The sequence below is a fragment of the Streptomyces malaysiensis subsp. samsunensis genome, assembly GCF_024519315.1.
Classification (GTDB): Bacteria; Actinomycetota; Actinomycetes; order Streptomycetales; family Streptomycetaceae; genus Streptomyces; species Streptomyces malaysiensis.
Map to the genome: position 1 here is coordinate 1 of NZ_JANIIC010000041.1, position 102,576 is coordinate 102,576.

The 102,576-nt window shown below is 70.7% G+C and carries 96 protein-coding genes; 54 read left to right on the plus strand and 42 right to left on the minus strand.

All coding sequences use genetic code 11. The features are described 5' to 3' along the window. The first annotated feature begins 280 nt into the window (after positions 1-280). The gene (gene trpS, locus NQU54_RS30035) at positions 281-1,300 is read left to right on the plus strand and encodes a tryptophan--tRNA ligase (protein ID WP_257633790.1); all 1,020 of its coding nucleotides are present in this window, start codon (positions 281-283) and stop codon (positions 1,298-1,300) included. Between the two features lie 53 nt (positions 1,301-1,353). Here the strand turns inward: trpS and proC are convergent, their stop codons facing one another. Then, on the minus strand, positions 1,354-2,163 hold the full coding sequence (gene proC, locus NQU54_RS30040; RefSeq protein WP_069873493.1) for a pyrroline-5-carboxylate reductase: 810 nt from the start codon (positions 2,161-2,163) through the stop codon (positions 1,354-1,356). Between the two features lie 322 nt (positions 2,164-2,485). Between proC and NQU54_RS30045 the strand changes: the two genes are divergently transcribed. Together NQU54_RS30045 and NQU54_RS30050 are read left to right on the plus strand one after the other, a co-directional pair. Further along, entirely contained in the window at positions 2,486-2,872 is a 387-nt protein-coding gene (locus NQU54_RS30045) for a hypothetical protein (protein ID WP_257633791.1), read from the plus strand. A gap of 178 nt (positions 2,873-3,050) precedes the next feature. Continuing rightward, entirely contained in the window at positions 3,051-4,589 is a 1,539-nt protein-coding gene (locus NQU54_RS30050; RefSeq protein WP_257633792.1) for a SulP family inorganic anion transporter, read from the plus strand. Positions 4,590-4,699: 110 nt separating this feature from the next. Here the strand turns inward: NQU54_RS30050 and NQU54_RS30055 are convergent, their stop codons facing one another. Continuing rightward, positions 4,700-5,062 (minus strand): SH3 domain-containing protein, encoded by a 363-nt coding sequence (locus tag NQU54_RS30055; protein WP_186000247.1) that lies wholly within the window; start codon positions 5,060-5,062, stop codon positions 4,700-4,702. 147 nt (positions 5,063-5,209) lie between these two features. On the opposite strand from NQU54_RS30055, the gene NQU54_RS30060 reads away from it, so the two are divergent. Both NQU54_RS30060 and NQU54_RS30065 read left to right on the plus strand, forming a co-directional pair. Further along, entirely contained in the window at positions 5,210-7,522 is a 2,313-nt protein-coding gene (locus tag NQU54_RS30060; RefSeq protein WP_257633793.1) for a serine/threonine-protein kinase, read from the plus strand. A gap of 72 nt (positions 7,523-7,594) precedes the next feature. Then, positions 7,595-9,847 (plus strand): serine/threonine-protein kinase, encoded by a 2,253-nt coding sequence (locus NQU54_RS30065; RefSeq protein WP_306279202.1) that lies wholly within the window; start codon positions 7,595-7,597, stop codon positions 9,845-9,847. Here NQU54_RS30065 and ilvD read toward each other — a convergent pair. The 4 genes from ilvD to NQU54_RS30085 form a co-directional block, all read right to left on the minus strand. Continuing rightward, complete coding sequence (ilvD, locus tag NQU54_RS30070; protein ID WP_257633795.1) at positions 9,831-11,681, minus strand: dihydroxy-acid dehydratase; 1,851 nt, start codon at positions 11,679-11,681, stop codon at positions 9,831-9,833. The two genes, NQU54_RS30065 and ilvD, sit on opposite strands and share 17 nt — an antisense overlap. 231 nt (positions 11,682-11,912) lie before the next feature. Further along, positions 11,913-12,542, minus strand: a complete 630-nt coding sequence (locus NQU54_RS30075; protein ID WP_174885640.1) for a TetR/AcrR family transcriptional regulator — start codon at positions 12,540-12,542, stop codon at positions 11,913-11,915. Further along, entirely contained in the window at positions 12,539-13,384 is an 846-nt protein-coding gene (locus NQU54_RS30080) for a sugar phosphate isomerase/epimerase family protein (protein WP_257633796.1), read from the minus strand. The genes NQU54_RS30075 and NQU54_RS30080 overlap by 4 nt, the downstream gene beginning before the upstream one ends. A gap of 96 nt (positions 13,385-13,480) precedes the next feature. Next, complete coding sequence (locus NQU54_RS30085; RefSeq protein WP_257633797.1) at positions 13,481-14,410, minus strand: Ppx/GppA family phosphatase; 930 nt, start codon at positions 14,408-14,410, stop codon at positions 13,481-13,483. Positions 14,411-14,628: 218 nt separating this feature from the next. Between NQU54_RS30085 and NQU54_RS30090 the strand changes: the two genes are divergently transcribed. Beyond that, the gene (locus NQU54_RS30090; RefSeq protein ID WP_372506084.1) at positions 14,629-15,474 is read left to right on the plus strand and encodes a DUF3109 family protein; all 846 of its coding nucleotides are present in this window, start codon (positions 14,629-14,631) and stop codon (positions 15,472-15,474) included. A gap of 877 nt (positions 15,475-16,351) precedes the next feature. Here the strand turns inward: NQU54_RS30090 and NQU54_RS30095 are convergent. Beyond that, positions 16,352-18,064, minus strand: a complete 1,713-nt coding sequence (locus tag NQU54_RS30095) for a BACON domain-containing protein (protein WP_257633799.1) — start codon at positions 18,062-18,064, stop codon at positions 16,352-16,354. Between the two features lie 200 nt (positions 18,065-18,264). Here NQU54_RS30095 and radA point away from each other — a divergent pair, with 200 nt between their 5' ends. Both radA and disA read left to right on the plus strand, forming a co-directional pair. Further along, the gene (radA, locus tag NQU54_RS30100; RefSeq protein WP_257633800.1) at positions 18,265-19,689 is read left to right on the plus strand and encodes a DNA repair protein RadA; all 1,425 of its coding nucleotides are present in this window, start codon (positions 18,265-18,267) and stop codon (positions 19,687-19,689) included. Between the two features lie 528 nt (positions 19,690-20,217). Continuing rightward, positions 20,218-21,276 (plus strand): DNA integrity scanning diadenylate cyclase DisA, encoded by a 1,059-nt coding sequence (disA, locus tag NQU54_RS30105; protein WP_069873662.1) that lies wholly within the window; start codon positions 20,218-20,220, stop codon positions 21,274-21,276. 893 nt (positions 21,277-22,169) lie between these two features. Here disA and NQU54_RS30110 read toward each other — a convergent pair. Beyond that, positions 22,170-23,027 (minus strand): hypothetical protein, encoded by an 858-nt coding sequence (locus NQU54_RS30110; protein ID WP_257633801.1) that lies wholly within the window; start codon positions 23,025-23,027, stop codon positions 22,170-22,172. Positions 23,028-23,319: 292 nt separating this feature from the next. Between NQU54_RS30110 and NQU54_RS30115 the strand changes: the two genes are divergently transcribed. The 5 genes from NQU54_RS30115 (at position 23,320) to cseC (ending at position 28,006) form a co-directional block, all read left to right on the plus strand. Beyond that, positions 23,320-24,246 carry an iron-sulfur binding domain-containing protein gene (locus NQU54_RS30115; RefSeq protein WP_069873517.1) on the plus strand — a complete coding sequence of 309 codons (927 nt, stop codon included), beginning with the start codon at positions 23,320-23,322 and terminating at the stop codon, positions 24,244-24,246. Between the two features lie 389 nt (positions 24,247-24,635). Then, complete coding sequence (locus NQU54_RS30120; RefSeq protein WP_069873518.1) at positions 24,636-25,247, plus strand: SigE family RNA polymerase sigma factor; 612 nt, start codon at positions 24,636-24,638, stop codon at positions 25,245-25,247. A gap of 26 nt (positions 25,248-25,273) precedes the next feature. Then, the gene (locus tag NQU54_RS30125; protein ID WP_257633802.1) at positions 25,274-25,963 is read left to right on the plus strand and encodes a hypothetical protein; all 690 of its coding nucleotides are present in this window, start codon (positions 25,274-25,276) and stop codon (positions 25,961-25,963) included. Between the two features lie 9 nt (positions 25,964-25,972). Continuing rightward, entirely contained in the window at positions 25,973-26,680 is a 708-nt protein-coding gene (gene cseB, locus NQU54_RS30130) for a two-component system response regulator CseB (protein ID WP_069873528.1), read from the plus strand. Positions 26,681-26,686: 6 nt separating this feature from the next. After that, positions 26,687-28,006: a two-component system sensor histidine kinase CseC gene (cseC, locus tag NQU54_RS30135; protein ID WP_257633803.1), complete on the plus strand. Its 1,320-nt coding sequence runs from the start codon at positions 26,687-26,689 to the stop codon at positions 28,004-28,006. Between the two features lie 80 nt (positions 28,007-28,086). Here the strand turns inward: cseC and NQU54_RS30140 are convergent, their stop codons facing one another. From NQU54_RS30140 to NQU54_RS30150, 3 genes are all read right to left on the minus strand, one after another. After that, positions 28,087-28,548 (minus strand): VOC family protein, encoded by a 462-nt coding sequence (locus NQU54_RS30140; RefSeq protein ID WP_069873532.1) that lies wholly within the window; start codon positions 28,546-28,548, stop codon positions 28,087-28,089. 83 nt (positions 28,549-28,631) lie between these two features. Further along, a complete protein-coding gene (locus tag NQU54_RS30145) occupies positions 28,632-29,114 on the minus strand; it encodes a helix-turn-helix domain-containing protein (protein ID WP_257633804.1) in 483 nt (160 codons plus the stop codon). A 100-nt stretch (positions 29,115-29,214) separates the two neighbouring features. After that, positions 29,215-30,849, minus strand: a complete 1,635-nt coding sequence (locus NQU54_RS30150) for an MDR family MFS transporter (RefSeq protein WP_306279199.1) — start codon at positions 30,847-30,849, stop codon at positions 29,215-29,217. A 159-nt stretch (positions 30,850-31,008) separates the two neighbouring features. Here NQU54_RS30150 and NQU54_RS30155 point away from each other — a divergent pair, with 159 nt between their 5' ends. Beyond that, entirely contained in the window at positions 31,009-31,587 is a 579-nt protein-coding gene (locus NQU54_RS30155) for a TetR/AcrR family transcriptional regulator (RefSeq protein ID WP_257633806.1), read from the plus strand. A 26-nt stretch (positions 31,588-31,613) separates the two neighbouring features. On the opposite strand, the gene NQU54_RS30160 is transcribed toward NQU54_RS30155, so the two are convergent. Then, entirely contained in the window at positions 31,614-32,237 is a 624-nt protein-coding gene (locus NQU54_RS30160) for a M23 family metallopeptidase (protein ID WP_257633807.1), read from the minus strand. A 378-nt stretch (positions 32,238-32,615) separates the two neighbouring features. Between NQU54_RS30160 and NQU54_RS30165 the strand changes: the two genes are divergently transcribed. The 4 genes from NQU54_RS30165 (at position 32,616) to NQU54_RS30180 (ending at position 36,076) form a co-directional block, all read left to right on the plus strand. Beyond that, positions 32,616-33,368, plus strand: coding sequence for a DUF4232 domain-containing protein (locus NQU54_RS30165; protein WP_257633808.1), 753 nt, complete (start codon positions 32,616-32,618; stop codon positions 33,366-33,368). Positions 33,369-33,774: 406 nt separating this feature from the next. Then, positions 33,775-33,903 (plus strand): hypothetical protein, encoded by a 129-nt coding sequence (locus NQU54_RS30170; protein WP_257633809.1) that lies wholly within the window; start codon positions 33,775-33,777, stop codon positions 33,901-33,903. A 302-nt stretch (positions 33,904-34,205) separates the two neighbouring features. Next, positions 34,206-34,952 carry a hypothetical protein gene (locus tag NQU54_RS30175; RefSeq protein WP_257633810.1) on the plus strand — a complete coding sequence of 249 codons (747 nt, stop codon included), beginning with the start codon at positions 34,206-34,208 and terminating at the stop codon, positions 34,950-34,952. Positions 34,953-35,353: 401 nt separating this feature from the next. After that, positions 35,354-36,076 (plus strand): dienelactone hydrolase family protein, encoded by a 723-nt coding sequence (locus NQU54_RS30180; RefSeq protein WP_257633811.1) that lies wholly within the window; start codon positions 35,354-35,356, stop codon positions 36,074-36,076. Between the two features lie 137 nt (positions 36,077-36,213). On the opposite strand, the gene NQU54_RS30185 is transcribed toward NQU54_RS30180, so the two are convergent. Both NQU54_RS30185 and NQU54_RS50225 read right to left on the minus strand, forming a co-directional pair. After that, a complete protein-coding gene (locus tag NQU54_RS30185; protein WP_257633812.1) occupies positions 36,214-36,474 on the minus strand; it encodes a hypothetical protein in 261 nt (86 codons plus the stop codon). Further along, complete coding sequence (locus tag NQU54_RS50225) at positions 36,471-36,980, minus strand: ATP-binding protein (RefSeq protein ID WP_372506081.1); 510 nt, start codon at positions 36,978-36,980, stop codon at positions 36,471-36,473. The genes NQU54_RS30185 and NQU54_RS50225 overlap by 4 nt, the downstream gene beginning before the upstream one ends. Positions 36,981-37,086: 106 nt before the next feature. Between NQU54_RS50225 and NQU54_RS30195 the strand changes: the two genes are divergently transcribed. Genes NQU54_RS30195 through NQU54_RS30205 form a run of 3 tightly spaced genes read left to right on the plus strand, consistent with a single transcriptional unit; the run spans position 37,087 to position 38,390 of the window. Continuing rightward, positions 37,087-37,977 carry a helix-turn-helix domain-containing protein gene (locus NQU54_RS30195; protein ID WP_257633814.1) on the plus strand — a complete coding sequence of 297 codons (891 nt, stop codon included), beginning with the start codon at positions 37,087-37,089 and terminating at the stop codon, positions 37,975-37,977. 14 nt (positions 37,978-37,991) lie between these two features. Next, the gene (locus NQU54_RS30200; RefSeq protein ID WP_257633815.1) at positions 37,992-38,186 is read left to right on the plus strand and encodes a DUF397 domain-containing protein; all 195 of its coding nucleotides are present in this window, start codon (positions 37,992-37,994) and stop codon (positions 38,184-38,186) included. A gap of 12 nt (positions 38,187-38,198) precedes the next feature. Beyond that, positions 38,199-38,390 carry a DUF397 domain-containing protein gene (locus NQU54_RS30205; RefSeq protein WP_257633816.1) on the plus strand — a complete coding sequence of 64 codons (192 nt, stop codon included), beginning with the start codon at positions 38,199-38,201 and terminating at the stop codon, positions 38,388-38,390. 318 nt (positions 38,391-38,708) lie between these two features. On the opposite strand, the gene NQU54_RS30210 is transcribed toward NQU54_RS30205, so the two are convergent. The 4 genes from NQU54_RS30210 to cseB (NQU54_RS30225) all read right to left on the minus strand — a co-directional run bounded on the left by NQU54_RS30210 (position 38,709) and on the right by cseB (NQU54_RS30225) (position 43,832). Beyond that, positions 38,709-40,292: a S1 family serine peptidase gene (locus tag NQU54_RS30210; RefSeq protein WP_257633817.1), complete on the minus strand. Its 1,584-nt coding sequence runs from the start codon at positions 40,290-40,292 to the stop codon at positions 38,709-38,711. Between the two features lie 208 nt (positions 40,293-40,500). After that, positions 40,501-41,523, minus strand: a complete 1,023-nt coding sequence (locus tag NQU54_RS30215; protein ID WP_257633818.1) for a D-alanyl-D-alanine carboxypeptidase family protein — start codon at positions 41,521-41,523, stop codon at positions 40,501-40,503. A 181-nt stretch (positions 41,524-41,704) separates the two neighbouring features. Further along, positions 41,705-43,045: a sensor histidine kinase gene (locus NQU54_RS30220; protein WP_257633819.1), complete on the minus strand. Its 1,341-nt coding sequence runs from the start codon at positions 43,043-43,045 to the stop codon at positions 41,705-41,707. A gap of 1 nt (position 43,046) precedes the next feature. Beyond that, positions 43,047-43,832 (minus strand): two-component system response regulator CseB, encoded by a 786-nt coding sequence (cseB, locus tag NQU54_RS30225; protein WP_257633820.1) that lies wholly within the window; start codon positions 43,830-43,832, stop codon positions 43,047-43,049. Positions 43,833-44,633: 801 nt separating this feature from the next. Here cseB (NQU54_RS30225) and NQU54_RS30230 point away from each other — a divergent pair. Further along, positions 44,634-44,918 (plus strand): RNA recognition motif domain-containing protein, encoded by a 285-nt coding sequence (locus NQU54_RS30230; RefSeq protein WP_257633821.1) that lies wholly within the window; start codon positions 44,634-44,636, stop codon positions 44,916-44,918. A gap of 680 nt (positions 44,919-45,598) precedes the next feature. On the opposite strand, the gene NQU54_RS30235 is transcribed toward NQU54_RS30230, so the two are convergent. The 5 genes from NQU54_RS30235 to NQU54_RS30255 all read right to left on the minus strand — a co-directional run bounded on the left by NQU54_RS30235 (position 45,599) and on the right by NQU54_RS30255 (position 51,707). Next, the gene (locus NQU54_RS30235; RefSeq protein ID WP_257633822.1) at positions 45,599-47,020 is read right to left on the minus strand and encodes a sensor histidine kinase; all 1,422 of its coding nucleotides are present in this window, start codon (positions 47,018-47,020) and stop codon (positions 45,599-45,601) included. Further along, a complete protein-coding gene (locus tag NQU54_RS30240; RefSeq protein ID WP_257633823.1) occupies positions 47,017-47,754 on the minus strand; it encodes a response regulator transcription factor in 738 nt (245 codons plus the stop codon). The genes NQU54_RS30235 and NQU54_RS30240 overlap by 4 nt, the downstream gene beginning before the upstream one ends. 114 nt (positions 47,755-47,868) lie before the next feature. Next, positions 47,869-48,978: a S1C family serine protease gene (locus NQU54_RS30245; RefSeq protein ID WP_257633824.1), complete on the minus strand. Its 1,110-nt coding sequence runs from the start codon at positions 48,976-48,978 to the stop codon at positions 47,869-47,871. An 870-nt stretch (positions 48,979-49,848) separates the two neighbouring features. Further along, the gene (locus NQU54_RS30250; RefSeq protein WP_100806597.1) at positions 49,849-50,871 is read right to left on the minus strand and encodes a LacI family DNA-binding transcriptional regulator; all 1,023 of its coding nucleotides are present in this window, start codon (positions 50,869-50,871) and stop codon (positions 49,849-49,851) included. Positions 50,872-50,894: 23 nt separating this feature from the next. Next, positions 50,895-51,707, minus strand: a complete 813-nt coding sequence (locus NQU54_RS30255) for a response regulator transcription factor (protein ID WP_257633825.1) — start codon at positions 51,705-51,707, stop codon at positions 50,895-50,897. 326 nt (positions 51,708-52,033) lie between these two features. Between NQU54_RS30255 and NQU54_RS30260 the strand changes: the two genes are divergently transcribed. Continuing rightward, positions 52,034-52,903: an alpha/beta hydrolase gene (locus tag NQU54_RS30260; protein ID WP_257633826.1), complete on the plus strand. Its 870-nt coding sequence runs from the start codon at positions 52,034-52,036 to the stop codon at positions 52,901-52,903. A 48-nt stretch (positions 52,904-52,951) separates the two neighbouring features. Here NQU54_RS30260 and NQU54_RS30265 read toward each other — a convergent pair whose 3' ends face one another. Together NQU54_RS30265 and NQU54_RS30270 are read right to left on the minus strand one after the other, a co-directional pair. Further along, a complete protein-coding gene (locus NQU54_RS30265) occupies positions 52,952-54,943 on the minus strand; it encodes an ABC transporter ATP-binding protein (RefSeq protein ID WP_306279200.1) in 1,992 nt (663 codons plus the stop codon). A gap of 115 nt (positions 54,944-55,058) precedes the next feature. Further along, positions 55,059-56,801 carry an ABC transporter ATP-binding protein gene (locus NQU54_RS30270; RefSeq protein WP_257633827.1) on the minus strand — a complete coding sequence of 581 codons (1,743 nt, stop codon included), beginning with the start codon at positions 56,799-56,801 and terminating at the stop codon, positions 55,059-55,061. Positions 56,802-56,922: 121 nt separating this feature from the next. Here NQU54_RS30270 and NQU54_RS30275 point away from each other — a divergent pair, with 121 nt between their 5' ends. The 6 genes from NQU54_RS30275 to NQU54_RS30300 all read left to right on the plus strand — a co-directional run bounded on the left by NQU54_RS30275 (position 56,923) and on the right by NQU54_RS30300 (position 61,538). Then, entirely contained in the window at positions 56,923-57,198 is a 276-nt protein-coding gene (locus NQU54_RS30275) for a MoaD/ThiS family protein (protein WP_069873578.1), read from the plus strand. An 11-nt stretch (positions 57,199-57,209) separates the two neighbouring features. Beyond that, complete coding sequence (locus NQU54_RS30280) at positions 57,210-58,706, plus strand: hypothetical protein (protein WP_257633828.1); 1,497 nt, start codon at positions 57,210-57,212, stop codon at positions 58,704-58,706. Between the two features lie 84 nt (positions 58,707-58,790). Further along, positions 58,791-59,477: an LmeA family phospholipid-binding protein gene (locus tag NQU54_RS30285; protein ID WP_257633829.1), complete on the plus strand. Its 687-nt coding sequence runs from the start codon at positions 58,791-58,793 to the stop codon at positions 59,475-59,477. A 452-nt stretch (positions 59,478-59,929) separates the two neighbouring features. Continuing rightward, a complete protein-coding gene (locus NQU54_RS30290; RefSeq protein ID WP_257633830.1) occupies positions 59,930-60,769 on the plus strand; it encodes a sulfurtransferase in 840 nt (279 codons plus the stop codon). Between the two features lie 31 nt (positions 60,770-60,800). Next, a complete protein-coding gene (locus tag NQU54_RS30295) occupies positions 60,801-61,088 on the plus strand; it encodes a DUF1416 domain-containing protein (RefSeq protein WP_069873584.1) in 288 nt (95 codons plus the stop codon). 192 nt (positions 61,089-61,280) lie between these two features. Beyond that, the gene (locus NQU54_RS30300; RefSeq protein WP_014053929.1) at positions 61,281-61,538 is read left to right on the plus strand and encodes a DUF3099 domain-containing protein; all 258 of its coding nucleotides are present in this window, start codon (positions 61,281-61,283) and stop codon (positions 61,536-61,538) included. A 66-nt stretch (positions 61,539-61,604) separates the two neighbouring features. On the opposite strand, the gene NQU54_RS30305 is transcribed toward NQU54_RS30300, so the two are convergent. Next, complete coding sequence (locus tag NQU54_RS30305; protein ID WP_257633831.1) at positions 61,605-61,970, minus strand: DsrE family protein; 366 nt, start codon at positions 61,968-61,970, stop codon at positions 61,605-61,607. Between the two features lie 273 nt (positions 61,971-62,243). On the opposite strand from NQU54_RS30305, the gene NQU54_RS30310 reads away from it, so the two are divergent. The 3 genes from NQU54_RS30310 (at position 62,244) to ygfZ (ending at position 64,418) form a co-directional block, all read left to right on the plus strand. Further along, positions 62,244-62,807 (plus strand): heme-binding beta-barrel domain-containing protein, encoded by a 564-nt coding sequence (locus NQU54_RS30310; RefSeq protein WP_069873588.1) that lies wholly within the window; start codon positions 62,244-62,246, stop codon positions 62,805-62,807. 159 nt (positions 62,808-62,966) lie between these two features. Further along, positions 62,967-63,443 (plus strand): Fur family transcriptional regulator, encoded by a 477-nt coding sequence (locus NQU54_RS30315; RefSeq protein WP_069873590.1) that lies wholly within the window; start codon positions 62,967-62,969, stop codon positions 63,441-63,443. Between the two features lie 9 nt (positions 63,444-63,452). Continuing rightward, positions 63,453-64,418: a CAF17-like 4Fe-4S cluster assembly/insertion protein YgfZ gene (gene ygfZ / locus NQU54_RS30320; RefSeq protein WP_257633832.1), complete on the plus strand. Its 966-nt coding sequence runs from the start codon at positions 63,453-63,455 to the stop codon at positions 64,416-64,418. 97 nt (positions 64,419-64,515) lie between these two features. Here the strand turns inward: ygfZ and dtd are convergent, their stop codons facing one another. Beyond that, positions 64,516-64,941: a D-aminoacyl-tRNA deacylase gene (gene dtd / locus NQU54_RS30325; protein ID WP_069873666.1), complete on the minus strand. Its 426-nt coding sequence runs from the start codon at positions 64,939-64,941 to the stop codon at positions 64,516-64,518. A 146-nt stretch (positions 64,942-65,087) separates the two neighbouring features. Here dtd and NQU54_RS30330 point away from each other — a divergent pair, with 146 nt between their 5' ends. Continuing rightward, positions 65,088-65,726 (plus strand): RsiG family protein, encoded by a 639-nt coding sequence (locus tag NQU54_RS30330; RefSeq protein ID WP_257633833.1) that lies wholly within the window; start codon positions 65,088-65,090, stop codon positions 65,724-65,726. Between the two features lie 205 nt (positions 65,727-65,931). After that, positions 65,932-67,179, plus strand: a complete 1,248-nt coding sequence (locus tag NQU54_RS30335) for a GNAT family N-acetyltransferase (RefSeq protein WP_257633834.1) — start codon at positions 65,932-65,934, stop codon at positions 67,177-67,179. Positions 67,180-67,310: 131 nt separating this feature from the next. On the opposite strand, the gene soxR is transcribed toward NQU54_RS30335, so the two are convergent. Then, positions 67,311-67,772 carry a redox-sensitive transcriptional activator SoxR gene (gene soxR, locus NQU54_RS30340; RefSeq protein ID WP_069873598.1) on the minus strand — a complete coding sequence of 154 codons (462 nt, stop codon included), beginning with the start codon at positions 67,770-67,772 and terminating at the stop codon, positions 67,311-67,313. Positions 67,773-67,823: 51 nt separating this feature from the next. Here soxR and NQU54_RS30345 point away from each other — a divergent pair, with 51 nt between their 5' ends. Continuing rightward, positions 67,824-68,483 (plus strand): NADPH-dependent FMN reductase, encoded by a 660-nt coding sequence (locus NQU54_RS30345; protein WP_257633835.1) that lies wholly within the window; start codon positions 67,824-67,826, stop codon positions 68,481-68,483. A 137-nt stretch (positions 68,484-68,620) separates the two neighbouring features. Here NQU54_RS30345 and NQU54_RS30350 read toward each other — a convergent pair whose 3' ends face one another. Then, complete coding sequence (locus tag NQU54_RS30350) at positions 68,621-69,364, minus strand: ABC transporter permease (protein ID WP_257633836.1); 744 nt, start codon at positions 69,362-69,364, stop codon at positions 68,621-68,623. Further along, a complete protein-coding gene (locus NQU54_RS30355; protein WP_257633837.1) occupies positions 69,357-70,379 on the minus strand; it encodes an ATP-binding cassette domain-containing protein in 1,023 nt (340 codons plus the stop codon). Before NQU54_RS30355 ends, NQU54_RS30350 begins: the two co-directional genes overlap by 8 nt. A 112-nt stretch (positions 70,380-70,491) precedes the next feature. On the opposite strand from NQU54_RS30355, the gene NQU54_RS30360 reads away from it, so the two are divergent. Both NQU54_RS30360 and NQU54_RS30365 read left to right on the plus strand, forming a co-directional pair. Further along, positions 70,492-71,247, plus strand: a complete 756-nt coding sequence (locus NQU54_RS30360; protein WP_257633838.1) for a TetR/AcrR family transcriptional regulator — start codon at positions 70,492-70,494, stop codon at positions 71,245-71,247. A 196-nt stretch (positions 71,248-71,443) separates the two neighbouring features. Continuing rightward, positions 71,444-72,352 (plus strand): NAD(P)H-dependent oxidoreductase, encoded by a 909-nt coding sequence (locus tag NQU54_RS30365; protein ID WP_306279201.1) that lies wholly within the window; start codon positions 71,444-71,446, stop codon positions 72,350-72,352. Here the strand turns inward: NQU54_RS30365 and NQU54_RS30370 are convergent. From NQU54_RS30370 to NQU54_RS30385, 4 genes are all read right to left on the minus strand, one after another. Then, on the minus strand, positions 72,349-72,882 hold the full coding sequence (locus NQU54_RS30370) for a GNAT family N-acetyltransferase (RefSeq protein WP_257633839.1): 534 nt from the start codon (positions 72,880-72,882) through the stop codon (positions 72,349-72,351). The two genes, NQU54_RS30365 and NQU54_RS30370, sit on opposite strands and share 4 nt — an antisense overlap. Before the next feature lie 102 nt (positions 72,883-72,984). After that, the gene (locus NQU54_RS30375) at positions 72,985-73,908 is read right to left on the minus strand and encodes an aldo/keto reductase (RefSeq protein WP_372506082.1); all 924 of its coding nucleotides are present in this window, start codon (positions 73,906-73,908) and stop codon (positions 72,985-72,987) included. Between the two features lie 37 nt (positions 73,909-73,945). After that, positions 73,946-75,136, minus strand: coding sequence for an RNA polymerase sigma factor (locus tag NQU54_RS30380; protein WP_257633857.1), 1,191 nt, complete (start codon positions 75,134-75,136; stop codon positions 73,946-73,948). A gap of 164 nt (positions 75,137-75,300) precedes the next feature. Continuing rightward, the gene (locus NQU54_RS30385) at positions 75,301-75,657 is read right to left on the minus strand and encodes a YciI family protein (protein ID WP_257633840.1); all 357 of its coding nucleotides are present in this window, start codon (positions 75,655-75,657) and stop codon (positions 75,301-75,303) included. 215 nt (positions 75,658-75,872) lie between these two features. On the opposite strand from NQU54_RS30385, the gene NQU54_RS30390 reads away from it, so the two are divergent. From NQU54_RS30390 to NQU54_RS30400, 3 genes are all read left to right on the plus strand, one after another. Then, positions 75,873-76,286, plus strand: coding sequence for a helix-turn-helix domain-containing protein (locus NQU54_RS30390; protein WP_069873614.1), 414 nt, complete (start codon positions 75,873-75,875; stop codon positions 76,284-76,286). Between the two features lie 18 nt (positions 76,287-76,304). Next, positions 76,305-76,991: a hypothetical protein gene (locus NQU54_RS30395; RefSeq protein WP_257633841.1), complete on the plus strand. Its 687-nt coding sequence runs from the start codon at positions 76,305-76,307 to the stop codon at positions 76,989-76,991. Positions 76,992-77,138: 147 nt separating this feature from the next. Beyond that, the gene (locus NQU54_RS30400; protein WP_069873670.1) at positions 77,139-77,456 is read left to right on the plus strand and encodes a DUF2516 family protein; all 318 of its coding nucleotides are present in this window, start codon (positions 77,139-77,141) and stop codon (positions 77,454-77,456) included. Positions 77,457-77,515: 59 nt separating this feature from the next. Here NQU54_RS30400 and NQU54_RS30405 read toward each other — a convergent pair whose 3' ends face one another. Further along, positions 77,516-78,742, minus strand: a complete 1,227-nt coding sequence (locus tag NQU54_RS30405; protein WP_257633842.1) for a PP2C family protein-serine/threonine phosphatase — start codon at positions 78,740-78,742, stop codon at positions 77,516-77,518. A 236-nt stretch (positions 78,743-78,978) separates the two neighbouring features. On the opposite strand from NQU54_RS30405, the gene NQU54_RS30410 reads away from it, so the two are divergent. Then, complete coding sequence (locus NQU54_RS30410) at positions 78,979-79,503, plus strand: O-acetyl-ADP-ribose deacetylase (RefSeq protein WP_069873620.1); 525 nt, start codon at positions 78,979-78,981, stop codon at positions 79,501-79,503. Positions 79,504-79,776: 273 nt separating this feature from the next. Here NQU54_RS30410 and NQU54_RS30415 read toward each other — a convergent pair whose 3' ends face one another. Next, positions 79,777-80,877, minus strand: coding sequence for a C40 family peptidase (locus tag NQU54_RS30415; RefSeq protein WP_372506083.1), 1,101 nt, complete (start codon positions 80,875-80,877; stop codon positions 79,777-79,779). 443 nt (positions 80,878-81,320) lie between these two features. Between NQU54_RS30415 and pstS the strand changes: the two genes are divergently transcribed. From pstS to pstB, 4 genes are all read left to right on the plus strand, one after another. After that, positions 81,321-82,448 carry a phosphate ABC transporter substrate-binding protein PstS gene (gene pstS, locus NQU54_RS30420; RefSeq protein ID WP_257633844.1) on the plus strand — a complete coding sequence of 376 codons (1,128 nt, stop codon included), beginning with the start codon at positions 81,321-81,323 and terminating at the stop codon, positions 82,446-82,448. A gap of 115 nt (positions 82,449-82,563) precedes the next feature. Then, complete coding sequence (gene pstC, locus NQU54_RS30425) at positions 82,564-83,553, plus strand: phosphate ABC transporter permease subunit PstC (RefSeq protein ID WP_257633845.1); 990 nt, start codon at positions 82,564-82,566, stop codon at positions 83,551-83,553. A gap of 210 nt (positions 83,554-83,763) precedes the next feature. Then, positions 83,764-84,834 (plus strand): phosphate ABC transporter permease PstA, encoded by a 1,071-nt coding sequence (pstA, locus tag NQU54_RS30430; protein ID WP_257633846.1) that lies wholly within the window; start codon positions 83,764-83,766, stop codon positions 84,832-84,834. 26 nt (positions 84,835-84,860) lie between these two features. Further along, positions 84,861-85,637: a phosphate ABC transporter ATP-binding protein PstB gene (gene pstB, locus NQU54_RS30435; RefSeq protein ID WP_069873630.1), complete on the plus strand. Its 777-nt coding sequence runs from the start codon at positions 84,861-84,863 to the stop codon at positions 85,635-85,637. A gap of 203 nt (positions 85,638-85,840) precedes the next feature. Here the strand turns inward: pstB and NQU54_RS30440 are convergent, their stop codons facing one another. Beyond that, positions 85,841-86,839: an inorganic phosphate transporter gene (locus NQU54_RS30440; protein ID WP_257633847.1), complete on the minus strand. Its 999-nt coding sequence runs from the start codon at positions 86,837-86,839 to the stop codon at positions 85,841-85,843. Between the two features lie 8 nt (positions 86,840-86,847). Further along, positions 86,848-87,468 carry a DUF47 domain-containing protein gene (locus NQU54_RS30445; RefSeq protein WP_030837909.1) on the minus strand — a complete coding sequence of 207 codons (621 nt, stop codon included), beginning with the start codon at positions 87,466-87,468 and terminating at the stop codon, positions 86,848-86,850. 191 nt (positions 87,469-87,659) lie between these two features. Between NQU54_RS30445 and NQU54_RS30450 the strand changes: the two genes are divergently transcribed. Next, positions 87,660-88,064, plus strand: a complete 405-nt coding sequence (locus NQU54_RS30450) for a metal-sensitive transcriptional regulator (RefSeq protein ID WP_257633848.1) — start codon at positions 87,660-87,662, stop codon at positions 88,062-88,064. Between the two features lie 93 nt (positions 88,065-88,157). On the opposite strand, the gene NQU54_RS30455 is transcribed toward NQU54_RS30450, so the two are convergent. Next, on the minus strand, positions 88,158-88,610 hold the full coding sequence (locus tag NQU54_RS30455; RefSeq protein WP_257633858.1) for a hypothetical protein: 453 nt from the start codon (positions 88,608-88,610) through the stop codon (positions 88,158-88,160). A gap of 127 nt (positions 88,611-88,737) precedes the next feature. Then, entirely contained in the window at positions 88,738-89,652 is a 915-nt protein-coding gene (locus tag NQU54_RS30460) for a hypothetical protein (RefSeq protein ID WP_257633849.1), read from the minus strand. A gap of 444 nt (positions 89,653-90,096) precedes the next feature. Between NQU54_RS30460 and NQU54_RS30470 the strand changes: the two genes are divergently transcribed. Continuing rightward, positions 90,097-91,713 (plus strand): FAD-binding oxidoreductase, encoded by a 1,617-nt coding sequence (locus NQU54_RS30470; RefSeq protein WP_257633851.1) that lies wholly within the window; start codon positions 90,097-90,099, stop codon positions 91,711-91,713. Between the two features lie 154 nt (positions 91,714-91,867). Here NQU54_RS30470 and NQU54_RS30475 read toward each other — a convergent pair whose 3' ends face one another. After that, entirely contained in the window at positions 91,868-92,581 is a 714-nt protein-coding gene (locus NQU54_RS30475) for a phosphatase PAP2 family protein (RefSeq protein ID WP_147967188.1), read from the minus strand. 234 nt (positions 92,582-92,815) lie between these two features. Then, entirely contained in the window at positions 92,816-93,823 is a 1,008-nt protein-coding gene (locus NQU54_RS30480; RefSeq protein WP_308408510.1) for a C40 family peptidase, read from the minus strand. Positions 93,824-94,046: 223 nt separating this feature from the next. Between NQU54_RS30480 and NQU54_RS30485 the strand changes: the two genes are divergently transcribed. The 7 genes from NQU54_RS30485 (at position 94,047) to NQU54_RS30515 (ending at position 102,387) form a co-directional block, all read left to right on the plus strand. Further along, entirely contained in the window at positions 94,047-94,295 is a 249-nt protein-coding gene (locus NQU54_RS30485; RefSeq protein WP_069873650.1) for a DUF397 domain-containing protein, read from the plus strand. Between the two features lie 352 nt (positions 94,296-94,647). After that, positions 94,648-94,956 (plus strand): DUF8827 family protein, encoded by a 309-nt coding sequence (locus tag NQU54_RS30490; RefSeq protein WP_009716148.1) that lies wholly within the window; start codon positions 94,648-94,650, stop codon positions 94,954-94,956. Positions 94,957-95,278: 322 nt separating this feature from the next. After that, entirely contained in the window at positions 95,279-96,172 is an 894-nt protein-coding gene (locus NQU54_RS30495) for a hypothetical protein (RefSeq protein ID WP_257633853.1), read from the plus strand. Further along, a complete protein-coding gene (locus tag NQU54_RS30500) occupies positions 96,162-97,469 on the plus strand; it encodes a hypothetical protein (protein WP_257633854.1) in 1,308 nt (435 codons plus the stop codon). The genes NQU54_RS30495 and NQU54_RS30500 overlap by 11 nt, the downstream gene beginning before the upstream one ends. A gap of 2 nt (positions 97,470-97,471) precedes the next feature. Continuing rightward, on the plus strand, positions 97,472-99,028 hold the full coding sequence (locus tag NQU54_RS30505) for an SCO6880 family protein (RefSeq protein ID WP_069873681.1): 1,557 nt from the start codon (positions 97,472-97,474) through the stop codon (positions 99,026-99,028). A 58-nt stretch (positions 99,029-99,086) separates the two neighbouring features. Continuing rightward, entirely contained in the window at positions 99,087-100,490 is a 1,404-nt protein-coding gene (locus tag NQU54_RS30510) for an ATP-binding protein (protein WP_202544062.1), read from the plus strand. Position 100,491: 1 nt separating this feature from the next. After that, the gene (locus NQU54_RS30515) at positions 100,492-102,387 is read left to right on the plus strand and encodes a P-loop NTPase family protein (RefSeq protein ID WP_257633855.1); all 1,896 of its coding nucleotides are present in this window, start codon (positions 100,492-100,494) and stop codon (positions 102,385-102,387) included. Positions 102,388-102,576 lie beyond the last annotated feature (189 nt).

Below are 102,576 nucleotides of genomic sequence, written 5' to 3' on the forward strand. Positions count from 1 at the left end.
GTTGTCGCGTTTCCCCGTAGGGCTCCGTGGCAACCCGGTGAACACTACACGACGCCCCGAGGACCATCAAACTCATGGCCGAGCCCCCTGCCAGGGCGTACTCTCCATGGCATGACGAGCGCATGTGTTCACCCACGGTGGTGGGCCGCCTGACGGCGGCCGCCTCATCAACACATGCGCAACCACGGCCGCCGCTCCGGCGGCCGTTCGCGTATCTCCCTCTCCGAGAAGCCCGGCCGACCGGGTCGGCGGCCCCGACACAGCGGGAGATGGCGGAGAGATGACAGAGACGAAGACGGCACGGCGCCGGATCTTCAGTGGGGTCAAACCGAGCGGACATCTGACCCTCGGGAATTACCTCGGTGCCGTACGCCGGTGGGCCCAGGAGGACCAGCACCGCGCCGACGCGCTGTTCTGCGTCGTCGATCTGCACGCGCTCACGGTGGAGCACGATCCGGCGCGGGTGCGGCGGCTCACCCGGCAGGCCGCCACGCTGCTGCTGGCCTCGGGGCTCGACCCCGAGCACTGCACGCTGTTCGTACAGAGCCATGTGGACGAGCACGCACGGCTGTCCTATCTCATGGAGTGCACCGCCACCGACGGCGAGATGCGGCGGATGATCCAGTACAAGGAGAAGGCCGCGCGGGAGCAGGCGAGGGGGCGGAGCGTACGGCTGTCGCTGCTCACCTATCCGGCGCTGATGGCGGCCGACATCCTCGTATACGGAACGCATGAGGTGCCGGTCGGCGAGGACCAGACCCAGCATGTGGAACTGGCCCGGGATCTGGCGCAGCGGTTCAACCAGCGGTACGGACCGGTTTTCACCGTGCCCCGGGCCACCAACCCGAAGGTTTCGGCGCGGGTGATGGATCTCCAGGACCCGACGTCGAAGATGGGGAAGTCGCATGCGGAGACGGCGGGCATCGTCTATCTGCTCGACGAGCCGGATGTGGTGCGGAAGAAGATCATGCGGGCCGTCACGGACAGCGGAACCGAGGTGCGGTACGACCGGACGGGACAGCCGGGGGTGGCCAATCTGCTGGATGTGCTCGCCTCGTGCACCGACGGCAAGCCGGAGGTGCTGGCCGGGGAGTTCGCCTCGTACGGGGAGTTGAAACGGGCCACGGCGGAGGCGGTGCTGGAGCTGCTGCGGCCGCTCCAGGCCCGGCATGCGGAGCTGTGCGCCGACCCGTCGTATGTGGACGGGGTGCTGCGGGCCGGGGCCGAGCGGGCGCGTGACCTGGCCCGGCCCCGGGTGAACGAGGCGTATGCGGCGGTCGGGCTGCTGCCGCCCGCGTGAGTCAGGCGGCTCCCGTTTGACCGGAGCGGTTCGCCCTTGCCGTCGGTCAGACGTCAGCCGTTGCCGGAGGCGAGTTCGCGGCTGCGGTCGCGGGCCGCCTCCAGCGCGGCGATCAGCGCGGCGCGCACCCCGTGGCTCTCCAGCTCGCGGATGGCGTTGATGGTGGTGCCCGCCGGGGAGGTGACGGCCTCCCGCAGCTTGACCGGGTGCTGATCGCTGTCGCGCAGCATCACCGCCGCGCCGATGGCCGCCTGGACGATCAGGTCATGGGCCTTGTCACGGGGCAGGCCCAGCAGGATGCCCGCGTCGGTCATCGCCTCGACCAGGAAGTAGAAGTACGCCGGGCCGGAGCCGGAGAGGGCGGTCGCGGCGTCCTGCTGGGACTCGGGGACGCGCAGCGTCTTGCCGACACCGCCGAAGATCGCCTCGGTGTGGGCGAGGTGCTCCTCGGTGGCGTGGCTGCCCGCCGAGATGACGGACATGGCCTCGTCGACCAGTGCGGGGGTGTTGGTCATGACGCGGACGACCGGGGTGCCCGCGGCCAGGCGCGCCTCGAAGAAGGAGGTGGGGATGCCGGCGGCGCCGGAGACGATCAGCCGGTCGGTGGGGACATGGGGGGCGAGCTCGTCGAGCAGGGCGCCCATGTCCTGCGGTTTGACGGTGAGGATGAGGGTGTCGGCGGACTTGGCGGCCTCGGGGTTGGATACGGCCTCGACGCCGTAGCGCGACCGGAGCTCCGCGGCGCGCTCGGGGCGGCGCGCCGTGACCAGCAGATCGGACGGCGACCAGCCGCCGCGGATCATTCCGCTGAGAAGGGCTTCGCCGATCTTTCCCGTGCCGAGCACGGCGACCTTCTCCGTCATGGTGCGGCTCTCCTCATGCCTGTTCGGTATGTCTGTTCGGTTTCGCGCTGTGGTGCGTGTGTGTTCTCCGCCATCTTCGCACGAGTGGCGCATTCTCCTTCTCTCTTACGAATTACTTATTCGTCGTTCGATGAATTAAATTTTACGCGCCCTCCGGCGTGACATGATGAGCGCTTTGCGCCAGCGCCAACCAGGGCGCCCGGAACGATGCAGTCCTGTTCGATGACCCCGTGTTCACAAGTCGGTTACATATCGACTTGCAAATGGCCACAGTCCCATGGACACAATGGGGGTCGCTGTCTATACGTACGGGAAGGGGGCGATGGTGAGGACCGTCCGGCTTACCGCTCACGCACTGGTGACAGCGGTAGCCGTATTGCTTGCCCTCTTCATCGCGGCCGATTCCGCGTCCGCGCAGGTCATCCATCCCGAAGCAATCAGCGTGAGCGCAGCAGCCGATCCACGGCCGGCCTCGGAGACATTGGTCTTCGCACATGGCGACAACGGAACAGTGGACTGCAAGGGGCTTCGCGGACGAGCCCCGCTCACCGCTCCCACACCGAGCGGCAAATACGGATGTGTGTGCGGTTGCGATGCCGGTATTCCGGCGCCGCGTACCGCTATCTCCACATCGGTCACCGGACGGCAGGCCGTTCCGGTGTCGAGATCGGGCGAGCTGCCCGTCATCCTCCAGATCTTCCGCTGCTGAGTGCTACACCGCCGTAGCCCGGCGGTCCGTCCCACGCACTTTCCCACGCTTTTCTCGCGTCTCGCAGCTAGCGATCTCAACCGCCAGCGACCGATTCCATCGATCCCACTGACGTAGCGCTATGCCGTGCCCCCGCCTGCCCATGAGCCGGTGACGGGGCGCACTGGAGGCAACCCTCATGCGAAACTCTCTTCTTGACCGTTTCCGTGGTGCCCGAGGCACCTCAGGCTCATCCGGCGCCGGTACGTTCCGCGCCGACTTCACCGCTTCACTCGTCGTCTTCCTCGTTGCCGTCCCCCTGTGCGTGGGGGTGGCGGTGGCCTCAGGTGTACCGGCCGAACTCGGCCTGATCACCGGCATCGTGGGCGGGCTGATCACCGGTTTCCTGCCGGGCAGCAGCCTTCAGGTCTCCGGCCCGGCCGCCGGTCTGACCGTGCTGGTCTACGAGGCCGTGGAGGAATACGGCGTCGCCGCGCTCGGCGTCCTCGTCCTGATCTCCGGACTGCTCCAGCTGGCCATGGGCGCGCTCGGCCTCGGCCGCTGGTTCCGGGCGATCTCCGTCGCCGTGGTGCAGGGCATGCTCGCGGGCATCGGCCTGGTGCTGATCGCCGGGCAGCTGTACGCGCTCGCCGACGCCAAGGCGCCGAGCAGCGGGCTCGACAAGATCTTCGGCATCCCGGAGCTCATCGGGGACGTGGCCGGACCCGGGGACGCCCTGAAGGCGGTCGCCGTGGGCGTCGGCACGATCGCGGTGCTGGTGCTGTGGCCGCGTTTCCGCCAGGGGGCCAAGGTGCTGCCCGCGCCACTGGCGGCCGTCGCACTCGCCACGGCCGCGACCGCGATCTTCGACCTGCCGATCGCGCGGGTCGAGGTCAAGGGCCTGCTGGACGCGGTCCAGCCGCCCGGTGGCAGTGAGTTCGCGGCCCTCGCCGAGGTGGGCGTCATCGGCACCGTGCTCGCCTTCACACTGATCGCCTCGGCCGAGAGCCTGTTCAGCGCCGCGGCCGTGGACCGGCTGCACGACGGTGCGCGCACCGACTACAACAAGGAGCTCATGGCGCAGGGCGCGGGCAACGCGGTGTGCGGTGTCCTCGGTGCGCTGCCGATGACCGCGGTGATCGTGCGGAGCGCGGCCAATGTCCAGGCCGGTGCGAAGACCAAGGCGTCGCGGGTGCTGCACGGTGTGTGGCTGCTGATCTTCGCGGTGCTCTTCCCCGCTGCCCTGGGCATCATCCCGGTGGCGACGCTCGCCGGTGTGCTGGTCCACTCCGGCTGGAAGCTGATCCCGACCAAGGACCTGGTGCCGCTGTGGCGGACCCACCGCGGTGAGGCGATCATCCTGATCGTCACCGCCGGGGCGATCGTGATCACCAATATGTTCGAGGGCGTGATCATCGGTCTGCTGATGGCCGTGGCCAAGACGGCCTGGGAGACCTCGCATGTGCATGTCGAGGTCAGCGGGCGCGAGGACGGGGACGGGAACGGGGACGGCGACAAGCCCCTGTACGTCCGGGTGCGCGGCAACGCGACCTTCCTGCGGCTGCCCAAGCTGCTGGACGAGCTGGAGGGCCTGCCCCGTGAGCGGCAAGTGGAGCTCGACCTGACCGGGCTGCGCCATGTGGATCACGCCTGCGAGATGGCGCTGGCCACCTGGACCGAGCGGCACAACGCCGTGGTCAAGCGGGACGCCGCCGTGGAAACGCAGGTCCCGGCCTAACGGCGCCCGCGTCGGACACTCCCCCTTCTTCGGGGGACCCACCCTTCCGCCATCCGGCCCCCGGCGCCGCCCTCGCGGCACCGGGGGCCGGCTGCGCTCCGGGCCGTGGCTCAGCCGCAGGGCACGGTGACGAAGCCGTCGCTGCCGGTCTTCACATACGCGTCGGAGACGTACTGACCCGGGGCGATGTTGTCCCAGATGTCCGAGGTGCCGTAGGGCCCCGACACCTTCTGGCCGTGCCGCTGGCAGCGAATGGGGACACGGCTGTTGTACGGCAGCACCTTGACGACTCTGTAGTTGGTGCCGGGCCCGCTGCGGACGTTCACCTGATAGCCGGGCGCGACCGGATAGGTGATCGCTCCGGCGGCGATCCCGACGGCGTCCGCGGTGGCTTCCGCGGTGTCGTTCGCGGTGTCGTTCGCCGTGTCCGCGCCGTCGATGGCGGCGGTGTCCGCGGTCTCTTCGATGGCCATGTACGGCCCCTCCCCCGTTGAACTTCTTTCCGAAGTTGTGCACATGTCGTGTGAAGTGACATGACATGCGGAGGCTAACAAGGCTCGCACGTGTCATCGACTAGGCTCGCCGAGTCGCGAATGCGGCCGAATTCACGGGGGTGGGGCATGCCGCCGGTGCGCAGAGCCGGGACGGGCCCGGAAGCGGAGGATCCGGAATACGCCGGGCAGTACCGGCTCGAGGCACGCCTCGGATCGGGCGGCATGGGCGTGGTCCATCTGGCCCGTTCACCCTCGGGACGGCGGCTCGCGGTGAAGGTCGTCCATGCCGAGTACGCCGAAGACCCCGAGTTCCGGGCGCGGTTCCGGCAGGAGGTGGCGGCCGCCCGGCGGGTCAGCGGCGCGTTCACGGCGCCCGTGGTGGATGCCGACCCGCAAGCGCCGAGGCCCTGGATGGCCACTCTCTACATCCCCGGCCCGACCCTCGCCGAACACGTCAAGCGGAGCGGCCCGTTGCCACCGGACGACACGGTGCAGCTGGCCGCGGGGCTCGCGGAGGCGCTGCGGGACATCCATCGGGTGGGCGTGGTGCACCGCGATCTCAAGCCGAGCAATGTGCTGCTCGCGGCGGACGGACCGAAGGTCATCGACTTCGGCATCTCCCGGCCGGCCGACAGCGAACTGCGCACCGAGACCGGGAAGTTGATCGGCACTCCGCCGTTCATGGCGCCGGAGCAGTTCCAGCGGCCGCGTGCGGTGGGCCCGGCGGTGGATGTGTTCGCGCTGGGCTCGGTGCTGGTGCACGCGGCCACCGGGCGGGGGCCGTTCGAGTCCGAGAGTCCGTACATCGTGGCGTACCAGGTGGTGCACGACGAGGCGGATCTGGCGGGGGTGCCGGATGAGCTGCTGCCGCTGATCCAGCGGTGTCTGGCCAAGAACCCCGAGGAACGCCCCACGCCCGACGCCCTGATGACGGTCCTGCGCGCCGTCCGCGGCCCCCACGCGCCGGCGCCGCGCGGACCCGTTCCGCTGGTGCCGCAGCAGCGGACACCGGAGCCGCACTCCCTGCCGGGTGGGCGCGCGGAGCGGGACGGCGGCGGCGCCACGGATACGCATGTGAAGGCGGCCTCCGGCGAGTCGGCGCCCCGGATCGCGGAGGGCACGCCGGAACCGGTGGCGGACGAACCCGGGTCGGGGCCGGACGAATCGGCGGCGGACGGGCTGGTTCCGGACGAGCCGGGGACGCGGCGCCGGGGCATTCGGCGGTGGACCCTTTCCGGGCTCGCGGCCGCCGTGCTGCTCAGCGCGGCGGGCACGGCCGTCGCGCTGCGCCCGTTCGACGACACGGACTCCTCCGGCGGCGGCCGGCCGCGGATCAGCGCCGCGACCACGGAGGCGTGGCGCCCCTGGACCACGGGGCTGGATGCCGGAAAGTCCGCGGGTTCGGGGGCGCGGCCCGCGTTCTGCTCGTACGGAGCGGACGCGCTGTACTGCTCCCGGCGCGGTGTCGAGGCCGCCCGGGTCGATCCGGACGACGGCCGGGTGGTCTGGTCGCGGCCGTCCGCGGCGGGGCGCCCCGGCGAGGGCGAGGCGATCTCCGCTCCCGTGTTCTCCGGTGGTCTGGTGCGGACGGTGTCCCCGGACGGCGGGCGGCTGCGGGCGCTCGACCCCACGACCCACCGCGTGCGCTGGAGCCGTGATGTGTCCGGTTACGAGGGCGGGGTCTACTCCTCGGGTGACACCGTGCTGCTGGCCGCGCCGGACGGCATGGTCACGGCGGTGAACGGCGCGACGAACAAGGAGCATTGGAGCCATCCGCTGCCCGGCCACGCCCGGCCCGTCTTCTTCTCGTACGGCGACGGCCGCACGGCGTACGCCGTGACCACCGCGGGCGACGGCTCGCACACGCTGGTCACGGCGGTGGACGCGGTGCGCGGCACGACGCGCTGGCACGCCTCGCTCGACGGCCACCTCACCCCGGCCGGGAGCGGCCCTGGCGGAACGTTGCTGCTGACCGAGTCGGACAGCCGGACCCGTACCACCGCCGTCGTCCGCTACGACCCTGAGCGGCGCGCGGAGCGGCGGGTCGCGCTGTCCGCGCCGGTGTCCGCGGCCGGCGCCGTCACCAGCGGCGACCGGGTGTATGTGCTGGGCGCGGACGGCGGGTTGGTGGCGGTCGACACCGCGCGCGAGGGTTCGGCGAAGGCGCAGCGCTGGCGCCTGGAGACCTCGGTGGCCAACGCCTCGCCCCTGGTGGCGGCGGACGGCCGGCTGTACTTCTCGGCGGCGGACGGCCGGCTGCTGGCCGTGGACGCCGAGCGGGGCGAAGTGATCGGCGAGACCCGCTCGCGCGGGGGCGCGGCCGGTCGCGGCTTCCTGGACCTGATGGCGGCACCGGTGGTGGCGGACGGCAAGGTCTTCGCGACGGCCCCGGACGGCACGGTCTTCGCCGTGGACGGGCGCAATCCGGCCGGTTGGTGAGCCACGACCCGGCCTCCGGCGCGAATCGGGCCTAAGGTGACCGCCGATCGTGGGTCGGTGGGGGAGACGGAAATGGCACTGCGCGCCGGGGACCCGGAGTCCATCGGAGGCTACGCACTCGAGCGGCGGCTCGGCCGCGGCGGTATGGGCACGGTGTATCTGGCCCGGTCGCGGTCGGGGCGGCGGCTGGCGCTGAAGGTGGTGCATCAGCAGTTCGCCGACGACGACGAGTTCCGGGTGCGGTTCCGGCAGGAGGTGGCAGCCGCCCGGCGGGTCAGCGGAGCGTTCACCGCGGCCGTCGTGGACGCGGATCCCGATGCCGTACTGCCGTGGATGGCGACCTCGTACGTGCGCGGGCACACCCTCGCCGAGCGGGTCGCGGCGGACGGTCCGCTGCGCGGTGCCGAGCTGCGGCGGCTGGCGATCGGGCTGGTCGAGGCGTTGCGGGACATCCATCGGGCGGGTGTGGTCCACCGGGATCTGAAACCGGCCAACATCGTGCTGTCCGAAGAGGGCCCCCGCGTGATCGACTTCGGCATCTCCCGGGCGGCGGACCACCAGACCCTGACCATGACGGGCCGGGTCATGGGCACGCCCCCGTTCATGTCGCCGGAGCAGCTGCGCGATCCGCGGGAGGTGGGCCCGGAGTCCGATGTGTTCTCGCTGGCGACGGTGGTGGTGTACGCGGCGACGGGCCACAGCCCGTTCGACGCGGACAGCCCGTATATGACGGCCTATCAGGTGGTGTACGAGCCGCCGGAGCTGGACGCGGTGACCGGGCCGCTGCGTGACGCGGTCGCGGACTGCCTGGACAAGGATCCATCCGCGCGCCCCGTGCTGGACGAGCTGCTGGAGCGGCTGGGGAGGCTGCCCGAGGACGATACGGACGCGGACGGTACGGATACAGATGGTACGGACGCGGACGGTACGGACACGGACGGTACGGACACGGACGGCGCGGGCTCGGACAGCACGAACGCGGGCGGTACGAACCCGGACGGCACCGGTGATCGCGGCACGGACGAGGCCGATGCCGTACCCACCGAAGTCGGCCGTGCGCCGCGCCGTCCCCCGCTCCGGAGCCGCCCCCTGGTGGCCGCCGCGGCGGCCGCGGGCCTGGTCGCCGCCGTCGTGGGGACGATCGTCGTCCTCCGTGCCGGATCCGGACCCGGTGGCGGGCCGGACGCCCGCCCCACCACCGGATCCTCGGCGAACCCCGCGCTCCCCTCCGGATGGCGCCCCTGGCAGCGCACGCTCGCCAAGTCCGGCGGCGATGTCATGACCCGTGTCGACGGCACTCCGCGCACGGTCAGCGGGCTGACCGGCCGCCGCTGTCTGGCCTCGGGCACGGATCTGTACTGCGGCGGTTCCGGGGTCACCCTCACCCGGCTGGACGCCCGGGGGCGGGTGGCCTGGCAGCGGCCGACGAAGCCGGGCGACCTGATAGGGGTGGCCGACGGTCTCGTCCTGGGCACCGTGGAGGAGTCGGACGGCACGACCCGGCTGGAGGGCTACCGCACCCGTGACGGTGAGCGGGTCTGGAAGACCGATATCGGCAGCTCGTACCAGGGGGCGGTGTTCCAGCGGGGGCGCCACCACGCCGTACTCACCCAGAGCTGGGACGAGGAGACCTTCCAGGCGGTGGATGTGCGCACCGGCGGCACGCTCTGGTCGCGCCGGATCGCCCACGGGCTGAGCTGCGGCCCCGATGTGGTGGCCGGGCGCCCCCTCGCCGACTGCGGACCGGTGGAGGACCGGGGCGACCCGGACACCCCGAACCGGCTCTACGCCCTCTCCCCCACCACCGGAGCGCCCGAGCGGATCGCCACGCTCGGCTCGGGCTCATTCCTCGCCGAGCGCTCGGGCGACCTCCTCTATCTGGAGGAGCGCGGCGACGACTACACCGATCTGCTGTTCCTCGGCACGGACGGCGGACGGGAGCGCCGGGTGAAGCTGCCCCCGGGGCTCTCCGCCCGGCAGACCACGCCCACTCTGGTGGGCGACACGCTCTACTTCGTACGGCAGAACGGCGAGGTCACCGCCGTCAGCACGGCCGGAAAGCGGCTGTGGAGCAGGGCGACGCAGGTGGAGTGGCTGGGCCCGCCCGTGGTGTCCGGGCGCCGGGACGCCCTGTATCTGGGCACCGCCGCGGGCCGGGTGATCGCGCTGGACCGCGGGGACGGCCGGGTGCTGTGGCGGGGCGAGGCGCGCACCGACCCCGGTGGCATCCCCGCCGAGCTGACGCTGAACGGGGACGCCCTCACCACGGTCTATGGGTTCGACAGCGTGGAGGCGGCCGGGTCCGACGTCAGCCGAGGAGGCTGACGTCCCGGATCGCGCCCTTGTCCGCGCTGGTGGCCATCGCCGCGTAGGCGCGCAGCGCGGTGGACACCTTGCGCTCGCGGTTCTTCGGGGCGTAGACACCGCCGAGCGCCTCGCGGCGGGCCGCCAGCTCCTCCTCGCTCACCAGGAGTTCGATGGAGCGGGCGGGGATGTCGATGCGGATCCGGTCGCCGTCCTGGACCAGGGCGATGGTGCCGCCGGACGCCGCCTCCGGCGAGGCGTGGCCGATGGAGAGACCCGAAGTGCCGCCGGAGAAGCGGCCGTCGGTGACCAGCGCACACGCCTTGCCCAGGCCGCGGCCCTTGAGGAAGGAGGTGGGGTAGAGCATCTCCTGCATACCGGGGCCGCCCTTGGGGCCCTCGTAGCGGATGACGACGACGTCGCCCTCCTTGACCTGCTTGCCCAGGATCCGCTCGACGGCCTCCTCCTGGGATTCGCAGACCACGGCGGGGCCCTCGAAGGTCCAGATGGACTCGTCCACGCCTGCGGTCTTCACCACACTGCCGTCGACGGACAGATTGCCCTTGAGGACGGCGAGTCCGCCGTCCTTGGAGTAGGCGTGCTCCATGTCGCGGATGCAGCCGCCCGCGGCGTCGGTGTCCAGCGAGTCCCAGCGCTCGGACTGCGAGAAGGCGGTGGCGGAGCGCTTGCAGCCGGGGGCCGCGTGCCACAGCTCGACGGCCTCGGCCGAGGGCGAACCGCCGCGCACGTCCCAGGTCTTGAGCCAGTCGGCGAGCGAGGCGCTGTGCACGGAGTGGACGTCCTCGTTCAGCAGCCCGCCGCGGAACAGCTCGCCGAGGATCGCCGGGATGCCGCCCGCGCGGTGCACGTCCTCCATGTAGTACGTGCCGCCGGGGGCGACGTTCGGGGCGACCTTGGCCAGACAGGGCACCCGCCGCGAGACCTCGTCGATGTCCTCGAGGTCGTAGTCGAGACCGGCCTCCTGGGCGGCGGCCAGCAGATGCAGGATCGTGTTGGTCGAGCCGCCCATGGCGATGTCGAGCGCCATGGCGTTCTCGAAGGCGGCGCGGGAGCCGATGGAGCGCGGCAGCACGGTGTGGTCGTCCTGCTCGTAGTGGCGCTTGGTGATCTCCACGACGGTGCGGCCCGCGGTCTCGTAGAGCGCCTTGCGGGCGGTGTGGGTGGCCAGCACCGAGCCGTTGCCCGGCAGGGAGAGGCCGATCGCCTCGGTCAGGCAGTTCATCGAGTTGGCGGTGAACATGCCGGAACAGGAGCCGCAGGTCGGGCAGGCGTTGTTCTCGATACGGAGGATGTCCTCGTCCGAGACGCTCTCGTTGACCGCGTCCGAGATCGCGTTGACCAGGTCCAGCTTGCGGACGGTGCCGTCCACGAGCGTGGCCTCGCCCGCCTCCATGGGGCCGCCGGACACGAAGACGGTCGGGATGTTGAGCCGCATCGCGGCCATCAGCATCCCGGGCGTGATCTTGTCGCAGTTGGAGATGCAGATCAGCGCGTCGGCGCAGTGGGCCTCGACCATGTACTCCACGGAGTCGGCGATCAGGTCGCGGGAGGGGAGGCTGTAGAGCATCCCGCCGTGGCCCATGGCGATGCCGTCGTCCACGGCGATGGTGTTGAACTCGCGCGCGATGCCGCCCGCCGCGTGGATCGCCTCGCTCACGATCCGGCCGACCGGCTGGAGGTGGGTGTGGCCGGGCACGAACTCGGTGAAGCTGTTGGCCACGGCGACGATCGGCTTGCCGAAGTCCTCGCGCGCTACGCCGGAAGCCTGCATAAGGGCGCGGGCGCCCGCCATGTTTCGGCCGTGGGTGACGGTGCGAGACCTCAGCTCGGGCACGGTGCTCGGCTCCCTCGTAGTACGTGCGTCATGCGAATCGGATCAGAGTCTTCTGAGACTACGCCTGTGTCCACGGATCCGGATGGTCCGTCCGGATCCAGAGACGGCCGGGTCACTGTGCGGAGCGGGGGAACGGCGCTGGGTCAGCGGCCGGGTCCGTCGTCGGGCCTCGATCAACGGCCCGGTCCGTCGTCGGCTCTCGATCAGCGGCTGTCCGCCGTCGGCCCTCGATCAGCTCTCGGTCAGATAGCGCTGGATGGTGGGCCCCACCATGGCCACGATGTCGTCGACCGCCGCCGACGCGATCGGCTCCATCCGGATCACATAGCGCAGCATCGCGATCCCGATGAGATGGCCGGCCGCCAGCTGCGCCCGGAACTCGGGGCTCGGGACGTCCAGCTCACCCGCCATCCGCAGCAGCACCCGGCGCTCGATCATGCCGCGCAGCACCGCGGCGGCGGTCTCGTTCGTCAGCGCGGAGCGCATCACGGCGAGCATGGGCGGCCGGCTGACCGGGTTCTCCCAGATGCCGAACATATAGCGGGCCATCCGCTCGCCCGCGCCCTCCCGGCTGCCGTGCACCGCGTCCGGGGTGCCCATGGCGGGCGCCAGGATCAGCTCGATGGCCGCCTCGAAGACCTGCTCCTTGGTGCCGAAGTAGTGGTGAACCAGGGCCGGGTCCACCTCCGCGGCCTTGGCGATACCGCGGATCGAGGTCTTGTCGTAGCCGCGCGCGGCGAATTCGCCGCGCGCCGCGGTCAGGATCCGGTCGCGGGCCGCGGGGCCTTCGGAGGCGCTGGTACGGGCCGGGCGGCCACGCTTGCGCGGGCCCGTGGCGGGCCCGGATGCGGCGGGGGTCATGAACCGGGCACCACCCTGCTCGGCGGGTTGGCCGAGGTCGGCGAGGCGAGGTGCAGCCGGGTGAAGGCCAGGGCCTCCGCCAGATCGGCCTCGCGCTCGGTCGTGGACATGGCACGCCGGGTGTTGACCTCGACGACCACATTGCCGTCGAAACCGGTGGTCGCGAGCCGTTCCAGCAGCTCGGCGCAGGGCTGGGTGCCGCGTCCTGGCACCAGGTGCTCGTCCTTGTTGGAGCCCTGGCCATCGGCGAGGTGGAGATGGGCCAGCCGGTCGCCCATGCGGTCCACCATCTCCAGCGCGTTCGTACGGGCGGTCGCGGTGTGCGACAGATCGATCGTGAAGTGGCGGTAGTCGTCCTTGGTGACGTCCCACCCCGGGGCGTACGCGAGCATCTCGCGGTCGCGGTAGCGCCACGGGTACATGTTCTCGACCGCGAACCGCACATCGGTCTCATCGGCCATCCGCCAGATTCCGCGGACGAACTCGCGGGCGTAGGTCCGCTGCCACCGGAACGGCGGATGGACCACGACGGTGGACGCGTCCAGCTTCTCGGCGGCCGCCCTCGCCCGCTGGAGCTTCACCCACGGGTCGGTCGACCAGACCCGCTGGGTGATCAGCAGACAGGGGGCGTGCACGGCGAGGATCGGCACCTGGTGGTAGTCCGACAGCCGACGCAGTGCCTCGATATCCTGGCTGACCGGATCGGTCCACACCATGACCTCGACGCCGTCGTAGCCCAGGCGTGCCGCGATCTCGAAGGCCGTCGCCGTCGACTCCGGATAGACCGAGGCTGTGGACAGCGCGACCTTCGCATCCGGGATGCGCACCACTGGCTCTGTCACGAGGGACAGCGTACGGCGGCTGCTCTCCGCAACCGAACCGCGGCGGCCTTCGCGGCCGAACGGCCGCCGCTTTCCGGCCCCGGTCACGCTCCATGGTCAGGTGGGCAGATGGTCCAGGCGGCGCAGGATGACGCCCTCGCGCAGCGCCCACGGGCAGATCTCCAGCTGGTCCACGCCGAACAGATCCATCGCGGCCTCCGCCACCAGCGCCCCGGCCGGGAGCTGCCCGGCCCGGCCCTCGGAGACCCCGGGCAGCTCGGCCCGTTCCTGAGTGGACATGACGGCCAGCTTGGGCACCCACTCCTCCAGCGCCCGGCGGGTGAGCCGGCGCTCCACGTACAGCCCCTCGGCGGAGCGCGCGGCGCCGGTGATCCTGGCCAGCTGCTTGAACGTCTTGGAAGTGGCCACCACATGGTCCGGTGCGCCATGACGGCTGAAATCGCCGACGCTCCGGGCGATCTCGGCCCGCACATGGCGCCGCAGGGCCCGTACGTCGGCCGTGTCCGGCGGGTCGCCGGGCAGCCAGGATCCGGTCAGCCGGCCGGCCCCCAGCGGCAGCGAGACCGCCGCGTCGGGCTCCTCGTCCATGCCGTACGCGATCTCCAGCGAACCGCCGCCGATGTCCAGGACCAGCAGCTTCCCCGCGGACCAGCCGAACCAGCGGCGGGCGGCCAGAAAGGTGAGCCGCGCCTCGTCCGCGCCGCTGAGCACCTGGAGCCGTACCCCGGTCTCCTCGGTGACCCGGGCCAGGACCTCATCGGCGTTGGACGCCTCGCGGACGGCGGAGGTCGCGAACGGCAGAACGTCCTCGACGCCCTTGTCCTCGGCCGCCTCCAGCGCCTCCATGACCACCGCGATCAGGCGGTCGACACCTTCGGGGCCGATGGCCCCGTCCCCGTCGAGGAGTTCGGCCAGCCGCAGTTCGGCCTTGTGCGAATGCGCGGGCAGCGGGCGCGCGCCGGGGTGGGCGTCCATCACGAGCAGATGAACTGTATTCGAACCCACGTCGAGGACACCGAGTCTCATGACGTGAACGCTACTGCTCCCGCCTTGGTGTCATGCACAGGTCCCCCGCGATCTCGCACAGCGGCAGCGCCGCCGTGTGTACGCGGTCCCCACCTTCGGCTTTTCGCCGGTCGGCCGCCTACCCTTGCACCGTGGCAAAGACGAAAAAGGCGAAGCGGGACAAAGGCCGGAAGAACGCCCTGGAGTGGGCGGCCAAGGAGCCGACCACGTCCGAGGCCGTGGATGCCGGGACCGGGGGCGCCGGGGCCGAGGGCGCCGGGGCCGGGGCCGGGGCTGCCGAGGACGAGGTCGGTCTTGACTTCGCCCGCGCCTGGGTCGAATTCCCCGACCCGGCCGACGACGAACAGCTCTTCCGATGCGATCTGACCTGGCTGACCTCCCGGTGGACCTGCATCTTCGGCCAGGGCTGCCAGGGCATCCAGGCGGGGCGGGCCAGCGACGGCTGCTGCACGCTGGGCGCGCACTTCTCCGACGAGGACGACGAGGCGCGGGTCGGACGCCATATGGCCCGGCTGACCCCGAAGATCTGGCAGTTCCACGACGAGGGGCACGCCTCGGGGTGGGTCCAGGAGGACGAGGACGGCGAACGGCAGACCCGGCGCCACAAGGGCTCGTGCATCTTCCAGAACCGGCCGGGCTTCGCGGGCGGCGCGGGCTGCGCACTGCACATCCTGGCGCTGCGGGAGGGTCGCGAGCCGCTGGAGACCAAGCCGGACGTCTGCTGGCAGCTGCCGGTGCGCCGGTCCTACGACTGGATCGACCGGCCGGACGACACCCGGGTGCTGCGGATCACCATCGCCGAGTACGACCGGCGCGGCTGGGGGCCTGGCGGCCACGACCTGCACTGGTGGTGCACGTCGGCCACCTCGGCGCACGGCGGCGGGGAGCCGGTGTTCCGCTCGTACCGGCCGGAACTCACGGAGCTGATGGGCAAGGGCGGCTACGACCGGCTGGTCGAGCTGTGCGAGCAGCGCATGGCGTCCTCGCTGCCGCTGCTGGCGCCGCACCCGGCGGATCCGAGAGGTCCGATGGATTCGGCACACCCGGCGGGTGGGACTGACTGACGCGGCTGGATCGCTCGCGTCAGTCAGTCCCACCGGCCTAGTCGATCCGGCGGACCCGGCGGAAGGGGCCGACTGACGCGAGCGATCCAGCCGCGTCGGGCCTCACCAGTCCGGCCGACCCGGCAAACCTGGCGGACCCGGCTGACGCGGCAGACGGACGCGGGCGATCCGGGCCGCCCCACCGATCAGCCCATCCAGCGAACCCGCCGAAGAGGCCGTTGCGGCGGATGGGACGGACTGACGCGAGCGATCCGGCCGCGCCCCTCACCCCACCGGTCCGGCCGCTCCGGTGAGCCTGGCCGAAGGGGCCGTTGCGGCGGGTGGGGCTGGCTGACACGAGCGATCCGGCCGCGCCCCTCACCCCACCGGTCCGGCCGCTCCGGTGAGCCCGGCGGACCCGGCCGATCCGGTCTACTGACACGGCCGTGTCGACGTAATGGCCGGTCCTGTGTCTGCCCACCGGTCGGCGTGCGCCGCCACTGGCGGGACTTCGCCGCCGCTCATGCCCAGCCCTTCGGCACCACCGACCGGTGTCCAGTCCGCCGACCGGCGCGTCCAGCCCGCCCACCGGCGCGTCCTGTCCGCGTACCCGACGCGTCCGGGCCCCCGGTCGGCGTGTGCGGCCCGCCGGTCGAGGTGGTCGGGTCTGCCGAGGTCGAGCGGGCCGGGCAGCCGGTCGACGCCCCCGGGCAGCCGGTCGACGGCTCCGGGCCGCCGCTGGTCGCCTCCGAGCCATCCGTCGGCGCACGTCCGGGCCAACCGCGGACGCGTGCCCCGCCGCCAACCCCCGACGCGCGCCCCCGCCGCCAACCGCCGACGCGCGTGTCGTGTCCGTCAGCGCCGTCAGCGCCGTCAGCCGACGTTCCCGGGCCGTGGCTCAGCGTTTCGCGGCGGGGGCGTCGGGGGGCGTGGGCGAGGGGTTGCCCGGTGCCGAGGTCGGGTCGCCGGAGGGGTCCGTGGGGGTGGGCGTGGGGTCGGGGGCCGTGCCGCGGCCCTCGATCCGCACCACCGCGCCCGCCGGGTCCACCGAGACCCGTGCGCTCCAGTGACCGGCCGGTTCCCGGCCGTGGTCCACCGAGACCGTGATGGTGCTGGAGTCGCCGGGCCGCAGCACCCCGGACGCGTGGTTCAGCCGGAGCCAGGACGCCCCGGCGGAGGCCGACCAGTGGACCGGTGCGCCGCCGGACGCGGTGAGTGTGATGACCGTCACCTCGCCCTCGGGGTGTGCCGTGACCGTGAGCCGTCCAGGGCCGGGGACCGGCCGGGAGGGTCCGGAGCCGTCCCCGGGGCGGCCGCCACCGGCCGGGGAGCCGTCATGGTGCGAGGCGCCGCCGCCCTTGTGGCCCGGTCGCCGCACCGCGCCATCCGCGCCGAGGACCTCGACCGACACATCCGACGCACCCCGGCCCGCCCTGGTGCTCCGCGGCCCGGAGCCGATCCGGGTGCCGGAACGGTCCTGCGCGCTGCCGGTCTGCTCGTACGAGCGCCGGGCGGGCCGGTCCTGACCGGCCGGGGCCTGGTCCGCGCCGTCCACGTCGGCGGCGGCCACGGAGTCCGTGTCGCGCTCGTCACCGGCGAGCGGGGCGCCCCGGTAGGCGGCCCACAGCGCGAGCACCGGGGCCGCCACGACCGCGGCGACCACCGTCGTGGTCATCGCGCGGCTGCGCATCCGGCTACGGCGAGCGGCCCGGTCCTGGGGCTCCAGGGGAAAGCCGCGCCGGTCGAACCGCGGCCCGGCGCCCACGCGGGCGGGGCGCCCGCCGAGCGCGCTCAGCATCGCGGCGTGCACGGCGGCGCGGGGGGCCTCCACCACCGGCAGCGCGGCGGGCGCGGCGGCCGTACCGGGCCAGGGCCCGTCGGCCGTGGCGCGCTCGGCCATCCGGCGGCACTCGCGGCAGTCGTCCACATGGCGCACCAGCTCACGGCGGAGGGCGGCGGAGAGCAGCACCTGGGTGTCGCCCGCGAGCCGCGCGACGACCGGGCAGTGGCCGAGCTCGACGACGGCGAGCGCGGCGCGGGTCCGCTCGACCTCGCAGGCGGCGCTGGAGAGCAGGGCGCGGGTCTCCTCCCGGTCCTTGCCGAGCACGGCGGCCACCTCGGAGGGGCCCAGCCGGTGGCGCACCGCGAGCTCGAGCGCCTCGCGCTGCTCGGCGGTGGTCCCGGCGGCCTCCGGCCAGGCCAGCGCGGCCAGTTCGCGGCGGCGCTGAGCGGCGATGGGCTCGGGCAGCCCGGCCTCGTCGCCGTCGCCCGGGGTGTCCGTCCCCGAACGGCCGCGGCGCTCGGCCAGTTTGCGCAGACAGGCCCAGCGGGCGACCGCGTAGAGCCAGGGGCGGGAGAGCTCGCCCGCCTCGTTCACCCGGCCGCGCCCCCGGCCGGGGCGGCGCTCGGCGACCGCCAGCACATCCCCCACCGCGACGGCGGCGGCGTCGTGCTCGCACAGGGCCGACAGGCAGTAGGTGAACAGGCCGTCGAGATACGGCTCATAGCGTTCGGGAGGCCGCTGGGGGCGGGTGGTGGTGGAGCGGGGCGCACGGCGCCGCCCCCGCTGTGCGCCGGTGGGCTGTGTCGAGTGCTCGGACCTGCTGCTCATCACCCGGTGACGGTAGGCGGATGATGCAGACTTCCTCGCGCCACTTGCGCTGTTTTAACCCTTACGGGTGACCATCTCCCTCATAAGGGGACAGGTGTCCCACCCCGGTGGCCGCAACCTGCTATGCGCCCTGGCGCCCTCCGGCGGTGCCGTCACCAGCGCCGTTCGGCTCTGTCGGCGGCCGACGCTAGCGTTACGCCATGGCTGCCCGTAGCTCCTCCCGCTCATCCGCCAAGGACCGCCCCTCCTACCGCTGTACGGAGTGCGGCTGGACCACCGCCAAGTGGCTCGGCCGCTGCCCGGAATGCCATGCGTGGGGCACGGTCGAGGAGTACGGGACGCCCGCGGTGCGGACCACCACGCCCGGCCGGGTCACCTCCGCCGCCGTGCCCATCGGCCAGGTGGACGGCCGTCAGGCCACCGCGCGGACCACGGGCGTGGACGAGCTCGACCGGGTGCTCGGCGGCGGGCTGGTCCCCGGCGCCGTCGTGCTGCTCGCCGGGGAGCCCGGGGTCGGCAAGTCCACCCTGCTGCTGGACGTGGCGGCCAAGGCCGCCTCCGAGGAGCGCCGCACGCTCTACATCACCGGTGAGGAGTCGGCGAGCCAGGTGCGGCTGCGCGCCGACCGCATCGGCGCGCTCAGCGACCATCTCTACCTGGCCGCCGAGACCGACCTCTCCGCGGTCCTCGGCCACCTCGACTCGGTCAAGCCCTCGCTGCTGGTCCTGGACTCGGTGCAGACCGTCGCCTCGCCCGAGATCGACGGCGCGCCGGGCGGGATGGCTCAGGTGCGCGAGGTGGCCGGGGCACTCATCCGCGCGTCCAAGGATCGCGGGATGTCCACCCTGCTCGTGGGCCATGTCACCAAGGACGGCGCCATCGCGGGGCCCCGGCTGCTGGAGCATCTGGTCGATGTCGTCCTGCACTTCGAGGGCGACCGGCACGCCCGGCTGCGCCTGGTCCGCGGGGTGAAGAACCGCTACGGGGCGACGGACGAGGTCGGCTGCTTCGAGCTGCACGACGAGGGCATCACCGGGCTCGCCGACCCCTCCGGGCTGTTCCTCACCCGCCGTGACGAGCCGGTGCCGGGCACCTGTCTGACGGTCACCCTGGAGGGCCGCCGGCCGCTGGTGGCCGAGGTGCAGGCGCTCACCGTTGACTCCCAGATCCCCTCCCCCCGCCGCACCACCTCCGGTCTGGAGACCTCCCGGGTCTCGATGATGCTCGCCGTGCTGGAGCAGCGCGGCCGGATCAGCGCGCTGGGCAAACGGGACATCTACAGCGCCACGGTGGGCGGGGTGAAGCTGTCCGAGCCCGCCGCGGACCTCGCGGTGGCGCTCGCGCTGGCCAGCGCCGCCAGTGACACCCCGCTGCCCAAGAACCTGGTGGCGGTGGGCGAGGTGGGGCTCGCGGGCGAGGTCCGGCGGGTCACCGGCGTACAGCGGCGGCTGTCGGAGGCGGCCCGGCTCGGCTTCACCCACGCCCTGGTGCCGGGCGATCCGGGCCGGATACCGGACGGGATGCGGGTGCTGGAGGTCGCGGACATCGGGGACGCGCTGCGGGTGCTGCCGCGGCGGCGGGAGCGTGGCGAAAAGGCGCGGGCGGAAGCAGAGGGCAATGGCTGAGGTGAACGGTGGCTGCGGCTGAGGCTGCGGCTGCGGCTGAGACGAACGGTGGCTGAGGCAGCGGGCCATGTCCGTGTCCGAGGTGGCGGGCCGTGTCCGAGCCGATGGTGGCGGACCGTGTCCGAAGCGGTGGTAGCGGGCCGTGTCCGAGGTGGCGGTGGCGGGCCGTGTCCGAGGTGGCGGCCCTCGGCCGAGGCGGCGGTCCGTGGCTGAGGCACCGTCGGAGCACCCGCGGGAGCATGGCCGAGCGCACAGCCGAGTGCGCTGGTGAAGGCGTGCGGCAGGGGGTGGCGAGCCGGGTGGCGCGCGGCCCAGGGGGAGTCACACTCCGCTTCACGGCTACGGGCGTACGCCGGGAGACCCCACGGGAGGCCGGTGGCCGCCGGTAGACTTTGCCCTGGTCTCGCCCATACGTGGCCTCGCGCATCGGCATGGCAGGGCGACTCGTGGCACCGACAGACCTTGCGACGGAGGAGTGCAGTGGCAGCAGGCGACCGGGCAACGGCACCCGGCAAGGCCGACGGTCTGATGCGTGCCTCCCTGAGCGCGGTCGCGCCCGGCACGGCGCTGCGCGACGGCCTCGAGCGCGTTCTCCGGGGAAACACCGGCGGGCTGATCGTGCTCGGCACCGACAAGACCGTCGAGTCGCTGTGTACCGGCGGCTTCGTCATCGACGTCGAGTTCACCGCGACCCGGCTGCGCGAGCTGTGCAAGCTGGACGGCGCGCTGGTCCTCGACAAGGACATCACCAAGATCGTGCGGGCCGGGGTGCAGCTGGTGCCCGACGCGGCGATCCCCACCGAGGAGACCGGCACCCGGCACCGCACCGCGCAGCGCGTCTCCATCCAGACCGGGTTCCCGGTGGTCTCGGTCAGCCAGTCGATGCGGCTGATCGCGCTGTATGTGGACGGTCAGCGGCGGGTCCTGGAGGATTCGGCGGCGATCCTGTCCCGCGCCAACCAGGCGCTGGCCACGCTGGAGCGCTACAAGCTCCGCCTCGACGAGGTGGCGGGCACGCTCTCGGCGCTGGAGATCGAGGACCTGGTCACCGTCCGGGATGTGAGCGCGGTCGCACAGCGGCTGGAGATGGTCCGCCGCATCGCCACCGAGATCGCGGAGTACGTGGTCGAGCTGGGCACCGACGGCCGGCTGCTCTCCCTCCAGCTGGACGAGCTGATCGCGGGCGTGGAGCCGGAGCGTGAGCTGGTGGTGCGGGACTACGTCCCCGAGCCGACCGCCAAGCGCACCCGTACGGTGACCGACGCGCTCGCCGAGCTGGACCGGCTGACCCACGCCGAGCTGCTCGAACTCCCCATCGTGGCCCGGGCGCTGGGGTATACCGGCTCGCCCGAGACCCTCGACTCGGCGGTCTCGCCGCGCGGCTTCCGGCTGCTGGCGAAGGTGCCGCGGCTTCCGGGCGCCATCATCGAGCGGCTCGTGGAGCACTTCGGGGGCTTGCAGAAGCTGCTGGCGGCGAGCGTGGACGACCTCCAGATGGTGGATGGCGTGGGCGAGGCGCGGGCGCGCTCGGTCCGCGAGGGGCTGTCGCGGCTGGCGGAGTCGTCCATCCTGGAGCGGTACGTCTAGCTCTGGGCGCGCCGTACGTCTGTGGGGTGCGCGGTGGGTCTTTCCCCTCCCCGCCCCTTCCCGTAACCATGGGCTCCGCCCCTGGACCCCAAAGCCCTACCATGCGGCGGCGCCACAGGAGGGGGCAGCCCCAGCCACGGCCCCCGCGCCGCAGCCCCGGCCACGGAGCCTGCGCCGCAGCCCCGGCCACGGAGCCCGGGACGCAACCCCGGTTACGGACCCTGGGGCCAGCCCCAGTTACGGAGCCCGACGCACAACCCCGACCACGGAGCCCCGGGCGGAGCCCCAGCTACGGAGCCCGGGACGCAACCCCGGCCACGGGGCCCGGGACGCAGCCCTAGTTACGGAACCCGGGACGCAACCCCGGCCACAGGCCCCGAGGCGCAACCCCAGTTACAGAGCCCCGGCCACGGGCCCCGGGGCCAGCCCCAGTTACAGAGCCCGGGACGCAACCCCGGCCACAGGCCCCGGAACACAACCCCGGCCACAGGCCCCGGAACACAACCCCGGCCACAGGCCCAGGGGCCAGCCCCAGTTACAGAGCCCTAGCGCACCCTGGCTACGGGGCCCCGGGCGGAGCCCCAGCTACGAGCCCGAGACACAACCCCGGCCACGGGATCCTGGGCCACAACCCCAGTTACGGAGCCCGAGGCACAACCCCGGCCACAGGCCCCCGGCCGCAACCCCGGCCACAGGCCCCGGGGCGGGGCTCCGGCTGCGGGGTCCGGGGCGGAGCTCCGGTTTCGGGGAGGGGCGGGTAGGGGAGCAGGCCGCCGCAGGCGTCACGGTCCGGCGGACACCTCCTGGCCGAGGCAGATCCAGCTGGCCAGGGTGGGTCCAGCGGTGGGGCGCGGCGCCCGCGTGATCGTGGACGCGGCCGCGAAAGCCGCTGGTCAGTCCTTCTCGAGGACGAACGACACCTTCGCCGTGCCGAGGCCGTCCACCTTCACCTCGACCAGATAGGTGCCGGGCTTGGCCGACGCGCTGCCCGACGGGGTGGCGCAGTGCTCGGCGCTGCGCTTGCGGTCCCACTCCACGGTGCGCTTGGCCTGGCCGGAGCCCGCCACCTCGATCAGCGCGGAGGCGCTGCCCTCCGGGCAGTCGCCGGAGGCCCAGACGTGGGCGTTCTGGGCGTCGGTGATGGTCAGCGAGGCCGCCGTGCGGCCGAAGTCGACCTTGCAGGAGCTCGACTTGGTGTTCTTCACGACGATCTCGAAGGTGGGCTTCTCGCCCGGCGCCCAGGTGTTCTTGACCTTGGAGTCCTTGACGCTGCGCACCGTCAACTCCGCGTCACCGGAGCGGCAGTCCGGCAGGCTCGACCCGGCGGGCAGACCCCGCCCGGTCCCGGTGCCGATGCCACCGCCCGCGCGGCCACCGCCCGAAGAGCCGCCCGTGCCACCCGCACCGCCGGAGCCGCTGCCGCCGGCGGTGTCCTTACCGCCGTCGTCCGAGCCGCCGCCGCTGCCGCCGGAGTCGCCGGAGCCCGAGCCGCCGTTGTCCGACTCGTCGCGTCCGCCCGGCCGTTCGCTGTTGACCGGCCCGGAGGAGGAGGGTCCCGGGGTGATCGTGCTCGCGGGTCCCCCGCCACCCGATCCCTTGCCCTCGTCACTTCCGCCGCCGCCCGAACCACCCCAGCCGAAGGCCCAGATGACCACGAGAACGATGGCGATGAAAAGGGCGAGCGCAACGGCCCTCCGCCGCCAGTAAATGGAGGAGGGAAGCGGCCCGATCGGATTGCGCAGAGATCCCACGCGGAAACTCTACGAGAGATCGGGAGCGGTACCGGCCAATAACCCCCGCTACGGGCCCTACTTTTCTCATGATCCGACCGGATCCCGCACATGAGGGGTCCACAAGGCGTCCACGAGGTCACCCCGAGATCACCCCGAGATCACGAAAAGACCGCACCCAGGCGCGGCGAGCGTCCATCCGTTCCCTTGTCGGCGCCCGGATCGCACGATTTGGCAACGACTGGAGCGGCTCGACCCGAACGCCCGCGCCCTGGGCCCCGCGAGCCGCCCCGTCGTGTCAGGATCGAGGGCGATGACTGCCATTTCCGCTTCCGCCGTCCCGGCCGCCGCCTCCTCCGACCCCGACGGAGCCGCGCTGCACCGGCCCGTGATCGACTGGTTCGACGCGCACGCGCGCGACCTGCCCTGGCGCCGCCCCGAGGCCGGCGCCTGGGGTGTGATGGTGAGCGAGTTCATGCTCCAGCAGACCCCGGTGAACCGGGTGCTGCCGGTGTACGAGCAGTGGCTCGCCCGCTGGCCGCGCCCCGCCGACCTGGCCGCCGAGCCGCCCGGTGAGGCGGTCCGCGCCTGGGGCCGGCTCGGCTATCCGCGCCGGGCGCTTCGGCTGCACGGCGCCGCGGCCGCCATAAGGGAGCGGCACGGCGGTGACGTGCCGCGTGACCACGCCCAGTTGCTGGCGCTGCCGGGCGTGGGTGAGTACACGGCGGCGGCCGTGGCCTCGTTCGCGTACGGCCAGCGCCATCCGGTGCTGGACACCAATGTCCGCCGGGTGTTCGCGCGCGCGGTCAGCGGTGCGCAGTACCCGCCGAACGCCACCACCGCCGCCGAGCGCAAGCTGGCCCGGCTCCTGCTCCCGGAGGAGGAGCCGACCGCGGCGCGCTGGGCGGCCGCCACGATGGAGCTGGGCGCGCTGATCTGCACGGCCCGCACCCCCGACTGCGCGCGCTGCCCGATCGCCGCGCTGTGCGCGTGGCGTCAGGCCGGTTCCCCGGAGCACGACGGACCGCCGCGGCGCGGCCAGACCTACGCGGGTACGGACCGCCAGGTGCGCGGCAAGCTGCTCGCGGTGTTGCGGGAGGCCGTGACACCGGTACCGCAGACGACGCTGGATCAGGTGTGGGACGAGCCGGTGCAGCGGGCCCGCGCGCTGGACGGGCTGGTCTCCGACGGGCTGGTCGAACCGCTTTCCGGCGGGCTCTACCGGCTGCCGCTGACCTGAGAACATCCCTCGTCACGGCCCTGTCTGTGACAGACCTGTGACACCCCCAGGACCCGGTTCCGACATCCCGTCGGACCGGGTTCCGTTGTTACACAACCTATGGATAGCTGTGCGTTCGCCGAGGCGCAGATGCGCATGGCGCCGCAACAGCGCCTCCGTAGCGTCCTTCCCGTGCCGAGCGAAGAGCCGGTCACATCAACGGTGGGGAAGACGCGGCGAGTGAGCCAAAGGAGCGCGTCGCTGTCGTAAGGGAGAGCGCGCAGGCCGCGAGGAACGAGCGGCCGAGCACGGTCGACCGTCGACAGGGGGCACCTCCCAGCGGTAGCTGGGGGAGGCGGAAGCGCCCCGGAGGCGAACCGAGCCCAAAAGGCGGATGGAGGCTGCACACCATGAGCAGCGGCAATGTTCTGGACTTTGAGGAGTACGTGCGGAATCGGCAGGACGCGCTGCTGCGCAGCGCCCGTCGGCTGATCCCGGACCCGGTCGAGGCACAGGATCTGCTCCAGACCGCCTTGGTGCGCACCTACGGCCGCTGGGACGGCATAGCGGATAAATCGCTCGCCGATGCCTATCTCCGGCGCGTGATGATCAACACCCGTACCGAGTGGTGGCGCGCCCGCAAGCTGGACGAGGTGCCCACCGAGCAGCTTCCCGAGGCGAGTGTCGACGACGGCACCGAGCAGCACGCCGACCGCGCCCTGTTGATGGACATCCTCTCGGTGCTGGCTCCCAAGCAGCGCAGTGTCGTGGTCCTGCGACACTGGGAGCAGATGACGACCGAAGAGACCGCGGAGGCGCTCGGAATGTCGACCGGAACGGTCAAGAGCACACTGCACCGGGCGCTGGCCCGGCTGCGGCAGGAGCTGGAGAGCCGCGATCTGGACGCCCGCGCGCTCGGCCGTCAGGACGGGGACACCAAGCCGGCCGCCAACGTCCGGCGGCACACGGGTCGGGTCCGGCGCGCCCGCCAGGAGCGGGGGCAAGAACGGTGCGCGGCCTGACCAGGGCCTCTCCTGGCAGAACAGCCATGATCACCGGCGGTGCGGTCGTGGGCCTCGCGGCCGCCGGCGGCTGGATGCTGGCCGGATACGGCGCCGCGGACCAGGGTGTGCGCAAGGAGGGACCGGCGCGCACCGAGTGGGCCTCGGCCGCCGACTCGGGTGCGTACACGAGCGGACACGGCTCGGGCCGGTCGTCACCGGCCGGGCAGAAGGTCGACGCGATCAAGCTGGTCAAGGCGGATCCGAGCGTCAGCGGCGACCTGAAGGCGAACCTCAAGCCCTGCGCCAAGGGCAAGGGGCCCGACGGCAAGCGGAAGATCGAGGGCTACCCGGTGGACGTGACGTACGGCCGGCTGACCGGGGCCTCCCCCTCCGACCTGGTCATCAACGTCATGACCTGCGCCGATGGCTTCGGCATCGGCTCGTATGTGTACCGCAAGGTGGGCGACCGGTATGTGAACGTCTTCAGCGACGAGCAGCCGCCGGTCTACGCCGATGTCGCCAAGGACGCGCTGCGGGTGACCAAGCTCTCCTACACCTCGGGGGACTCGGTCTGCTGCCCGTCGAGCGAGACCGTGGTCACCTACCGCTGGGCCGGGGCCGACCGGACGTTCACGGTGCGGTCCCGCAAGTACACCGACTACAGCAAGAATGTGCCCAAGGACGACGCGACCCCGGTGCCCGCCGCGAGCGCCGGCGACGGAACGGAAGGCTGAAGCGAGGCTGTGGCCGAGACCCATGTGCTCTTCGTCGAGGACGACGATGTCATCCGTGAAGCCACGCAGCTCGCCCTGGAGCGCGACGGCTTTCTCGTGACGGCCGCGCCCGACGGGCTGACCGGCCTCGAGCGCTTCCGCGCCGACCGCCCCGATATCGCGCTGCTCGATGTGATGGTTCCGGGCCTGGACGGGGTCAGCCTGTGCCGCCGGATCCGCGATGAGTCGACCGTTCCCGTGATCATGCTCTCGGCGCGCGCTGACTCCATCGATGTGGTGCTCGGCCTCGAAGCCGGCGCCGACGACTATGTGACCAAGCCCTTCGACGGCGCGGTGCTGGTCGCCCGCATCCGGGCCGTACTGCGCCGCTTCGGCCACGCCAGCGGCCCCGGCGGGCGGGGCGGGGAACCCGTCCCCGAGGAGCCCGACGGCGGGGTGCTGCGCTTCGGCGATCTGGAGGTCGACCCCGAGGGCATGGAGGTCCGCAAGGGCGGCCGGCGGGTCGCGCTCACCCCGACCGAGATGCGGCTGCTGCTGGAGTTCTCGGCCGCGCCCGGCACTGTGCTCTCCCGCGACCGGCTGCTGGAGCGGGTCTGGGAGTACGGCTGGGGCGGGGACACCCGGGTCGTGGACGTCCATGTGCAGCGGCTGCGCGGCAAGATAGGCCAGGACCGGATCGAGACGGTCCGCGGCTTCGGCTACAAGCTCAAGGGCTGAGCGGCGTTGCGGCGGTTCGCACTGCGCACCGGGCTGCGGTGGAAGGTCAGCCTCGCCATCGCCGCCGTGAGCACGCTCGTCGCGGTCGTGCTGAGCCTCGTCGTCCACAACGCGGCCCGCGTCTCGATGCTCGACAACAGCCGCACCGTGATGGACGAGCGGGTGAAGGTCGCCCAGCGGTGGTACGAGCAGTCCCGGGTGCTGGGGTTCGGCGCCAAGCTGGACGATCCGCACCTGCCCGAGCAGCTGAAGAAGGAGGCGTGGCGCGGCCAGCGCGCCACCTATCTGGAGGACTCCGGCACCGGCACCCCCGAGGTGTGGGCCTCGGTACCGCTGCGGAACGGCAAGGTGCTGTCCGTCCACACCAAGTTCCAGGACCGCTTCGCGGTCCTCAACGACCTCGACCGGGTGCTGATCATCGGCTCGTTGTCGGTGGTGCTGGGCGGTATCGCGCTCGGTGTGCTCGTCGGCGACCAGCTCTCCCGGCGGCTGCGCAAGGCGGCCACCGCCGCCCGCAAGCTGGCCGAGGGCGACTCCGAGGTCCGCGTGCGCGAGGCGATCGGCGGCCGGGTGCGCGATGAAACCGACGATCTGGCGCGTGCGGTCGACGGTATGGCCGAGGCGCTCCAGCAGCGGCTGGAGGCCGAGCGCCGAGTCACCGCCGATATCGCACACGAGCTGCGCACCCCGGTCACCGGGCTGCTCACCGCCGCCGAACTGCTGCCGCCCGGCCGCCCCACCGAGCTGGTGCGGGACCGGGCGCAGGCGATGCGCACCCTGGTCGAGGACGTCCTGGAGGTCGCGCGGCTGGACGGCTTCGCGGAGCGCGCGGAGCTCCAGGAGATCGCCGTGGCCGAGTTCATCACCCGCCGGGTGCGGACGGTGGCCCCCGACGCGGTGATCAACGTGGTGCGCGACGCCCATGTCTCCACCGACCCACGGCGGCTGGAGCGGATCATGGGCAATCTGCTGGCCAACGCCGCACGGCACGGCAAACCGCCCTTCGAGGTCACCGTCGAGGGACGGATACTGCGCGTCCGCGACCACGGCGCCGGCTTCCCGGAGGAGCTGCTGAAGGACGGGCCCAGCCGGTTCCGCACCGGCAGCAAGGACCGCGCGGGCACCGGGCACGGCCTGGGGCTGACCATAGCCGCGGGCCAGGCGCGGGTGCTGGGCGCCCGGCTGACGTTCCGCAACGCCGATCCGCTGATGGACAGCGGTGACGGGACGGAGGGCGAGTGCCGGGGCGCGGTCGCCGTGCTCTGGCTGCCGGAGTCGGCGCCCACCAACACCGGCAGCTTCCCGATCATCGAGGTGCCGGACTGAGACTCGGCTCGGGGGCGCTCGGCTAAAGACCGCTCGGCTCAGGAGCATCGCTCGCTCAGGAGCGCTCTGTTCAAGCGGTCTCAGCTCGAGGTACAGCCGTCCCAGGGCCGGCTGTAGTCCATCTCCTCGCGGGGCTGGGTGAACGAGAACCAGTTGCCGGAGTCGTCGCGGAAGAGCGCCTCGGTGCCGTACGGACGCTCCTGGGGCTCCTGGACGAACTCCACGCCCTTCGCCTTGAGCGCCTCGTAGTCCCGGTGGATGTCATCGGTGGTGATCACCCCGGGGCCGAGCACACCCTTGGCGACCAGCTTCCTGAGGGCCTCGGCGGACTCCGGGTCGAGCCCCGGCGAGCTGGGCACCATCAGGGTCAGCTGCACATCCGGCTGGTCCTTGGCGCCGACGGTCAGCCAGCGCATACCGCCGCCGCCCTCGCCGACGGTCATATCGGTGCGGATCTCGAAGCCCAGCTTCTCGGTGTAGAACTCCTTGGCCCGGTCCTGGTCGAGGACCCAGACGGTGACGATGGACATCCCCTTGATCATTGCTGCCTCCGGAGGTATCGGGATGGATCGCGCGCATCGCCGCGATGTCGCCACCGTAGGCAGCAGGGAGTCCGCCCCGCTTCTCAAGAATTGCTGTCCTCGGAATCGCCGGTCCCGGAGGGCGTCTCGCTCTCCTTGGCGCGGAGGGCACGGGCATCGCGCCCGCCGTACCAGAGCATGGCGTAGCACCCCGGGATGACCGCCGCGCCCCGGCCGACGTGCAGCTCCCGGTAGGCGGTGGGGGTGAGTCCGGTCTGCTTCTTGAAGCTGGTCGAGAAGGTGCCGAGGCTGCTGAAGCCGACGAGCGAGCAGATCTCGGTGACCGAGAGATTGGCCGAGCGCAGCAGCTCCTCGGCCCGCTCGATGCGGCGCCGGGTCAGGTACTGGCCGGGTGTGGAGCCGTAGGCGCCCTTGAAGGCGCGGATGAAGTGGTAGCGCGAATAGCCGGCGTGCGCGGCGACCGCGTCCAGGTCGAGCGGCTCGGCCCAGTCGCGGTCCATCACGTCCTTCGCGAGGCGCAGCCGGCGCAGGAGCGCCAGCCGCGCCTCGTCCGGCGAGGTCACCATGGGGCCGATGCTGTCATGCCCCGCTGACAGCGGCCGCACGGACGTGGGGCCCCTGCGAACTTCCGTTCACAGGGGCCCCACAGGAAGAGGAAGTCGTCGCTCAGACGGTCTCGGCGGCCGGCGCCGCCTCGGCCGGAGCCCCGTCGCTGTCGGCGGACTTGGCGGCGGCCCCGCGCAGCGGGACCTCCTTGACGAACCAGGCGGCGACGGCACCGATGATGCTGATCAGCGCGCCCCACAGGAACACCTGGTGGGCACCGCTGGCCACCGCGTGGGTGTACGCGTCCCTGATGGGCGGCGGCAGCAGCTTGAGGCTGGCCGGGTCGAGCTGGGCGCTTCCGGAGGTGATGGCCGCGGCCTTCCCGCCGCCCCGCTCGGTCATGGTGTCCCGCACCTGGCTGGTGAACAGGGCGCCGAGGATGGCGACGCCGAAGGAGCCGCCCAGGGTGCGGAAGAGGGTGGCGGAGGAGCTGCCGACGCCCATGTCCTTCATCTCGACGCTGTTCTGCGCCACGAGCATGGTCGTCTGCATCAGGCAGCCCATGCCCATGCCGAGCACCGCCATGTAGAGACCGGAGGTGAAGCGGGTGGTCTCGGTGTCCATCGTGGACAGCAGGAACATCCCGACGGTGATCAGCAGGCCGCCGACGATCGGGAAGATCTTGTACTTGCCGGTCTGGGTGGTGACCCGGCCCGCGACCAGCGAGACGACCAGCATGCCCAGCAGCATCGGGAGCAGCAGCAGCCCGGAGTTGGTGGCCGTGGCACCCTGGACGGTCTGCTGGTAGAGCGGCAGGAAGGTGGTCGAGCCGAACATCACGAAACCGGTGAGGAAGCCGATCGCGGTGACCAGCGTGAAGTTGCGGTTCCGGAAGATGTGCAGCGGCAGTACGGGCTCTGCGACCTTTGTCTCGACGTAGAGGAACGCGACGAGCGCGAGGACACCGAGCGCCCCGAGCCCGATGATCTCGAACGAGCCCCACGCGTACTCGTTGCCGCCCCAGGTGGTGATCAGCACGAGCGCGGTGATGCCCACGGTCAGCAGGGCCGCGCCGGTGTAGTCGATCCGTCCCTGGGAGCGCTTCTTGGGCAGGTGCAGCACCGCGGTGATCGCCGCGAGGGCGATGGCGCCGAGCGGAAGGTTGATGTAGAAGATCCAGCGCCAGCCGAGGTGGTCGGTGAGGGTGCCGCCGACCAGCGGGCCACCGATCATGGCCACGGCCATCACACCGGCCATGATGCCCTGGTAGCGGCCGCGCTCCCGGGGCGGCACCAGATCGCCGATGATCGCCATCACGCCGACCATCAGACCGCCCGCGCCCAGGCCCTGAATGGCCCGGAAGCCGATCAGCTCACCCATGCTCTGTGCCATACCGGACAGCGCCGAGCCGCCGAGGAAGATCACGATGGAGGTGAGGAAGACGCCCTTACGGCCGTACATATCGCCGAGCTTGCCCCAGATGGGGGTGGAGGCGGCGGTGGCCAGGGTGTACGCGGTCACCACCCAGGAGAGGTGGTCGAGGCCGCCGAGCTCGCCGACGATGGTCGGCATCGCGGTGCCCACGATCATGTTGTCGAGCATCGCGAGCAGCATCGCGATCATCAACGCGAAAATGACCACACTGGTGCTGCGCTGCTTCGGCCCGGCCTTGGCCGGGGGCTCCTGGACCGCCTGGGGGGCCTGAGCCGATCTCGAAGCGGATGGCGCTTCGTCGTCTGATTGTTTACGGACCATGTTCTCCGTCTCCCCCTGGGTGATGAGAGCCCTGACGCCCACTTACTTGCCGCCCGGCTAGTTCAGTACAGTGGAGACGGTAAGGCGCCAACTAGCCGGGCGTCAAGTAAGTTACGTTCGGCCTGCCGACGGCAGCCGCACCCAGCACAGGAGAGCACCATGGGCAGCACACCGCGGCGGGGCGACACCCGCCAGCGCATCCAGGACGTGGCCCTGGAGCTCTTCTCGGAGCATGGCTACGAGAAAACGTCACTGCGCGAGATCGCCGAGCGGCTCGAGGTCACCAAGGCGGCCCTCTACTACCACTTCAAGACCAAGGAGGACATCGTCCTCAGCCTGTTCCAGGACCTGGGCCGGCCGCTGGACGAGCTGATCGCCTGGGGCGAGCAGCAGCCGCGCACCCTGGAGACCAAGCAGGAGCTGCTGCGCCGCTACAACACGGCCCTGGACATCGGCGAGCCGCTGATGCGGTTCATGCAGGAGAACCAGGCGACGGTGCGCGAGCTCAGCATCGGCCAGATCTTCAAGAACCGGATGTTCGCGATGTCCGCCCTGATCCGGGACCCAGAGGCGCCCCTGGTCGACCAGGTCCGCAGCATCACCGCGCTGTTCAGCATGCATGCGCGGATGTTCGCGCTCCAGACGGTCGAAGGCGACCCCGAGGACAAGCGCGAGGCTGTCCTGGAGGTCGCCCTCGATCTGCTGAAGCAGGCCCATGCGTCATCGGCGCACGGCTGAGAACGCGCGGTGGGCGATGACCGGCGTCAGACCTTGACGCCGTGGTCGCGGAGGAACTTGAGCGGCGCGACGGCGGAACCGTAGTTCGGCGTCGTACGGATCTCGAAGTGCAGGTGCGGGCCGGTGGAGTTGCCGGTGCTGCCGGACAGGCCGATCTGCTGGCCCTCGCGCACCGTCTGGCCGATCCGTACGTCGATCCGGGACAGGTGGGCGTACTGCGAGTACGTCGCGTTGTCGTGCTTGATCACTATCGCGTTGCCGTACGCGGGGCCGTCGCCGCCGCCGTTCGGGCCCGCCTTGACGACCACACCGTCGTGGGCCGCGTGCACCGGGGTGCCCGACGGCACGACGAAGTCCTGACCGCTGTGGTTGTGCGACCACAGGTTGCCGGCCAGGCCGAAGGCCGCACCGATCGTGTACTTGTCGACCGGGGTCTGCCAGTCGCTCGCCTTCGCGGCGGCCTTGGGAGCCGGGGCCTTGGCGACGGCCGGGCTGATGGACGGGGCGGAGGCGGGGGTGCCCGCCCCCACGGCGAACGCCGTCCCGGCGCCGAGCGCGAGCGAGGCACCCAGGCCCACGGCGACCACGGCGGCGCGTCCTCGGGACACGGACGTAAGCGAAAATCGGCGGTTTGTGGCGCGCGGGGCCATGGGAATACCTCCAGAGGCGTCTTTGGGACGCCTCTTGTTATCCCGTTCTCGTTAATAGGCCAAGGCGTTGTTCTACTAAGCGGGTACGTAGTCAATTGCCATCCGGGACGTTTCCCGAGCGGAATTCCCGGAAATCTCCATCACGCCCCTGACCTGCGAGATCCCCTATTTCCCGTAGTAGATCCCAAAAACCATGTGCGGGAAGTCACCTTCGCCGGGACTTTCGGATGTCCGATTCGGGACCAAGGGCCTTGGCCGCCTCGGTCACAACCGGGTTAGCCGGGCGTTAGCGGGGCGGCAGTGTCGCGGTAGTGGCCCCGGCCAGAGTTGTTGTCGTACCGAGCGGACCACGACACCGACCACTCTGGGGGACCCGAAATGCGCTCCAACTCCACTGCCCGCACCGCCCGCCGTCGCACCCTCCGCGTCGCCGCCGCAGTCCTGACCGCGGCCGCCGCCCTGACCCTGACGGCCTGCAACGACTCGGACGCCGGCAACGCGAAGTCCGCGGGCCAGGCCGACACGGCCCCGGCCGGGTCCGGCTCGTCGGGTTCCTCCGACGGTGCACAGGGTTCCTCCGACGGTGCGCAGGGTTCCGACGCCAAGGCCAAGGGGGGCTCGGAGACGGGCGCCGGGGAGAATGCGCCGGGCAGCGGACAGGCCGCCACCGAAGGCGGCGGCAGGGCGCACGCGGGCGTCGAGCGCTGCCACACCGAAAACCTGGAAGCCGCCTTCGCCACGGGTGAGGACGCGCTCCCGGTGCCGGAGGGGGACGCGGACGGCTCGACGACCGCCACCATCGTCCTGACGAACAAGGGCTCCTACTCCTGCAAGCTGGGCGGTTTCCCCGGTGTGGACCTGACCTCGGTGAACGGCGGCCAGCGCTGGTCGCTGGTCCGCTCCTCGCAGAAGTGGAGCTCCGTGGAGGTGGAGGCCGGCCAGAGCACCGAGTTCACCCTCAACCTCGCCTTCACCAAGGAGGAAGAGGGCTTCTATCAGCCGGCCTGGGTCGAGATCACCCCGCCCAACGAGACCGAGGCCCTCAAGATCGAGTGGCCCTGGGAGAGCGACACCCTCGTCGACCAGCGCGGTGCCACCCACCCCGGCACCTTCGTCAACCCCATCGGCTGACCGGCTCGGAGCCGCGCCATGAAGGTCCGCTGCCCCGCCGGTGCGTCACACCGGGGCAGCGGCCTTCCGTTTCACGGCGCGCGCCCGTAAAGGCCCTGAAACCCGGCGAGCCCACCCCGCATGCGGAGTGGGCTCGTCTCTTGAGCGCTGGGCAAGCCTTGCACCTGCATCTCCCCGCAGGAAGCGGGGCGTCTTTCCTTGGACCACCAACGCGCGGCCGACTGCCCGGAGTTCGGGCGGCTTCGACAAGATCGAGTGTAGCGCACGGAACCGAACACCACTGCCGCGGCGGCGTCCACCCAACGGCTTCCGCGTCGCCGCGTGATCAGGGCCAGGCGGTCCGGAGGGCCGGTGGCCTGCTCACCGAGCTGATCCGGCCAGCCGCGGTGGCCGCGAAGTGGGCTGTGTGATGGAGGAGTTGGCGGCGGGCGGGTACCCGGTCATCGCGGTCGGCTGCCCGTCGGTGGCGACGGTCCTCCAGGTCACGGACGGCGGCCGTACCGAGCGCGATCTCCAACCGGGCCACGAGAACTGAGCACTCCGAGGCAGGGCACGGTTCGTCTTCGTGCCCTAGAATTCCCCGGCCACTGGCGAAAAACGCGCGGTCGACCGCGTGGACGGGGAGGAGCTGCGATGGCAACGGGGGGATGGGGTCAGCCGAACGGCCCTGGGCAGGGAGGCAATCGTTGGGGGCCGCCGCCCCCGGCACCCAATCCGTACACGCCGCCACCGGCTCCGGACCCGTACGGGCCGCCGCCGCCGAACCCCTACGGGCCCCCGCCACCGCCGCCCGGGCCCTACCGGCCGACGCCCACGCGTCGGCGCTGGTACCGGCGAGTGCCTCTCCTCTTCATCCTCGTCCCCCTGCTCCGCCTGGCGCACCGGCCCGCGCGGAAACTGTTCGACCAGGAGGGCGGCGGACGCGTCTACGACCCCGTGGTCAACCGCGTTCAGATCACCCGGACGGTGCTCGGCGTCCTCGCGACATTGGCCCTGTACTACATGTACGGATCGGATGGCGACCTGAAGGACCAGGCCAGCGAGAGTGCCGCCATGGTCATGTTGACCCCGATCCTGCTCCTCATCGCCGGACCGTTGATCATCGCAATCTTCATCCGCTACGCGCCCGCGGAGCGGCGGCGGATGCTGCGCTCCCGGCTCAGCGTCCCGGCCAAGACCGTCGGCTGGTACGTCCTGACCGTGGCCGTCCTCGCCGCCACGCTGTGGGGGATCTCGGCCAACCCCGAGGTGCTGGAAGGGCTGCACGGCGTGTGGTTGTTCGTGGCCGCGGTCCCGGCGCTCGTGTTCGTGCTGTGGGGGCTGCCGTTCTTCTTCCTGGCCTCGGCGTACGTCGCCCGCTCAGCCTTCAACACCGCCTATGTGCACGCCGCGCTGCCAGCCGTGATCACCGTGGTGATGGTGTGGATCATCGCCGTCTTGAAGGGGACCGAGAGCGGTCTGCCGGGCGGGCCGCTGTGGGCCCAGATCTGCTCCCTGTTCGGCGGACCGCTGTCGGTGACGGCGCTCTCCCTGTGGGAACTGCACCGACTGCGCACACGCCACGGCGTGACCATACGCCGCTGAGACAGCCACCTATGCGGGTATCGCGGTGCGGAGGCGGCCGACTCATCGGCCGGGGGCGTCCGCCCGGGTCCACCGCCAGTTGCCGGACGGGCACGGGTATGCGTTCCACGGTTGTCCGATGCCGGCCGTACCGCCCGTATGACGGACGAGGACGTCCTGCGTCGGTCGCCTTGCCCCAAGCCCGAAGCCCGAGGGCTCCTCGGCGCGCATCCGGCCACCGAGCCACCGCGAAAACCCGTTGGCGGGCCACGGCGGCCACTGCTACTTTTCCGGAGGCCGTGCGAGAGAGCGAGGAGGTGGTACCCGTGAACGTATCGACGTGGGTGCTCTCCTCCGGGGTCACGGTCGGGCGATAGGTCGTCCGGGAGCGCCGTTCAGCAGCACTCCCGAAAGGCACGACCATGCGATTCACTTCCGAACAGCGCCTCGACGACGGCGTCATCGAGCGCGAATTCACCCTCGGCGAGATCCCCGGCACCCTGTGGACGCCCGGATCCGCCGCACCGACCCCGCTGATCCTGATGGCCCACAACAACGGCCTGCCCAAGGCGGAACCCCGGCTGGTGGCCCGGGCCCGGTACACCGCGGCGTGTGGCTACGCGGTGGCCACCATCGACGCCGCCGGATGCGGTGTCCGGCCCCGTTCCGCCGCCGACGAGCAGGCCCGCGCCGACCTCCGGCGAGCGATGCAGACCGGCGAACCGGTCGACGAGATCTTCGAATCCCTCGTCGGCCCACTGGTCGACAAGGCGGCCCCGGAATGGCGGACCACCCTGGACGCCCTCCTTGCGCTGCCCGAGATCGGCGGCCCGGTCGGGTACTCGGGGTGGACCGCCCTCGGTATCCGCCTCGCGGCGGTCGATCCGCGCATCGCGGCCGCCGGTTTCTTCGCCGGGGGTTATGTGCCCCTCGCCCAGCGCGAGGAGGCCCGGCAGGTCACCATTCCGCTGCTGCTCCTGCTCCAGTGGGACGACGAAGGGAACCCCCGGCAACGGGCCCTGGACCTGTTCGACGCCTTCGGCAGCAAGGAGAAGACGCTGCACGCCAACCTGGGCGGGCACCTCGGCACCCCATGGTTCGAGGTGGAGGACGGGGACCGGTTCTTCGGTCGGCACCTGAAGTGAGGCCGGGCCGTCCGGCGGGCAGCGGACGGTAGGCGGTACCGGCCACGATGCCGCTCATCGAGGACAGGCCCCGGCCTTCCTCGATGAGCGGTGGCCGGCAGACGCACAACCGCCCCGATCGCGGCGGTACCCGTTGACTACGCGGGGCCGCTCGGAGGCTCATCGCAGCCTCCCCGAGTGGGGGGCCTGGACCGGGCCCGCTCAGCCTTCAACAGGCGCTGGTAGTCCGTGAGTACGCGCAGCAGCGCGAAGCCCGTGCCGAGCGGGACGGTGCCGAGTTCCAGTCGCGGGTGCCGGGCGTCGCCGAGGTCGGCCCGTATATCGGGGAGCCGTACGCCATGGGCGGCGAACTCGTCACGGAGGATTGCTGCGACCCGCTCGGCGGGGGTGGGGTTCATGCGGTGCTTTTCGTGTTCGTGGGCGGAAGGTTGAACTCGAACCACACCGCTTTGCCTGTGCCTTCGGCCGGTTCGTCGATGGTCATACCGCAGATGTCGGAGAGGGCCGTGACCAGGAAGAGGCCGCGACCGTTGGTCTCATGGCCCGCCGCGCGGCGGGGCGAGGGGAGTTCGGGGCTGTCGTCGTGGACGGTCACCCGCACGCGGTCGTGCCGGACGGTGGCGGCCATCCGTACATCGCCCTTGCCGTGCCGATGGACGTTGGTCACTAACTCCGACGCGCAAAGGGCTGCCGCCTCGGCGAGTTGGGAGAGTCCCGAGGCCGCGAAGATCCCGCGCACGAAGTCGCGGCACAGACGGGGGGGTAGTGGGGAGGGCGGGGGCGGAGAGGGTGTAGCGGTGTGGATGTTCCGGGTGAGCGGGTGCTCCCATGCGACGCCTCCGTGGCGCTTCGTGAACGGGCATCGTGCGGCCCCCACAGCTGCGCTGTGTGACTGCCACCACACATACGGTAGAGATTGGGGATGACAAGTTCAACCTATCCGCGAGAATGAGTGGACCGACCCACCCCCTGACGGCAAACTGTGGCCCACACCCTGAGGAGAGACCCCGTTGGCACTGCGAACCAACCCCACCGAGAGACAGCGCCGCCTTGGCGCAGAGCTGCGAAGGTTGCGCGAGCAAGCCGGGTTGACGCTGAACGAGGCGGGCGCGCTCATCGACATGGGTCGTGTGCACCTGACCCACGTCGAGGGCGGCCGCACGGCGATCCCGACCGAGCGGCTGCGTCGGCTTTGCGAAGGCTACCGGTGCACGAGTTCACCGTTTGTCGAGGCGTTGGTCAGCCTCGCGGAAGACAAGGGCAAGGGCTGGTGGAGCGGCTACAAAAGCAACATGCCTGTTGCAGCCCTCGACTTGGCGGAACTAGAGTCCCGCACCACCAGTCTTCGCTCCTACGAGTCACTGTTGATCCCCGGCGTCTTCCAGTCGGAGGACTACATCCGCGCCATCTTCCGGGGCAGCGATGTGGTGGCGAACCCCGTGGACATCGACCGGGCAGTCGAGTTCCGCATGCAGCGCCAGGCAGCTCTCACCGGCGATGAGCCCCCCACGATCCATGCCGTTATTCACGAGGCCGCGCTGCACATGCGGTTCGGCGGCTCGGCCGTGACACGCAAGCAGTTGCTACGGCTCGTAGAACTGGCGGAACTGCCGCATGTGACGATTCAGGTCCTGCCCTTTACTGCGGACGGCGTTCCGATGGTGAACACGCCCTTCAACCTGATCGCTTCGCACGGCGGGATTCTGGAAACCATCCAGATGGACCACGCCAGCCGGTCCATGTTCCTCCATGACCCGGACTCGGTCACCGAGTATCAACGGCACTTCGACCGGCTCCGCACCGAAGCCCTCCCGCCAGTGGTCGGCGGCCCATCCGCGCTCAGCCACGACGTGCGAGATTCGCTCGGCCTGATCCAACACATCCTCTACAGCCATTACTAGCAGGAAGCGTGGTCATGTCTGACCCCAAGTGGCGCAAGTCCTCCTACAGCGCGGACGTCCACCAAAACTGCGTGGAACTGGCCGCCGTCGCCGACGGCGTCCGCATACGTGAGAGCGACGAACCGGGCGCGGTGATCCGCACCAACCCAGCAGCACTTCGGTCGCTCATACGAGCCGTAAAAGCCGCACGCTTCGACCACATCCGCTGAGGAAGGGCAGTCATGTCCCAGCTCAACTGGCGCAAGTCCTCGTTCAGTACGGATGGAGCCAACTGCGTCGAACTCGCCACCACCCCCGACGACATCCGCATGCGCGAGAGCGACGAACCCGACTCGGTGCTCCGCACCACCCCCGCCGCGCTCGGGGTCTTCATACGCGTCGTGAAGGCCGGTCGGCTCGATCACACCGTCTGACGGGGGGCGCGCCCGCGCGACGTGGGCCGGATGGGAGGTGCGGGCAGCATCTCGCGCGCTTCGCGCGGTTGAGTCCCGCATGGCCAATCTGGCGCTGGTGGACGCAGCCGAATGCCGTGTTGGCCCAAGAGGTGTGCCCGCTGATCAGCCGAGCCAGGTGACGCGGTGATCAGCGGGCAGGTCAAGTCGCCGCAGTGTCATGAACGTGAGCCTCGGCCGCTGGAGTCGTTCGCCGATGACGTCCTGAACCTGCGGCCCCGCCGGTAGTGCGGGTCGGATCAGCGCTCGTGGGCACCTACGCCGCTGTGCCGGTCGTGGTCACTGGGAGTGGGCGCCGGTGTGGTCCTGGCGGGGCGTGGCACCGGTGAGGGTGCAGCCCTGGCGGGACAGATCCAGCTTCGATCCCTTGGTCAGACACTTCGTGATCATGTGAGTCTGCTGGCCGTAGCGACGGCCCTTCATGGAGGTCACGGCCCCGTCCGGCCCCACCTCGCAGGGCTTGTCGTCGTCGCACTCCTTGCCCTTGGCGTCGGGGTCGTTGTGGGTGTTGAAAATCCCCACGACCGTGTCATCGTCGGGGGCCAGCAGCGCCGAACCCGAATAGCCGTAACTGGGATCGCAGCCCTTGCTGGCAGCAGTGAAGCGGATCGAGTTGTCCTGCTGGTAGCCGCCCTCCCGCAGGTGCGGGACCACGGCCTCGGCGGTGCAGTTCATGCGCTCGGTGGCCAGAGTCAGCGGGTCGTTCGCGTGCACGGGAGTGGAGGCGAGCTTGAAGACTTTCGCGCCCTTGGCCGCCAACTGCGCGTAGGTCGCATCCAGGCGGTAGAGGGCGATGTCAGTGCCGGTCATCGTCGCGTACACCAGCCGGTTGGCGCGGGCGGTGGCCTGGGGGTAGCCGTGGCGGTCGCCGATGGGCACCTCGCGGTCGGCGGGCCGGTCCACCAGCGCGGCTCCGGGCTTGGGCCGCTTTCCCTCTACGCAGTGACCGTTGGTCATCATCAGCGCCGGGTCCTTTGGCCGGGAGGCGGATGTGCGGACCACTGAGCCCATACAGTTGCTCAGCTGCACCGCGCCTTTCATGTTCGGTATCTCGCTGTCGGGGGGCACATGGGTGCCGGAGATGATGCCTTTGATCCAGTCGACGTGCTTGGTGACATCGGTGTAGCTCGTCGCCCTGGCGGAATTGCCGCTGCTGACCACACCGGCCAGGGCCCACTGGCCGCCTTCGCGGACCAGTGCGGGCCCGCCGGAGTCCATGTTGGCCGCGGAGACGCTGCCGTCGGGGCTGCCGATGCACAGCTCTTCGTCGATCGGTTCGGTCACACACGCCGAGTGCGGCTGCACTTTGGTGTCAGCCTCTCGCAGCCGCTTGGGGTAACACTCCGGTTCAACGCTGTTGGCGCAGGTCATGCCCCAGCCCATGATGCGGACGGGGGTGTTTACCTTCGGCCTGGTCGAGGCGATCCGCACGGGCTTGGCCTTGACCGGGGTCTTCAGGTGCATCAGCGCGAGGTCCTTGCCCCAGAGTTTCTCCTCCCAGGTCGACAGCCGGTAGTAGTGGTCGACCTCGGCGACCTCGCCTCCGGAGGAGGGTTTTAGTGACCCGACCCGGACCTTCCAGCCCTTGGGGACACCCACCTTCGCCTCGGTCGGGTTGTTGCCGGCGCAGTGGCTGGCGGTCAGGACCCATCGCGGAGCAAGAACCTCCACCCCACAGCCGTGACCGTCCGGACGCGATGGCTTGGGAAAGGACGGCTGAAACGAGCCCATGAACGAGTACGCGTGGGCCGACTTGTGGCCACCGATGATGGCGTGCGCCGGAGGGGCGGCCATCACGGTCGCGGACACCGCGGCCACCGTCGCCAGGGCGGCGGCCGTAGCCCGGCCGGTTGGTTTGCGCATGAATGACTCCATTCCGTTTACCACCGGGCAGCTCTCCGGCGGGTGTGCGCAGGAGACGGCATCCGACCGCCCCCGTCAGGCCCCGATCCTCGGCCGAGGAGTCCTCCGGCCCATCTCGCCCGCGTATCAGCCGCCTCGCAGCGACCGCTCAGCTGTGTATCAGCCCTGGGCGACAGCCGCGGAACACTGCGGTAGGCCACCTGGGGCGTCACGTCACGTCACCGCCCTCGCGCGTTGTCGTCGACACCCACTGGCGTACGTCCCGTATCAGGGTGCGGCTGGTGTCGAGGGCGGACTCCAGGCCCTGCTCGGGGCTGGAATCGGCGCGCTGGTGGAGGACGACGCCGAGGACAAGCCGGTCGTGTCCGTCGCGGTCGGGTGCGACGATGGCCCACATCAGGTTGCCCCCCGCCGGGGTGCTGGAGCCCGTCTTGCCCCCGATGACCCCGTCCCTGCCGAGGAGCGTGTTGGTGTTGCGGAGAGTCTCCTGGGTACCCGGCACCTCCGTGCCCGGCTTGGCGACGACGGAGCGGAAAGTCGCGTCTCGCATGACCTGCCGCGCCAGCCTCAACTGGTCTCCCGCGGTACTGGTGTTGTCGGGCGAGATGCCGCTGGCGTCGGTGTACGTGGTGTGACGCATACCCAGGTCGCGGGCAGCCCGGTTCATTTTCGCGACGAACGCGTCCTCCGTTCCGCTGTCCCAACGGGCCAGCAGCCGGGCGATATTGTTCCCGGACGGGATCAGCATCAGCTCGAGGAGACGACGCTGGCTCAGCCGCTGCCCCTCGCTCACCTGGGCGGTGGACTCCACACCCGAGACGGACTCGTCGGCAGCCTGCTCGTCGATGGTGGCGCTCGGGCCGGCGCTCCCGGCTTTCAGTGGACAGTCGCGCAGGATCACGTACGCCGTCATCACCTTCGTCACGCTGGCGATCGGCACCGGCCGCTGCGCACCGGACTTACTCAGCTCGCCCCGCGAGCCCAGGCCCTCGACCTGGACACTCGCCTGCCCCTCCGCCGGCCAGGAGACGGACTGTGCCGCCCTGACCTGCGGGCCGTGGTCGTCGGTGCGTACGTAGGCGAGGCACACCAGGACGAGCACGGCCACGACACCCGCGGCCCAGGCGGCGGCCACGCGCGGCCCGGGATATCGCCGGCGCGACGGCAGGCGCGGACCGGCGGTCCCGACCAGGCTGAGAGTTTCCGTGCGGTGATCGGTGATCGGGGGCATGGAAGGGCACCTCCAAAGGCGGGCTCCGTACGCCGAGTTCGGGTACGGGGATCCACCGTGCGGGGTGCGGGTCTCAGGTGGGCCGTGGCGGGGCGTCCGTCACCGCTCCCGTGGCCGTCCGTCGTGCATCGGCCGTGTGTCGACACACGCGCGACAGTACGACGTGGTCAGGTACGAGTGATCAGGTACGAGCGGACCGGGAGGCCGCCGGAAGGCGAAGGGTCGCCACCGCCCCGCCGTCCGGGGCGTTGGCGAAGTCCAGCCCGGCGCCGATGACCTGTGCCTGGCCCAGCGCGATGGTCAGCCCCAAGCCGTGCCCGCGGCCGCGTTCCACCGACCCGGTGCGGAAGCGCTGCGGTCCCTGTGCCAGCAACTCCGCCGGGAAACCCGGGCCGTGGTCGCGTACGGTCACCGTGGTGGCCGTGACGCGGACCTCGACGAGCCCGCCGCCATGCCGATGGGCATTGACGACCAGGTTGGTGACGATCCGGTCGAGCCGGCGCGGATCCGTCTCGGCAAGCGGAGCGGCGGTCGGGGCGAACCGTACCGGCAGCCCCGTCCGTGCCAGCGAGTCGGCCACCACCTCGGCCAGCGGCACCGGCCGCAGCTCGGCGCTCTCGGCGCCCGCGTCGAGCCGGGAGATCTCCAGCAGTTCCTCCACCAGCGTCCGCAGCGCCTCCACCCGGTTCCTGACCAGGTCGGCCGCCTCTCCTTCATCGAGCAGCCCGCTCGCGGTGACCAGTCCCATCAGCGGGGTACGCAGCTCATGGGCGACATCGGCGGTGAACCGCTGCTCTGCCTTCAGACGCCCGTGCAGGCTGTCGGCCATCGCGTCCAACGCGGTGGAGATCTCCCGGATCTCGTCTCCGCGCCCGCCTCCGGCCGAGATCCGCGAGGTCAGATCACCGTCGGCGATGCGGCGCGCGGTCCGTGCGACGTGCCGGAGTCTGCGGTGGGGCAGCTCCGCCAGGAGCAGCGACAGCGGGACGATCACGGCCAGAGCGACCAGGGCGTACTTCCACATGTGCCGGTCCAGGGCCTGCCGGGTGAGCAGGTCGGGAGTCATGTCGACGCTCGTCGCTAAGGGGTCGCCGTGGTACGTCCGTGCCGCCCACATCCTGGGACGATTGGGGTTACCGTCGTACCAGGTGACCTCCTCGTCGGCCGTCACACGGCGGTCGTGGGCCGTGCCCGCCGTACTGCTGGCCTTCGGGATCTCACTGCCCGGCAGCACCCTTCCCGGGCGCGGCGAGGAACGGAGGCGACGCACCAGCGGGTCGGGCATGACCTCGGTGTTCGTGACGGCCCCTACGGGGGGTGTGCCGGTCTGCTCGTACTCATCCAGCACTTGGGACAGAGCGTCGAGGGCCTTGACCGCACCGTCGTGCATCGAGCGGTCCCGAGTGCTGTTGTGGACCAGGATTCCGATGGTCAGCGCGGTGGCGCAGCAGGCGAGCGTGACCAGCAGGGCGAATTTCCAGCGCAGCGAGTGGCGGTTGAGCAGCGCGGGTGCGGACGGCACGTCACTTCCTCCGCAGTTTGTAGCCGAAGCCACGGACCGTCTCGATGCGGTCGGCGCCTATCTTCCGGCGCAGCCGCTGCACGCACAGGTCGACGACCCGGGTGTCGCCCTCCCATCCGTAGTCCCATACGTTGCGCAGCAGGGTCTGCCGGTCGAGCACCACACCGGGGCTGACGGCGAACTCCAGCAGCAGGCGCAGCTCGGTCGGGGTCAGCGCGACGGGCCTGCCGTCCCGGAACACCTCCAGACCCGCCGTGTCGATGCTCAGGTCACCGAAGGCGAGCCGGGCACCCTCGCCGGGATCGGCCGCGGGTGCCGGGGCGGCCGGTGGGAGAGCGGTCGCTCCCCCACCGGAGCCCGCCGTATGCCCGGGCACGAACGCGGCGCGCCGCAGCAGCGAACGGATACGTGCCACCAGGACGGCGGTGTCGACGGGCTTGACCACATAGTCGTCGGCGCCAGCCTCCAGACCCGATACGACGTCCAGCGCGTCGCCGCGTGCCGACATCATCAGGATGGGGGTCGTGCTCATCTCGCGGATGCGCCGGCACAGCCCGATGCCGTCCAGTGCGGGCAGCATCACATCAAGGAGCAGTACGTCGTGCCCGCCCTGCTGGAACAACTCAAGGCCGGTCAGGCCGTCCTCGGCGGCGGCGACGCGATAGCCGTAGCGCCCGAGGGCCAGCTCGACGGCTCTGCGGATCACCTCGTCGTCCTCGACGAGCAGGACCGAGACGGGCGGCTGCGTGCCCTGGTCAACGCCGTGCCCAACCGGTGAAGCGGACATTCCTTACCCTTCGGAGGTAGAAGCGGGCAGCATCACGCCGCCGGGATTCACCCGGGCCGGTGCCCGCCTGCCCTCGCGCGCGGGACGCAAGCGGTTCGAGCGCCGCCGGGCCGCCGCGACGCCGGTGCCCGCGCACGGCGCAGCGACGCCGTCCTGCTTCGGTCCGGCGCCTGCGGCACGGTGGTGATCGAAAGCGGCTTACCTGGATGCCATGCGGGTCTGTCGACCCAGGCAGATAGTGCCACACCACCGGACCACCCGGACCGGGATCCTCAGCGCCGCCCCGGTGCCGCTCAGCGCTGCTCGGGCGGTTGGCACCGGGCGTCTCCAGAAACGGTCGTCTCCAGAAAGCGGATACGGTCGCGGCGTTCGGGCCCGCGGTCAACTCTGTGGGGCGCGGATCTCCGTGGCGTCGCGGTCCGGTGTCGGGCGCCGCTCCACCGTGTCTCCGTCGTGTATCAGCCGGGCATCCGCACCCGCGCGGGAGGCAGGAACAGGCTCGGGAAGCGGCCGGAAGGCACGGTGCCGCAACGGCTCCGCTGAACGCCGCGTCGCGGGCGGCGACGTTGGGGCGAGGACTCCGCCTGCGCCCAGCGATTCCAAGAAGTTCGGCTCCTGGTCCTCGAACTTCTGGCGTACGGAGGAGCTGTTGCCTCAAGGAGCAGCTCGGTACGCCGCACTGAGCCGTGGCCCCCGTCGCATGACCGGTTCAGCCTACCCGGATGGCCCGTTTCATACCCCACTGAGAAGATTGAGCCGGTTCGCTCTACTGGGGGCCACGGAGAACAAGGAGAGCCGGTCATGTCCAAACGACTGCATGTGGGCAACTTGAGCTACCAGACGACGACACAGGACCTGGCGACCCTGTTCGGGCAGTTCGGCGAGGTGCTGGACGCCACCGTGATCACCGACCGGGAGAGCGGCCGCTCGCGGGGGTTCGGGTTCGTGGAGATGGACGAGATGGCGGCGGAGAAGGCGATGACCCAGCTCGACGGTTCGCGGATGAACGGCAGAGCGGTCACCGTCACCGAGGCGAGGGCAGCCGCACGTGGCACACGCCGAGAAACCGGCCCAGCGATGAACTGATACCGCGACCCCGGGGATGCGTGGCTACATGGGGTGCCGTTGACGAACGGTGAATTAACCGATATGTAGCCGAGCATGGCCGTTTAGCGCGAGGCGTCCGCCATGGTGGAGCACCATCGCTTCGACAGCGCCGCGCAGCGCAGCGGGCGACACGGTTCTTTCCGGCGCCCCAGCACGTCGTGCCGCTTCACCACCGATCCCGGTGGTGAAGCGGGTGAATCGACTACTTCTGTGGTCCATGTGAAACCTAGGTAATAAATGAGGGGCAGGCTGTGAACAACAGGGAACCCAGTGTTAAGCGCACCAGCACGTGGGAGGTTCGCTCCTCCCTGTTCGTTGCCCTCCCCGGACTTGAAACCGCTGAACTCGTGAGTCGAATCGGCGCCTACGCCTCAGAGCGAGGCGTCGATCTCGTCCCCGCTGGCACTCACGATCCCGACGGATGCGCTCGTACTGTCGGGGGAACTTTTGGGATCGAGGCAGAAAGCCCTGGGCTGGCCGTCGACTCAGCCCTGAATTTTCTCATCAAGCGTGTGACGCGCTAGACATTCCAGTCGGCGAGATCGAAGAAATCGTGGTCGAGCGTGGGGACATCGATCCGAGAGATCTCTGAATTATCGCGCACAGCTCCAAAATCGGGTCGCAGGACAGGCCCTGGAGAGGCAGGCCGGGGTCCGGGCTCAGTCGAGGTCGATCCCCGGCGGAGCCGTAGGCGCACCCGGGAGCCTGATCCAGGCGACCGTGCCGCCGCCCGGGGCCGGTTCCAGCCCCACCTGACCGCCCGACTGCTGGACCGTACGGGCCACGATCGACAGCCCGAGGCCCGAGCCGGGCATGCTGCGGGCGGACGGGGAGCGCCAGAAGCGCTCGAAGACATGCGGCAGCTCCTCGGCGGGGATGCCGGGGCCGTGGTCCCGCACCCGTACCTCTCCGCTTTTGAGGACGACGTCGATCACACCACCCGAAGGGCTGAACTTCACGGCGTTGTCGAGCAGATTGACCAGCGCCCGCTCCAGAGCGGCCACCTCGCCGCGCACGTACCAGGGCTCGATCGAGGCGTTGATCGTGAGATGCACACCGCGCAGCCGGGCCCGCTCCAGGGCCGTCCGTACCACCTCGTGCAGCGCCATCACCTGCGGGGGCCCGCTGCCGGGCTCGGCGTCGGGGCGGGACAGCTCCTGGAGATCGCCGATCAGCGCGGCGAGCTCGGTCATCTGCGCCTTGACGCTCCCCATGAGCGCCTTACGGTCACCGGGCGGCAGCGCGCGGCCGGTCTCCTCGCTGCGGGCGAGCAGCTCGATATTGGTCCGCAGCGAGGTGAGCGGGGTGCGCAGCTCATGCCCGGCATCCGCGATCAGCTGCTGCTGACGGTCGCGGGAGGAGGCGAGGGCAGCCGTCATGGAGTTGAACGACCGGGACAGCCGGGCGATCTCGTCATCGCCCTCCGTAGGGATGCGGACGGCCAGGTCCTCCGTGCGGGCCACATGCTCGACCGCCTCGGTCAGCCGGTCCACGGGCTTGAGCCCGGTCCTGGCGATCCACAGGCCCGCGGCGCCCGCGCCGACCACGCCGCCCCCGGCGACGAGGGCGAGGACCAGCGCGAGCGTGCCCAGCGGACGCTCGACCTCGCTCAGCGGGCGGGCCATCGAGACGGCGATCCCGCGCGGCAGCGGGCTGCCGGGGCCCTCGGTCGGCCGGTAGGTGAACACCCGCATGTCCCGGCCGCCCGCGCCCGTCGCGTCATGCAGCGCGTTCGGCCGCTGCCCGACGGCCACGGCCACATCGGCGGTGGTCACCGGCAGCTGGGTCGCCCCGGGCTGGGTGCAGCGGCTCCCGTCGGCCAGCACGATCTGCACGGAGTACGAGCCGAGGGCGTGCGGAGTGTGGCCGTCGGCGCCGTCGGGGCTCTGGCACGCCTCCAGGATGCTCAGCACATTGCGCTCGTCCACCTTGACGTTGCGCAGGGACGAGTCGAGTTGGGCGCTGAGCTGCTCCCGGACGATCAGCCAGCACGCGAACGCGGACACCGCCACCGCGACCGCCACCGCCACCGCGGTCAGCAGGGCCAGCCGCGAACGCAGCGGCAGGGTGCGGAACCTCACGAGGGCTCGCCCTCCGCGGACCGCAGCACATACCCCACCCCGCGCACGGTGTGCACGAGCCGCGGCTCGCCGCCCGCCTCGGTCTTACGGCGCAGATACATCACGTACACATCCAGCGAGTTGGACGAGGGCTCGAAGTCGAAGCCCCACACCGCCTTGAGGATCTGCTCCCGGGTGAGCACCTGACGGGGGTGCGCCAGGAACATCTCCAGCAGGGTGAACTCGGTGCGGGTCAGCTCGACGCGGCGCCCGCCGCGGGCGACCTCGCGGGTCGTCAGGTCCATCCGCAGATCGCCGAAGGTCAGCACATCCTCCTCGGGCAGCGCCGCGCCCTGCTGGGCCACGTAGGAGCTGCGGCGCAGCAGGGCACGGATGCGGGCCAGCAGTTCGTCCAGTTCGAAGGGTTTGACGAGGTAGTCGTCCGCGCCCGCGTCGAGCCCGGTGACCCGGTCGCCCACCGTGTCCCGCGCGGTGAGCATCAGGATCGGCAGCGTCACCCCGGTGGCGCGCAGCCGCCGCGCGGCGGTCAGCCCGTCCATCCGGGGCATCAGCACATCGAGCACGATCAGCTCGGGGTCGTAGGAGCCCACCTTGGCCAGCGCGTCCAGCCCGTCCACGGCGGTCTCGGTCGCATAGCCCTCGAAGACGAGGCTGCGGTGCAGGGCTTCCCGGACGGCCGGCTCGTCGTCGACGATCAGGATGCGGGACGGCTGATCGCCGTGGTCGGGGCTCATGGGTCGATTTCCTTAGCGGTGACGGTGCGGGTGACGTGACTGACGCTGACGGTGGGGCTGGGGCGGGGGCCGCGCCGGGCGGTGCGGCGCCGCTCTGCCAGCCTCGCACGTCGGTCAGGCGTTGCCGCCACTGCCGCCCGAGCGCAGGGAGTCGAGATCGGACTTGACGGTGTTGATCGGAATCGAGAAGCCGAGGCCGACGCTGCCCGCGTCACCGGAGCTCTGGCCCGAGGCCGAGGAGTACATCGCGGAGTTGATCCCGATGACCTGGCCGCTCATATTGATCAGCGCACCGCCGGAGTTGCCGGGGTTGAGCGAGGCATCGGTCTGGATGGCCTTGTAGGTGGTGGTCGACGAGCCGACGTCGCCGTTGTACCGGCCGCCGCCGAACTCGAACGGCCACTGCCCGCCGCCGCCCGACCCCTGACCGCCCTGCTCCTGGTCCGTGGAGACGGTGACATCACGGTTGAGCGAGGAGACGATACCGCTGGTGACGGTGCCGGTGAGGCCCTCGGGCGAGCCGATGGCCACGACCTGGTCGCCCACCGTGACCTTGCTGGAGTCGCCGAGGGACGCCGGCTTCAGCCCGCTCGCCCCCTCCACCTTGATCAGCGCGAGGTCCTTCTTGCTGTCGGTGCCGACGACCGTCGCGGACTTCTTGCTGCCGTCGCTGAACGTCACACTGATCGAATCGGCGCCCGAGACCACGTGGTTGTTGGTGATGATCTCGCCGCCGCTGGTGATGATCACGCCGGAGCCGGTGGACTGCCCGCTGGTGCCGCCGGCGCTGACCTCCACGATGCTGGGGCTGACGGCCGCCGCCACGGCCGAAACCCCGCTGTTGCTGCTGGACTTGGCGTTGACCACGGGAGTGGACATCGTGGTGTCGGACTTCTGGGTGGCGTTGGTGACCAGCGCGGCCGCCCCGCCGCCCACGAGCGCCGAGACGGCCGCCACGGCCGCGATCAGCGCGACCGGCCGCGGGACCCGCGCCCTGCGCCGCCCTCCGCCACCGTGCGCCCCCTCGCCCGCAAACGCGCCCCCCTCGTCCCCGCCACCGCCGCCACTGCCACCGCTGTCGCCACCCGGCCACACGGTGACCCCGGACGGCGTGGTGACCGGCGGCTGCGGCTGATACGCGGGCGGATCGGGATACCCCGCACCACCGCCGTACGAGTAGGGATAGGGCTCGTCTGCGCCGCTGCGGCGTGTGCTGTCCGTCATGTCTATGACTGTGCGACCGAAGTATGAGAGTCCCCTGAGGACCCGCTAAGAACCCCACCAGAAGTCCATATGCCCGCCATAAGGCCCCGGGCAGCACTGGGGCCCCGCCCAGGGCCCCGGCGTCCTCGGGGCCCCGCCGAACGGCGACGGCAAGCCGGGCCACCGCGCACCGCCCATAAGGCCACGGCCGCAGGGCGCGAGCACGGGCGCCGCCCGCAGAACTGCCCGCAACGCTACGGACCACGCCATAAGGCAGCCGGGCCACCGCGCACCGCCCATAAGGGCACGGCCGCAGGGCCCGCGAGCCGCCCGTCAGCAGACGGAACCCGCAAGGCGCCCGGCCGCAGAGTCCCAGCCCCGCCGAAGGCAGACGCCCCACCGCCAGCACACGGCCTCACCGGAGGACGAGAGCTCGGTGGGGGCACCGCCGCCGCCCGCGCAGCACACGGGCAGCGGGGAACGAGGCGGGCCGGTCGGGGCCCGTCCCTCGCGGCCGCGGCCGAAGGGCGGCAAAGCCCGGCTGCGGAACGGGGAAGTCGCGCCCCCTCAGCGCCAGCCTCGGCGCAGGGCGGACGCTCGCCCCGAAGGTGACCGCAGGGCGCGGGCTCGCCGGGGGCGCGGCCCCCGCAGGGCGGGCGGGGCATGGCGGACGCTCCACCCCAGACGCCCCGCCCCGAAGGTGCACACCGACCGCAGGGCGCGGGGTCTGCGGGGGCACGGCCCCGCCCGGCGCGGGGGCCGTGCCGCACGGGGGCCGTGCGGCACGGGCTCGGCTGCCAAGGCGAGCGCCCGCCCGCAGGGTCAACCGGGCCGTCTGCGACGACGACAAGGGCCGTCGGGGCCCCCAGGGCCCCGACTCGGGTAGCGGCGCTACGCGCAACCGCAGGAGTGGCGGACCACCAGCGCCGAGGGGAATTGTTTGACCCGTTCGCGGCGGGAGCCGGCGAGGCGGACGCCGTCCTCCAGTACCAGATCGACGGCGGCGCGCGCCATCGCGGGGCGGTCGGAGCCGACCGTGGTCAGCGGGGGGTCGGTGAGGTGGGCTTCCTTCACATCGTCGAAGCCTGCCACCGCCAGCTCCGCGGGAACCTCGATCCGCAGTTCGCGCGCCGCCCGCAGCACCCCGAACGCCTGGTCGTCGGTGGCGCAGAAGATGGCCGGGGGCCGGTCGGGGCCGGCGAGCAGGTCGAGGGCGACCTTATAGGCGTCGTAGCGGTTGTACGGGGCCTGGAAGAGCCGCCCCTCCGTGGGCCGGCCCGCCTCGTGCATCGCGCGGCGCCAGCCCTCGACGTGGTCGGTGACGGGGTCGCCGACGGTCGGGGTTATCTCGGTGCCGCCGAGGCAGGCCACGTAGTCATGGCCGTGCTCCAGCAGATGCCGCACCGCGAGCTGCGCACCCCCGACGTCGTCCAGCACCACCGCCACGTCGTCGATCGCCTCGGGTCGCTCGTGCAGCAGCACCACCCGGGCGTCCCACGCCTCGATCTCGGCCGCCGCGTTCTCGCTGGGGCCCTGGCTGATGAGGATCAGCCCGGACACCCGCATCCCCAGGAAGGCGCGCAGATAGTGGACCTCGCGCTCGTCGAGGTAGTCGGAGTTGCCGACCAGCACCATCTTTCCGCGCTCGGCGGCCGCCTGTTCTACGGCGTGCGCCATCTCCGCGAAGAACGGCTGCCGCGCGTCCGGGACGATCAGCCCTATGAGATCGGTCCGGCGGCTCGCCATCGCCTGCGCGACGCGGTCCGGCCGGTAGCCGAGCTCCTTGATCGCGGCGAGCACCCGCTCGCGCGTGGCCGGGGCGACCGGCCGGGGTCCGTTATTGATGACGTAACTCACGACCGCGGTCGACGTTCCCGCAAGCCTTGCCACATCATCCCGCGTCACCTTGGCCACGCGCGAAGTCTACGCGGGTCCAGCTAGCTGTTGGCCGGTCGTGCGGCAGCTGCCCTCGCCTCGGAGCCTGCGGCCCCTTCGGGGTGCTCTCCCCGCGCGGCGTCGCCCACTCCGGCGTCCCGCGCCTTCGCCTTGACCCGGGCCTCCTCGGCAGCGCGCTCGACCTTCTCCGGGGCGACGAAACGGTAGCCCACGTTCCGCACGGTGCCGATCAGGGACTCGTGCTCCGGGCCCAGCTTGGCGCGCAGCCGCCGGACGTGAACGTCCACCGTACGGGTGCCGCCGAAGTAGTCATAGCCCCAGACCTCCTGGAGCAGCTGCGCCCGGGTGAAGACCCGGCCGGGGTGCTGGGCGAGGTACTTCAGCAGCTCGAACTCCTTGAATGTGAGATCGAGCACACGCCCCTTGAGCTTGGCGCTGTAGGTGGCCTCGTCGACCGAGAGATCGCCGTTGCGGATCTCCATCGGGCTGTCGTCGGTGGTGATCTGCTGGCGGCCCATGGCCAGCCGCAGCCGGGCCTCGACCTCCGCCGGGCCCGCGGTGTCCAGCAGGACGTCGTCGATGCCCCAGTCGGCGGTGACGGCGGCGAGCCCGCCCTCGGTCACCACCAGGATCAGCGGACAGCCGGGGCCGGTGGACCGCAGCAGCTGGCACAGGCTGCGCACCTGCGGCAGATCGCGGCGGCCGTCGATCAGGATGACATCGGCACCCGGGGTGTCCACCAGGGCCGGGCCTTCGGCGGGGGCCACCCGCACGCTGTGCAGCAGGAGGCCGAGGGCGGGGAGCACCTCCGTCGAGGGCTGGAGTGCATTGGTCAGCAGCAGGAGGGAACTCATCGTCCATCACCTGCCCCGGCCGTGATCTCGAGGTCGTGCACGCTTCGCTCGCCCATTACGTCGGTTCCTCCTCGGTCCCTGTGCGAGAGGGGCACCTCCCGGGCAGCGCCCGGGGGAGTCTGCGGCTACTACTTCGTACGGTTACGTCCGCGCCCTTGGAGCGACGGTGCGCTCAAACGCGCACCACGCCCCGAAAGCACAAAAGGACCCGGGGGCTACGTTGCCCGGATCCTCTTCACAGCAGAATAACCCACATGACATGTGCCGGAGAGGCTCAATCTGCTCCCCGTTGTCCTTCCGCGACCGCCGCGGCAGGACAACGGGCCATGCTGCTGACCGATGACGGGGTCTCGATCGAGGCGCGGTACGAACCTTCCCCGGCATCCGGGACCGAACCCTCCGGCCGGCTCGCGCTGGTGGTCGGGCACGGGTTCACCGGCGCCCTCGAACGCCCCGCGCTACGGCGGGTGGCCTCGGCGTTTCACCAGCACACGGCCGTGATCACATTCTCGTTCCGGGGCCATGGCAGGTCCGGCGGACGGTCCACGGTCGGCGATCGCGAAGTGCTGGACCTGGCCGCCGCGGTGCGCTGGGCGCGACGGCTCGGACATCGGCGGGTCGCCACGGTCGGCTTCTCGATGGGCGGCTCGGTGGTGATCCGGCAGGCGGCGCTGTCCGGGAAGAACGATCAAATCCGGCCGATGCAAGACATACCCCACGGGGAGCGCACAGGGCGCTCGCCGGGGCGCACGGACCGAGCGAACGGGGAACCCACCACCGCTCCCGGCGAGGCCGCCGACGGCGCCGCGCCCGACGCCGTGGTCTCGGTGAGCGCACCCGCCCGCTGGTACTACCGCGGCACCGCGCCCATGCGGCGGGTCCACTGGGCGGTCACCCGGCCGGCCGGACGGCTGGTCTCCCGCTACGGGCTGGGCACCCGGATCGACCCCCGCGGCTGGGACGTCGATCCGCTGCCCCCGGTGGCCGCGGCGCCGCTGATCGCCCCGACGCCGCTGCTGATCGTGCATGGCGACCGGGATCCGTACTTCCCGCTGGACCATCCGCGGATGCTGGCGTCGGCGGCGGACCCGGCCACCTCGGAGCTGTGGATCGAACCGGGCTTCGGCCACGCCGAGACCGCCGCCTCCCCCGCCCTGCTGACCCGTATCGCCGACTGGGCCGCGGCCAACGCCTGAGCGGCGTACGGCCGAGCGGTCGGCTGCTCCGGCTGTCCGGCGCTCCGGCTATTCGGCCGGTCGGCTATGCGGCCGGTCGGCTACTCGGGCCTCCGCCACCGGCTCGGCGAACTGGGACGCGTAGAGCCGGGCGTACGCACCGCCGGCCGCGAGGAGCGCGTCATGGGAGCCCTGCTCCACGATCCGCCCCGACTCCATCACCAGGATCACGTCCGCGTCCCGGATGGTCGACAGCCGGTGCGCGATCACAAAGCTGGTGCGGCCGCTCCGCAGCGAGGCCATCGCCCGCTGGATGAGGACCTCGGTGCGGGTGTCGACCGAGCTGGTGGCCTCGTCCAGCACCAGGATCGACGGCTCGGCGAGGAACGCCCGCGCGATCGTGATCAGCTGCTTCTCACCGGCGCTGACGTTGGAGCCCTCTTCGTCGATCACCGTGTCGTAGCCGTCCGGCAGCATCCGTACGAAGCGGTCCACATAGGTGGCCTTCGCCGCCGCCACGATCTTCTCGAAACCGGCGCCCTGCGCGCCGTACGCGATGTTCTCGGCGATCGTCCCGCCGAACAGCCAGGTGTCCTGGAGGACCATCCCGAAATGGGAGCGCAGCTCCTCCCGTGACATCTCGGCGATGTTCACCCCGTCGAGCGTGATCCGCCCGCCGCTGACCTCGTAGAACCGCATCAGCAGATTGACCAGCGTGGTCTTCCCCGCGCCGGTCGGCCCGACGATGGCCACGGTCTGCCCCGGCCGCACCGACAGCGACAGACCCTCGATGAGCGGCTTGTCCGGCTGGTAGCGGAAGGCGACCTCCTCGAACGCGACCTGCCCGCGCACCACCTCCGGCCGCCGCGCCGCCACCGGCCCCGCGCTCTGCTCCGGCGCGTCCAGCAGTTCGAAGACCCGCTCGGCGGAGGCCACGCCCGACTGGACCATGTTGGCCATGGAGGCCACCTGGGTGAGCGGCTGGCTGAACTGCCGGGTGTACTGGACGAACGCCTGGACGTCGCCGATCGACAGCGCGCCGGAGGCCACCCGGAGCCCGCCGACCACGGCCACCAGCACATAGTTGAGATTGCCGATGAACATCATCGAGGGCTGGATCAGCCCGGAGATGAACTGGGCCCGGAAGCCCGCCTCGTAGAGCTTGTCGTTCTGCTCCCGGAACAGCTCCGCGGACTCCTTCTCCCGCCCGAAGACCTTCACCAGCGAATGGCCGGTGTACATCTCCTCGATATGGGCGTTGAGCTTGCCCGTGGTCTTCCACTGGGCCACGAACTGGGGCTGTGCGCGCTTGCCGATGCGCGTCGTCACCCACACCGAGACCGGGACGGTGATCAGCGCCACCAGCGCCAGCAGCGGCGAGATCCAGAACATCATCGACAGCACGCCCACGATCATCAGCAGCGAGGCCATGATCTGGCTGAGGGTCTGCTGGAGCGTCTGCTGGATGTTGTCGATGTCGTTGGTGGCACGGGAGAGCACCTCGCCGCGCGACTGCTTGTCGAAGTACGAGAGCGGCAGCCGCGCCAGCTTGTGCTCCACGTCCTCGCGCAGCCGGAAGACCGAGCGCTGGACGACGACCGTGGCCACCCGCGCCTGGAGGAGGTTCAGGAGCGAGGAGACGACATACAGCGCCGTGACCCACAGCAGGACGACGCCGACCGCGTGGAAGTCGATGCCCTGGCCGGGGGTGACGTCCATCGAGGCGACCATGTCGGCGACCGTGCCCTGGTCCCTGTCCCGCAGCCACTGGACAGCCTGCTCCTTGCTGACGCCATCGGGCAGCTGCCGTCCGACGATGCCCGCGAAGATCAGGTCGGTGGCCGCGCCGAGGATCTTCGGGCCCACCACCGAAAGACCGATGCTGACCGTGCCCAGCGCGAGCACCAGCAGCGCGATACCGCGCTCGGGGCGGAGCCGGGCCAGCAGCCGGCGGCTGGAGCCGCGGAAGTCCATGGACCGCTCGGTGGGCTGCCCGCCCATGAAACGCCCGGGCCCGGCGGCGGGCGCCGGGCCCCGGCGGGGCGCCGTGGTGCCGCTCATGCGGCGTCTCTTACATTCGCCCCGCTGCGCCAGCAGCTGATGTAGCTGTCGCCCACGCGGCGCGGAGGTGCGGCTTTCGTCGTCTTCCGCGGCGCGGTGGCCGTGCGTGCGTCGCTCATGCCGCTTCCTCCTCGGTGAGCTGGGAGAGCACGATCTCGCGGTAGGTCTTGTTGCCGGCCATCAGCTCGCCGTGGGTACCGGCGCCGACGATCCGGCCCGCGTCGAGCACGACGATCAGGTCGGCGCCCCGGATGGTGGACACCCGCTGGGCGACGATGACGACCGTCGCGCTCTCCGTCTCGTCCACGAGCGCCGCCCTCAGCCGGGCGTCGGTGGCGTAGTCGAGCGCGGAGAAGGAGTCGTCGAAGAGATAGACGGACGGCCTGCCGACCAGGGCGCGGGCGATCGCCAGCCGCTGCCGCTGACCGCCGGAGACATTGGTCCCGCCCTGGGCGATCGGGGAGTCCAGACCGTCCTCCATGGACTCCACGAACTCCCGCGCCTGGGCGGTCTCCAGGGCCCGCCACAGCTCCTCGTCGGTGGCGCCGGGGTCGCCGTACCGCAGGTTCGAGGCGACCGTGCCGGCGAAGAGATACGGCTTCTGGGGGACGAGCCCGACGGTCCGGGTCATCACCCCCGGGTCGAGGTCGCGCACATCCACGCCGCCGATGTGAACACTGCCGTCGGTCGCGTCGAACAGCCGCGGCACCAGCCCGAGCAGGGTCGACTTGCCGCTGCCCGTGGAGCCGATGACGGCGGTGGTCCGGCCGGGCCGGGCGATCAGCGAGATGTCGCGCAGCACCGGCTCATCGGCGCCGGGGTAGCGGAACTCCACTCCCCGCAGCTCCAGCAGGCCCCGTCCGGCGTCGGCGGGCACGGGCGCCACGGGCTGGAGCGGCGGTACGACACTGGTCACGGTGTCCAGCACTTCCTGGACGCGCTCGGCGCACACCTCGGCCCGCGGCACCATCATGAACATGAAGGTGGCCATCATCACGGACGTCAGGATCTGCATCAGATAGCTGAGGAACGCGGTCAGCGCGCCGACCTGCATCCCACCGCTGTCGATGCGGTGCCCGCCGAACCAGACGACGGCCACGCTGGAGACGTTCACCACCAGCATCACGGCGGGGAACATCAGCGACATCAGCCGTCCGGCGCGCAGCGAGACATCCATCAGCCCGGTGTTGGCGGCACGGAAGCGGTCGCGCTCATGGGTGTCGCGGACGAAGGCCCGGATCACCCGGATGCCGGTGATCTGCTCGCGCAGCACCCGGTTGACGGTGTCGATGCGCTCCTGGACATGACGGAACAGCGGCCGCATCCGGCGGGCGATGAGCGTGACGACGAGGCCCAGGGCCGGAACGATGAGCAGAAGCAGCCCCGACAGCGGAACGTCCTGGTCGAGCGCCATGACGACACCGCCGACGCACATGATCGGCGCCGAGACCATCAGCGTGAAGGCCAGCAGGCACACCATCTGCACCTGCTGCACATCGTTGGTGGTACGGGTGATCAAGGACGGCGCCCCGAAGTGGCCCATCTCACGCGCGGAGAAGGACTGCACCCGGTCGAAGACGGCGGCGCGCACATCGCGGCCGAGCGCCATGGAGGTGCGCGCGCTGAAGTAGACGGCTCCCGCGGCGCAGACGATCTGGACGAAAGTGACGGCGATCATCAGCCCGCCGACACGGAGGATGTAGCCGGTGTCGCCCTTCACCACTCCGCTGTCGATGATGTCCGCGTTCAGCGCGGGCAGGTAGAGCGTGGCGAGGGTCTGCACCAACTGCAATAAGACGATCAGCGTGATCGTTCGGGTATAGGGCCTCAGATACGCCCGTATCAGTCGTACCAGCACACGCAAACCTTAAGTGACTCTCGTCCCGAACCGGCCGTATTTTCGACGAACCGAGCGTGGTCCCGGTCGCGGGCCCGAACCCGTCATCATGGAGGCGGCAGAAGACGGGAAAGGGATCGCGATGGCGATGATGAACACGCCCGCCGGGACCATCCGGTACTGGGCCGCCGCCCGCGCCGCGGCCGGTACCTCGGAGGAGCCGTACACCGCGTGGACGCTGGCGGAGGCGCTCGACACGGCCCGGGAGCGGCACACGGCACGGCCGGAGTTCGCACGGGTCCTGCTGCGCTGTGCGTTTCTGGTCGATGGAACCCCGGTCGGCACCCGCGACCACAAGACGATCCAACTCGCCGAGGGCGGCACGGTCGAGGTGCTCCCGCCGTTCGCAGGAGGGTGAACCCCGAGCTCATGAGCAACCAGCCGCATCAACCCCACGAGCCTCATCAGCCTCATCAGCAGCAGGGACAGCAGCAGCCGTATCCCCCGTACGGGGCGTACGAGGCTCCTTACGGTGGATACGACCAGAGCGGGCATCCTTACGGCGGCCACGGCGGTCCGGGCCATGGCGGTCCCGGCGACCCTGGCGGTCCGGGCGGTCCCGGCGGCAACGGACATGGCGCCCAGCAGCCGGCCGACTGGCCGGGGTACGAGGGGTATCCGCAGCAGCAGGGGTACGCCCAGGGTCAGCCGCAGCAGTACCAGCACCCGCAGCAGCACCAATACCAGCAGCAGCCGTACGCGGACCCTTATGCCACCGCCCAGCAGGGCCAGCAGGGTCACCACGGGCAGCAGCCGCACCCGGGGCACCAGGGCCAGCAGGCACACCAGGGCCACCAGGGCCACCAGGGGCAGTACGCCCAGGGCTGGGACCAGCAGCAGCACCCGTACCAGCCCGCCGACCCGTCCCAGGCGCCGCGCCGGCCCCAGACCGTGGCACAGGCCCAGACGCAGGCCCACCCACAGGCACAGGCTCACGCCCAGACGCAGGCCAATCCACAGGTACCGGCCCACCCACAGGCACAGGCCCACGCGCAGGCTCACGCCCACGCACAGGCCCACGCCCAGGCCGAGACACAGGCCATGCCCGCCGCCGCGACCGCGACCGCCGAGCCGCCCGCCGCGCAGCCCGACCGGCCGCTCACCGCCGCCGAGAAGGCCCGTGCCGAGGGCCGTCCGCAGATCCTCCACCCGGGGTTCGTCCCCGCCGCCCTGACCTCCGCGCTCGCCGCCCTGCTCGCGGCCACCGCGCCGCTGGGCCGCCCGGCGGTCGCCGTCGTGGTGGCGGTGCTGCAAGCGGTCACAGCGGCCGGCTGGTTCCGGCTGAACGGCATGTGGCCCGCCCGGCAGGGCATCGCGCTCGCCTTCGCGGGCGGTCTGGCCGCCGATGTCGGTCTGCTCGCCACCGAGCCCGGGCACGCGCCGATGGTCGTCATCGGCACCATCGGCGTCTGGCTGCTGCTGGTGCTGGTCCTCCAGCTGCGCAGCCACGCCTCCCCGGACGAGCGGCTGTACGGCCTCACGGCCGCCGTGGCGTCCACGGCCCTCGCGGTGCTCGCGGGCGGCTATCTGGCCGCCGTCGCCGAGTCCTCGGACGCCGTCGTGGTGGGGGCGGCCGCCGTCGCCGTGGGCCTGCTGGTCCGGGCGCTGCCGCTGCCGACCGCGGCCGCCGTCGTAGTCGCTCTGGCGGCTGCCACGGGCGGCGGGGTCGGGGCCGGACAGCTCACCGGAACGGGCACCTCCACCGCCGCCCTGCTCGGGTTCGCGGCCGGGGCGTGCGCGCTGATCGGGCACCGGGTCGCCAGCTACGACTACCCCTCGCGCTTCGTCCATATGACGGCCGGTGTGGCACTGCCGCTGGCGGCCGCCGCCCCCGTGGTCTATGTGATCGGTCGCGCTATGGGCTGACTGCCCGGCTCCCGCTCATTTGCTCCGGATAGGCTCGCAGACCTCAGGCGAGCGCCTGAGCGAGAGCCTGGGGGACCCACGCACATGCGCGCACTACGGATCACACTGATCGTCGTCGTGATACTCGGCGGCCTCTTCGTGGCCGCCGACCGCATCGCGGTGTACATCGCGGAGTCGAAGGCCGCCGACAAGATCAAGAGTTCGCAGGGCCTCACCACCACGCCCAATGTCTCGATCAAGGGCTTCCCGTTCCTCACCCAGGTCGCGGGGAAGGAGCTGGACGAGGTCGACGTCGGCGTGGACGACCTGACGACGGACACGGTCGACGGCCGCAGCGTCCGCGTCACCGAGCTCGACGCCCAGCTGCACGACGTCCGCATCTCGGGCAACTTCTCGTCCGCCAGCGCCGACCGCGCCACCGGTTCGGCCCACATCGGCTACGCGGACCTCTCACAGGCCGCCGGTCCCGGGGTGACGGTCGCCTACGACCCGTCCGGGACCAACAAGGTCAAGATCACCGGCAGTCTGCTGGGCCTCAGCCTCACCGCCCACTCCCAGGTCACCATCGTGAACGGCGACACCATCCGGCTGCACGCCGACTCCATCCCGGGCGGCGGCATCCCCCAGTGGGAGGACAAGGTGCGCGAGAAGGCCGATATCGAGCGGAAGATCGACGGCCTGCCCACCGGGATGCGGCTGGAGAAGGTACAGACCACCAAGGACGGCATAGACGTCTCGGTCACGGGTAACAACGTCCAACTGGCGGGCTGACGCGATCACGACCAGGGGCACTCACCCACACCCCTGGTCCAATCACTGAGACGATCTCGTCCGCGTATATGGACGCCCGTGGCCGCCGCATACCCCCACACCCCCGCGCACCGGCCGTTCACGCTTCCCCCATCTCACCTGCCGGACGATGGCGTCTCACGATTCGACATACCGGTGACATGCCTGCTGTCCGTCCCTACGATCGGACGCATGAAGCGACAGGCGGATCTCACGAAGCGGCGGGCAGTCGACCTGTGCCGCGTCGCCGCCATGCTCTGTCGCGCCATCTGAATGGGACCGTGGTCCGTTCACGCACGCCTAGGACCGGCCCCCTCTCGGCCCGTCAGCCGGGCCTTCCCGCACCTTCGCTCCTACGCTCGCCGCACGCCCCCCGCGCGGCGTCGCGTCGCGAGCGCGCCCGTACCGCCGCAACTGCCCCGGAGGAGAGAGACATGAGCCGCAGTGACGTCCTGGTGGACGCCGAGTGGGTCCAGGCCCGTATCGACGACCCCAAGACGGTCATCGTCGAGGTGGACGAGGACACCTCGGCCTACGACAAGAACCACATCAAGAACGCCATCCGGATCGACTGGAAGCAGGACCTCCAGGACCCGGTGCGCCGTGACTTCGTCGACCAGGCCGGCTTCGAGAAGCTCCTGTCGGAGAAGGGCATCGCCAACGACGACACGGTCGTCCTCTACGGCGGCAACAACAACTGGTTCGCGTCCTACGCGTACTGGTACTTCAAGCTCTACGGCCACCAGGACGTCAAGCTGCTCGACGGCGGCCGCAAGAAGTGGGAGCTCGACTCCCGCGACCTGGTCGCCGAGGTCCCGACCCGTGCGCAGACCGAGTACAAGGCCAAGCCGCAGGACGCCTCCATCCGCGCCTTCCGCGACGAGGTCGTGGAGGCCATCGGCGCGCTGAACCTCGTCGACGTGCGCTCCCCCGACGAGTTCTCCGGCAAGCTGCTCGCCCCGGCCCACCTCCCCCAGGAGCAGTCGCAGCGTCCGGGCCACGTCCCGAGCGCCCGCAACATCCCCTGGTCGAAGTCGGCCAACGACGACGGCACCTTCAAGTCCGACGACGAGCTCAAGGAGATCTACGAGGGCGCGGGCGTGGACCTGTCGAAGGACACCATCGCCTACTGCCGCATCGGTGAGCGCTCCGCTCACACCTGGTTCGTCCTGCACGAGCTCCTCGGCCAGCCCAACGTCAAGAACTACGACGGCTCCTGGACCGAGTACGGCTCGCTGGTCGGCGTGCCGGTCGAGCTCGGCGCCGACAGCTGACCCTCTCCCCCGAACGTAAGGACAGACACCCATGTGTGGAGCCAAGGCCGGCGGCCCCGACGCCTCGACGATCAAGCCCGGTGAGACCACCATCCAGGGTTCGGTGACCCGCGACGGCGAGCCCGTCGCCGGGTACGTGCGGCTGCTGGACAGCACCGGTGAGTTCACCGCCGAGGTCCCCACCTCCGCGACCGGACAGTTCCGCTTCTACGCCGCGGAGGGCACCTGGACGCTGCGTGCCCTGGTTCCCGGCGCCACCGCTGACCGCACGGTCGTCGCCCAGAAGGGCGGGCTGGCGGAGGTCGCCATCGCCGTCTGACGGCCACGGCGCGCCGTGACACACGGTCCGAGGGCCGCACCGCGGGGTTGGACGCCTCGGCGGGGTGCGGCCCTCGGTCCGTCCCGGCCGCGCCGGCCGTTCTCGTCGGCCGGCCATGGGCTGTCGGCACGGGGGTTCGTCCGCGTCCGCCTTCGCCTATCGGCGTGGCGGTCCCGGACGTACCCTTGAGATATGTACGCGCGACGCCGCCACGCATACTTTTTCCTGATGGGCGCGTGTCTGACGCTCTTCATCTCGGCGTGGGCCTTTGTGCGCCTGTGGTCCGTACCCGCCGCGGTCGCGATGTGCATCGTCGCCATGGTGATCCCGCCTCTGGCGGCCATCGTCGCCAATCGCCGGGGTCCTGACGACCGATGGTGGGACGAATCGGGGGACGAGGAGTCCGACCGGTGGTGGCGGGAGCTCGACGAGCACAACCACCGGCATTGACCACGAGCACACAGCCACAGCGACCCCGCTGACCGGGGCCCGGCCGGGGGGCGTTCGGGGAGCGCCCTAGTACACGAGCGCCTGGACGCCGTCCGGCATGATCTCGCTCACGAAGACCTGAGCGCCCGCGATCCGGGCACCCTCGATCAGATCCTTCTCCTCGATCTCCCGGCGCGCCGCGCATTGAGTGCACACCGTGATCGATCCGCCGCCCGTAAGGATGCCGTCGATCAGATCCGGAAGCGGCGCCGCATGCGGCAGTTCGAACTCCGCCGCCCGACCGGGCAGCGCAAACCACGTCGACTCCCCGGTGAGCCAGAGCGAGACCTCCACCCCGCTCGCCGCGGCCACCGCCGCCACCGTGAACGCCTGGGAGCACCGCTCGGGAGCGTCCGCGCCCGCCGTTACCTTGATCACGAGCTTCTTCGCCATGCGTCAACCTTAGGCTCGGCGCCCTGGGAGCGGCGCCGCACGGCCACCTGTCTCCACCGGCCGTCCCGGCGCCGACTAGACTCGGTGCCGTCCGTCATCTGTTCCTAGGAGCGCGCTCGTGCTTGAGGCAGTCTTCACCACCCTGATGATCCTGGTCGCCGTGGCCACGCTCGGCTTCGCCGCGCTGACCTGGAAGAAGCTGTACCAGGGCCAGCGCTGAACCGCTCCTCACCCCACCGCCACGGCTCGTCCCTCGACAGATCGCCTGAATTCATGATCCAGATTCCGTCCGACCTCCACCCGGACCTCGTGCCGCTCGCCTTCCTCCTGGGCAACTGGGAAGGGGCCGGCGTATCGGACTTCCCCGGGGCCGAGAAGTGCAACTTCGGGCAGGAGGCCACCTTCACGCACGACGGCCGGGACTTCATCGAGTACGTCTCGCACACCTGGGTGCTGGACTCCGAGGGCAAGAAGGTCCGCCCCCTGGAGAGCGAGTCCGGCTACTGGCGGATCGACAAGGACCGCAAGGTCGAGGTCGTGATGAGCCGTGACCAGGGCATCATCGAGGTCTGGTACGGCGAGCTCGCGGAGGGCAAGCCGCAGATCGACCTGGCGACGGACGCGGTGGCGCGCACCGCGCACGCGGCCCCGTACTCGGGCGGCAAGCGGCTGTACGGCTACGTCAAAAGCGATCTGATGTGGGTCGGCGAGAAGGCCACTCCCGAGGTCGAGCTGCGCCCGTACATGTCCGCGCATCTGAAGAAGGTCGTGGACCCGCGGGAGTGGGCCAAGGACCTCAAGGACCTGCCGGACGACGGGATCGCCTTCTTCCGCTGAGCCCTTCGGCGTTTCCGGCCTCTTCGGCGTTTCGAGCGTCCGCCGGGTCCGGCTCTTCCGGGCTCTTCCAGCTTTCCGCCGGGCCGGGCTCTTCCGTGCCGCGTCCGGTTCTGTCCTCCGCGTCCGGCCGGTGGGCGCGGGCGCGCCTACACTTGCACCGTGGCGACCACCGACTGGAAGAGCGATCTGCGGGAGCGCGGCTACCGACTGACCCCGCAGCGCCAGCTCGTGCTCGAAGCCGTCGATCGTCTGGAGCACGCCACTCCGGACGCCATCCTCACCGAGGTGCGCCGCACCGCGAGCGGCGTCAACATCTCCACGGTCTACCGCACATTGGAGCTGCTGGAGGAGCTGGGCCTGGTCAGCCATGCCCATCTCGGCCACGGCGCCCCCACGTACCACCTGGCCGACCGGCACCACCACATCCACATGGTGTGCCGGGACTGCACCGATGTGATCGAGGCCGATGTCTCCGTGGCCGACGCCTTCACCCGGCAGCTGCGGGCGGACTTCGGCTTCGACACCGATCTGAAGCACTTCGCGATCTTCGGCCGGTGTGCCGCGTGCTCCGCCGGGCGGCGCGGTGGGGACGACGCCGAAAACGGCGCCGATGAGGGCCGAGCCCGCAGGTCGTAGGCTGAGTTCATGAAGAGCCCCTTGCTGTCGCTGCCCGGCGCCGTCCCCGGCGAGGGCCCCGATGAAGGCGTTGCCGCCCACTACGGCGACCTGTTCCGCGAGCAGCGCGCGCTCGCCGACGGCACCGGCTTCGTGGACCTCTCGCACCGCGGAGTGGTCACGGTCAGCGGTGCCGACCGGCTCAGCTGGCTGCATCTGCTGCTCACCCAGCACGTCAGCGACCTTCCGCCGGGCCAGGCCACCGAAGCCCTGATCCTCTCCGCCCACGGCCACATCGAACACGCGCTCTATCTCGTCGACGACGGCGAAACCACCTGGGCCCATGTGGAGCCCGACAGCCAAGGCGATCTGATCGCCTACCTGGAGAGCATGAAGTTCTTCTACCGGGTCGACATCGCGGACCGCACCGAGGACTACGCGATCGTCCATCTCCCGGCGGGCAGCATCACCGAGGCCCCCGAGGACGCGGTCGTCCGCGAAACCCCGCACGGCCGGGACCTCTTCCTGCCGCGTGAGCGCCTTACCGCCTTCGCCGAGGCGAGCGGCCCGCCGATCGGGGCGCTGGCGTACGAGGCGCTGCGGGTCGAGGCCCACCGGCCACGGGTCGGCCTGGAGACCGACCACCGCACCATTCCGCATGAGCTGGGGTGGATCGGCTCCGCCGTCCACCTCCACAAGGGCTGCTACCGCGGTCAGGAGACCGTCGCCCGGGTGCAGAACCTGGGGAAGCCACCGCGTCGGCTGGTCTTCCTCCACCTCGACGGCAGCGAGGTGAAGCTGCCGTCCCACGGCGCGCCCATACGACTGGCCGCGGAGGGCGAGGAGGGGCGCCAACTGGGGTTCATCACCTCCTCGGCCCGCCACCACGAGCTGGGGCCGATCGCGCTCGCGCTGGTCAAGCGCAATGTGCCGGTGGACGCGGAGCTGATCGCGGACTCCACGGCCGCCGCACAGGAGACGGTCGTGGAGCCATGAGCCGGTTGCGGATTCGCTGGACCAGCGCGAGCGCGATCGGCCCCGCGGAGCTGTCCGACCTCGGTGAGCCGCCAGACCCCTGGACCTCGGCGAGCCGCTAGACCTCGATGAGCACCGTGAACGGGCCGTCGTTCGTGAGCGAGACCTTCATCTCCGCTCCGAACCGGCCCGTTTCCACTTGCGCGCCCAGCTTCCGCAGCTGGGCCACCACCTCGTCGACAAGCGGTTCGGCGACCGGGCCTGGCGCCGCCGCGTTCCAGGTGGGGCGGCGCCCCTTACGGGCGTCGCCATAGAGCGTGAACTGGCTGATGACCAGCAGCGGAGCGGCCAGGTCCGAGCAGGACTTCTCGTCCTGGAGGATCCTTACGGACCACAACTTGCGGGCGAGCTGGGCCGCCTTCTCCGGGGTGTCGTCATGTGTCACCCCGACCAGCACACACAGCCCTTGGCCGACGATCTCGCCGACCGTCTCGCCGTCCACGACGACGCTCGCCCCGTTCACTCTCTGTACCACAGCACGCATGGCGACCATCATGCCGTGCGTCCATCCGGGGCCGATCGGGTGGAGAGCCGCTGCACAGGGAGCATCACTGGTGGCACGATGCGTGCAGGCGGTGCAGGCGGGCAGGAAATGCGGGAATGACGCATCGCTGGAGGGGACGGACACCAATGAACACATCGGGCACCGGTCAGCCCATGGCCACCGAGAGCCTGCTGCCGCCACGGCCGCCGAGCCAGCGCGGCGGACGGCTGGCCGACTCCGCCGCCGTACCGGCGGCGGCCATCACCGCCACATCCGCCGCCGCGAGCGGTCTGCACGCCCTGCGGCTGCCGGAGCTGCGGGAGCTGCGCCGCGCGGCACAGCGCGAGGAGGCGGATCTGAGCTATCTGCGCAGGCTGCTCCAGGGCCGGATCGACATCCTCCGCGCCGAGCTTGGCCATCGCCGTGACCCGGCGCCCGCGGCGGCCGCGGCGGAGCCGCCCGCCGCGCTGGTGGACCGGCTGCCGGAGATCCTCGCGGACCTGCCCTCACGGCACCGCTCCTCGGCCCGCCATGTCACGCTCGGGACGCCGCACGGCGAGGAGTACGAGCGGCTGGCCGAGGAGATGCTGGCCGAGGTGGGCCTCTCCGATCTGCGGGCCCGTACGGACGAGGAGCTGCACGGCGCGATGGCCCGCCTCGTCGGCCATGAGCAGCAGGTGTCGCGGCGGCGGCAGGAGCTCCAGCGGACGGCGGACGGTTGCAGTGCGGAGATCGCCCGCCGGTACCGCGAGGGAGAGGCGCAGGTGGACGACCTGCTGGCGTAGGGGCGGGGGTGCTCCGGCAGCTGTCGGCGGGGCGCTCGGGCAGCGGTCCGCGAGGGGCTCGGGTAACTGTCGGCGGGGCGCTCGGGCAGCCGTCGGCGGGGCGCTCGCCGGGCCATCCACAGGGTGCGGTGTGATAAAAGGACCTGTTCCGAAGGCTGGGGAAATCGGCGTGCGGCAGGTTGCGGCGGACGCTTAGCGTGTGCGCATGGCCCTCGAACTTCGCACCTCACTCGCCGACTCCGATCTGACCAGCTGGATTGTCGCGTTCAACACCGGCTTTCTGCGTCCACCGGAGGCGCCGAAGGAGGAGGTGGAGCTGCGCCGGGAGCAGATGGATCTGTCCCGTACCCAGGGGGTCTTCGACGGAGACCGCTGCGTCGCCACCTTCCGCAGCTTCGCCCAGCGGCTGACGGCGGTCGGCGGGGCCGATGTCCCCGCCGACGCGGTCAGCAATGTCGCGGTGTCGCCCACCCACCGCCGCCGTGGCCTGCTCAGCCGGATGATGGAGCACGATCTGCGCGCCGCGAAGGAGCGGGGCGAGGCGGTGGCCACCCTGATCGCCGCCGAGTACCCGATCTATGGGCGGTATGGCTTCGGCCCGGCCACCTGGATCAGCGAATGGCAGGTGGACGTCCCCCGGGCCGGTCTCGACCCACGCCACTCGGCTCCGGTGGCCGGCGGCCGGGTCGACTTCGCCGATGGCGAGGAGGTGCGGAAGCTGGGCCCCGCACTGCATGAGCGGCTGCGCGCCTGGCAGCACGGAGTCATCGACCGCCCGGACCTCTGGTGGCGGACCAACACCGGTCAGCGGCAGTTCCCCAGCCGTCCCTGGACCGAGCCGTTCTATGTTCTCTACCGCTCCCCCGACGGCTCGGTGGACGGTCTGCTCGCCTACACGGCCGATGATCGCTGGGAGGGCAACAAGCGGCCGCACAACGCCGCCACCGTGCTCGAGCTGCTGGCGGTCACCCCGGCCGCCGAGCGGGCGCTGTGGCACTTCCTGCTCTCGGTCGACTGGGTGACCCGGGTGAACACTGGCCGGCGCGCCCCGGACGATCTGCTTCCGCTGCTGCTCGGCGATCCTCGCGCGGCCCAGGTCACCATGTATGCCGACTGGCTGTGGCTGCGCCCGCTGGATGTGCCCCGGCTGCTGGAGACCCGTACATACCCGGTCGAGGGCTCGCTGGTGCTCGAGTTGCGCGACGGCGCCGGGCTGGCCGGGGGCCGCTATTTCCTGGAGGCGGGCCCCGACGGCGCGGCGTGTGCCACCACGGGCCGCGCGGCCGATCTGACCATGGACATCGGCGAGTTGGGCACGCTGTGGCTGGGCGACGAGTCGGCGGTCCGGCTCACCTCGCTCGGCCGGATAGCCGAGGAGCGCCCGGGCGCCGCGGCACTGGCGGACCGGCTGCTGCGGACCCCGCGCCGCCCCTGGTGCCCCGACGGCTTCTGAGCCGCCCGGGGGCAGGGCCCCGCGACCGGCCCCTGCCCGGCCGACACCTGCCCGGTCCGCGCTGGGCGCTGGGCGGCCGACACTGGGGGATCAGCGCTGAGCGGCCGGTGCTCACGCTGGGCGGCCGGTGCTCAGCAGCAGGACTTGAGCAACCGGCGCGCGCCCGCGCCCTGTTCGCCGAGCCGGTCGTACGGGTTGGCCAGCGCGCATTTGTCGATCGACAGACAGCCGCAGCCAATGCAGTCGGTGAGGTGGTCGCGGAGGTTCTCAAGCTGTTCGATGCGCTCGTTGAGATCCGTGCGCCAGCACTCCGAGATCCGGGCCCAGTCCTCCTTGGTGAGGACGTGGTCCTCGGGGAAGAGCGCGAGCACCTCCCGGATCCTCCCCAGCGGGATGCCGACGCGCTGCGAGGAGCGGACGAAGGCGACGCGGCGGAGCGTATCGCGGGTGTAGCGACGCTGGTTGCCGGTGGTGCGGCGGCTGTGGATCAGCCCCTCGCGCTCATAGAAGCGCAGTGCGGAGGCGGGGACCCCGCTGCGCTGCGAAAGCTCGCCGACCGTGAGCTCATGGGTCTTCCAGGTCAGTTGCGTCATATGCCGAGAGTAGCTTGACTTCAACCTTTGTTTAAGTCCGAGGCTCGTCCCATGACTACTGACACCGCTGTATCCACGGCAACGGCCGAACCCCGCACCGGCACCGGCACCGGCACCCGCGCCGACTCCATCGACTCCCCGATCCGGCTCGCCGTCATCGTCGGCAGCACCCGTGACGGGCGCTTCGGGCCGAAGGTCGCGGACTGGTTCGCCGGTCATGCGACGCTCCGCCCGGATATCACCGTCGATGTCGTCGACCTGGCCGAGACCCCGCTGCCCACGGCCCTCACCCATCGGCCGGGCCCGGAGGAGCGCACGGCCCTGGAGGCCGTGACACCCCGGCTGGACGCGGCCGACGCGTTCGCCGTGGTCACACCCGAGTACAACCACAGCTACCCCGCCTCCCTGAAGAACGCGATCGACTGGCACTACACCCAGTGGCAGGCCAAACCGGTCGGCTTCGTCTCCTACGGCGGCATCTCCGGGGGCCTGCGCGCGGTGGAGCATCTGCGGCCGGTCTTCGCCGAGGTCCACGCCGTGACCGTCCGGGACACGGTCAGCTTCCACAACGCGGGCGGGCTCTTCGAATCGGACGGCCGGCTGAAGGACCCCGAGGGTCCGGACACCGCCGCCGGGGTGATGCTCGACCAGCTCACCTGGTGGGCGCGGGCCCTGCGCACGGCCCGCACCACCCACCCGTACGGCGCCTGACCCACCCGTACGTACGGCGCCTGACCCAGCCGTACGACAGCCGGCCAGCCCCATACGGCAGCCGACCCGCCCCGTACGCCAGTTGGACCCTCCCGGCGGCGCCGGTCCCCGTCGAACGGCGCCGCCGGGAAGGTGGCTCAGGCGGTGCGGCGGCGGAAGAGCGCGCCTGACAGCCCGGCGGCCACCACCAGGATCCCGCCGCACCAGACCAGCGCCTGCCAGGCGCTGTCGCCGACCGGCCGGTCCAGCAGCAGCCCCCGCAGGGCCTCGATGACCGGGGTTACCGGCTGGTGCTCCGCGAACCCGTGCAGCCAGCCCGGCATGGTGTCGATCGGCACGAACGCGCTGCTGGGGTACGGCAGGAACATCATCAGGAAGGTGCATCCGCCCGCCGCCTCCGGTGACCTGGCGATCAGGCCGGAGCAGGCAGACAGCCACGAGATCGCAAGGATGAACATCAGCAGGATGCCGGCCACGGCCAGCCAGTCGAGCGGACCGGCGACCGGCCGGAAGCCGATGAGGAAGGCCACCCCGAAGACGATCGTGGTCGCGACCGTGTTGCGCAGCACGCTCGCGGCCACATGGCCCGCCAGGATCGCGGTACCGCCGATGTCCAGCGACCGGAAGCGGTCGATGATGCCGCCCGTCATGTCATGGGTGACGGTGACCGCCGTATTGGCCGAGCCGAAGCCCGCACACAGCAGCATCACACCCGGGACGACATAGGTGACGTACTCGGTGCCGGTGTGGATGGCACCGCCGAAGAAGGAGACGAAGACCAGCATCAGCATGATCGGCAGCAGCATGGCGGTGAGCACCGCGTCCAGATTGCGCCTGGTCAGCCGGATCGTACGGCCCGTCAGAACGATCGCGTCAGACACCGGCCGCCTCCTTCTCACCCGTGGCGCCACGGCTCTCGCCCTCGGCGCCACGCCTTTCACCCTCGGCACCGCTCTCGCCCTCGGCGGCGTGGCCGGTCAGGGCCATGAAGACATCGTCGAGCGTGGCGCCGCGCACGCTGAAGCGGTCCACGGCGCGGCGCTCGGGGTCGATCTCATCGAGCAGGGCCCGTACGTGGGCGGCGCTGCCGTCCGTCGCGACGCCCAGCGTCAGCCGGTCGGCGTCGCTCCATACGAGTCGTACGCCCAGCCGGAGCGCGACCCTCTCGTACCCGGCGATATCGCCGAACACCAGGTCCAACCGCTGCCCGGCCACGCGCTCCTTGAGCTCGGCCGAGGTGCCCTCGGCCACCACCCGGCCGCCGTCCACCACGGCGATGCGATCGGCGAGTTGGTCGGCCTCCTCCAGGTACTGGGTGGTGAGGAAGACCGTCACTCCGTCCGTCACCAGCCCCTTGACCACCTCCCACATGGCCTGTCGGCTGCGCGGGTCGAGACCGGTGGTCGGCTCGTCCAGGAAGATCACCTCGGGATGGCCGACCAGGCCCGCTGCGAGGTCGAGCCGACGGCGCATCCCGCCGGAGTAGGTGCCCACGGTGGGGCGGGCGGCGCCGGTGAGGTCGAAGCGCTCCAGCAGTTCGCGGGCGCGGCCGCGGGCCTCGGCGCGGCCGAGCCGGGTCAGCCGCCCCATCATCCGCAGGTTCTCCTCACCGGTTTGCATCTCGTCAACGGCGGCGTACTGCCCGGTGAGGCTGATGACGCGGCGGACGCGGCGGCGGTCGGTGATGACGTCGAAGCCCGCGACGCGGGCCCGCCCGGCGTCCGGCGGTGTCAGCGTGGACAGGATCCGCACAGTCGTGGTCTTGCCCGCCCCATTGGGGCCGAGCAGTGCGAAGACGCTGCCGGGCGCGACCGACAGATCGACGCCCCTGAGCACCTTCACCGCCCCGTAGGACTTCTCGAGGCCGCTCGCCTCGACAGCTGGTCGATGGGTCATGATTCCCCCGCTCCTCCTTCTGCGTATGACATACGCGCTACTGCGTAGGTCTCTAGGATGGCGGTCAATCGAGCGAACATGAGCAACATCCACGTACGGAGGTCCCGAGGCCATGGCCAGCGAAGAGAGCGGCACCGGCCTGCCGGCGAGCATCGAGACCGCCTGGGGACTCCGGGAACGCCCGAGCAAGGGACCACGCCCGGGGCTGACCCTGGCCCGGATCGTCGACGCCGCCGTCGGCATCGCCTCGACGGACGGCCTCGGCGCGGTCTCCATGAGCAGGGTCGCGACCGAGCTCGGCGCCTCCACCATGTCGCTGTACCGCTATGTCTCGGCCAAGGACGAGCTGCTGACGCTGATGGAGGACGCGGCCTACGGCCCACCGCCGCCCGGCGACCCGGCGAAGGACGAGGACTGGCGGGCCGGGTTCGCCGCCTGGGCCTGGGCGCTGCGCACCGCCCTCGCCCGTCATCCGTGGGTGGTGAGCGTCCCGATCGACACCCCGCCGTCGATGCCCAACTCGGTGGCCTGGATGGAGCGCGGACTCTCCTGTCTCCGCCATACGAACCTCGGCGAGGGCGAGAAGATCTCCGTGCTGATGCTGGTCAGCGGCTTTGTCCGCAACGAGGTTCGGATGACCTTCGACATCCTGGCGGTCAACCGGCGCACCGGGGACAGCATCGAGACCTCTCTGGCGTCCTGGGCCAGGCTGCTGGGGAAGGTGACCGACGCCGAGCGCTTCCCGGCGGTGACGGCGGCGCTGCGGGCGGGGGAACTGGAGACCCCGGGCGGCCCCGATGACGAGTTCGTCTTCGGGCTGGAGCGGATTCTCGACGGTGTGGAAGCGCTGATCAGCGCCCGGAGCTGACCACCCGGCCCCCGGATCCCCTCAACGCGGGATCCGTCCTTTCACACTGGCTGGCCACACTGGCCGCTCACACTCGCCGACCACACTGGCGGGCCCTGGCTCGCTGGCCACAGCTGGCCACAGCTGGCCAGATTCTTCCACGTCATGGCCATCCGGCCACTCGTCGGCCCGGAGGCCGTTTCCGAGCATGGTGGGCATGAATGTGCTGTGGATATTCGCCCACCCCGAACAGCGCTCCCTCGGCGGGGCGTTGCGCGACGAGGGTCTGCGCGCCCTGCGAGAGGCGGGCCACGACCACCGGCTGTCCGACCTCTACGCGATGCGCTGGAACCCCGTGGTGGACGGCGCCGACTTCCGCCATGACGAGGGCGAACGCCTCATCGTCGGGGCCGCCTCGCACCGCGCCTATGACGCGGGGACGCTGAGCGAGGACATCCGTGCCGAACAGGAGAAGATCGCCTGGGCGGACGCGCTGATCGTGCAGTTCCCGCTCTGGTGGTACGGAATGCCCGCCATCCTCAAGGGCTGGTTCGACCGCGTCTTCGTCAAGGGCCTCGCCTACGGGGTCAGGGGACCGGATGGACGCACCCTGCGCTACGGGGACGGCAAGCTGGCCGGTAAGCGCGCCATGGTGGTCCTGACCGCGGGGGCGCCCGAGGCCACCATGGGGCCGCGCGGTGTCAACGGCGAGATCGACGACCTGCTGTTCCCCCTCCAGCACGGCACCTTCTGGTACAGCGGTATGTCCGTCCTGCCGCCGTATGTGGTGTACGGCGCGGACCGGGTCCCGGCCGAGGCGTACGAGGCCCATGCCGCGGCGCTGCGGAAGCGGCTGGCCGCCCTGCCGACCGAGGAGCCGATCCCCTTCCGCCGCCAGAACGGCGGGGACTATGACGAGCGCCTGGTGCTCCGGCCCGGCCTTCTGCCGGGCCGGACCGGGCTCTCCGTGCACTACGCCCACCCCCATGACGAGGCCACCCAGGAGGCCCTGACCGACACCCCCGCCGCCCAGGAGGCCCCGGCCACCCCGGCCGACACCCCGGCCGCCCAGGACTCGCCAGCCGCCCGGGAGGCCCCGGCCACCCCCGCCGCGCGGGGCGCCTAAGCGGGCGGCCACAGCTCCAGCCGCCAGTCGTTGCACCGCATCATCGTCCCCAGCGGATACTCGACCTCGCACTCGCCGACCAGAGTGAACCCGGCCTTGCGGCACACCCCGTTCGACGCCGGGTGGCCGACGGACGGATACGCGTGCAGATACCGGTGGGTCCGCTGCGCCGCGGCCGCCCGGGCCACCTCACCCGCGGCCGCGGCCGCGATCCCCCGCCCCTGGAACGGCGGCAGCACGGCCCAGCCGGTCTCGTACACCGACGCACCCCGCCACTCCCGCTCCCAGTACCCGATGCTGCCGACCGTCTCCTCCTCCGGCACCAGCACGACCCGGTACATCCGCCCGGCGCCCGGCCCGGTCAGCTCGGCATACCGCCGATGGCGGACCAGGATCTGCTCCTCGCTCTCCGGTCCGCCCAGGTGGGCCGTCATCTCCGCGCTGTTGACACGCCGCAGCAGCTCGAGGCAGAACGCGCTGTCCTCCCACGGCTCGAGCCGCATCCGCACCCCGCTCGCCGCACCGGACATCCGCCGCCTCCCGCCGTCGGCGCACCCTGCGCCCGCCTTCCGTTCATTCGACCACGGGGGTACGACAACGGCCCCGCACCCGGGTCACGGCCCGGCCCGGCGTCAGTCCGCCACCGGCTCCAGCAGCGCCATGTCGTCCTCGTCCAGGGCGATCCGCGCCGCCGCCATGTTCTCCTCGAGGTGGGCGAGCGAGCTGGTGCCGGGGATCTGGATGATCGCGGGAGAGCGGGCGAGCCCCCAGGCGAGGGCGATCTGATGCGCGGTCGCGCCGTGCCGCTCCGCGACCGTCCGCAGGTTCTCGCCCTCCAGGGAGGTATGGCCGCCGCCCAGCGCGAAGAACGGCATATAGGCGATCCCGGCCCCGGCGCACTCGTCCACCAGCGGCCCATCGGCCTGATCGAGCACCCCGAACCGGTTCTGCACCGCCGCGACGGGCGCGATCGCGCGGGCCTCGGCCAGCTGGTCGGCGCTCACATTGCTCACCCCGAGCCGTCGCACCAGCCCTTCCTCGCGCAGTGCGGCCAGCGCCGCGAACCGCTCCCCGATCGACACCCCGCCCACCGCCTTGAGCCGCCCCACCCGCAGATACACCAGGTCGAGCGCGTCGACGCCCAGCTGCCGCAGGTTCTCCTCGACCAACCCCCGCAGCTGCTCAGGCCGTGCCTCCGCGTACATCTCCCCGGTCGCGGTGCGCAGTGGCCCGATCTTGGTGGCGATGGTGACGCCCTCGGGGTACGGGCGCAGGGCCTCGCGCAGGATGTCGTTGGCCCGCGCGGTGGCGGAGAAGTAGAAGGCGGCGGTGTCGATATGACGGGCGCCCAGCTCCACGGCCCGCCGCGCGACCGCCACGGCCGTCGCCCGCTCGACGACGGGACCGGCCCACCGCCCCGGCAGCTGCATCGCGCCGAAGCCCAGCCGATCGGCCGGTGACGAGAGTTGAGCGAGCAACGAGGAGGACCCGGAGGACAAGGGCGACGAACCTGATGAGGGCGATGAGGGTGATGAGGATGAGAAAGATGAGGTCATGGGGCAGCATGCGCACCTTTTCGCCCCCACCACAAGATCAGCCCGAAGAGCGCTCCAGCAGCAGCGCCCGCTCCCGGGCGTTACGGGTCAGGGCCGCCGCGCGGGCGAACTCCACCCGGGCCTCCTCATACCGCCCCAGCCGCTCCAGCAGATCCCCGCGGACGCTCGGCAGCAGGTGGTACTCCTTGAGCGTCGGTTCCTCCGCGAGCGCCTCGACCAGTTTCAGACCCGCCGCGGGCCCTTCCGCCATCGCGACGGCGACCGCCCGGTTGAGCTCCACCACCGGGGACGGGGCCAGCGCCATCAGCCGGCCGTAGAGGGCGGCGATGGCCGTCCAGTCGGTGTCCTCGTAGCGGATCGCGCGTGCGTGGCAGGCGGCGATGGCGGCCTGGAGGGAGTACGGGCCGTGGCCCGCCCGCTGGAGGGCGTCGACGCCCCGGCGGATGAGCAGCCCGCTCCACCTGGTGCGGTTCTGGTCGGCGAGCAGCACCGGCTCACCGTCCGGGCCGGTGCGCGCCGCGATACGCGAGGACTGGAACTCCAGCAGCGCGGCCAGCCCATGGACCTCGGGCTCCTGGGGCAGCAGCCCCGCCAGCACCCGCGCCAGGCGCAGCGCGTCCTCGCACAGGGCCGGGCGCACCAGATCGTCGCCCGTGGTCGCGGAGTAGCCCTCGTTGAAGATGAGGTAGATGACCTCCAGGACCGAGGAGAGCCGGGCCGTCCGGTCGTCGCCGTAGGGCATTTCGAAGGGGACCTCGGCCTTGGCGAGCGTCCGTTTGGCCCGGACGATGCGCTGGGCGACGGTGGGCTCCGGGACCAGGAACGCCCGCGCGATCTCCTCCGTCGTCAGCCCGCCCAGCAGCCGCAGGGTGAGCGCGACCCGGGCCCGGGTCGACAGCACGGGATGGCAGGCGGTGAAGATCAGCCGCAGCAGATCGTCGTCGATGTCCTCCGCCGTCCCGGCGAGATCCGCCGGATCGGGCGGTGAGACGTCCTCCAGGTCCCGCCCGACCTCCGCCAGCTTGCGGGCGTAGGTCTCCTTACGGCGTACGAGATCGATCGCACGGTGCTTGGCGGTGGCCATGAGCCAGGCGCCCGGATTGTCCGGTACACCCGACTCCGGCCACCGCTCCAGCGCGGTGACCAGGGCATCCTGCGCGAGCTCCTCGGCCAGGCCGACATCCCGCACGATGCGGGCGACGCCCGCGATGATCCGCGCGGACTCGATCCTGAAGACCGTTTCGACCGTTGCGGCGGCTGCGGCCGCCTCAGCCGTTTCAGCTGTTTCAGTCGCTTTGAGTCTTTGAGGTGGTTTCGCCGGATCGGCCGGGCTTGCTGCCGTCACGGCCACTATCAGAGCAGCCGTATGGAGACGGAGCAAGCACTATCGGCTCAGCCCTCCTCGATCTCGCGGACCTCGATGGTCATCGTCCAGCACTCCTCATGGGTCCGCAGGAACCGCTTGGTCCACTCCACGGCCTCGGCCTTGTCCTTGGCCTGGAGGATGGCATAGCCCCCGATGACCTCCTTGCTCTCGGTGAAGGGGCCGTCGGTGCAGGTGATCTTCCCACCGGACCAGGTGACCCGGGTGCCCGCGGAGGTCGGGGTGAGCCCGGCCGTCTCCAGCATGACCCCGGACTTGGTCGCCTCCTCGATCAGCGCGCCCATCCGCTCCATGAGCTCGGGGCTGGGGCCCTCGGCGGGGGCGTTCTGCTCATCGATGCGGATCATCGTCAGATAGCGCGGCATGGTGACTCCTCACGCGAAACGGGATACGGGACGGAGGCCGGGCGCTTTCCCGCCTCTCACCCCTGCGTCGAACGGCCACCGCCCGGATCGACAGACCCCCGCGAAATTTTTTCCACCGGCCGCGACCGGCCGCGCCGACCGGCCCCGACATGACACGCGCCACTATTGCAAGCAAATGCTTGCAATAGTTAGCACCCCTGTTGCAGCATCGAGGTATGGCATCACTCAACGTCGGCAACCTCGGCGAGTTCCTGCGCGAGCAGCGGCGCAGCGCGCAGCTGTCGCTGCGGCAGCTGGCCGACGCGGCCGGGGTGTCCAATCCGTACCTCAGCCAGATCGAGCGCGGGCTGCGCAAGCCGAGCGCCGAGATCCTGCAACAGCTGGCGAAGGCGCTGCGGATATCCGCCGAGACCCTGTACGTACAGGCGGGGATCCTCGACGAGCGGGACCGCGAAGAGACCGAGGTGCGCAGTGTGATACTCGCCGACCCCTCGATCAACGAGCGGCAGAAGCAGGTACTGCTCCAGATCTATGAGTCCTTCCGCAAGGAGAACGGGCTCCAGACCGCCTCGGACGACGCCCCCGAACCCTCCGACGCCGGCGCCGACGTCGCCACACCCTCGAACTGATCCGGGAGGACCATCACCATGGCCATCACCGACGACGTACGCAAGACCCTCACCGACCCGACCCCGCTCTACTTCGTGGCGGGCACGGCCGACCTCGCCGCGCAGAAGCTCAAGGAGGTGCCGTCCTTCGTCGAGAAGATCGTCGCCGAGGCCCCGGAGCGGATCAACGCGGTGCGCAACACCGACCCCAAGGCCGTGCAGGAGCGGGTCTCCCAGCAGGCCAAGGGCGCCCAGGACAAGCTCAGCGAGATGCTGGGCACGATCGACACCGACATCAAGCGGCTGCGCGACACGGCGCAGGACCTCGCCATGCAAGGCGTGGGCCGGGCCGCCGAGCTCGCCGTGAAGGCGCGGGAGCGGTACGACGAGGTGGCCGAGCACGGCCAGGAGGTCGTGCGGACCTGGCGCGGTGAGGCGGCCGACGAGGTCGTCGACATCGCCGACGCGATCGAGCCCAAGCAGGAGCGGGACGGCCACGCGGCGGCCCGGTCGAAGGCGCCGTCGCAGTCGGTCCACATGGACTCGTCCAAGGAGTCGCCGAAGTCCCCGGCCAAGCCGGCCACCCCGGCCGCGTCGAGCGGCTCCGGCCCCTCCGCCGCGCACACCTCGGCGCCCTCCTCGTCCGCCCAGGCCAAGAAGGCCCCGGCGCGTGGCAACAAGCCCGCCACCGCCGCCAAGAAGCCCGAGCCGAAGTCGGCCGGCTGAGGAGCGCACATCCACGATCGGGCCGGGTACGCCGGGCACACCCCTGCGTGCCCGGCCCGGTGGGCGGGTACGGTGGCCGCAGAAACGCTACCCATACATATCTTCTAGGCGGTGGACGGCGTGCTGGTTGAAGGCTTCGGCAAGCTGATGTACTGGGTCTCCTGGGCCCTGCTCCTCTTCAGCCTCTTCGCCTTCGTCGACTCGGCGATCCGCCGGGAGGACGCGTATCGAGCGGCGGACAAGCAGAGCAAGGCGTTCTGGCTGATCATCCTCGGCCTCGCCGCCGCAGTGAACTTCTTCATGGGAATCCTGGACTTCCTGCCGATCATCGGGCTCATCGCGACGATCGTGTACATCGTCGACGTCCGGCCCGCGCTGCGGCAGGTCTCCGGCGGCGGCCGCCGCTGGCCGCGCGGCCGCGGCTCCAGCTCAGACGGCCCCTACGGACCCTTCAACGGCCGATAGCGGGTCGGCAAAACGGCCGAGAAACGGTCGTTGTCAGCGAATAGACCGGCCGCGGCCGGTCAGTCGCGGTCCAGCAACAGCACCGCCAGATCGTCGGTGAGCTCCCCGCCGTTCAGCGTCCGCACCTCGGTGACGGTCGCGTCCAGCAGTTCCTCGCCGCGCCGCCCCTCCGCGACCTGACGCGCGACGATCTCGACCATGCCCTCCTGGCCGAGCCGCTGCACCCCTGATCCGACGCGGCCCTCGATCAGCCCATCGGTGTACATCATCAGGCTCCAGGCCCCGCCGAGCTCGACCTCGCGGCGCGGCCAGCGGGCGTTCGGCAGCAGGCCGAGCGCCGGGCCGTTCTCGTCGGTGGGCAGCAGCCGGGGCGCCATGCTCGGGCGGATCGCCAGCGGTGAGGGATGCCCGGCCAGACAGACCCCGGCCCGGCGGCCGTCCGGCGCGATGTCGACGGTGCACAGTGTGGCGAAGATCTCATCGTCGGCGCGTTCGTTCTCCAGCACCTGCTGAAGGGTGCCGAGCAGCTGATCGCCGCAGAGCCCGGCGAAGGTCAGGGCGCGCCAGGCGATCCGCAGCTCCACCCCGAGGGCGGCCTCGTCCGGGCCGTGGCCGCAGACGTCGCCGATCATCGCGTGGACCGTGCCGTCCGGGGTGCGGACGGTGTCGTAGAAGTCGCCACCGAGCAGGGCGCGGCTGCGGCCGGGCCGGTAGCGGGCGGCGAAGTGCAGCCCCGAGCCGTCCAGCAGCGGAGTGGGCAGCAGTCCGCGCTCCAGCCGGGCGTTCTCCTGGGCGCGCAGCCGTGACTCGGTGAGCTGGCGCTGGGCGAGGTCGGAGCGTTTGCGCTCGACGGCGTAGCGGATGGCGCGGCTGAGGACCCGGCCGTCCAGCTCGCCGCGGAAGAGGAAGTCCTGGGCGCCGACCCGTACCGCCTCGGCGGCGCGCTCGGCGTCGTCCTCCGCGGTCAGGACGAGCACGGCGTGCGAGGGCGCCAGCTTCAGCACCTTGCGCAGCGTGGCCAGCGAGTCCGGACCGTCCTCGGACGGGCCCGGCAGGGCCAGGAGGATGCACTGCACCCCGTCGGTCAGCAGCCGGCTGGCCTCGGTGAGGTTGCGAGCCGTACGGATACGGACTCGGTTACCCTCGGTATCAAGCATCTCGGGAACGTTGAAGGCACCGGACGGATCGTCCTCGATCACCAGCAGGGTGAGCCCGTTCTCGGACAGGGTGGCGGGACCGGCTGACGGGGCCGGTGCCTCCCGTTGCCTCGGCACGGGTACGGACATCGCTCGATTCCTTCCCTCCCCCCGAGGGCGCGCCCCACCGACCGGCGGAGCGCTGTGGGAATCCGGTACGCACACACACCGACTGGTCGGTTTCAGCGGCGCCAGGTGGCGGGTACCGGATACTGCCAGGTGACCTTAGCGCTAGGCAGCGGTTTCATGGAATGACCTCCAGGCACTGACTTTTGTCATATGCCCCACGTCCTGCGGCACTTGGCAAACCGGGTGACAATCCCGAGATGACGAACATCACGCTGGCGCTGGGCGACATCACCGAGCAGCGGGTCGACGCGATCGTCAACGCCGCCAACTCCTCCCTGCTGGGAGGGGGTGGGGTCGATGGAGCCATCCATCGGCGGGGTGGACCCGACATTCTGGATGAATGCCGCGATCTGCGTGCGTCCCGCTACGGCAAGGGCCTTCCGGCCGGGCGGGCGGTCGCCACCACGGCCGGCCGACTGCCCGCCCGCTGGGTGATCCATACGGTCGGGCCGGTCTTCTCCACGACCGAGGACCGGTCGGCCACGCTCGCCTCCTGCTACAGCGAGTCGCTGCGGATCGCCGATGAACTGGGCGCCCGTACGGTCGCCCTCCCGGCCGTCTCCACCGGCGTCTACCGCTGGCCCCTCGACAGCGCGGCCCGAATCGCACTCACCACCGTGCGCGATATGGGCACTTCGGTCACCGAGGCCCGTTTCGTCCTCTTCGACCAGCGTGCGTACGACGCCTTCGAGACGGCCCTGAACGAGCTTCCGCCGGCCTGAGCCCGCCGAGCGCCGCCGAGCCCGCCGGGCGACCGCCTGAGCCGCGCCGGGCCGGTCTGAGCCGCCGAACGGGCCTTAGCGCGCCGGGCGGGCCGTAGCGTGCCAGGCGGGCCGTAGCCGCCCCTTGGCAGCAGCCCCGCACCGGACGGCGGCGGGCCCCCGCCGAGCGACGGCGGACCCCCGCCGAACCCGGCGGTCCGGGCAGGCCTTTCACGGCAGACGCCCGCCGAGCGACGGCAGCCCACGGCCGATCGACGGCAAACTCCCGCCGCGCTACCTCGCGTCCGGCCGGACCACGCCCAGGATCGGCATCGAGCCCGCGCCCGCGACCGTGACCTGACGGCCCGGTCGGGGGGCGTGGATCATCGCACCGCTGCCGACGTACATCCCCACATGGCTCGCGTCCCTGAAGTAGATGATGAGATCACCCGGGCGCATGTCCCGCACGCTCACCTTCGGCAGCAGCCTCCACTGCTCCTGCGAGGTCCGCGGGATCGTCCGGCCGGCCGCCGACCACGCCCGCTGGGTCAGCCCCGAGCAGTCATAGGTGTCGGGGCCCACCGCGCCCCACACATAGTCCTTGCCGAGCTGGTCCTTTGCGAAGTCGACGGCGCGTCCGCCCATCGCGGTGGCGCCGCTGCCCAGCTTCCGCAGTATCCCGGTGTCCAGCCACTTCGCCTGCGCGCCACGGGCCTTGTCCTCCTCCAGCCGGCGCAGCCGCTCCCGTTCGTCCTTCGCCAGCCGGGACTCCAGCCGCTGCGCCCGGGCCAGTTTGCGCAGAATCTCCTTCTTCGCCGCCGCCTTCTTCGCCCGGCTCCGGTCCAGCCGTTCCCACTCCTGGGAGGCGGAGTCGGCGTAGCGGTCGAGCGCCACCTGGGTGCGCTCCAGACGGCCGATCAGACCGTGGGTCGCCTGCTGGCCCTTGCGCGCGAGCGTGACCCCGTCGAGGAAGTCGCCCGGGTCGCCGTTGAGGAACAGCCGCGCCTCCGCCGGCATCCCGCCGCCCCGGTACTGCGCCCGCGCCATCGCCCCGGCCCGCTTGCGCAGCCCGGCCATCTCCTTCTGGGCCTTCACCACGGCTCGAGCGATCTTCAGGATGGCCTTCTCCTGACGGGCCTGCCGCTCCCGCGCGAGGTTGTACGCGTCCGTGGCCGACTCCGCCTTGCGGTAGAGCCCGTCGACCTCCTGACGGACCTCCTCCAGGCTCCGGCCCCCGGTCCCGCCGCCACCGTTCCCGCCGCCCGGGCTCGGCGTCGGCCCCGGCTCGCCGGGCGCGGCGTACGCCGTCTCCGGCACGGCCGACAGCCCCAGCGCGCAGACGAGCGCGGTGGCCGCGGCGACGCTCACACCCCTCCCTTTCCCGTCCCGCCTCACCCGCGGTCTCCTCTCGTTCCGCTCCGGCCGTGCGCGCTCCTGTCCCTCCAGCGCGCCAGACCTGACGTACCGGCACGTAGGGACGGATAGTGACATGCCGTACCGCAATTCGACAGAGACACGCGCCGGTTACGCCGGCAGCCACCCCGATCCGGTTCACCGGACGGGTGTCGCACACGTGTCGGACGGACCTGGCAGAACCTCCGCAAGGGGGTCGTCCGCGTTGCGATCCGGCCGTGACCTGGCCGTGACATGGCCACCACACTGACGGCCGAGGTTCACCATCCGTTAACTCACCCCCTCAGGCCGCTTCACCTGATCTGCCTACTTTCGGCCCTACTGAGCGTGAGCCGAGTACGGCTCCGGCGAACGCCACAACAAGTGCGCTCAACCCATCTCGCGCGCCGTCCCCCACCGGCGGCTCCTGGAAGGAACTCCTGAAAGTGAAGCTTCAGCGCAAGAACCGGCTTCGCGCCATCGTCGCCGGTGCCCTCGCTGTCTCCGGCGCCCTTGTCCTCACGGCGTGCGGCTCCGACGACAACAGCGGCGACTCGAAGGACGGCGGCGGCTCCAAGGCCGCCTCCAACATCAAGTGCGACGGCAAGGGGCAGCTGCTGGCCTCCGGCTCCTCCGCGCAGAAGAACGCCATGGACCTGTGGATCAAGACCTACGGCGCGGCCTGCAAGGACACCAAGCTCAACTACAAGGCCACCGGTTCCGGCGCGGGCATCCAGGAGTTCTTGCAGGGCAAGACCGCCTTCGCGGGCTCCGACTCGGCCCTGAAGCCCGAAGAGGTCAAGTCCTCCGAGAAGGTGTGCAAGGGCGGCAAGGCCATTGACCTGCCGATGGTCGGCGGCCCGATCGCCGTCGGCTTCAACGTCCCCGGCGTGGACAAGCTGACGCTCAACGCCGAGACCCTCGCCAAGATCTTCGACTCCGAGATCACCAAGTGGGACGACCCCGCGATCAAGGCGCTGAACAAGGACGCGAAGCTCCCGAGCCTCAAGATCCAGGCGTTCCACCGCTCCGACGAGTCGGGCACCACGGATAACTTCACCAAGTACCTCAAGGCCGCCGCCCCCAAGGCGTGGCCGCATGAGCCGGGCAAGGCGTGGGAAGGCAAGGGCGGCCAGTCGGCCGACGGCTCCTCCGGTGTCTCCTCGCAGGTCAAGCAGGTCTCGGGGGCCATCTCGTACTTCGAGCTGTCCTACGCGACCGCGAACAGCATCAAGACCGTCGACCTGGACACCGGCGCCTCCGCCCCGGTCCAGGCCACCGTCGACAACGCCTCCGCGGCCATCTCCGAGGCCAAGATCAAGGGCACCGGCAGCGACCTGGCCCTGGACCTGGCGTACGACACCAAGGCCGCCAACGCCTACCCGATCACCCTGGTGACCTACGAGATCGCCTGTGACAAGGGCAACAAGGCGGACACCCTGGCCGCCACCAAGTCCTTCCTGACCTACATCGCCAGCGAGGACGGCCAGACCTCCCTCAAGGAGCTCGGCTACGCCCCGCTGCCGACCGAGATCGCCAACAAGGTCCGCGAGAGCGTCAAGAGCCTCTCCTGACCCGAATGCGGCTGACTCCGCCAAGGCAATCGCCGCGGCGGAGTCAGCCGCATCGTCCGGTGCACCGCCGCACCAGGAGCCTCATCCGCATCAGGCTCCGCAGACCGGAGAACTCATGAAAACGGACATAGAACCCACATCATCAGCCGCCGGGTCACCATCCAAGGTCAAGACCCGCTCCACCGGACGCGCCGGTGACAAGATCTTCCTCGGCCTCTCCCGTGGTTCCGGTATCGCCCTCCTGGTGATCATGGCGGCCATCGCGGCCTTCCTCACCTACCGAGCCGCCATCGCGATCTCCAAGGACGAGGCCAACTTCCTCACCACCTTCGAGTGGAACACCGGCACCTCACCGATGCGGTTCGGCATCGCCGTCCTCGCCTACGGCACGGTCGTCAGCTCGATCATCGCGATGGTCATCGCGGTTCCGGTCGCGGTGGGCATCGCGCTGTTCATCTCGCACTACGCCCCGCGCCGGCTGGCCACCCCGGTCGCCTACGTCATCGACCTGCTCGCCGCGGTCCCCAGCATCGTCTACGGCCTGTGGGGCGCGCTCTTCCTGGTGCCGCATCTGACCGGCCTCTACACCTGGTTCGACGACTACCTGGGCTGGACCGGGATCTTCAGCTACCAGGGCGGCGCCGCCCGCTCCCTGTTCACCGTCGGCATCCTGCTGGCGATCATGATCCTGCCGATCGTCACCAGCGTGAGCCGCGAGGTGTTCCGGCAGGTCCCGAAGATGCACGAGGAGGCGGCGCTCGCGCTCGGCGCGACCCGCTGGGAGGTCATCCGGATGTCGGTCCTCCCCTTCGGCCGCTCCGGCATCATCAGCGCCTCGATGCTGGGCCTGGGCCGCGCGCTCGGCGAGACCATGGCGGTCGCCACCGTGCTGTCCCCCAACTTCCTGATCGAGACCAGCCTGCTGGACCCGGGCGGCGGCACCTTCGCCCAGAACATCGCCAGCCGCTTCAAGGAAGCCGGCAACGACGGCCGTGACGCGCTGATCTCCTCCGGTCTGGTGCTGTTCGTCATCACCCTGCTGGTGAACGGCGCGGCGCGAATGATCATCGCCCGCCGCAAGGAGTACTCGGGGACCGCGGCATGAGCGACGCACACGCGGCCACTGCGCCGCAGAAGACGACGAAACCCGCACCTCTGCGCCGCGTGGGCGGAGAAGCGAATGTAAGAGACACCGCATGAGCGACGCACACGCGGCCACTGCGCCGCAGAAGACGACGAAACCCGCACCTCTGCGCCGCGTGGGCGACAGTCACATCAGCCGCTGGCGCGGCGGAGCGAATGTAGGGGGCACGGCATGAGCAGTAACGCTGTCGTTGACAAGGGCGGCTCTCGCCACGGTTCGAGCCTTCAGCAGGCCCGGCTGCCGCGATGGGCCCCGTACGCCCTGGTCGTGGTCTCGCTGGCCCTGGGGGCGGGCATCGGCACCGCCCTGGGAATGGACAGTCCGTTCCAGTGGGGCCTGTTCGCCGCCCTGGTGTTCATCGTCGCCTCGTACGTCCTCGGCGCGGTGGTCGAGGGTGGCCGGCAGGCCAGGGACCGGCTGGCCACCAGTCTGGTGTGGGTCTGCTTCCTGCTCGCCGTCGTCCCGCTGCTCTCCCTGATCTGGGAGACCGTCGACCGGGGCCGGACGGTGCTCGACGGCTACTTCCTGGGCCACTCCATGGAGGGTGTGCAGACGATCCTGCCCGGCGGTGGCGCGTACCACGCGATCATCGGCACCCTGGAGCAGGTCGGCCTCGCCGCCCTCATCGCCGTTCCGATCGGCCTGCTGACCGCCATCTACCTGGTGGAGTACGGGCGCGGCAAGCTGGCGAAGGCCGTCACCTTCTTCGTCGATGTGATGACCGGTATCCCCTCGATCGTGGCCGGTCTGTTCATCCTCAGCTTCTGGATCATCATTCTCGGCTTCAGCTACTCGGGCTTCGCCGGTGCCATGGCGCTGGCCATCCTGATGATGCCGATCGTCGTCCGCTCGACCGAGGAAATGCTCAAGCTGGTCCCGGACGAGCTGCGTGAGGCGTCCCTCGCGCTCGGCGTGCCCAAGTGGCGCACCATCCTCAAGGTGGTGCTGCCCACCGCGATCGGCGGAATCACCACCGGTGTGATGCTCGCGGTCGCCCGAGTCGCCGGCGAGTCCGCGCCCATCGTGCTGCTGGTCTTCGGCGCCACGGGGATCAACAACAACCCGTTCGAAGGCGCTCAGTCGTCGCTGCCCTACTACATCTACGAGCAGTGGCAGCTCGGCAACGAAGCCTCCTTCAACCGGGCCTGGGCAGCGGCGCTCGTGCTCATCGCCTTCGTCATGATCCTGAACCTGGTGGCCCGCGGCATCGCCCGCTGGAAGGCCCCGAAGTCCGGCCGCTGAGGCCAAGAAGAAGAGAAGTGATTCACATGGCCAAGCGCATCGACGTCAGCGGGCTGACCGCCTACTACGGCAGCCACAAAGCCATCGAGGACATCTCGATGACGGTCGAGCCCCGCTCGGTGACCGCCTTCATCGGACCGTCGGGCTGCGGCAAGTCCACCTTCCTGCGCACCCTCAACCGGATGCACGAGGTCACCCCTGGCGGCCGGGTCGAGGGCAAGGTGATGCTCGACGACGAGAACCTCTACGGCTCGGGGGTGGACCCGGTCTCCGTGCGGCGCACGGTCGGCATGGTCTTCCAGCGCCCCAACCCGTTCCCGACGATGTCCATCTTCGAGAACGTCGCCGCCGGGCTGAAGCTCAACGGCTCGTACAAGAAGAGCGAGCTCGAGAACGTCGTCGAGAAGTCCCTCAAGGGCGCCAACCTGTGGAACGAGGTCAAGGACCGGCTCAACAAGCCGGGCGCCGGCCTCTCCGGCGGTCAGCAGCAGCGGCTGTGCATCGCCCGCGCCATCGCGGTCGAGCCCGCCGTGCTGCTGATGGACGAGCCCTGCTCGGCGCTCGACCCGATCTCCACGCTCGCCATCGAGGACCTGATCGGTGAGCTCAAGGAGCGCTTCACGATCGTCATCGTGACGCACAACATGCAGCAGGCGGCGCGCGTCTCGGACCGTACGGCCTTCTTCAACCTGGCCGGTGTCGGCCAGCCGGGCAAGCTCATCGAGATCGACGAGACCGAGCGGATCTTCTCCAACCCGTCGGTGCAGGCGACCGAGGACTACATCTCGGGCCGCTTCGGCTGATCAGGCCCCTCGCGCGACCGGCGAGGAAAGAACGTCCTGCGGTGCTGCATGGCGGTGCCACCGCAAGACGAAAGGGCCCGCCCCTGGCTCCCGGGGGCGGGCCCACTTTCATGGGTCCACTTCGTGCACGGCGTCAGCGTGCGGCGATCAGGTTCGGCGTACGGCGATCAGGTTCGGCGTACAGATCAGGTTCGGCGTACGGCTCACCCGAAGGCCAGGTTGACGATCCAGTAGCTGAGTGCGGCGACTCCGGCCGCCGCGGGCATGGTGATGAACCAGCCGAGAACGATGTTCTTCGCGACCCCCCAGCGGACCGCGCTCACCCGCTTCGTAGCCCCCACACCCATGATCGCCGAGGTGATGACATGGGTGGTCGAGATGGGCGCCTGGAACATGAACGACGCCGTGTACATGACCCCCGCCGCCGTGGTCTCCGCCGCGAACCCCTGCGGCGGGTCCAGCTCGATGATCCGCCGTCCCAGCGTGCGCATGATGCGCCAGCCGCCCGCGTAGGTGCCGAGCGACAGCATCGCGGCGCAGGCGATCTTCACCCACACCGGAATCGCGTCGCCTTCGTCCTCGACACCCCCGATGACCAGGGCCATCACCACGACACCCATGGTCTTCTGGGCGTCCTGGAGGCCGTGGCCGAGCGCCATGCCCGCCGCCGAGACGGTCTGCGCTATCCGGAAGCCGCGCTTGGCCTTGTGCGGGTTCGTGTCACGGAACAGCCAGAGGATGATCACCATCACGAAGTAGCCCAATATCAGGCCGACGATGGGCGAGATGACCATCGGGATGACGACCTTCTCCAGCACCCCGTCCCAGTGGACCGTGCTCGCCCCCGCGAGTGCCGCGCCCACCAGCCCGCCGAACAGCGCGTGCGAGGAGGAGGACGGCAGACCGAAGTACCAGGTCACCATGTTCCAGGTGATCGCGCCGACCAGCCCGGCGAACAAGATCATCATGCCTTGATCGCCGGTGGGGGTGGCGATCAGGCCCTCGCTGACCGTCTTGGCGACGCCGCTGCCGAGGAAGGCACCCGCGAGGTTCATCACGGCGGCCATGGCGAGCGCCGCCCGCGGGGTCAGCGCCCGGGTGGAGACCGAGGTCGCGATCGCGTTGGCCGAGTCGTGGAAGCCGTTGGTATAGGTGAAGAAGAGCGCGACCGCGATGGTCACGACAAGCGCGAAGGTGTCCATGCCGGGGCTCAGGACTCCTTGACGGCGATGGTCTCGACCGTGTTGGCCACGTGCTCGAAGGCGTCGGCCGCTTCCTCCAGCACATCGACGATCTGCTTGAGCTTGAGCACCTCTATCGCGTCGTACTTACCGTTGAAGAGGTGGGCCAGGAGCTTGCGGTGGATCTGGTCCGCCTGGTTCTCCAGCCGGTTGACCTCGATCCAGTACTCCGTGAGGTTGGTCATGGTGCGCAGATTCGGCATCGCCTCGGCGGTCAGCTCGGCCGCCCGCGCCAGCACCTCGATCTGCTGCTCGACCCCCTTGGGCAGCTCTTCGACCTGGTAGAGGACGACCAGGTCGACCGCCTCCTCCATGAAATCCATGATGTCGTCGAGGGACGAGGCCAGGGAGTAGATGTCCTCGCGGTCGAACGGTGTGATGAAGGAGGAGTTCAGCTGGTGGAAGATCGCGTGCGTGGCATCGTCCCCCGCGTGCTCCGCGGCCCTCATCCGCTCTGCGATCTCGGCACGAGCGGAGGAGTCCGCCCCGAGCAATTCCATCAGGAGCTTGGAGCCGGTCACGATGTTGTCCGCGGACGCGGCGAACATGTCGTAAAAGCTCGTCTCCCTGGGGGTCAGACGAAAGCGCACTGGGGATCCTCGAATGCAGCGGATGGGGACTCGACGATGCTAGGCGCATCTTCCGGCCACGGTAACCGGCGTCCCCAGTGTCGCCCATCAGGCAGAGTGCTCAGCACGGGGGCCCGGTTCGACCGGAAAACCCGGTACCATATACCCACTGGGGGTATATGCGGACATAGCGCAATCAACGGGAGGACGCCATGACGACCACGGCAGCCGATACCACCGCGCCCAACGACGGCGACGAGCGGGGCCAGGCGTCCGGCCACACCTCCGCACAGGACTCCGTACCCCACGGTGGCCATGGGTACGCCAAACAAAAGGATCAGCACCTCAAGCGGCTGCGCCGGATCGAGGGACAGATCAGGGGGCTGCAACGGATGGTCGAGGAGGATGTCTACTGCATCGACATACTCACCCAGGTCTCGGCCGGCACCAAGGCGCTCCAGTCCTTCGCCCTCCAGTTGCTCGAGGAGCATCTGCGCCACTGTGTCGCCAGCGCGGCCGTGGAGAGCGCCGCCCGGGGCGAGGAGGAGGGCACGAGCGAGGTCGACACCAAGGTCGCCGAGGCCACGGCGGCCATCGCCCGGCTGCTGCGGACCTGAGCACCGGCACCATGGCCCGTCCGCGGGCCTGGACATGACCGCCCCCTCGCCGGACGGGGCCGCTGGGCGCCCGCCGGCGAGACGGCGACTCCGCTACGGGGCGTCCGGGCCCCCGGCCTCGGGGGCAAGGGCCTCGGGGGCGCCCTTCGCGCCCTCGGCACCTTTCACGCCCCGGGCGCGATGCGCTTCTGTGACGCGATTCGCCTCCGAGGCGTCCTTCATATCCTGGGCGCGATGCGTGTCCTGGGCGCTCTTCATCTCCTGGGCACGCTTCGCATCCTCGGCGCGCTGAGCGCCCTGCGCTCCCTTGGTGCCTTCGGCACCCCCGGCGCCCTTGGGTCGTCTGACGCCTTTGGCGCCCCTGGCACCCTTGGCTCCCTCGGCCGAATCTGATCGGTCGGCCCGCACCCGGAGCACCTCGTCGATACGGTCCGTACTGAGCCTGTCCTCGTCCGCGCTCGACGCAGCGATCATCAAGTCACCGTAGAGATCGATTTCGATGAGGGCCACGGGGTCCGGGCCCGACGAGCCGCGACGCGCAACCACGTGTTTCACCTCCTCCAGCGAGCACCTGCGAGCACTTTCGAGCAGCGGCTTCCCAGCGTAGGGATCGGTACACACTCCGCGCATGGCACGGATGGGCCATTTCGAAGGGCAAAGGGAGCCCCTCCGACTACTTCTGAGGTGATCCGACCTTCCCTGTGTAGATATCCGTGGGCTTGGGGAGCTCGATCAGGGCCGGCGCCCCGAAGTCGTACAGCTGCGTCGTGGAGGCGACGCCCAGCGCGTCGGGCCGCCCGGCGGCGCCCGCGCCCTCCGTCGCCTCCTGGCCGTCGGCCCAGCCGCCCATCGTGAATCGGTGCCGCACCTCGCGCAGCCGGCCGAGCCCGTCGAGATACGCGTCGAAGGGCACCGTACTCTCGCCGAACCCCCTGGCCGCGGCCATCAGCGACCCCCGCACACCCTCCGACGCGACCCGCGCCGCCCGGCCGATGTCGGTGGTGCCGCGGTAGTGGCGCACCAGACCCCCGCCGAGCCCCTCCTCGCCGACCAGACTGGCCTTCCGCACCCCGCGCAGCAGTTCGGCGGCAATCAGCGGATCCGTGGCGCCGCCGGTGACGAGATTGCCGTCGGGGATATCCGTCGTATCCACCCGCACCCATTTGTCGCGGGGAATGCCCGCGCCGCGATTGCGCATGAAAAGCGCCCCGGGGGCCAGGAGTTCGGTGATCGGCGCATGCTCGGCGGTCCCCATCGCGTCCTTCGGCAACAGCAGCCGCAGCCGGCCCAGCCGCTTCTCGAAGTCGTACGCACCGGTGCCCCGGATGGACACGCGGGTGCCGCCGGTCGCCGTCTCCATGGTCGTACGCACCCGTGAACTGCCCGATTTGACCAGTACATCCGCGGCCCGGTGGAGCGCCGCGACCGCGCTCTCCCGCGCGGCGCCGGCAGGGCGTTCATCGGCCGCGGTCTCGGTGGAGCAGCCGCTGACCGTCGCCAGCGACACCGCCAGCAGACCACCCGACACGAGCCCGGCTACCGCTCTCACCCGTCTCCGTACGCCGAGCCCGCGCTGCTGGAACTCCATCGACCGCCGACCCCCTGGCCACGCTCGTCCACGCTTGATACTTGTTCGTTTAACGATTCACCCCGGCGGCCCGTAACGGCCCGGTAGCGTGGTCATGTGCTCGACTCAGGCGACATACGCCCCGGCCAGAACCGCACCACCACCGTGGAGCGGGGGTCCTTCTCCATCGCCAGATGCAGCTGCGGCTGGTCCGGTCCGGCCCGTCGAGCCAGAGCCATCGCCCGTGACGACGCGGCGGTGCATGCGACGGCCCGTCACCCCCCGTCCGACACAAGCGATTCATCGGACTCGTCCGATTAGCGCTGCTTGTCCGGCCCCTGACAACTCTTTGGACACGAGCGGAACCGCACTCCCCGGTCCGCCCCTCTGACCAAGCGACCGGGCCGGCTTCACGGTGGCCCGGTCGACGGTCGGGAAGAGTGTCGACAGGGAGGGGACACCGCCATGAACCGGCGGACACTGCTGGCAGCGGGCACGGGGCTGACGGCCACCGCCACATGGGTCACCGCGTGCGACGACGGCACGGGGAAGGCCGGCGGTGACTCATCCTCCGGCGACTCCGCCTCCTCCTCGGCGTCGGACGCCCGTTCGGCCTCCGCGAGCGGCAGGCGCGGCGCCGTCGACGGCAAGCCGAAGTCCGCGGACTGGAGCGCGCTCGGCAAGGACCTCCAGGGCGACCTGGTGCGCCCCGGAGACTCCGACTACACCTCGGCCAGCCGGCTCTACAACACCCGCTTCGACCACCTTCGCCCCGCCGCCGTCGCCTATATAGCGAACACCTCGGACATATCCGCCTGTCTGGACTTCGCCCGGCGCCATGGCGCCCCCGTCGCCATCCGCAACGGCGGCCACTCCTACGCCGGCTGGTCGAGCGGCGACGGCCGCCTCGTCATCGACGTCTCCGCGCTGTCATCGATCCGTACCAGCTCCGGCGAGGCGCGGATCGGCGCCGGGGCCAAGCTCATCGACGTCTACACCTCGCTCGGCGCCCGCGGGGTCACCGTCCCCGGCGGCTCCTGCCCGAGCGTCGGCATCTCGGGGCTGACCCTCGGCGGGGGCCACGGTGTGGTCTCCCGGGCGTACGGACTGACCGCCGACAGCCTTACGGGCGCGACCATCGTCACCGCGGACGGCAAGGCCCTGGAGGTCTCCAAGAACCGCGAGGCAGAACTGTTCTGGGCGCTGCGCGGCGCGGGCAACGGCAACTTCGGCGTCGTCACCGAACTGCGCTTCCGTACACATGAAGCGGCGGACGGTGTGACCTGTTACATGTCATGGCCATGGTCCAAGGCCGCGAAGGTGCTGAGCGCCTGGCAGAAGTGGGGTCCGGACCAGCCGGACGAGATCTGGTCGGCGCTCCACCTGTCGGCCGCCCCCGGCGGCACCCCCACCGTCTCCGTGAGCTGCTTCTCGCTCGGCACCTACGGCGCGCTCCAGAACGCCGTGGACCGGCTCGCCGACGGACCGGGCGGCCCCGGCCCCGCCTCGCAGGTCAGCCTGCGCCGCCGTGGCTATGTCGACGCCATGCGGATGTACGCGGGCTGCGGCGACACCTCGACGGCCAACTGCCATCTGCCGGGCGACAAGCCCGGCCGCAACACCTCCGGAGTGCTCAACCGCGAGACCTACGCGGCGCGCTCGGACTTCTACGACCGCTCGCTGAGCCAGGCGGGCGTACGGGCGATGCTCGACCAAGTGGAGCGCTACGGGCGGCGCACCGGCGGCGGGGGCGCGGTCAGCATCGCGCTCACCGCGCTCGGCGGGGCGGTCAACCGGGTCTCGCCCACCGCCACGTCCTTCGTCCACCGCCGCTCCCGGTTCCTCGCGCAGTACACCGCGTCCTGGGCGGCGAGCGGCTCGGGCACCGCGGGCAACGCCTGGCTGGACGGGGCCCATACGGCGATGCGGCGGTACGCCTCCGGGGCGGCGTACCAGAACTACACGGACGCGTCGCTGAAGGACTGGCGCACGGCCTACTACGGCTCGGCCGCCGACAAGCTGTCGCGGGTGAAGAAGCGTTATGACCCGGACCGGCTCTTCGACTTCCCACAGGCGCTGTGAGGTCCCGCGCCGTGGGGTGACGAGCGAGAGGGCACAGGCCCGGTCCCGGGCTCGGGAAAGGCAGAAGGCCCGGCAGCCGCCGGGCCTTCGTCACCACCGTGCCGTGCCCTCATCGCAACCGTAAGGAGGCCACTGGGCACATCCGCAGCGGCCGCTAGGCCGCCAGGTCCTTGTTCCCGTGGTCGCCGCCCACCGAGCGGGACTCCGCGAGTTCCGCACACGCCTCGTCCGCGCCCCGGCCGACGGCGGCGGGCTCGACCCGAATCAGCCGACCCACCCGCGAATTCGCGATCGCCGTGGTCAGCGGCGTCAGCAGCATCATCGCGAGCGGTGCCAGCAGCAGCGTGACCGCCGTCCCCAGGGCGAACCCGCCGATCACATCGGTCGGGTAGTGGACACCCATATAGACGCGGCAGAACCCCTCCAGCAGCGCGAGCCCTATGGCGGCCGCCCCGTAGGCCCGGTGGGCCATGAAGACGCCGACGGCGACGGCCATGGTCAGCGTCGCGTGGTCGCTGACGAACGAGAAGTCGGTCTTGCCCGCCACCAGGACCTCGAGCCCCTGATGGTCCCTGAAGGGTCTCGGGCGCTCGACGAAGCCGCGGATGGGGATGTTGGCGATCAGCGCCAACCCGGCGGCCAACGGGGCCCACATCAGCCCGGCGACGGCGGACGGGGCCTCCTGCGGCCGCTTCCGCACACTCCACCAGGCGGCCAGGCCGACCAGGGCGAGCCCAATGATGATCCCGTACTCGCCGACGAACTCCATGACGCGGTCGAACCAGTGCGGGGCGTCCTTCGCCAGCCCGTTGATGTCGTAGAGAAGGCTGACATCGGGGTTCGACCCGTCCAGTGCGAGTCCAGCCATATGCCGTGGCCCCTTATCTCTTGCCTGTCACTACGTGCAGCTGCCGACCCCCGTCATGCCTTGCGATCCGTGGCAACGCGACCGGCGCCGGAGAGTCCGCCGTCGATCCGCGCTGATCCACACTCGATCCACTTCCAGGGAACGCCCTCTTCTCGCCGGGGGTTCCGTAATCCACCCAACGATCACCGGGACGTTATCGAAGGGTGACCGATCGTCGCAGCTCAGGGGGAATCCTTACGCGGAGTCCGCCCTTGGCAGCGCTTTCGCGCCATCTTGGGTCACCCGCGTAGCACCGATGTAGTCCGGCGTGTCGATCTTGTCAAAACGGATCACCGCACCGGTGTAGGGCGCGTTGATCATGTAACCGCCGCCCACATAGATCCCCACATGGTGGATCGATCTCGGATCGTCGAGGTCGTAGGCGAAGAACACCAGGTCTCCTGGGAGCAACTCGTCCCGCTTGGGGTGCGGCCCGGCGTTCCACTGGTCGTTGGCGACGCGCGGCAGATCGATCCCGACCGTCTTGTACGCCGCCTTCGTCAGCCCCGAGCAGTCGAACCGGCCGCCCTCCTCCGGCGTGCCGTTCCCACCCCACAGATAGGGCTTGCCGAGCTGCTTCTGCGCGAAGTAGATCGCCCCGGCCGACTGCCGGGAGGGCTGGACCTTCTGGACCGGCGCCTCGAAGCTCTTGGCGAGGGTCGTGATGGTCTTCACATAGTTCTGGGTCTCGCGGTAAGGCGGCACCCCGCCGTACTTGATCACGGCATAGGCGCCCGCGTTGTAAGAGGCCAGCATGTTGTGCGTCTGATCGCCCGGCACATCCTTGACGTACTTGGCGAGCGAGCAGTCATAGGCGGCCGCCGACGGGATCGCGTCCTGCGGGTCCCAGATGTCCTTGACGCCGTCCTTGTTGCCGTCGACCCCGTGCGAGGCCCAGGTGGCGGGGATGAACTGCGCTATTCCCTTGGCGTTGGCCGGGCTCTGCGCCTTCGCGTTCCAGCCGCTCTCCTGGTAGAGCTGCGCGGCCAGAAGCGCGGGGTTGATGGCGGCGCAGGAGTTCCCATACCGCTGGATGAGCGGCTCGTACGAAGCGGGAACGGAGCCCTTCGCCAGCCCGACCGCTCTGCCGCCCGCACCGCCGAGGAGGTCCGCCGCGACCATGTAGGTACCGACGACGAGCAGCGCGACAAGGGAAAAGGAGACTCCGAGACCGACACTGACACCCAGCCAGACCTTACGCACCCGGCCATCCTCCCCCATTCGCCCGCGGTGCGAACGTGTTTCCGCACGCACGGCGAAAATCAGCCGCTCCCCAGCCGAAACCATACGACGGGCCCCGACGCGCGCCCCCTGTGCGCCGCCGCCCCGCCCCGCACGCCTCCCCACCTCGCCCCGTCCGCCTCTCGCGGGGCCGTCGAACGCGTAGAGTCCAGCCGTCCGAGCAGCACGACCCTGGGGACCGCAGATGACACGGCGCGACTGGCGAGAGCTCGACTGGCAGCGGGCCGCGCCCGACGACATCGAAGAGGGCAGCGCGTACCTCGAGGTGGCCGTGGGCCCCGACGACCAGATCCTGATGCGCGAGAGCAACGACCCGGAGACCGTCGTCGTCACGACCCGGGCGAAGTGGGAGGCGTTCCTCAAGGGCGTCAAGGCGGGCGAGTTCGACGACTTCGCCGATCTCACGGAGAGCGACGACCCCGCGGGGAAGTGAGCGGCGGGGCGGACGCGCGGGACCCGCCCCGGGGCCCGTGACCGGCTCACGGCGCATACGGCCGACACCCCTCACCGCGGCCCCACTGATGGACCCTCACCGACGGCCCTACCGACGCCCCTTACCGATCGTTGCCCTACACCCACCCGCGTGATACACAGAGTGACCATACGACACTCTATTGACACGCCTACCACGTCCGCCAGACGGCCGTGTCCCACAACACGCACGAGATCCGCTAAGAAATGCCGCCAAGTCGACATGCGGAAGCGGATTCATCAGCGAAGATAGAGCCTGACCCACGCCACACCGGCGGGGGACACAACAACCCACAAGGGGCGGTGAGTTCATCATGTTCCTAGCGGCCGAAAAGGGCGACATCAACACCATCATCGGCGGAATCGCCCCAGACTGGGGTCCGTTCGGCAGCCTGGGCAGCGAGGCGCGCGTCATGATCGAGGTCGTGATGGCGGTCGCGCTGCTGCTCTGCTTCGGCATCGCCATCTGGGGCGCGGCCAAGCAGCGGATCGGCGCCACGGCCCTGCGGGACACCTTCAGCGCGGAGCAGGGCAAGGGACTGATCGTCGCCGGCCTCACCGGTGTGTTCATCATCGGATCGCTGGGCACGCTATTCACGATCGTGTACGGCATGGCCATCTAGCCGCTCTCCCCGCCCGCCCCGAACCGCCCCCTCTCGCGCGGGGCGCACGCCCCTGGCCGCAAGCCTCCGCTCCCGAGTCCCCCTACCGGCCCCACACCCCGTACCCGAGGCTGCTCCCTGATGCCCGCTCCCGCTCACCACGCTGAGGTCGTGTCAGCTTGATGTCCACTCACACCAGCGCGCCCGAGCGTCAGTCCTCGCGGTTACCGTCGTATGCGGGTGACGGAAGAGGGACCATGGATGACGCGGTCGGCACAAACGGCAGGATCGGCGGGATCAGCAGGCTCGGCAGGCTTGGTATGGGCGAAGGGGCGTACGCAGGATGAGTCTCGGCGGCGACGACGGATACGGCGGTGACTACGAGGGCCATGAGCCGCGCCGCGGCCGCGGCGCGGCCTCCGAAGGTCATCTGACACGCACCCGCCTGCCCGAGGGCGACGGCGACCCCTACGGCCCGCCCCGCCGGGGCCCCGGCCGCGCCGGCAAGCCCAGCCGCAACCTCATCACCGTGGTCGGCGTCGTCGTTCTCCTCCTCGCGGCCATCGCCTTCGTCAACCGCGGCGGCCAGAAGGACGACTCCAGCAGCGGCGGCGACTCCGGCGGCGGCACCGGCACCGAAGCCCGCCCCACCGCCCCCACGGGCGAGCGCCCGGTCGACGGCAAGAACAACACCACGGGCATCGCCTCGGGCTTCGCCAAATCCGAACAGGGCGCCCAGAGCGCGGCGGCGAACTACGCGGTGGCGCTCGCATCCGCCGACATGGCCAACTCGGATCGCCGTCACCAGCTCGTTTCCCAGATCTTTGCGAGCGACCGAGTAAGCGGACTTCAGGAAAAGCTGGACCGGGCCTATTCCAAGAGCTTCCTGGCGAAGCTCGGTCTGGACGCGGACGGCAACGCACCCGCCGGCATGACCTATGTCTCGCGCGCCGCGCCCATCGGCACAAAGACGACCACTTCCATGGACACCGCCGCCACTGTCGAGGTCTGGTGCACCGGCGTGTTCGGAACGGCAGGAGAGGGATCGAAGAATCCGGTAGCCAACGACTGGTTCACCGTGACCGTCAAGCTGCGATGGGTGAACAAGGACTGGAAGGTCGAGAGCTACTCCCAGAAGGACGGCCCTGCCCCCGTCAACAGCGACAACACCGCGTCGACGGCCGATGAGATCGCCAAGGCTGTGCAGCAGTACGGAGGCTTCACGTATGCCCGGTAAGCCGCGCAAGCACATCGTCACGCTCGCCGGGGTGGTGGCGGCGGTTCAGACCTTTGCTGTGCTCCTCGCCACGCGGGCCGCCGCCGAGCCGTCGCCGAGCCCGTCCGACGACAGCGACTGCAACCTGCTCACAGGCTCAGCCAAGAAGTACTGCGAAAAGGGCGACAAGAGTGGCGGCCCCCCCGACCCCTCCAACCCCCTGGACCCCGCCGCCTCCCTCGCCCGAGGCTGCGCCGACGCCGCCGCCTGGCTCGTCGGCAAGCTCTCCAAGCTCGTGAAGGAGACGGCCACCGTCGACTTCACCAACGAGGCTTTCCTCCGCCAGTACGCCGTCGTCTTCGCCGCCTCCACCGTCCTCACCCTCATCCTCTGGCTCCTCGCCGTCGCCAAGCGCGCCATCCGCGGCGTCCCCCTCGGCGAGGCGCTCTCCGAGGCCATAGGTTTCCTCTGGCTGACGGTCCTGGCCTCCGCCTTCACCCCCCTCATCCTCTATACGGTCGTCACCGCGACCGACGCCGTCACCGAAGCCATCTCCTCCGGCACCGGTGCGGACAATGACGCCTTCTTCGGCTCCTTCGCCCAAGCCCTCAAGCGGGACGAGGACATCGGCGGCGGCCCGATCATGCTCATCGTCGTCTCGCTCGTGACGATCCTCGCCGCCGGCGTCCTCTGCCTGGAGCTCGTCATCCGCGCCGCCCTCCTCTATGTGGGCGCGCTGCTCGGCACCGCCGTCTACTCGGGCCTCGTCGACAAGAACATGTGGGGGCATGTGCGCCGCTGGGCAGGGATCATGATCGCCGTGATCCTCGTCAAGCCGGTGATCATGATCGTGCTGGCCCTCGCCGGCGCGCTCTCCACCTCCGGCGACAAGCCCGACGCGTTCTCGGCCGTCGTCTCCGGCCTGGCCATCATCATCCTCGCCATCTTCGCCAGCGCGATGATCTACCGCTTCGTGCCCGGCTTCGGCGACGAGATCGTCAAGGCCCGCAGCGCCAGCGCCGACCCCGCGTCCCGCCAGGCCGCCGCCGTCATCAGCTCCCCCGCCGCCCTGGTGAAGCAGGGCATCAACACCCACAGCACCCGCGGCGGAGGCGAGTCCGGCGGGGGCGGCGCCAGCCCGGGGCAGGCCAAGCCCGCCAACCCCGTCTCCGGCGGTGTGGCGGCCCACAGCACCCGCACCGGCAGCGGAGGCGCCTCCCCCGCGCCCGCCAGCCGCACCGGCCACACCGGAGGCTCCTCCGGCGCCTCCGCCACGAACCGCAGCTCCGGCAACAACTCGGGAGGTGACCGGCGGTGACGATCGAAGCACAGTCGCACCCCATCGCGCCCCGTCGCACATATCTGATCGGGCGCCCCCGCCCCAACGCGATCGTCGGCAAGAACCGCGAGACCGGCGAGATCGCGCTGATCATCGCGGGGGCGTTCATCGGGATGATGTGCGGGCTGCTGGTGCCGGTGCTGATGTTCCGCATCCTCACCCTGGTCGGCTTCCCCACCCTCGCCCTCGCCGCCGTGTACGTCCCGTACAACGGCCGGACGTTCTACCGGTGGTTCGAGATCAACCGCTCCTACAAGCGCAGCGTCCGTAAGGGCACCACCGCCTACCGCTCCGGTGCCGCCGAGGCCGGCACTCGCCTCGACGGCCGTGAGATCGAGGTCGGCCCGCCCCCCGGCATCGGCCGGATCAACTGGCTGGCCGCCCCCTTCGGCCCCGACGAGATCGCCGTGCTTCTGCACGCCGACCGCCGCACCGTCACCGCCGCCATCGAGATCGAGGGCCCCGGCGTCGGGCTGCGCGACAGCGAGGACCAGGAGGCCCTCGTCGACCGGTTCGGCACCCTGCTCAAGCATGTGGCCAACGGCGACGGTTTCGTCACCCGTCTCCAGATGCTGGCCCGCACCCTCCCCGCCGACCCCGACGCCCACGCCAAGGACGTCGAGCGGCGCGGCGACGAGCACGCCCCCAGCTGGCTCAAGGACTCCTACGACCAGCTCCAGTCGATGGTCTCCACCTCCTCCGAGCAGCACCGCGCCTATCTCGTCGCCTGTATGCACTACACCCGCGAGCTGGCCGCGGAGGCCCAGGCCATCGCGCGCGCCGCCCGCCACAGCGGCGGCGGCCGCCGGCTCGACAAGGACGCGGGCCTCGCCGTGGTGATGGCCCGTGAGCTGACCGACATCTGCGCCCGGCTCGCCGAGGCCGACATCCGGGTGCGCCAGCCCCTGGGGCAGGGGCGGCTGGCGTCGCTCATCCACTCCATGTACGACCCGGACCACCCCATCGACCACATCCAGGCGATGACCAAGCGGAACGCCTGGCCCGCCGAGCTGGACGCCATGGAGCCCACCTTCCTCCAGGCCAAGACGCGCGAGTCGACCACCCGCGAGCCCTGGTGCCATGCCACGGCCTGGGTGAAGGAGTGGCCCATGACGCCCGTCGGGGTCAACTTCCTCGCCCCGCTGCTCGTCCACACCCCCGATGTCATCCGTACGGTCGCCGTCTGTATGGACCTCGAGCCCACCGAGGTCGCCATCGAGCGGATGCTCACCGAGAAGACCAACGACGAGGCCGAGGCCAGCCGCGCCGCGAAGATGAACCGCACCGTGGACCCGCGTGACATCGCCGCCCACGGCCGGCTCGACCAGCGCGGTGAGGATCTCGCCAGCGGCGCCGCGGGCGTCAATCTCGTCGGCTACATCACCGTGTCCTCCCGCTCGCCGGAGGGTCTCGCGCGCGACAAGCGGACCATCCGGGCGTCGGCGGGGAAGAGCTACCTCAAGCTGGAGTGGTGCGACCGCGAACACCACCGGGCCTTTGTGAACACATTGCCGTTCGCGACCGGCATCCGCCGATAGAGCCGATAGACACGACTGGGACGACAGGGACGATAGGGGCTCCGCCGTGGCCGATCCGATGAGCGCCATCACCGATGCGTTCACCAGCTTTCTGTTCGGAAAGGTGGAGACGACGCGGCTGCCCGTGCGCACCTCCACCGGCCAGGCCCAGGCCGTCTATCTGCCCACCGCGGCCCCCGGCCTCGGCGACTCCGGCGTGGTCATCGGCCGCGAGGTCTACTCCGGCAAGGGCTATATCTACGACCCCTTCCAGCTCTACGGCCAGCAGCTGCCCGCCCCCCACTGGCTGGTGCTCGGCGAGTCCGGAAACGGCAAGTCGGCCCTGGAGAAGACCTATGTACTGCGCCAGCTGCGGTTCCGCGACCGCCAAGTGGTGGTGCTGGACGCCCAGGGCGAGGACGGCGTCGGCGAATGGAACCTCATCGCCCAGGAGCTGGGGATAACGCCCATCCGGCTCGACCCCATGGCGGCCCTGGACGGCGGTATCCGCCTGAACCCCCTGGACCCGGCGATCACCACGACCGGTCAGCTCGCCCTGCTTCGCACGATCATCGAGGTCGCGATGGGGCATGGACTGGACGAACGCTCCGGATTCGCCCTGAAGGTCGCGCACGCCTATGTCAACGAGACCGTCGTCGACCGCCAGCCGGTGCTGACCGACATCGTGGAGCAGCTGCGCCACCCCGAGGCGGAGTCGGCCGCGGCGATGAACGTCGATATAGACGATGTACGGGCCTGGGGCCTCGATGTCGCCCTGGTGCTCGACCGACTGGTCGACGGTGATCTGCGGGGTATGTTCGACGGCCCCACCACGGCCGGAATCGATCTGGATTCGCCCCTGATCGTCTTCGACCTGTCCCATATCGATCGCAACTCGATCGCGATGCCGATCCTGATGGCCATCGTGGGTGTCTGGCTGGAGCACACCTGGATCCGTCCCGACCGTAAGAAGCGCATCTTCCTGGTCGAAGAGGCGTGGCACATCATCAACTCGCCCTTCGTCGCCCAGCTCTTCCAGCGGCTGCTGAAGTTCGGACGACGGCTCGGCCTGTCCTTCGTCGCCGTCGTCCACCATCTCTCCGACGTCGTCGACGGCGCGGCGGCGCGGGAAGCAGCGGCCATCCTCAAGATGGCCTCCACCCGGACGGTCTACGCCCAGAAGGCGGACGAGGCACGGGCCACCGGCCGCGTCCTGGGGCTGCCCCGCTGGGCCGTCGAGATCATCCCGACGCTGTCCCCCGGTATCGCGGTATGGGACGTCAACGGCAACGTACAGGTCGTCAAACACCTGATCACCGAGGCCGAGCGACCCCTCGTCTACACGGACCGGGCGATGACGGAGGACGGCCTGGCGTTGCAGATGGCCGCCGAGGCGGAGGCCGAGGAGCGGGCCGCCGCGGCAGTCGAGGCGGCGGAGGCGGACACCTACGGCGGGCCGTCGTACGGATCCACGGTGGCGTGAGATGGCAGCGGGACAGAATCACGGCGGGCCCGCGGAGCCCGGAAGATCACAGTCCGCCGAGCGCGGCATTCCGGATGCCCTGCTGGTCGGCTGCGTCGCCCTCCTGCTGGGCGCGCTAGGGCTGATGTGGTCGGCGACCGGGCTGGCCGGGCTCTTGGCCCGCGGCGCCTGGCCGGACAACCTGACCTTCATGCGGACCCCGGTGGCACTGCGCCATCTGGTCACGGAGCCCCAGAATCTGGCGGCGGCATGGCCCAGCACCCCGGAGGACCAGCTGTCGGGGTACGGGCTGTTCTGGGGCATCTTCATCAGTGAGCTGATGGTGCTGATCGTGCTGACGATCTTCGTGATCGGCACACTGGCCCGCTACCGGATGGTCCGCGCCCAGCGCAGCGCCGCCCTCGCGACCGCCCGCGCGAAGGCGGCGGAGGCGAAGCGGCTCGGCCGCACGGACGCGGAGGCCGCCGAAGACGTTACCGAGACCGCGACCGGCCACGGCACGAGAGCTACGAGAACGGGACCGGCCCCGGGCATGGAGGCGCCGCCCGCGCCCGGCCCCGCAAGCGGCTCAGCGGCCCCAGGACCCGCTGCCGGCCCCTCTGCGCACTCCCCGGTCCCCTGGCCCGAGAACGTCACTCCGGAGCGCCCTCTCGTGCCCCCCGCCCCGGCCCCGGCCGAGGCAGCCCCCGGCAACAGCGCCATCGCACCCGCCACCGGTCACCGCCACCAGACCGAGGCCGCCGCCGAAGCGGCCACCGGAACGGGGCCCAAGCCGCACCCCCATATCTCCGAGCAGAGGGCCGGCGCGAAGAACGCCCCCACCGCGGGCGCGCCCAGCGAGAACGCGACCACGCCCGCCGCCCAGGACGGCGTGTACGCCCCGCTCGACCCGGCGTCCGCGCAGCCGCTCCCCACCCCCCGCACCGGCCCGCTGACGGGGGCCGCCCTCCCCGAGGGCGAACTCGTCCAGTCCCGCGTCCTCTTCGGCGCCCAGCGCGGCGAGTCCGCGGCCCACACCATCCTGGAGGCCATCGGCCCCGTCCTCGTCGTCACCAGCGATCCCAAGCTCTGGTCCACGACCAAGGACGCGCGCGCCAAGTTCGGCCCCACCCACGTCTTCGACCCGTCCCATCTGCTCGACACCCCCGCCCGGCTGCGCTGGAACCCGGCGGCGGACTGCGGCTCCCGCGATATCGCGGCCGCCCGTGCCACCGCCCTCCTCGCCCCTGTACGGCCCATGCACGCCATGGACCGGCCGTTAGCGGAGGCTGCGGAGACGATGCTCCGCTGCTGGCTGCACGCCGCCGCGGTGGACGGCCGACCGTTCCGCCATGTGCACCGTTGGGCGCAGGGCAACTCAGCCCATGAGCCCGTACGGATCCTCCGTACCCACCCCAAGGCGGCGGGCGGCGCGGCCGGCGAGCTGGAGGCCACGCTCACCGCACACCGCGAACGCCGGGACATGGCCCAGGAACTGACCGCCCGTGCCCTCGGCGCGCTCTCCTCGATCCACATCCGGGACGCCTGCAATCCGGGACGAGCCGACACGCTCGCACTGGAGTCATTCGTCGCCGAAGGGGGAACGCTGTATCTGATGGGTGAATCCATCGAGGATCCCCGAACCCAGCCGGGTGCGATGCCCCTGTTGACCGCACTCGCCTCGCACGTGGTCGAGCACGGCCGGCGCATGGCCGAACGGTCATCCTCCGGTCGGCTCGACCCACCACTCACCCTCGTCCTGGACGACGTCGCCGCCGTGGCCCCGCTCCCGGCGCTCCCCGACCTCCTCGCCCAGGGCACGGCCCAGGGCCTGCCCACGCTGGCCCTGATGCGCTCCCAGGAACAGGCACGAGCCCGCTGGCCGCACCGCTCCCTGGTGAGCCAGGAATCGCGCTGACAGCGCGACGACAGCACGCACGAGGAGGCCCCCGGTCAGCCAGCCGGGTCAGCCGTCCCCCGACGTGCCCCCGTCGGCCAGGCACGCTTCGTGGACGAGGATCGCCGGCCAAGGGACCGGCTACGGATATCGCGGGATATCGTGGTGAAACGCAAAAATGCCTCGGTCCCGAGCACTGTGTACTCGGGA

What these genes read in the sequence shown, in the direction of transcription:
- trpS (WP_257633790.1), top strand. Translation starts at nt 281, where the DNA reads ATGACAGAGACGAAGACGGCACGGCGCCGGATCTTCAGTGGGGTCAAA.
- proC (WP_069873493.1), bottom strand. Translation starts at nt 2,163, where the DNA reads ATGACGGAGAAGGTCGCCGTGCTCGGCACGGGAAAGATCGGCGAAGCC.
- NQU54_RS30045 (WP_257633791.1), top strand. Translation starts at nt 2,486, where the DNA reads ATGGTGAGGACCGTCCGGCTTACCGCTCACGCACTGGTGACAGCGGTA.
- NQU54_RS30050 (WP_257633792.1), top strand. Translation starts at nt 3,051, where the DNA reads ATGCGAAACTCTCTTCTTGACCGTTTCCGTGGTGCCCGAGGCACCTCA.
- NQU54_RS30055 (WP_186000247.1), bottom strand. Translation starts at nt 5,062, where the DNA reads ATGGCCATCGAAGAGACCGCGGACACCGCCGCCATCGACGGCGCGGAC.
- NQU54_RS30060 (WP_257633793.1), top strand. Translation starts at nt 5,210, where the DNA reads ATGCCGCCGGTGCGCAGAGCCGGGACGGGCCCGGAAGCGGAGGATCCG.
- NQU54_RS30065 (WP_306279202.1), top strand. Translation starts at nt 7,595, where the DNA reads ATGGCACTGCGCGCCGGGGACCCGGAGTCCATCGGAGGCTACGCACTC.
- NQU54_RS30075 (WP_174885640.1), bottom strand. Translation starts at nt 12,542, where the DNA reads ATGACCCCCGCCGCATCCGGGCCCGCCACGGGCCCGCGCAAGCGTGGC.
- NQU54_RS30085 (WP_257633797.1), bottom strand. Translation starts at nt 14,410, where the DNA reads ATGAGACTCGGTGTCCTCGACGTGGGTTCGAATACAGTTCATCTGCTC.
- NQU54_RS30095 (WP_257633799.1), bottom strand. Translation starts at nt 18,064, where the DNA reads ATGAGCAGCAGGTCCGAGCACTCGACACAGCCCACCGGCGCACAGCGG.
- radA (WP_257633800.1), top strand. Translation starts at nt 18,265, where the DNA reads ATGGCTGCCCGTAGCTCCTCCCGCTCATCCGCCAAGGACCGCCCCTCC.
- disA (WP_069873662.1), top strand. Translation starts at nt 20,218, where the DNA reads ATGCGTGCCTCCCTGAGCGCGGTCGCGCCCGGCACGGCGCTGCGCGAC.
- NQU54_RS30115 (WP_069873517.1), top strand. Translation starts at nt 23,320, where the DNA reads ATGACTGCCATTTCCGCTTCCGCCGTCCCGGCCGCCGCCTCCTCCGAC.
- NQU54_RS30120 (WP_069873518.1), top strand. Translation starts at nt 24,636, where the DNA reads ATGAGCAGCGGCAATGTTCTGGACTTTGAGGAGTACGTGCGGAATCGG.
- NQU54_RS30125 (WP_257633802.1), top strand. Translation starts at nt 25,274, where the DNA reads ATGATCACCGGCGGTGCGGTCGTGGGCCTCGCGGCCGCCGGCGGCTGG.
- NQU54_RS30140 (WP_069873532.1), bottom strand. Translation starts at nt 28,548, where the DNA reads ATGATCAAGGGGATGTCCATCGTCACCGTCTGGGTCCTCGACCAGGAC.
- NQU54_RS30145 (WP_257633804.1), bottom strand. Translation starts at nt 29,114, where the DNA reads ATGGTGACCTCGCCGGACGAGGCGCGGCTGGCGCTCCTGCGCCGGCTG.
- NQU54_RS30150 (WP_306279199.1), bottom strand. Translation starts at nt 30,849, where the DNA reads ATGGTCCGTAAACAATCAGACGACGAAGCGCCATCCGCTTCGAGATCG.
- NQU54_RS30155 (WP_257633806.1), top strand. Translation starts at nt 31,009, where the DNA reads ATGGGCAGCACACCGCGGCGGGGCGACACCCGCCAGCGCATCCAGGAC.
- NQU54_RS30160 (WP_257633807.1), bottom strand. Translation starts at nt 32,237, where the DNA reads ATGGCCCCGCGCGCCACAAACCGCCGATTTTCGCTTACGTCCGTGTCC.
- NQU54_RS30165 (WP_257633808.1), top strand. Translation starts at nt 32,616, where the DNA reads ATGCGCTCCAACTCCACTGCCCGCACCGCCCGCCGTCGCACCCTCCGC.
- NQU54_RS30180 (WP_257633811.1), top strand. Translation starts at nt 35,354, where the DNA reads ATGCGATTCACTTCCGAACAGCGCCTCGACGACGGCGTCATCGAGCGC.
- NQU54_RS30185 (WP_257633812.1), bottom strand. Translation starts at nt 36,474, where the DNA reads ATGAACCCCACCCCCGCCGAGCGGGTCGCAGCAATCCTCCGTGACGAG.
- NQU54_RS30200 (WP_257633815.1), top strand. Translation starts at nt 37,992, where the DNA reads ATGTCTGACCCCAAGTGGCGCAAGTCCTCCTACAGCGCGGACGTCCAC.
- NQU54_RS30205 (WP_257633816.1), top strand. Translation starts at nt 38,199, where the DNA reads ATGTCCCAGCTCAACTGGCGCAAGTCCTCGTTCAGTACGGATGGAGCC.
- NQU54_RS30210 (WP_257633817.1), bottom strand. Translation starts at nt 40,292, where the DNA reads ATGCGCAAACCAACCGGCCGGGCTACGGCCGCCGCCCTGGCGACGGTG.
- NQU54_RS30215 (WP_257633818.1), bottom strand. Translation starts at nt 41,523, where the DNA reads ATGCCCCCGATCACCGATCACCGCACGGAAACTCTCAGCCTGGTCGGG.
- cseB (WP_257633820.1), bottom strand. Translation starts at nt 43,832, where the DNA reads ATGTCCGCTTCACCGGTTGGGCACGGCGTTGACCAGGGCACGCAGCCG.
- NQU54_RS30230 (WP_257633821.1), top strand. Translation starts at nt 44,634, where the DNA reads ATGTCCAAACGACTGCATGTGGGCAACTTGAGCTACCAGACGACGACA.
- NQU54_RS30240 (WP_257633823.1), bottom strand. Translation starts at nt 47,754, where the DNA reads ATGAGCCCCGACCACGGCGATCAGCCGTCCCGCATCCTGATCGTCGAC.
- NQU54_RS30245 (WP_257633824.1), bottom strand. Translation starts at nt 48,978, where the DNA reads ATGACGGACAGCACACGCCGCAGCGGCGCAGACGAGCCCTATCCCTAC.
- NQU54_RS30255 (WP_257633825.1), bottom strand. Translation starts at nt 51,707, where the DNA reads ATGAGTTCCCTCCTGCTGCTGACCAATGCACTCCAGCCCTCGACGGAG.
- NQU54_RS30260 (WP_257633826.1), top strand. Translation starts at nt 52,034, where the DNA reads ATGCTGCTGACCGATGACGGGGTCTCGATCGAGGCGCGGTACGAACCT.
- NQU54_RS30265 (WP_306279200.1), bottom strand. Translation starts at nt 54,943, where the DNA reads ATGAGCGGCACCACGGCGCCCCGCCGGGGCCCGGCGCCCGCCGCCGGG.
- NQU54_RS30275 (WP_069873578.1), top strand. Translation starts at nt 56,923, where the DNA reads ATGGCGATGATGAACACGCCCGCCGGGACCATCCGGTACTGGGCCGCC.
- NQU54_RS30280 (WP_257633828.1), top strand. Translation starts at nt 57,210, where the DNA reads ATGAGCAACCAGCCGCATCAACCCCACGAGCCTCATCAGCCTCATCAG.
- NQU54_RS30285 (WP_257633829.1), top strand. Translation starts at nt 58,791, where the DNA reads ATGCGCGCACTACGGATCACACTGATCGTCGTCGTGATACTCGGCGGC.
- NQU54_RS30290 (WP_257633830.1), top strand. Translation starts at nt 59,930, where the DNA reads ATGAGCCGCAGTGACGTCCTGGTGGACGCCGAGTGGGTCCAGGCCCGT.
- NQU54_RS30295 (WP_069873584.1), top strand. Translation starts at nt 60,801, where the DNA reads ATGTGTGGAGCCAAGGCCGGCGGCCCCGACGCCTCGACGATCAAGCCC.
- NQU54_RS30300 (WP_014053929.1), top strand. Translation starts at nt 61,281, where the DNA reads ATGTACGCGCGACGCCGCCACGCATACTTTTTCCTGATGGGCGCGTGT.
- NQU54_RS30305 (WP_257633831.1), bottom strand. Translation starts at nt 61,970, where the DNA reads ATGGCGAAGAAGCTCGTGATCAAGGTAACGGCGGGCGCGGACGCTCCC.
- NQU54_RS30310 (WP_069873588.1), top strand. Translation starts at nt 62,244, where the DNA reads ATGATCCAGATTCCGTCCGACCTCCACCCGGACCTCGTGCCGCTCGCC.
- ygfZ (WP_257633832.1), top strand. Translation starts at nt 63,453, where the DNA reads ATGAAGAGCCCCTTGCTGTCGCTGCCCGGCGCCGTCCCCGGCGAGGGC.
- dtd (WP_069873666.1), bottom strand. Translation starts at nt 64,941, where the DNA reads ATGCGTGCTGTGGTACAGAGAGTGAACGGGGCGAGCGTCGTCGTGGAC.
- NQU54_RS30330 (WP_257633833.1), top strand. Translation starts at nt 65,088, where the DNA reads ATGAACACATCGGGCACCGGTCAGCCCATGGCCACCGAGAGCCTGCTG.
- NQU54_RS30335 (WP_257633834.1), top strand. Translation starts at nt 65,932, where the DNA reads ATGGCCCTCGAACTTCGCACCTCACTCGCCGACTCCGATCTGACCAGC.
- soxR (WP_069873598.1), bottom strand. Translation starts at nt 67,772, where the DNA reads ATGACGCAACTGACCTGGAAGACCCATGAGCTCACGGTCGGCGAGCTT.
- NQU54_RS30345 (WP_257633835.1), top strand. Translation starts at nt 67,824, where the DNA reads ATGACTACTGACACCGCTGTATCCACGGCAACGGCCGAACCCCGCACC.
- NQU54_RS30355 (WP_257633837.1), bottom strand. Translation starts at nt 70,379, where the DNA reads ATGACCCATCGACCAGCTGTCGAGGCGAGCGGCCTCGAGAAGTCCTAC.
- NQU54_RS30360 (WP_257633838.1), top strand. Translation starts at nt 70,492, where the DNA reads ATGGCCAGCGAAGAGAGCGGCACCGGCCTGCCGGCGAGCATCGAGACC.
- NQU54_RS30365 (WP_306279201.1), top strand. Translation starts at nt 71,444, where the DNA reads ATGAATGTGCTGTGGATATTCGCCCACCCCGAACAGCGCTCCCTCGGC.
- NQU54_RS30370 (WP_257633839.1), bottom strand. Translation starts at nt 72,882, where the DNA reads ATGTCCGGTGCGGCGAGCGGGGTGCGGATGCGGCTCGAGCCGTGGGAG.
- NQU54_RS30375 (WP_372506082.1), bottom strand. Translation starts at nt 73,908, where the DNA reads ATGACCTCATCTTTCTCATCCTCATCACCCTCATCGCCCTCATCAGGT.
- NQU54_RS30385 (WP_257633840.1), bottom strand. Translation starts at nt 75,657, where the DNA reads ATGCCGCGCTATCTGACGATGATCCGCATCGATGAGCAGAACGCCCCC.
- NQU54_RS30390 (WP_069873614.1), top strand. Translation starts at nt 75,873, where the DNA reads ATGGCATCACTCAACGTCGGCAACCTCGGCGAGTTCCTGCGCGAGCAG.
- NQU54_RS30395 (WP_257633841.1), top strand. Translation starts at nt 76,305, where the DNA reads ATGGCCATCACCGACGACGTACGCAAGACCCTCACCGACCCGACCCCG.
- NQU54_RS30400 (WP_069873670.1), top strand. Translation starts at nt 77,139, where the DNA reads ATGTACTGGGTCTCCTGGGCCCTGCTCCTCTTCAGCCTCTTCGCCTTC.
- NQU54_RS30405 (WP_257633842.1), bottom strand. Translation starts at nt 78,742, where the DNA reads ATGTCCGTACCCGTGCCGAGGCAACGGGAGGCACCGGCCCCGTCAGCC.
- NQU54_RS30410 (WP_069873620.1), top strand. Translation starts at nt 78,979, where the DNA reads ATGACGAACATCACGCTGGCGCTGGGCGACATCACCGAGCAGCGGGTC.
- pstC (WP_257633845.1), top strand. Translation starts at nt 82,564, where the DNA reads ATGAAAACGGACATAGAACCCACATCATCAGCCGCCGGGTCACCATCC.
- pstA (WP_257633846.1), top strand. Translation starts at nt 83,764, where the DNA reads ATGAGCAGTAACGCTGTCGTTGACAAGGGCGGCTCTCGCCACGGTTCG.
- pstB (WP_069873630.1), top strand. Translation starts at nt 84,861, where the DNA reads ATGGCCAAGCGCATCGACGTCAGCGGGCTGACCGCCTACTACGGCAGC.
- NQU54_RS30440 (WP_257633847.1), bottom strand. Translation starts at nt 86,839, where the DNA reads ATGGACACCTTCGCGCTTGTCGTGACCATCGCGGTCGCGCTCTTCTTC.
- NQU54_RS30450 (WP_257633848.1), top strand. Translation starts at nt 87,660, where the DNA reads ATGACGACCACGGCAGCCGATACCACCGCGCCCAACGACGGCGACGAG.
- NQU54_RS30460 (WP_257633849.1), bottom strand. Translation starts at nt 89,652, where the DNA reads ATGGAGTTCCAGCAGCGCGGGCTCGGCGTACGGAGACGGGTGAGAGCG.
- NQU54_RS30470 (WP_257633851.1), top strand. Translation starts at nt 90,097, where the DNA reads ATGAACCGGCGGACACTGCTGGCAGCGGGCACGGGGCTGACGGCCACC.
- NQU54_RS30475 (WP_147967188.1), bottom strand. Translation starts at nt 92,581, where the DNA reads ATGGCTGGACTCGCACTGGACGGGTCGAACCCCGATGTCAGCCTTCTC.
- NQU54_RS30485 (WP_069873650.1), top strand. Translation starts at nt 94,047, where the DNA reads ATGACACGGCGCGACTGGCGAGAGCTCGACTGGCAGCGGGCCGCGCCC.
- NQU54_RS30490 (WP_009716148.1), top strand. Translation starts at nt 94,648, where the DNA reads ATGTTCCTAGCGGCCGAAAAGGGCGACATCAACACCATCATCGGCGGA.
- NQU54_RS30495 (WP_257633853.1), top strand. Translation starts at nt 95,279, where the DNA reads ATGAGTCTCGGCGGCGACGACGGATACGGCGGTGACTACGAGGGCCAT.
- NQU54_RS30500 (WP_257633854.1), top strand. Translation starts at nt 96,162, where the DNA reads ATGCCCGGTAAGCCGCGCAAGCACATCGTCACGCTCGCCGGGGTGGTG.
- NQU54_RS30510 (WP_202544062.1), top strand. Translation starts at nt 99,087, where the DNA reads ATGAGCGCCATCACCGATGCGTTCACCAGCTTTCTGTTCGGAAAGGTG.
- NQU54_RS30515 (WP_257633855.1), top strand. Translation starts at nt 100,492, where the DNA reads ATGGCAGCGGGACAGAATCACGGCGGGCCCGCGGAGCCCGGAAGATCA.